This is a genomic window from Aliiglaciecola sp. LCG003 (assembly GCF_030316135.1).
Lineage (GTDB): Bacteria > Pseudomonadota > Gammaproteobacteria > Enterobacterales > Alteromonadaceae > Aliiglaciecola.
The window spans coordinates 1,960,830-2,076,172 of the sequence record NZ_CP128185.1 but is presented as its reverse complement, the minus strand read 5'-3'; the positions used below and the strand labels follow the sequence as shown (position 1 = coordinate 2,076,172).

110 protein-coding genes and 1 riboswitch (2 of these 111 cut by a window edge) are annotated in these 115,343 nt (G+C 42.1%); of the genes, 52 read left to right on the top strand and 58 right to left on the bottom strand.

What is annotated here, in order from left to right:
* Together wrbA and QR722_RS08970 are read left to right on the top strand one after the other, a co-directional pair.
* Positions 1-176, top strand: partial view of an NAD(P)H:quinone oxidoreductase gene (wrbA, locus tag QR722_RS08975; protein ID WP_286287631.1) — the 3' portion only. Its footprint begins 415 nt before the window's first position; 176 of the gene's 591 nt are visible here — the last part of the coding sequence; its start codon lies off the left edge, out of view; the stop codon is at positions 174-176.
* A gap of 3 nt (positions 177-179) precedes the next feature.
* Positions 180-605, top strand: coding sequence for a DUF2069 domain-containing protein (locus QR722_RS08970; RefSeq protein ID WP_286287310.1), 426 nt, complete (start codon positions 180-182; stop codon positions 603-605).
* A 34-nt stretch (positions 606-639) separates the two neighbouring features.
* On the opposite strand, the gene hda is transcribed toward QR722_RS08970, so the two are convergent.
* Together hda and QR722_RS08960 are read right to left on the bottom strand one after the other, a co-directional pair.
* Positions 640-1,347 carry a DnaA regulatory inactivator Hda gene (hda, locus tag QR722_RS08965; RefSeq protein WP_286287307.1) on the bottom strand — a complete coding sequence of 236 codons (708 nt, stop codon included), beginning with the start codon at positions 1,345-1,347 and terminating at the stop codon, positions 640-642.
* The gene (locus tag QR722_RS08960) at positions 1,347-2,459 is read right to left on the bottom strand and encodes a DUF2066 domain-containing protein (protein WP_286287306.1); all 1,113 of its coding nucleotides are present in this window, start codon (positions 2,457-2,459) and stop codon (positions 1,347-1,349) included. Before QR722_RS08960 ends, hda begins: the two co-directional genes overlap by 1 nt.
* A 235-nt stretch (positions 2,460-2,694) precedes the next feature.
* Between QR722_RS08960 and purM the strand changes: the two genes are divergently transcribed.
* The 5 genes from purM to QR722_RS08935 all read left to right on the top strand — a co-directional run bounded on the left by purM (position 2,695) and on the right by QR722_RS08935 (position 8,453).
* A complete protein-coding gene (purM, locus tag QR722_RS08955; RefSeq protein ID WP_286287304.1) occupies positions 2,695-3,735 on the top strand; it encodes a phosphoribosylformylglycinamidine cyclo-ligase in 1,041 nt (346 codons plus the stop codon).
* Positions 3,736-4,386 (top strand): phosphoribosylglycinamide formyltransferase, encoded by a 651-nt coding sequence (gene purN / locus QR722_RS08950; protein WP_286287302.1) that lies wholly within the window; start codon positions 3,736-3,738, stop codon positions 4,384-4,386.
* Complete coding sequence (locus QR722_RS08945) at positions 4,346-5,077, top strand: DUF3108 domain-containing protein (RefSeq protein ID WP_286287300.1); 732 nt, start codon at positions 4,346-4,348, stop codon at positions 5,075-5,077. Before purN ends, QR722_RS08945 begins: the two co-directional genes overlap by 41 nt.
* Before the next feature lie 191 nt (positions 5,078-5,268).
* The gene (fadE, locus tag QR722_RS08940) at positions 5,269-7,731 is read left to right on the top strand and encodes an acyl-CoA dehydrogenase FadE (RefSeq protein WP_286287299.1); all 2,463 of its coding nucleotides are present in this window, start codon (positions 5,269-5,271) and stop codon (positions 7,729-7,731) included.
* Positions 7,732-8,033: 302 nt separating this feature from the next.
* Positions 8,034-8,453, top strand: a complete 420-nt coding sequence (locus tag QR722_RS08935; protein WP_286287297.1) for a hypothetical protein — start codon at positions 8,034-8,036, stop codon at positions 8,451-8,453.
* A gap of 124 nt (positions 8,454-8,577) precedes the next feature.
* On the opposite strand, the gene add is transcribed toward QR722_RS08935, so the two are convergent.
* Positions 8,578-9,579, bottom strand: coding sequence for an adenosine deaminase (gene add / locus QR722_RS08930; protein ID WP_286287295.1), 1,002 nt, complete (start codon positions 9,577-9,579; stop codon positions 8,578-8,580).
* A 42-nt stretch (positions 9,580-9,621) separates the two neighbouring features.
* Complete coding sequence (locus QR722_RS08925; protein WP_286287292.1) at positions 9,622-10,260, bottom strand: response regulator transcription factor; 639 nt, start codon at positions 10,258-10,260, stop codon at positions 9,622-9,624.
* Between the two features lie 185 nt (positions 10,261-10,445).
* Between QR722_RS08925 and cmoA the strand changes: the two genes are divergently transcribed.
* A complete protein-coding gene (cmoA, locus tag QR722_RS08920) occupies positions 10,446-11,174 on the top strand; it encodes a carboxy-S-adenosyl-L-methionine synthase CmoA (protein WP_286287290.1) in 729 nt (242 codons plus the stop codon).
* Positions 11,175-11,176: 2 nt separating this feature from the next.
* Entirely contained in the window at positions 11,177-12,148 is a 972-nt protein-coding gene (gene cmoB, locus QR722_RS08915; protein ID WP_286287288.1) for a tRNA 5-methoxyuridine(34)/uridine 5-oxyacetic acid(34) synthase CmoB, read from the top strand.
* On the opposite strand, the gene moaE is transcribed toward cmoB, so the two are convergent.
* The 6 genes from moaE to moaA form a co-directional block, all read right to left on the bottom strand.
* The gene (gene moaE / locus QR722_RS08910; protein ID WP_286287285.1) at positions 12,145-12,630 is read right to left on the bottom strand and encodes a molybdopterin synthase catalytic subunit MoaE; all 486 of its coding nucleotides are present in this window, start codon (positions 12,628-12,630) and stop codon (positions 12,145-12,147) included. The two genes, cmoB and moaE, sit on opposite strands and share 4 nt — an antisense overlap.
* A 4-nt stretch (positions 12,631-12,634) precedes the next feature.
* Complete coding sequence (gene moaD, locus QR722_RS08905; protein WP_286287283.1) at positions 12,635-12,877, bottom strand: molybdopterin converting factor subunit 1; 243 nt, start codon at positions 12,875-12,877, stop codon at positions 12,635-12,637.
* Between the two features lie 2 nt (positions 12,878-12,879).
* Positions 12,880-13,386, bottom strand: a complete 507-nt coding sequence (moaC, locus tag QR722_RS08900) for a cyclic pyranopterin monophosphate synthase MoaC (RefSeq protein ID WP_286287281.1) — start codon at positions 13,384-13,386, stop codon at positions 12,880-12,882.
* Positions 13,387-13,388: 2 nt separating this feature from the next.
* On the bottom strand, positions 13,389-13,928 hold the full coding sequence (gene moaB / locus QR722_RS08895) for a molybdenum cofactor biosynthesis protein B (protein ID WP_286287279.1): 540 nt from the start codon (positions 13,926-13,928) through the stop codon (positions 13,389-13,391).
* Position 13,929: 1 nt separating this feature from the next.
* Positions 13,930-14,544, bottom strand: a complete 615-nt coding sequence (mobA, locus tag QR722_RS08890; RefSeq protein WP_286287278.1) for a molybdenum cofactor guanylyltransferase — start codon at positions 14,542-14,544, stop codon at positions 13,930-13,932.
* A 23-nt stretch (positions 14,545-14,567) separates the two neighbouring features.
* Positions 14,568-15,536, bottom strand: coding sequence for a GTP 3',8-cyclase MoaA (gene moaA / locus QR722_RS08885; RefSeq protein ID WP_286287276.1), 969 nt, complete (start codon positions 15,534-15,536; stop codon positions 14,568-14,570).
* A riboswitch (molybdenum cofactor riboswitch) is annotated at positions 15,527-15,700 on the bottom strand. It overlaps the preceding gene by 10 nt.
* Before the next feature lie 250 nt (positions 15,701-15,950).
* Here moaA and QR722_RS08880 point away from each other — a divergent pair.
* The 7 genes from QR722_RS08880 (at position 15,951) to QR722_RS08850 (ending at position 21,799) form a co-directional block, all read left to right on the top strand.
* A complete protein-coding gene (locus tag QR722_RS08880) occupies positions 15,951-16,868 on the top strand; it encodes a kinase (RefSeq protein WP_286287275.1) in 918 nt (305 codons plus the stop codon).
* Positions 16,865-17,689: an HAD-IIB family hydrolase gene (locus QR722_RS08875; RefSeq protein WP_286287274.1), complete on the top strand. Its 825-nt coding sequence runs from the start codon at positions 16,865-16,867 to the stop codon at positions 17,687-17,689. The genes QR722_RS08880 and QR722_RS08875 overlap by 4 nt, the downstream gene beginning before the upstream one ends.
* 10 nt (positions 17,690-17,699) lie before the next feature.
* Entirely contained in the window at positions 17,700-18,923 is a 1,224-nt protein-coding gene (locus QR722_RS08870; protein ID WP_286287272.1) for a glycosyltransferase family protein, read from the top strand.
* Positions 18,924-18,926: 3 nt separating this feature from the next.
* On the top strand, positions 18,927-20,705 hold the full coding sequence (locus QR722_RS08865) for a sugar phosphorylase (protein WP_286287270.1): 1,779 nt from the start codon (positions 18,927-18,929) through the stop codon (positions 20,703-20,705).
* A gap of 324 nt (positions 20,706-21,029) precedes the next feature.
* Positions 21,030-21,239 (top strand): EF-hand domain-containing protein, encoded by a 210-nt coding sequence (locus QR722_RS08860; protein WP_286287269.1) that lies wholly within the window; start codon positions 21,030-21,032, stop codon positions 21,237-21,239.
* 78 nt (positions 21,240-21,317) lie between these two features.
* Positions 21,318-21,524, top strand: a complete 207-nt coding sequence (locus tag QR722_RS08855) for an EF-hand domain-containing protein (RefSeq protein ID WP_286287268.1) — start codon at positions 21,318-21,320, stop codon at positions 21,522-21,524.
* A gap of 68 nt (positions 21,525-21,592) precedes the next feature.
* A complete protein-coding gene (locus QR722_RS08850) occupies positions 21,593-21,799 on the top strand; it encodes an EF-hand domain-containing protein (RefSeq protein ID WP_286287267.1) in 207 nt (68 codons plus the stop codon).
* Between the two features lie 94 nt (positions 21,800-21,893).
* On the opposite strand, the gene QR722_RS08845 is transcribed toward QR722_RS08850, so the two are convergent.
* The 8 genes from QR722_RS08845 to QR722_RS08810 all read right to left on the bottom strand — a co-directional run bounded on the left by QR722_RS08845 (position 21,894) and on the right by QR722_RS08810 (position 30,966).
* Positions 21,894-22,241: a VOC family protein gene (locus QR722_RS08845; protein WP_286287266.1), complete on the bottom strand. Its 348-nt coding sequence runs from the start codon at positions 22,239-22,241 to the stop codon at positions 21,894-21,896.
* Positions 22,242-22,387: 146 nt separating this feature from the next.
* On the bottom strand, positions 22,388-23,209 hold the full coding sequence (locus QR722_RS08840; protein ID WP_286287265.1) for an alginate export family protein: 822 nt from the start codon (positions 23,207-23,209) through the stop codon (positions 22,388-22,390).
* A gap of 44 nt (positions 23,210-23,253) precedes the next feature.
* Positions 23,254-23,448, bottom strand: coding sequence for a hypothetical protein (locus QR722_RS08835; RefSeq protein WP_286287264.1), 195 nt, complete (start codon positions 23,446-23,448; stop codon positions 23,254-23,256).
* Positions 23,449-23,860: 412 nt separating this feature from the next.
* Positions 23,861-25,006: a CmpA/NrtA family ABC transporter substrate-binding protein gene (locus tag QR722_RS08830; RefSeq protein WP_286287263.1), complete on the bottom strand. Its 1,146-nt coding sequence runs from the start codon at positions 25,004-25,006 to the stop codon at positions 23,861-23,863.
* Positions 25,003-25,614: an ANTAR domain-containing response regulator gene (locus QR722_RS08825; RefSeq protein ID WP_286287261.1), complete on the bottom strand. Its 612-nt coding sequence runs from the start codon at positions 25,612-25,614 to the stop codon at positions 25,003-25,005. The genes QR722_RS08830 and QR722_RS08825 overlap by 4 nt, the downstream gene beginning before the upstream one ends.
* Before the next feature lie 339 nt (positions 25,615-25,953).
* Positions 25,954-26,271 carry a hypothetical protein gene (locus QR722_RS08820; protein ID WP_286287259.1) on the bottom strand — a complete coding sequence of 106 codons (318 nt, stop codon included), beginning with the start codon at positions 26,269-26,271 and terminating at the stop codon, positions 25,954-25,956.
* A gap of 325 nt (positions 26,272-26,596) precedes the next feature.
* Positions 26,597-28,708 (bottom strand): EAL domain-containing protein, encoded by a 2,112-nt coding sequence (locus tag QR722_RS08815; protein ID WP_286287257.1) that lies wholly within the window; start codon positions 28,706-28,708, stop codon positions 26,597-26,599.
* A 506-nt stretch (positions 28,709-29,214) separates the two neighbouring features.
* Entirely contained in the window at positions 29,215-30,966 is a 1,752-nt protein-coding gene (locus QR722_RS08810; RefSeq protein ID WP_286287256.1) for a glycoside hydrolase family 9 protein, read from the bottom strand.
* A 358-nt stretch (positions 30,967-31,324) separates the two neighbouring features.
* On the opposite strand from QR722_RS08810, the gene QR722_RS08805 reads away from it, so the two are divergent.
* The gene (locus tag QR722_RS08805; RefSeq protein WP_286287255.1) at positions 31,325-32,167 is read left to right on the top strand and encodes a transglutaminase family protein; all 843 of its coding nucleotides are present in this window, start codon (positions 31,325-31,327) and stop codon (positions 32,165-32,167) included.
* A gap of 219 nt (positions 32,168-32,386) precedes the next feature.
* On the opposite strand, the gene QR722_RS08800 is transcribed toward QR722_RS08805, so the two are convergent.
* From QR722_RS08800 to QR722_RS08785, 4 genes are all read right to left on the bottom strand, one after another.
* Entirely contained in the window at positions 32,387-32,665 is a 279-nt protein-coding gene (locus tag QR722_RS08800) for a superinfection immunity protein (RefSeq protein ID WP_286287253.1), read from the bottom strand.
* A 245-nt stretch (positions 32,666-32,910) separates the two neighbouring features.
* Positions 32,911-34,536, bottom strand: a complete 1,626-nt coding sequence (locus QR722_RS08795; RefSeq protein WP_286287250.1) for a Dyp-type peroxidase — start codon at positions 34,534-34,536, stop codon at positions 32,911-32,913.
* A complete protein-coding gene (locus QR722_RS08790; RefSeq protein WP_286287249.1) occupies positions 34,533-35,222 on the bottom strand; it encodes a hypothetical protein in 690 nt (229 codons plus the stop codon). The genes QR722_RS08795 and QR722_RS08790 overlap by 4 nt, the downstream gene beginning before the upstream one ends.
* A gap of 6 nt (positions 35,223-35,228) precedes the next feature.
* Positions 35,229-35,921, bottom strand: a complete 693-nt coding sequence (locus tag QR722_RS08785; protein ID WP_286287247.1) for a hypothetical protein — start codon at positions 35,919-35,921, stop codon at positions 35,229-35,231.
* Between the two features lie 314 nt (positions 35,922-36,235).
* On the opposite strand from QR722_RS08785, the gene QR722_RS08780 reads away from it, so the two are divergent.
* Positions 36,236-36,397 (top strand): DUF2986 domain-containing protein, encoded by a 162-nt coding sequence (locus QR722_RS08780; protein WP_286287244.1) that lies wholly within the window; start codon positions 36,236-36,238, stop codon positions 36,395-36,397.
* Positions 36,398-36,426: 29 nt separating this feature from the next.
* Here QR722_RS08780 and QR722_RS08775 read toward each other — a convergent pair whose 3' ends face one another.
* The 5 genes from QR722_RS08775 to nirB are packed head-to-tail and all read right to left on the bottom strand — an operon-like array spanning position 36,427 to position 44,143.
* A complete protein-coding gene (locus tag QR722_RS08775; protein ID WP_286287241.1) occupies positions 36,427-37,488 on the bottom strand; it encodes a glycosyl transferase family protein in 1,062 nt (353 codons plus the stop codon).
* A 14-nt stretch (positions 37,489-37,502) separates the two neighbouring features.
* Positions 37,503-38,414, bottom strand: coding sequence for a uroporphyrinogen-III C-methyltransferase (cobA, locus tag QR722_RS08770; protein WP_286287239.1), 912 nt, complete (start codon positions 38,412-38,414; stop codon positions 37,503-37,505).
* Positions 38,414-41,203 carry a nitrate reductase gene (locus QR722_RS08765; protein WP_286287238.1) on the bottom strand — a complete coding sequence of 930 codons (2,790 nt, stop codon included), beginning with the start codon at positions 41,201-41,203 and terminating at the stop codon, positions 38,414-38,416. Before QR722_RS08765 ends, cobA begins: the two co-directional genes overlap by 1 nt.
* Positions 41,204-41,217: 14 nt before the next feature.
* Positions 41,218-41,559 carry a nitrite reductase small subunit NirD gene (gene nirD / locus QR722_RS08760; protein WP_286287236.1) on the bottom strand — a complete coding sequence of 114 codons (342 nt, stop codon included), beginning with the start codon at positions 41,557-41,559 and terminating at the stop codon, positions 41,218-41,220.
* A gap of 10 nt (positions 41,560-41,569) precedes the next feature.
* Complete coding sequence (gene nirB, locus QR722_RS08755; RefSeq protein ID WP_286287235.1) at positions 41,570-44,143, bottom strand: nitrite reductase large subunit NirB; 2,574 nt, start codon at positions 44,141-44,143, stop codon at positions 41,570-41,572.
* Between the two features lie 381 nt (positions 44,144-44,524).
* On the opposite strand from nirB, the gene QR722_RS08750 reads away from it, so the two are divergent.
* The 4 genes from QR722_RS08750 (at position 44,525) to QR722_RS08735 (ending at position 48,550) form a co-directional block, all read left to right on the top strand.
* Positions 44,525-45,382 (top strand): TraB/GumN family protein, encoded by an 858-nt coding sequence (locus tag QR722_RS08750; RefSeq protein WP_286287232.1) that lies wholly within the window; start codon positions 44,525-44,527, stop codon positions 45,380-45,382.
* A gap of 116 nt (positions 45,383-45,498) precedes the next feature.
* On the top strand, positions 45,499-46,728 hold the full coding sequence (gene moeA / locus QR722_RS08745; RefSeq protein ID WP_353506903.1) for a molybdopterin molybdotransferase MoeA: 1,230 nt from the start codon (positions 45,499-45,501) through the stop codon (positions 46,726-46,728).
* Positions 46,725-48,089, top strand: a complete 1,365-nt coding sequence (locus tag QR722_RS08740; RefSeq protein WP_286287230.1) for an MATE family efflux transporter — start codon at positions 46,725-46,727, stop codon at positions 48,087-48,089. The genes moeA and QR722_RS08740 overlap by 4 nt, the downstream gene beginning before the upstream one ends.
* A 23-nt stretch (positions 48,090-48,112) precedes the next feature.
* Positions 48,113-48,550 (top strand): MOSC domain-containing protein, encoded by a 438-nt coding sequence (locus QR722_RS08735; protein ID WP_286287227.1) that lies wholly within the window; start codon positions 48,113-48,115, stop codon positions 48,548-48,550.
* 103 nt (positions 48,551-48,653) lie between these two features.
* Here QR722_RS08735 and QR722_RS08730 read toward each other — a convergent pair whose 3' ends face one another.
* The 5 genes from QR722_RS08730 to zwf are packed head-to-tail and all read right to left on the bottom strand — an operon-like array spanning position 48,654 to position 54,283.
* Positions 48,654-49,307 carry a bifunctional 4-hydroxy-2-oxoglutarate aldolase/2-dehydro-3-deoxy-phosphogluconate aldolase gene (locus QR722_RS08730; RefSeq protein ID WP_286287225.1) on the bottom strand — a complete coding sequence of 218 codons (654 nt, stop codon included), beginning with the start codon at positions 49,305-49,307 and terminating at the stop codon, positions 48,654-48,656.
* 5 nt (positions 49,308-49,312) lie between these two features.
* On the bottom strand, positions 49,313-50,266 hold the full coding sequence (locus QR722_RS08725; RefSeq protein WP_286287223.1) for a glucokinase: 954 nt from the start codon (positions 50,264-50,266) through the stop codon (positions 49,313-49,315).
* The gene (gene edd, locus QR722_RS08720) at positions 50,256-52,091 is read right to left on the bottom strand and encodes a phosphogluconate dehydratase (RefSeq protein WP_286287219.1); all 1,836 of its coding nucleotides are present in this window, start codon (positions 52,089-52,091) and stop codon (positions 50,256-50,258) included. The genes QR722_RS08725 and edd overlap by 11 nt, the downstream gene beginning before the upstream one ends.
* 8 nt (positions 52,092-52,099) lie before the next feature.
* Entirely contained in the window at positions 52,100-52,792 is a 693-nt protein-coding gene (pgl, locus tag QR722_RS08715; protein WP_286287216.1) for a 6-phosphogluconolactonase, read from the bottom strand.
* A complete protein-coding gene (gene zwf / locus QR722_RS08710) occupies positions 52,793-54,283 on the bottom strand; it encodes a glucose-6-phosphate dehydrogenase (protein WP_286287214.1) in 1,491 nt (496 codons plus the stop codon).
* Between the two features lie 284 nt (positions 54,284-54,567).
* Here zwf and QR722_RS08705 point away from each other — a divergent pair, with 284 nt between their 5' ends.
* The 3 genes from QR722_RS08705 to QR722_RS08695 all read left to right on the top strand — a co-directional run bounded on the left by QR722_RS08705 (position 54,568) and on the right by QR722_RS08695 (position 58,369).
* On the top strand, positions 54,568-55,419 hold the full coding sequence (locus tag QR722_RS08705; protein WP_286287211.1) for a MurR/RpiR family transcriptional regulator: 852 nt from the start codon (positions 54,568-54,570) through the stop codon (positions 55,417-55,419).
* A 205-nt stretch (positions 55,420-55,624) separates the two neighbouring features.
* Positions 55,625-57,061 (top strand): pyruvate kinase, encoded by a 1,437-nt coding sequence (gene pyk / locus QR722_RS08700; RefSeq protein WP_286287208.1) that lies wholly within the window; start codon positions 55,625-55,627, stop codon positions 57,059-57,061.
* A 138-nt stretch (positions 57,062-57,199) separates the two neighbouring features.
* Positions 57,200-58,369 (top strand): saccharopine dehydrogenase family protein, encoded by a 1,170-nt coding sequence (locus QR722_RS08695; RefSeq protein WP_286287205.1) that lies wholly within the window; start codon positions 57,200-57,202, stop codon positions 58,367-58,369.
* 79 nt (positions 58,370-58,448) lie between these two features.
* Here QR722_RS08695 and QR722_RS08690 read toward each other — a convergent pair whose 3' ends face one another.
* Both QR722_RS08690 and QR722_RS08685 read right to left on the bottom strand, forming a co-directional pair.
* On the bottom strand, positions 58,449-59,000 hold the full coding sequence (locus QR722_RS08690; RefSeq protein WP_286287202.1) for an NAD(P)H nitroreductase: 552 nt from the start codon (positions 58,998-59,000) through the stop codon (positions 58,449-58,451).
* Between the two features lie 66 nt (positions 59,001-59,066).
* Complete coding sequence (locus tag QR722_RS08685; RefSeq protein ID WP_286287199.1) at positions 59,067-59,684, bottom strand: HvfX family Cu-binding RiPP maturation protein; 618 nt, start codon at positions 59,682-59,684, stop codon at positions 59,067-59,069.
* Positions 59,685-59,760: 76 nt separating this feature from the next.
* On the opposite strand from QR722_RS08685, the gene QR722_RS08680 reads away from it, so the two are divergent.
* From QR722_RS08680 to QR722_RS08670, 3 genes are all read left to right on the top strand, one after another.
* The gene (locus QR722_RS08680; protein WP_286287197.1) at positions 59,761-59,943 is read left to right on the top strand and encodes a hypothetical protein; all 183 of its coding nucleotides are present in this window, start codon (positions 59,761-59,763) and stop codon (positions 59,941-59,943) included.
* Between the two features lie 77 nt (positions 59,944-60,020).
* Positions 60,021-61,883, top strand: coding sequence for a signal peptide peptidase SppA (gene sppA, locus QR722_RS08675; protein WP_286287195.1), 1,863 nt, complete (start codon positions 60,021-60,023; stop codon positions 61,881-61,883).
* 102 nt (positions 61,884-61,985) lie between these two features.
* Positions 61,986-62,510 (top strand): SprT family zinc-dependent metalloprotease, encoded by a 525-nt coding sequence (locus QR722_RS08670; protein WP_286287193.1) that lies wholly within the window; start codon positions 61,986-61,988, stop codon positions 62,508-62,510.
* Here QR722_RS08670 and yfbV read toward each other — a convergent pair.
* Complete coding sequence (gene yfbV, locus QR722_RS08665) at positions 62,491-62,937, bottom strand: terminus macrodomain insulation protein YfbV (protein ID WP_286287191.1); 447 nt, start codon at positions 62,935-62,937, stop codon at positions 62,491-62,493. The genes QR722_RS08670 and yfbV overlap by 20 nt on opposite strands.
* 355 nt (positions 62,938-63,292) lie before the next feature.
* On the opposite strand from yfbV, the gene trxB reads away from it, so the two are divergent.
* The 4 genes from trxB to infA all read left to right on the top strand — a co-directional run bounded on the left by trxB (position 63,293) and on the right by infA (position 66,041).
* Positions 63,293-64,249, top strand: a complete 957-nt coding sequence (gene trxB, locus QR722_RS08660) for a thioredoxin-disulfide reductase (protein ID WP_286287189.1) — start codon at positions 63,293-63,295, stop codon at positions 64,247-64,249.
* 93 nt (positions 64,250-64,342) lie between these two features.
* Positions 64,343-65,041: a leucyl/phenylalanyl-tRNA--protein transferase gene (gene aat / locus QR722_RS08655; RefSeq protein WP_286287187.1), complete on the top strand. Its 699-nt coding sequence runs from the start codon at positions 64,343-64,345 to the stop codon at positions 65,039-65,041.
* Between the two features lie 2 nt (positions 65,042-65,043).
* Positions 65,044-65,748: an arginyltransferase gene (locus QR722_RS08650; RefSeq protein WP_286287628.1), complete on the top strand. Its 705-nt coding sequence runs from the start codon at positions 65,044-65,046 to the stop codon at positions 65,746-65,748.
* 74 nt (positions 65,749-65,822) lie between these two features.
* Positions 65,823-66,041 carry a translation initiation factor IF-1 gene (gene infA, locus QR722_RS08645; protein ID WP_006010397.1) on the top strand — a complete coding sequence of 73 codons (219 nt, stop codon included), beginning with the start codon at positions 65,823-65,825 and terminating at the stop codon, positions 66,039-66,041.
* 64 nt (positions 66,042-66,105) lie between these two features.
* Here the strand turns inward: infA and clpA are convergent, their stop codons facing one another.
* Together clpA and clpS are read right to left on the bottom strand one after the other, a co-directional pair.
* A complete protein-coding gene (gene clpA, locus QR722_RS08640; protein WP_286287169.1) occupies positions 66,106-68,373 on the bottom strand; it encodes an ATP-dependent Clp protease ATP-binding subunit ClpA in 2,268 nt (755 codons plus the stop codon).
* 30 nt (positions 68,374-68,403) lie between these two features.
* Positions 68,404-68,724, bottom strand: a complete 321-nt coding sequence (gene clpS, locus QR722_RS08635) for an ATP-dependent Clp protease adapter ClpS (protein ID WP_286287167.1) — start codon at positions 68,722-68,724, stop codon at positions 68,404-68,406.
* 205 nt (positions 68,725-68,929) lie between these two features.
* Here clpS and cspD point away from each other — a divergent pair, with 205 nt between their 5' ends.
* A complete protein-coding gene (gene cspD, locus QR722_RS08630; RefSeq protein WP_286287165.1) occupies positions 68,930-69,148 on the top strand; it encodes a cold shock domain-containing protein CspD in 219 nt (72 codons plus the stop codon).
* A 113-nt stretch (positions 69,149-69,261) separates the two neighbouring features.
* On the opposite strand, the gene QR722_RS08625 is transcribed toward cspD, so the two are convergent.
* Positions 69,262-71,484, bottom strand: a complete 2,223-nt coding sequence (locus QR722_RS08625) for an NADP-dependent isocitrate dehydrogenase (protein ID WP_286287164.1) — start codon at positions 71,482-71,484, stop codon at positions 69,262-69,264.
* A 236-nt stretch (positions 71,485-71,720) separates the two neighbouring features.
* On the opposite strand from QR722_RS08625, the gene QR722_RS08620 reads away from it, so the two are divergent.
* The 4 genes from QR722_RS08620 to purB all read left to right on the top strand — a co-directional run bounded on the left by QR722_RS08620 (position 71,721) and on the right by purB (position 75,608).
* On the top strand, positions 71,721-72,305 hold the full coding sequence (locus tag QR722_RS08620) for an rRNA large subunit pseudouridine synthase E (RefSeq protein ID WP_286287162.1): 585 nt from the start codon (positions 71,721-71,723) through the stop codon (positions 72,303-72,305).
* A gap of 161 nt (positions 72,306-72,466) precedes the next feature.
* Positions 72,467-73,591 carry a tRNA 2-thiouridine(34) synthase MnmA gene (gene mnmA, locus QR722_RS08615; RefSeq protein ID WP_286287160.1) on the top strand — a complete coding sequence of 375 codons (1,125 nt, stop codon included), beginning with the start codon at positions 72,467-72,469 and terminating at the stop codon, positions 73,589-73,591.
* Between the two features lie 4 nt (positions 73,592-73,595).
* Positions 73,596-74,228, top strand: coding sequence for a high frequency lysogenization protein HflD (gene hflD, locus QR722_RS08610; protein WP_286287158.1), 633 nt, complete (start codon positions 73,596-73,598; stop codon positions 74,226-74,228).
* Between the two features lie 9 nt (positions 74,229-74,237).
* Positions 74,238-75,608, top strand: a complete 1,371-nt coding sequence (gene purB / locus QR722_RS08605; protein ID WP_286287157.1) for an adenylosuccinate lyase — start codon at positions 74,238-74,240, stop codon at positions 75,606-75,608.
* Between the two features lie 143 nt (positions 75,609-75,751).
* Here purB and QR722_RS08600 read toward each other — a convergent pair whose 3' ends face one another.
* Genes QR722_RS08600 through QR722_RS08585 form a run of 4 tightly spaced genes read right to left on the bottom strand, consistent with a single transcriptional unit; the run spans position 75,752 to position 80,133 of the window.
* Positions 75,752-76,516 carry an SDR family oxidoreductase gene (locus QR722_RS08600; protein WP_286287155.1) on the bottom strand — a complete coding sequence of 255 codons (765 nt, stop codon included), beginning with the start codon at positions 76,514-76,516 and terminating at the stop codon, positions 75,752-75,754.
* A gap of 24 nt (positions 76,517-76,540) precedes the next feature.
* On the bottom strand, positions 76,541-77,305 hold the full coding sequence (locus QR722_RS08595) for an SDR family NAD(P)-dependent oxidoreductase (protein ID WP_286287153.1): 765 nt from the start codon (positions 77,303-77,305) through the stop codon (positions 76,541-76,543).
* Positions 77,302-78,309: an NADP-dependent oxidoreductase gene (locus tag QR722_RS08590; protein WP_286287150.1), complete on the bottom strand. Its 1,008-nt coding sequence runs from the start codon at positions 78,307-78,309 to the stop codon at positions 77,302-77,304. The genes QR722_RS08595 and QR722_RS08590 overlap by 4 nt, the downstream gene beginning before the upstream one ends.
* A 24-nt stretch (positions 78,310-78,333) precedes the next feature.
* Positions 78,334-80,133 (bottom strand): acyl-CoA dehydrogenase, encoded by a 1,800-nt coding sequence (locus QR722_RS08585; protein WP_286287149.1) that lies wholly within the window; start codon positions 80,131-80,133, stop codon positions 78,334-78,336.
* Between the two features lie 149 nt (positions 80,134-80,282).
* Here QR722_RS08585 and QR722_RS08580 point away from each other — a divergent pair, with 149 nt between their 5' ends.
* From QR722_RS08580 to QR722_RS08570, 3 genes are all read left to right on the top strand, one after another.
* Positions 80,283-81,257, top strand: coding sequence for a GlxA family transcriptional regulator (locus QR722_RS08580; RefSeq protein WP_286287147.1), 975 nt, complete (start codon positions 80,283-80,285; stop codon positions 81,255-81,257).
* Positions 81,258-81,486: 229 nt separating this feature from the next.
* The gene (locus QR722_RS08575) at positions 81,487-83,790 is read left to right on the top strand and encodes a TonB-dependent receptor (RefSeq protein WP_286287145.1); all 2,304 of its coding nucleotides are present in this window, start codon (positions 81,487-81,489) and stop codon (positions 83,788-83,790) included.
* Between the two features lie 191 nt (positions 83,791-83,981).
* Positions 83,982-85,175, top strand: coding sequence for an IS4 family transposase (locus QR722_RS08570; RefSeq protein WP_286287143.1), 1,194 nt, complete (start codon positions 83,982-83,984; stop codon positions 85,173-85,175).
* 86 nt (positions 85,176-85,261) lie between these two features.
* Here the strand turns inward: QR722_RS08570 and QR722_RS08565 are convergent, their stop codons facing one another.
* The 3 genes from QR722_RS08565 to QR722_RS08555 all read right to left on the bottom strand — a co-directional run bounded on the left by QR722_RS08565 (position 85,262) and on the right by QR722_RS08555 (position 90,338).
* The gene (locus tag QR722_RS08565; RefSeq protein WP_286287141.1) at positions 85,262-85,789 is read right to left on the bottom strand and encodes a hypothetical protein; all 528 of its coding nucleotides are present in this window, start codon (positions 85,787-85,789) and stop codon (positions 85,262-85,264) included.
* Positions 85,790-85,959: 170 nt separating this feature from the next.
* The gene (locus tag QR722_RS08560) at positions 85,960-89,121 is read right to left on the bottom strand and encodes an efflux RND transporter permease subunit (RefSeq protein ID WP_286287139.1); all 3,162 of its coding nucleotides are present in this window, start codon (positions 89,119-89,121) and stop codon (positions 85,960-85,962) included.
* Positions 89,121-90,338, bottom strand: a complete 1,218-nt coding sequence (locus QR722_RS08555) for an efflux RND transporter periplasmic adaptor subunit (RefSeq protein ID WP_286287138.1) — start codon at positions 90,336-90,338, stop codon at positions 89,121-89,123. Before QR722_RS08555 ends, QR722_RS08560 begins: the two co-directional genes overlap by 1 nt.
* Before the next feature lie 390 nt (positions 90,339-90,728).
* On the opposite strand from QR722_RS08555, the gene QR722_RS08550 reads away from it, so the two are divergent.
* Positions 90,729-91,037, top strand: a complete 309-nt coding sequence (locus QR722_RS08550; protein ID WP_286287136.1) for an isoamylase early set domain-containing protein — start codon at positions 90,729-90,731, stop codon at positions 91,035-91,037.
* Between the two features lie 276 nt (positions 91,038-91,313).
* Here the strand turns inward: QR722_RS08550 and QR722_RS08545 are convergent, their stop codons facing one another.
* Together QR722_RS08545 and QR722_RS08540 are read right to left on the bottom strand one after the other, a co-directional pair.
* Positions 91,314-92,243 (bottom strand): electron transfer flavoprotein subunit alpha/FixB family protein, encoded by a 930-nt coding sequence (locus QR722_RS08545; protein ID WP_286287134.1) that lies wholly within the window; start codon positions 92,241-92,243, stop codon positions 91,314-91,316.
* A complete protein-coding gene (locus tag QR722_RS08540) occupies positions 92,243-92,992 on the bottom strand; it encodes an electron transfer flavoprotein subunit beta/FixA family protein (RefSeq protein ID WP_286287132.1) in 750 nt (249 codons plus the stop codon). The genes QR722_RS08545 and QR722_RS08540 overlap by 1 nt, the downstream gene beginning before the upstream one ends.
* A gap of 442 nt (positions 92,993-93,434) precedes the next feature.
* Between QR722_RS08540 and QR722_RS08535 the strand changes: the two genes are divergently transcribed.
* The 5 genes from QR722_RS08535 (at position 93,435) to fldA (ending at position 97,278) form a co-directional block, all read left to right on the top strand.
* Complete coding sequence (locus QR722_RS08535; protein ID WP_286287130.1) at positions 93,435-95,081, top strand: electron transfer flavoprotein-ubiquinone oxidoreductase; 1,647 nt, start codon at positions 93,435-93,437, stop codon at positions 95,079-95,081.
* Between the two features lie 99 nt (positions 95,082-95,180).
* Positions 95,181-95,582, top strand: a complete 402-nt coding sequence (locus QR722_RS08530) for an H-NS histone family protein (RefSeq protein ID WP_286287128.1) — start codon at positions 95,181-95,183, stop codon at positions 95,580-95,582.
* A gap of 73 nt (positions 95,583-95,655) precedes the next feature.
* Positions 95,656-96,435 (top strand): alpha/beta fold hydrolase, encoded by a 780-nt coding sequence (locus QR722_RS08525; RefSeq protein ID WP_286287126.1) that lies wholly within the window; start codon positions 95,656-95,658, stop codon positions 96,433-96,435.
* Positions 96,436-96,502: 67 nt separating this feature from the next.
* A complete protein-coding gene (locus QR722_RS08520) occupies positions 96,503-96,721 on the top strand; it encodes a DUF2788 domain-containing protein (protein WP_286287123.1) in 219 nt (72 codons plus the stop codon).
* A 32-nt stretch (positions 96,722-96,753) separates the two neighbouring features.
* Positions 96,754-97,278, top strand: a complete 525-nt coding sequence (gene fldA, locus QR722_RS08515; RefSeq protein WP_286287122.1) for a flavodoxin FldA — start codon at positions 96,754-96,756, stop codon at positions 97,276-97,278.
* A 122-nt stretch (positions 97,279-97,400) separates the two neighbouring features.
* On the opposite strand, the gene QR722_RS08510 is transcribed toward fldA, so the two are convergent.
* Positions 97,401-99,422 (bottom strand): methyl-accepting chemotaxis protein, encoded by a 2,022-nt coding sequence (locus QR722_RS08510; protein WP_286287120.1) that lies wholly within the window; start codon positions 99,420-99,422, stop codon positions 97,401-97,403.
* 301 nt (positions 99,423-99,723) lie between these two features.
* Between QR722_RS08510 and fur the strand changes: the two genes are divergently transcribed.
* Complete coding sequence (gene fur / locus QR722_RS08505) at positions 99,724-100,155, top strand: ferric iron uptake transcriptional regulator (protein WP_286287118.1); 432 nt, start codon at positions 99,724-99,726, stop codon at positions 100,153-100,155.
* A 27-nt stretch (positions 100,156-100,182) separates the two neighbouring features.
* On the opposite strand, the gene alr is transcribed toward fur, so the two are convergent.
* The 4 genes from alr to QR722_RS08485 all read right to left on the bottom strand — a co-directional run bounded on the left by alr (position 100,183) and on the right by QR722_RS08485 (position 103,818).
* The gene (alr, locus tag QR722_RS08500) at positions 100,183-101,280 is read right to left on the bottom strand and encodes an alanine racemase (RefSeq protein WP_286287117.1); all 1,098 of its coding nucleotides are present in this window, start codon (positions 101,278-101,280) and stop codon (positions 100,183-100,185) included.
* Positions 101,281-101,432: 152 nt separating this feature from the next.
* Positions 101,433-102,362, bottom strand: coding sequence for a 5-oxoprolinase subunit C family protein (locus QR722_RS08495; RefSeq protein ID WP_286287115.1), 930 nt, complete (start codon positions 102,360-102,362; stop codon positions 101,433-101,435).
* An 11-nt stretch (positions 102,363-102,373) separates the two neighbouring features.
* Positions 102,374-103,090 (bottom strand): 5-oxoprolinase subunit PxpB, encoded by a 717-nt coding sequence (pxpB, locus tag QR722_RS08490; protein ID WP_286287113.1) that lies wholly within the window; start codon positions 103,088-103,090, stop codon positions 102,374-102,376.
* Positions 103,090-103,818, bottom strand: coding sequence for a 5-oxoprolinase subunit PxpA (locus tag QR722_RS08485; protein ID WP_286287626.1), 729 nt, complete (start codon positions 103,816-103,818; stop codon positions 103,090-103,092). Before QR722_RS08485 ends, pxpB begins: the two co-directional genes overlap by 1 nt.
* Before the next feature lie 72 nt (positions 103,819-103,890).
* On the opposite strand from QR722_RS08485, the gene QR722_RS08480 reads away from it, so the two are divergent.
* Together QR722_RS08480 and QR722_RS08475 are read left to right on the top strand one after the other, a co-directional pair.
* Positions 103,891-104,727: a CvfB family protein gene (locus QR722_RS08480; RefSeq protein WP_286287111.1), complete on the top strand. Its 837-nt coding sequence runs from the start codon at positions 103,891-103,893 to the stop codon at positions 104,725-104,727.
* A 49-nt stretch (positions 104,728-104,776) separates the two neighbouring features.
* Positions 104,777-105,169 (top strand): OsmC family protein, encoded by a 393-nt coding sequence (locus tag QR722_RS08475; RefSeq protein ID WP_286287109.1) that lies wholly within the window; start codon positions 104,777-104,779, stop codon positions 105,167-105,169.
* Between the two features lie 321 nt (positions 105,170-105,490).
* On the opposite strand, the gene QR722_RS08470 is transcribed toward QR722_RS08475, so the two are convergent.
* Together QR722_RS08470 and mscL are read right to left on the bottom strand one after the other, a co-directional pair.
* Positions 105,491-106,471 carry a transposase gene (locus QR722_RS08470; RefSeq protein WP_286287107.1) on the bottom strand — a complete coding sequence of 327 codons (981 nt, stop codon included), beginning with the start codon at positions 106,469-106,471 and terminating at the stop codon, positions 105,491-105,493.
* 218 nt (positions 106,472-106,689) lie between these two features.
* Complete coding sequence (gene mscL / locus QR722_RS08465; RefSeq protein WP_286287104.1) at positions 106,690-107,136, bottom strand: large conductance mechanosensitive channel protein MscL; 447 nt, start codon at positions 107,134-107,136, stop codon at positions 106,690-106,692.
* Positions 107,137-107,385: 249 nt separating this feature from the next.
* Here mscL and QR722_RS08460 point away from each other — a divergent pair, with 249 nt between their 5' ends.
* The 3 genes from QR722_RS08460 (at position 107,386) to QR722_RS08450 (ending at position 109,698) form a co-directional block, all read left to right on the top strand.
* Positions 107,386-107,718 (top strand): hypothetical protein, encoded by a 333-nt coding sequence (locus QR722_RS08460; protein WP_286287103.1) that lies wholly within the window; start codon positions 107,386-107,388, stop codon positions 107,716-107,718.
* A gap of 340 nt (positions 107,719-108,058) precedes the next feature.
* Positions 108,059-108,202: a hypothetical protein gene (locus QR722_RS08455; protein ID WP_286287101.1), complete on the top strand. Its 144-nt coding sequence runs from the start codon at positions 108,059-108,061 to the stop codon at positions 108,200-108,202.
* A gap of 305 nt (positions 108,203-108,507) precedes the next feature.
* Complete coding sequence (locus QR722_RS08450; RefSeq protein ID WP_286284989.1) at positions 108,508-109,698, top strand: IS4 family transposase; 1,191 nt, start codon at positions 108,508-108,510, stop codon at positions 109,696-109,698.
* Between the two features lie 166 nt (positions 109,699-109,864).
* Here the strand turns inward: QR722_RS08450 and truB are convergent, their stop codons facing one another.
* From truB to nusA, 4 genes are all read right to left on the bottom strand, one after another.
* Positions 109,865-110,833: a tRNA pseudouridine(55) synthase TruB gene (gene truB / locus QR722_RS08445; protein WP_286287098.1), complete on the bottom strand. Its 969-nt coding sequence runs from the start codon at positions 110,831-110,833 to the stop codon at positions 109,865-109,867.
* Positions 110,833-111,267 carry a 30S ribosome-binding factor RbfA gene (gene rbfA / locus QR722_RS08440; RefSeq protein ID WP_286287096.1) on the bottom strand — a complete coding sequence of 145 codons (435 nt, stop codon included), beginning with the start codon at positions 111,265-111,267 and terminating at the stop codon, positions 110,833-110,835. Before rbfA ends, truB begins: the two co-directional genes overlap by 1 nt.
* Before the next feature lie 71 nt (positions 111,268-111,338).
* Complete coding sequence (gene infB / locus QR722_RS08435; protein ID WP_286287093.1) at positions 111,339-113,948, bottom strand: translation initiation factor IF-2; 2,610 nt, start codon at positions 113,946-113,948, stop codon at positions 111,339-111,341.
* A 28-nt stretch (positions 113,949-113,976) separates the two neighbouring features.
* On the bottom strand, positions 113,977-115,343 hold the 3' portion of the coding sequence (gene nusA / locus QR722_RS08430; RefSeq protein ID WP_286287091.1) for a transcription termination factor NusA. 127 nt of this gene lie beyond the right edge of the window; only the last 1,367 of its 1,494 coding nucleotides appear in the window; its start codon lies off the right edge, out of view — the gene reads right to left on this strand; it ends in the stop codon at positions 113,977-113,979.

Genomic DNA, 115,343 nt, shown 5'->3' with positions numbered 1-115,343 from the left:
TCTCTGGACTACCTTATAACGAACCACAGCTGCATACCACGCAGACCGGGGGCACCCCCTATGGCGCATCTCATGTTAGCCTTGGTAAACAATCTACAGCGTTAAGCCAAGATGAAATAGCGTTATGTATTGCTCAGGGAAAACGCCTAGCAGACCTTGCAAAGAAATTAGGATAACAAATGCAATTGAAGACCCCTTTTTATCGAAAATTAGCCCTGACTAGCTACCTGTTACTTTTGGTATGGGTTCCTGTGTGGCATTTATTGCTAGCACTGCCTGTAGGACGGACGTTTCAATTTGAGATTTTACTGGCATTAGTTTGGACTATCCCACTCTTGTTCCCCCTTAGAGGTATGATCGCTGGTAAACCTTATACTCACGCTTGGGCCAATTTTGTGGTGATGTTCTATCTTATTCACGCCTTGACCAGCATCTATGCGGTGGAAAATGAACGTATATATGCTGCCATTGAACTTCTACTTAGCAGCGGCATGTTTATTGGATGTAGTGTCTATGCTCGCATGCGCGGGAAGGAATTGGGTTTAGGTATCAAAAAGTTAAAAACAGAGATGGCGGAAGAAAAATCTTTTTTTGAAAACAAGTGAAAATTATTAAACCGGCCAGAACGATTCCCGTGGTTTAAATATCTAATGCTTGCTTGATAAACGGAATACTAAGCTTCCGTTTTTCTTGCAAACTTTTTAACTCTAATGTTTCTAAAGTTTGGGTCAAGCTATGCAGATCCCGTCGGGTATGACTAATTAAATAGCGAATAGATTCCGGAGCAATAATGATCCCACGGCTTTTGGCTTTCAATACTAGGGCCTTTTCAATCAGGTCATCATCCAGTGGCTGTATTGTGAAGCTAATGCCCCAAGTTAGCCTTGAGATTAAATCGGCCAATTGGAACTCTAAATTCTTGGGGCCTTGATTAGCACTAATCACTAATTTACAACCCTGTGTCTCCTGACTACGATTAATTAAGTCAAACAAGGCCTCTTGCCAGTCAAGCTGATGTGACAAGTGCTGAATGTTATCGATACAGACTAACTGAATTTTTTCTAAATCATCTAAAATTTGCGCCGGAAACGGCATGTCTGGCTCTAGCGATAAATAAAAGTGAGAAATATTCTGCTGTGCAGCCAAGTGGCATAATGCGACCAACAAGTGGCTTTTACCAGCGCCTTCAGCACCCGCAAGGAAGGTTAGAAACGGTGTGCCGTCATTTTCACTGGGCGACACCAGTTGCCTACATTGCTCTACCAACAAATCGTTATCACCGACAATAAATGTGTCGAATGTTTGTTCATCAGGTAAATTTACATCAAGTACAATTTGGCGAGGCATTAGCGTTTCCAACGATAAGGCTTTTCGTTAATCTGCTGAGTCGAATTATCCTGAGGTGTTTCGATCCGGTCTTCCAATAGTAAAGCTTCTTTTAGGTTATCCATATTGCCAAACAATTTCAGCTTGAAAGTAGCAACATCACCTTGAATTTCAATTAGTTCTGCACTGGTTACAACAGACAGACTAGATAAAAAGCTTAATACTTCAGTATAGGCCGAAAGGCTGTCAACTTGGCTAATCTTCAATTCGGTACTATTTCCATTGACACCATCAGAGACAGCGCTGATTGAATACTTGTCAGCTAGTCTATCAGCAAGGGTTTCGATTAGATTTTCAATGGCTACAGCTTGGGTCAAGCCTATAACCTCACCGGATGAAAAGTCATCTTTACGACTCATTGTCCATTCTAACACCCATACATTAGCAACGTCTGGGTTTGTATCTGCTTGTTCTGCTTTGCTGCTAGTTGGGTGCGCTGACTCACTTCTATAAAATAACCGTGCAGCCACCATATATTCAGCGCCGTAACGCTCACTGGCGACAAGCAGACTTTGGGTATAACTAGACCACACGTCGTAAACACTAATCTTTTGGATATCAATTAGATCTAACACCGGAAAACTAACCGTTATACCTCTTTGCTGAGCGATATGCTTCGATTGCTCCACAAGTGCAGGAAAGGAGTCAGCGGCAACTAACTTACGTTTACCACCTTGTTGCTGTTCCACGGCAAGCCAGATAAGGGTTTCTGGCCGACGTTTACCCCAAATAGGAAAACCAACAGTACGAATTATATTTTCAACTTTTTGAACATCAAACTCTGCGTGATAAGTGATTTTATCTTTATCTATTGAAAAACGATAAGACAATAGAAAATCTTTGGCACGGGTTATCTGTTTCTTAATTTTTTCATCGGCAAGCAAGGAGCGATTACCACTGACCTTCACTAATACTTGAGAAAATGCTTGTTTTACCGCTTTTTGCTGCTGTACTGTGGATTGGTCATCGATTTCAACAGAAGCGTGAAACAAATCATCAATTACGCCCCCTTCGGCAGGAATTGCCCATGTAAGGGAGACACATAAAAGACACAGAAAAATCAAAATTCGCATTTCAGCTATACTAACCTTAGTTCCGCAAAACGATATTGTTATTGATTTAGTTACAAATTTCATCAACTGATTACGAATTGATGGCTAAAGATTACCATTTTCTGGTGTCAAGGTGGTTAAATTAGTCTTAATACTGAGATTATTTATTACAACTTATCCAGATTGATTTGATTTACAGTACCTTTTCTTTTGTCTAACTGATAAAATCCGCAAAATTTTTGCACCGAGGCATACCGTGAGCGATACAAATCCATCCCTTAGTTACAAAGACGCAGGCGTTGATATTGATGCTGGAAACCAACTAGTAGAAAGAATCAAATCTGTAACCAAAAAAACTCATCGTCCAGAAGTTAAAGGTGGGTTAGGTGGATTTGGTGCACTTTGTTCCATCCCACAGAAGTATAAAACCCCCTTATTAGTTTCGGGTACCGATGGCGTGGGAACCAAACTTCGCTTGGCCATGGATCTGAAAAAACACTTTGGGATTGGCATTGATTTGGTCGCAATGTGCGTCAATGATTTAATCGTTCAAGGCGCAGAGCCGTTATTTTTCCTGGACTACTATGCCACTGGAAAACTTGACGTTGATACTGCTACTGAAGTGGTAAGTGGAATTGGTGCTGGCTGTGAAATGTCAGGATGTGCATTAATAGGTGGTGAAACCGCTGAGATGCCAGGGATGTATCACGGCAACGATTATGATGTCGCAGGTTTTTGTGTGGGCGTTGTCGAGGCAGACGATGTCATTGATGGCAGCCATGTAAAAGCAGGCGACGGGATCATTGCCCTTGCCTCTTCTGGACCTCATTCGAATGGTTATTCATTGATCCGCAAGGTACTTGAGGTTAGTGGCGCTCAAACAGATCAAGCATTTGAGGGTACAACCCTTGCTGATCATCTTCTTGAGCCAACCCGGATATATGTAAAATCCATACTTAAACTTTTAGAAACAACTAAGGTTCACGCCATTTCACATATTACCGGTGGTGGTTTTTGGGAAAATATCCCCCGTGTTTTACCCGAAGGTGTAAAAGCGGTTGTGCAAGGCAATAGCTGGACTCGTCCGGCTATTTTTGACTGGTTACAACAGCAAGGAAATATCACTGAACATGAAATGTTCCGAACTTTTAATTGCGGTGTGGGTCTGATAATAGTATTGCCAGATTCTGATGTGCAAAATGCTATTGATATCTTAAATAGCTTAGGCGAAACAGCATGGAAACTGGGTTCAATTGAAGCGCAATCCCCTCAGGATGAGCAGGTAGAGATAATATAAGTGATTAACTCTCCTACTTCAGTTGCCGTGCTCATTTCAGGAAATGGTTCCAATTTGCAAGCCATTTTGGATTATTTTAATGATAAGCCAGATGTAGCTAAAATAATTGCAGTGATTTCAAATGTAGATGGTGCTTACGGACTAACGCGGGCCCAGCAGGCAAAGGTCCCCGGCATAGTGATAGATCATAAAGCTTTTTCTACGCGTCAAGATTATGATCAAGCATTGCTGGAAACGTTAACTGAGTTGCAAGTCGACTTAGTGGTGTTAGCTGGATTTATGCGAATTTTAAGCGAAGACTTCGTCAAAACTTGGGAAGGCAAAATGCTGAATATACATCCTTCTTTGTTGCCGAAGTATAAAGGCTTGCACACCCATCAAAAAGCATTGGATGCAGGAGATAAAGAGCATGGCGCCTCGGTGCATTTTGTTACACCTGAGTTGGACGGTGGCCCAGTTATAATACAGTCAAAAGTCCCAGTGTTTGAGGATGATACGACAACTGAGTTAGCCGAAAGAGTTCAGCAACAAGAACGCAATATTTACCCTCTTGTTGTAGACTGGTTTTGTAGTAAACGGTTGGTTATGGTAAATAATAAGGCAGTATTGGATGGAAACGAACTTCCCGAATCAGGCTATGCAGCTGATTAGTAAAATTAAATATGGATTTGCGCTTTTGGTATTGGGTTGCTGCTCCGTGGCTTCTGCTGCTGGCTTGACCGAATTTGAGGCGCAATATAAAGCCTATCAATATGGTCGAGAACTGGGTGAGGCCACCCTTAAACTAGAATCACTTGGTCGGCAAAAGTATCGCTTGGCTTACCAGTCAAAAATATCCTTTTTCTTTTTATCTGATATGCGAAAAGAAGTTAGTTTGTTTAGTTTTGAAAATGACACCATTACGCCGTTTAAATACACTTATCAACGCACTGGATTTGGTTCAGATAAAGATCTATTAGCTGAATTCAATCGTCAAGATAACTCTATTTTAGTCAATAAAGAGCAAAAACTTACCTGGCATGATGAGTTTGATAACCAACTCTATCGTTTGGATATTCAACTGCAACTGTCAAATGATAAAACGTCCTTCAAGTACAATCTTATTAATAGCCGAGGAGAACTACGCCATTATGATATGTTAGTTTTGGACAAAGAACCTTTGGAGCTGCCCTATGGCAGTATAGAAGGAATAAAAGTTAAGTTAATGCGCGAAAATAGCAAGCGAGAGACTTTTGCTTGGTTTGCGCCTTCTCTTAATTATCAACTTGTCCGCTTACAACAATTCAAAGATGGCGAAGAACAAGGCGATATCCAACTCGCCCGATTCCAAAGCGCCAATTAATACTTTAAAACTCCTTCGTCACTTTCTACGTATATCTTCAAGCCAACATTGTTCTGGCAATTTGGCTTGAAATAAGCGATTTCTCGGCCATGCTTAGAGAAAGCGTTAATTGCTGTTGAATTCACTTGACCTTTGCTTTGGATAATAATATTTTCTAGCGCTGTGGTCAGACCTCTAACTTGGGGAAATAAATGAATATTTTGTTGTGGTTAGTCACCGTTATAGGTGCAATTGGTGTGGTAAGTTTTTTAAGAATGAAGCTATTGAATGCAACTATTATAGTTGCCTTAGCTTTAATTCTTGGGACTAGCTTTGGTTATATTGGTTTTTTCACTTGGCTACTATTTTTAGCGATAGCTATCCCGTTAAATATGGAGTCGATTCGTAAAGAATATCTGACCAAGCCTATTTTAAAGACTTACCGTAAAATAATGCCCGAAATGTCCCGTACCGAGCAAGAAGCTATAGATGCAGGTACAGTTTGGTGGGACGGTGAGATTTTCAGCGGCAATCCAGATTGGAGTAAGTTACATGGCATTACTCAGCCGGTATTATCCGCTGAAGAACAAGCCTTCCTAGATGGGCCTGTCGAAGTAGTATGCCGAATGGTGAATGAATGGGATATACATCACAATCACGCTGATTTATCACCTGAAACATGGCAATATTTAAAAGATAATAAGTTCTTCGCCATGATAATCAAAAAAGAATATGGTGGTTTGGACTTCTCTGCATATGCACAATCTCGTGTTCTTCAAAAGCTATCTGGTTGTAATGCTGTATTGGCAACTACCGTTGGTGTGCCTAATTCATTGGGTCCGGGAGAGTTACTACAGCACTATGGTACCAAAGAACAGCAACAACATTACCTGCCCCGTTTAGCTGCCGGTCAAGAGATTCCATGCTTCGCATTAACCGGTCCAGAAGCTGGTTCAGATGCTGGCGCAATTCCCGATACCGGTATTGTGTGTAAAGGCCAGTGGGAAGGTGAAGAAGTCATTGGTATGAAGTTGACCTTTGATAAGCGTTATATCACCCTAGCTCCAGTAGCAACGGTGGTTGGACTCGCATTTAAAATGTTCGATCCAGAAGGACTGCTAGGGGATGAAAAAGAACTGGGGATTACCTGTGCGCTTATTCCTGCAGATCTCAAAGGGTTAGAAATTGGCAATCGTCACTTCCCGTTAAATGTGCCCTTTCAAAATGGCCCTTTAAGAGGCAAGGATATCTTTGTGCCAATTGATTTCATCATCGGTGGTGCAGCTATGGCGGGTCAAGGTTGGCGTATGCTGGTTGAATGTTTGTCGGTTGGCCGTTGTATAACGCTACCGTCAACCTCAGCAGGCGGCACAAAAACCATTGCTTTAGCAACTGGCGCCTATGCTCGAATTCGCCGTCAATTTAAGATGCCTGTTGGTAAAATGGAAGGGATAGAGCAGATGCTAGGTCGCATTGGTGGTAATGCATATCTTATGGATGCCGTCACTAGCCTTTCCACCAAAGGGGTAGATCTAGGCGAGAAACCATCTGTCATCTCCGCAATCTGTAAGTACCATTTAACCGAAAAAATGCGCACAGTGGTTAATGATGCCATGGATGTGCATGGTGGTAAGGGCGTCATGTTAGGCCCCAACAACTACTTAGGTCGTGCATACCAAGGCGCTCCTATTGCAATTACGGTTGAAGGTGCGAATATTCTAACCCGTAATATGATGATTTACGGTCAAGGTGCAATACGCTGCCATCCTTTTGTTTTAAAGGAAATGTATGCAGCTGGCAATAAAGACGAGCAACAGGGTCTTGAAGAGTTTGATAGCGCTATTTTTGGCCATATCGGTTTTGCTATCAGTAATTTCTTCCGTAGTTTTTGGTTTGCTTATACCGGTTCGATAACGGCAGACGCTCCTTTCTCTGATGAAACCAGTCAATATTACCGCTCTATGAAGCGCTACAGTGCCAATATGGCATTGCTTTCAGATGTAGCCATGGGAGTGTTAGGTGGTGAATTAAAGCGCCGTGAACGTCTTTCTGCACGTTTAGGTGATATTTTAAGTTATTTGTATCTAGCTTCAGCTGTACTCAAAAAGTTCGATGACCAAGGTCGCTTGAAACAAGACTTACCATTACTTCATTGGGCTATGCAAGACTGTATGTTTCAATTAGAAACCGCTATGGAGGAGTTGCTGAATAATTTCCCAAACAAAGGGCTAGGTTTCGGATTGAAGTTATTCATCATGCCGTTTGGCAAGTCCTATTCACGCCCAAATGACAAGATTGAACATCAGATAGCTACTTTGCTGCAGACTCCTAGTGAAGCCAGAACCCGCTTGGCAAATGGCCAATATTTAGGCCGTGATGAAGGGAATGCTATGGGACGTCTCGAACAAATCCTAGATGACATATTAGCGGCCGAGCCTTTGTATGACAAAGTATGTAAAGCGGCAGGTGAAAGGCTGTCTTTCACCCAACTTGATCTAGTGGCTAAAACGGGATTGGAATTGGGCGTACTAACGAATGAAGAAGCCGATTTATTAACCCGAGCAGAAGTAGGTCGTTTACAGGTGATAAATGTGGATGACTTCGCGCCAGAAGATTTAATGGTGAAAAAACCTGCCAGCAAGGCTAAAGGAAAATCACGGACCAAGGCAGCTTAAAGCCGCGTGATGTCCTTTGTTTGACGCTAAAAAACGCTCGGTCAGCTAGTATTTTAGTATTGGCTGACCAGCGCTACTTTAAACCCTCTCCCATCATTACCTAGCCTATTATCTACCGCCCTTATTTTTATATACCTAAAACGGCGCGGTGGCCTTTTAAGGTATTTTTAATGACAAGCTTGCAATACATAAGCTCACACACTCGTACGTTTTTTGTACAGCGACTATAATAATTAGGTGCTGAGCCCTTAGGGCTTAACACGGCACAAAATAGATTCAATTTATATTATGGCTATACAGATATGGTCCTCAAGAAATGTAAACCATTTATTTCCCTTGCCAAAGCCAAGACAGCCAAACTGAAATTGATGAGTTTCTCGATTGATGAAGGGCCGCTAAAACGAGTATTAAACAACGACGCAGACATTATGCGAAACTATCTAGCGGATGAGGGTAATGACGCTAGAATAGTCAGTGAAGTATGGTTTGTCGTAGAGGCAGAATTAGCAGAGGCCTTTTCAGGTAGCTCTTCAAGTTCCTATGGCGTTGAAGCCTTAGGTAACAGTTTAGATATATCTTTTGACGTCAGCGGTATGAGTAAGCAAACTATAAGTCTTTCCGAGGGAACAGCTTTCGCTTACAAGTTACACAAAGTGAAAGATTGGAATAAAGGCAAAAGTAAAATCGAAGACCTTGAAGCCGATTACAAAGGTATGTCCTAATCCCGTGGTTATCGCCAGTAGGTGTTTACGCTCAGAGGGATGAATGAAGTTTCCCTGTGCTTGCAAACACCTTATACATAACGGGATTCTAAAATCGAGATGGCACGAAAAGTTAACTCTGGGGCTAGAGGAGTTGACTTTTGTTCAGCAAGGTTTGTTTTTCACTTTCTGACAAAAATGCAGCTTTGACTGAATTGCGCTGAATTAAGCGCAGGTTCTCAGCACTGATACCCAGTGTTTCATTTGCTACTTTGTACTCGTGTTCTAAGGTGATACCTGAGACCGCTGGATCATCGGTATTTAGCGTAACGAGTAAGCCTTTCTTCAAAAAAGTTAATATGGGGTGCTTTTTTAAATCTCCCACGGTTCCGGTCTGGAAGTTAGAAGTAAGACAGCTTTCTATGGCAATTTGATTATCAGCCATGTAAGTCATCAGTTTCTCATCCTGGATGGCACTGACACCATGTCCAATCCGAGTGGCTCCTAACTTGTATATTGCGTTCCAGATGCTTTGCGGCCCATCGGCTTCTCCAGCATGAACAGTAATATTCCAGCCTGCGTCCCGAGCCAGCAAAAAGTGATCGACAAATAACTCCGCTGGAAATCCTTTTTCATCACCGGCTAAATCTAGTCCACATAAATCATCTTTATGAGATAACAAAGCCTCTAATTCAGCCATACATTGCTCCACACCATAAGTACGGCTCAAAATACCAATTAAATTCGTCTTGACTGAAAAATCCTTTTCACCAGCCCTGACCCCATCAATCACTGCAGCAATAAGTTGCGTCATATCTAAGCTATGGGTTCGCGCCATGTAAAAAGGGGAAAAGCGTAATTCGACGTAATCAAGTTTAGCTTGCTGGGCATCTCGGATGTTTTCATAGGCAACATCAAAGCAAGCATCATAATTGACTAACATGGACACTCCCACATCCAACTTTTTAAGGAATGCCATAAGATCTGTGCTTTTATCTTGTATCTGGGTTAGCTGTTGTAATTCCGACAAGGAACTGACAGGTAAATCAATTTGGTGCTTCTGTGCAAGTGACCAAATTACTTCTGGTCTTATATTGCCATCTAGATGCCTGTGAAGATCTATAACAGGCAAGGTATAATCAATCATTTATGGCCTTATTTTTCACCAAAGTCATTAGTAATAGCTGGTTTACATCTGATGTTGCAGTTTCTCAACCAATAATACAGCTTGAGTTCTGGTGTTCACTTCTAGCTTCTTAAAAATAGCACTTATGTGCGCCTTAATAGTCGCTTCAGTCACGCCTAACTCATAGGCTATTTGTTTATTCAATTGACCTGCTTGCAAAAATTTAAGAACCTGAAACTGTTTCGGTGTTAGCAAAGCTACTTTGTTGGCGGAATCTCGTTGTTCTTGGCTAATACTGTCGATCTTGTCTTTTAAGTCCAAGGGCACCCAAGTCCCACCATCCAATACCGTTTGTATGGCATCAGAGATAGTCGCTACTACTGAAGCTTTTGAAATAAATGCTTTTGCGCCCAAGCCGATAGTTTGCGAAATAGTATGGGCAGAATCACTGGCGGATATAACCACCACAGGTACTTCTGGAAAATCTTCAGTAACCCGAATTAATCCATAATAGTTTTCACAACCCGGCATATTTAGATCAAGTAACACCAAGTTTATATCAGAATGCATTTCAAGCATTGACAAAGTTGACTCTAAGTTATCTGACTCAATGACCTCTGCACCTTCAAAAAACGGCTCTAATGCGCCACTGAGTGCCTCTCTAAATAACGGATGGTCATCCGCTATCAGAATTTTAACCATGCTTATTTCCATTTGCTTCAGTTAGTTATCTATACGTCTTTAGTCTAAACACTTAGAGGTTAAAGCCAAGCTTTTTTTTAATTTAGCGATTTTTTTGCAACCTTTTCAGCTTCATTTGCCTGAATCTGGACCTACAGGTAGAATTGCGCCAAATTTATTCCCTTGATGACTTGTGAGACTGTGCAATGACAAATAAAGATGCGATCTATTCCCAGCCGAAATCCACTATCAAAGATTTCAGTTTTGATGAAGCGGTTGCTGAGGTGTTCCCTGATATGATCCAGCGCTCTGTCCCAGGTTACAACACCATTATTGATAATATTGGACGTATCGCACAGCGTTATGCACAAAAAGACTCAAACATCTATGATCTCGGTTGCTCACTAGGGGCTGCAAGTTTGACTATGCGTCGATTAATCAACCAAAGTGGTTGTCATATAATCGCCATAGATAATTCAACAGCGATGGTGGATAAATGTAGATTGCATTTGAATGCTTTTAAGTCAGACATTCCGGTCGAAGTGATACACGATGATATTCTTCATTGTAAATTGAACAATGCCTCTGTGGTGGTATTAAACTTTACAATGCAATTTATTGCTCCAGATTTGAGAGACCAGCTTATTGGTAAAATTTATGCCGCGTTGCGTCCAGGTGGGGTGTTGATTCTGTCTGAAAAGTTGCGCCATGAAAACCAAAAAGGCGACTCTTTATTGATTGATTTACATCATGAGTTTAAACGCAATAATGGTTACAGTGAACTGGAGATCAGTCAGAAGCGTTCAGCCCTGGAAAATGTAATGTTGTTGGACTCCTTGGATGATCATAAAGCACGCATAAATAATGCTGGCTTCAGCGATTTTCTATTGTGGTTCTGTTGTTTTAATTTTGCATCTATGGTTGCGGTGAAATAATAATGTCTATTCCTTGGTTTAATCAATTCTATCAGCAAATAGCCTGTTCAAAACTCAGTCACTGGCTAGAAGTATTGCCAGCACAACTGGCCCTTTGGGAAAAAAAGCAATTACATGGTGACTTCACTAAATGGATTAAATTACTGAGTAAGTTACCCGTTACCCAAGTGTCGGATATTGACCTGAAGAATAGTGTCAGATTCGGACAGGTAGAGGACATCAATGAATACACCCAGAAACAAATTATTGGACTACTGAAACAGTTTAAACCTTGGCGTAAAGGCCCGTTTGAAATACACGGAATAAATATAGATACCGAATGGCGCTCAGATTGGAAATGGGATCGGGTGCTTCCCCATATTGAACCATTAAAGAATCGAACTATTTTAGATGTGGGTTGTGGCAGTGGTTACCATATGTGGAGAATGCTAGGTGAACAAGCCGAAATGGTAGTCGGCATCGACCCCTCGCAACTTTTCTTAACTCAGTTTCAAGCAATAAAACATTTTAATCCTGACCCTAATATCCATTTGATACCTATTGGAATCGAAGATCTACCGGAGTTGAAAGCATTTGACACTGTCTTCTCCATGGGCGTGCTATATCACAGACGCAGTCCAATTGACTTCCTATATCAATTAAAAAGTCAGTTACGTAAAGGTGGTCAATTGGTTCTTGAAACCCTAGTTGTCGAAGGTGACGAAAGCACGGCTTTAATGGCTGGTGAACGCTATGCGCAAATGCGTAATGTATGGTTCCTGCCAAGCACCGCTGCCTTAAAAGTGTGGTTATCTAGAGTGGGTTTTACCCAGATAAAAGTAGTTGATACAGCTACGACTTCGCTGAACGAACAACGAAAAACAGACTGGATGGGCAGCCTTTCTCTTGAAGACTTTCTAGACCCTGAAGATCATAGCAAGACTATTGAAGGTTACCCAGCCCCGCTTCGAGCGGTTATCACCGCAATCAGTTAGTCTGGGTCGTTAGGATTGGTTTTTGTCCATTTTTGTCGCGCAGATAGGTCTGAATCTCGTGCTTGGACCCACTTTTGACTGATATCGCTAGTGTGTTCTTTTTTCCAAAAAGGTGCTTGGGTCTTGAGGTAATCCATAATAAATTCACATGCCTCAAAGGCCGCTTTACGATGCTCACAGGTCACACCAACAAACACAATCTGTTGGTTAATTGATAACTCCCCGACCCGATGGATGATTGATAGTCTGCCAATTGACCAGCGTGCTTGCGCCATTTCGGCTATCTCAACTAAGGCTTTTTCTGTCATTGCAGGGTAATGTTCAAGGTATAGCCCTGTTACAGCATGACCGAGGTTGTGATCTCTAACTAACCCAGTAAAGGTGACCACGGCCCCCTGACTATCATTGTCGACACACAAACGTTTATATTCAACACTTTGGTCAAAATCGTCAGTTTGGACACTAATAAAAGGTTTGAGCATTACTTTACCCTCCAGTGACGGGCGGGAAGAATGCGATTTCATCCTCTACGGATAAGGTTTTATTATCATCTGTTAAGGTTTGATTAACTGCCACTAACACATTTTGGTTATTCAAAAGTTGCTGCCACACAGGGCTTTTTTGCGCCAACAGTGAACGCAGTTGGGCGACTGAGTCTGGGCAAGTATCTATAACCAGTTCAGCCATGTTGAGATTTTCTCGTAATTGACCAAAAAACAATATCTTCATAATTAATCCGTACCTTCCATATCGTGCTCGGCTAACCAGTGGCCTGTTTTACCACCTAACTTTTCAGACACCTTAATTCCCCCGATCTGCATACTCGGATCTACGGCTTTGCACATATCAAAAAGGGTCAGAGCCGCCACCGAAACTGCGGTCAGTGCTTCCATTTCAACACCGGTTTGCCCAGCCAGTTTACATAGGCTTTTGATATGTACTTTGTTGTGTTCGGGATCCGGGCTAAATTCAACGTTTACCTTGGTTAACATTAGTGGATGACATAAAGGGATAAGCTCAGAGCATCTCTTAGCCCCTTGTATACCGGCTATGCGGGCTACGGCAAAGACATCGCCCTTGGCATGACGCCCAGTGGTGATCATGTCTAAAGTATGGGCTTGCATTTTTACAAATCCCACCGCCACTGCTTGTCGCTGACTGACCACTTTTTCAGTCACATCAACCATGTTAGCTTGCCCTTGCTCATCGATATGACTCAGTTTTTTATCATCGGCCATTGTTATCCCCTACTTTGACAAAAATCTGTACCACTGCTTTTCAAATGCATCACAAAATTACAGGGCTTATGGGTACTATCTAACTGTTGTTGTAAAATCCCAGTCCAGGCGGTTTTACATGCACCTGTTGAACCAGGTAAACAAAAGATAGCGGTTTTATTGGCCATACCCGCTAGCGCACGAGATTGAACTGCAGAGGTGCCAATTTCTTGATATGAAATTGCCCTGAATAACTCACCAAAGCCTTCTATATTTTTATCAAATAACACAGACAATGCTTCTGGGGTCATATCTCGCTGAGTAAATCCTGTACCACCAGTGCACAACACAACTTGCACATTGGGGCTGTCTATCCACCCTGAAACCACAGCCCTTAAAGCATATTTGTCGTCTTTCACGATACGCTTTTCAACTAGGTTATGGCCTGATCTTTGGGCTGCAGTGACTAAGAAACGACCCGAGGTATCTGACTCTTCATCACGGCTGTCTGATACGGTAAGCACCGCAATATTTAGCGGCTGAAATTCTACATTTGCAGGCATGTTAATTCCTCTTTTCAGGATTGTTTTGCATTTCGAGGCTAAACCGTTGCCACTGCTCCGGTGTATTTAGATTAAAAAACTCATCCCCCTTTGCCAGCCACGTCGGCATTACTAACTTATCAGCGCCCAATGCATGCAGTAGAGCGCGCAGCGAACGGTCTTCACTTTGTATAGACTGCTCTAGCTTAGAATACAAAGCATCATTAATAACAAGACACAGGGGTAAAAAAGAGGCTTCAAAATAGCAGGTGTTTTGGCACGCAAGGCTTTTGTTATAAAGATATTCTAAACTTTCCGGCGATAACAATGGCATGTCTACGGGAACGATGAGCATAACAGATTGATTAGTAATTATTTGATGATTCAACACCGACCATATTGCTCCCAAGGGGCCTTTGTTTGGCACTATATCCTTGCAAGCGCCGTCTATGTCATTAGCGCTGACTATTATTTCACTAACATTTGCCCGTTTCAGTACTAGTTTCGCTCGTTCTAGCAAGGTCAGTCCATCTTTCGATAAGGCCGCTTTATCCTGCCCCATTCTGCTAGATTGGCCTCCTGCCATTACTAGCCCTAATACATTGGCTAGAGGGGGAGTCATATGTGATTGGTTCACGCTAGTGATTGCATGCTTCACCATCAGCCTCCAAGCATGGCCAAATGTTTAGTGCCTCCGGTATAACCTTTGTCTAACCAATGGGTCGCTTCCTTATTGGTTAGCATTGATGTTAATGCTGCCACCAATGACTCACTGCTGCTAGCGTCCAGAAATGGTCGAATATCAAGACCTTGATCGGCAAACAAGCAAAGATGTAATTTACCTAAGGCACTTATTCGCAATCTATTGCAACTAGCACAAAAATCTTTGCCATAGGGCATTATCAAGCCTATCTTTCCAACAAAGTCCGGATGAAAGAATTCTTGTGCAGGACCTGCGGCTTTATCTTTTACTACTTGGGTCCAGCCTTGAGCAAGCAATTGCTGCTTAATCGGCTCCCCAGCTACATGGTTCTGATTAAAGAACGAAAGGTTATCTCCTGTTTGCATCAGCTCAATCAAACGAAAGGTAACAGGTTTATCTTTGACCCACTGCAAAAATTGAGATAAATCATTGGCGTTATACTGGCGCATCAAAACCGCGTTGACTTTAACCTCTATACCAAGGGAAACCGCTTGTTCAATGCCGGACAAAATAACGTCCAATTTATCGTGGCCTGTAATTCGCTCAAACATTCTGGGATCAAAGCTATCGATACTCACATTAAGTGCGGTTAATCCTGCGTCTACCCAAGTACTAATATGCTGGTCTAACTTGAAACCATTGGTGGTGATGGCAACTTTTGCAATCCCTTGCGTGTCAGCACATAGGCGAATGATCTCAGGCAGGTCTTTGCGTAGAGATGGCTCTCCTCCTGTGATGCGGATTTTACTCGTCCCTAAAGCAGCAAAACCATTTACTATGCGCTTAATTTCACTCACCGACAGAAAATCACGCTCCGACTCGCATTGATAACCATCAGGGAGACAATAGTCGCACTTAAAATTACATACATCGGTAATGGACAGGCGCAAATAATGGAAGCGTCTGCCAAATTTATCTTCTAACACAATTAACACCTTTCCAAAGCCATCTTCGACCGAATTGCCGAACAGGTAACGGGAGGCAAACACATTTCTACATTTACCCTGGCGATGTGATATCCATCGCGGCCAGACATACATATTCCCTAATATGAGAACTTAGCAGGTAAGGCTCGGAGTCATATTTTTAAATTAATTATTTGATAATACTCCTACTCAATTTAGTCACACTTAATCTTAAATAGTTTCAAAAGCATTTAACCTCATATCACGGAAGAAAGGCAACCCTTTGCTCAAACTTATCTTTTTTAAATCTTACCTTAGTGGCCTATCTAAAATGGCGCAACAGGACTATTTTTTATCTATTGGCATAAATGTTGTAACTGAACCAGTACCGCTACTCACTGTTTAATTCATTATTGACAGATAAGGATAGAGTCATTGCAATATAAAACTGGCGATAGACAGCTAATAAGTGATTTCTGTAAGTTACACGCATTGCCAGCGTCTTTTGAGATGACTGCGTCAAAATGGTTCATACCCCTGATAGAAAATATAGCAACGCACCATCGCGGTGCAAAAAGACCCATTTTTGTGGGTATAAATGGTTGCCAGGGCTCAGGTAAATCCACACTTAGTGCTTTTATCAAATTCTATTTATCGACGCGAACCGAGCTCAATGTTATCTCTATCTCATTAGACGACTTTTACTATTCCAGCAGCGAAAGACTGGCCTTGTCGATAAAAATTCATCCCCTATTAGCCACGCGCGGTGTACCTGGGACCCACAACACCGTATTAATCAAACGCCTGTTTGATAAAATTGTCGAACAAGCTTTTGACTACACCCTGCCCCAGTTTAATAAAGCAACTGACAATCCAGTTCCATTTGATTTGTGGCCTAAGGTTGAACGACCTGTGGACATTGCACTCATGGAAGGATGGTGTTGGGGTATAGAGCCTCAAAGTATTGATGCTCTGCGCTTGCCGATCAATAAATTAGAAGAAAACGATGATCCTATGGGCGTTTGGCGCTCATTCGTTAACCGTCAATTGAAACAAGAATATCGACCATTGTATGCCTATATGGATATGTGGGTGATGCTCAAAGCCCCGTCGTTTCAGAATGTTTTAGGCTGGCGAATAGAACAAGAGCACCGACTCAAGCAGGCACTGCTACCCCAATGTAGCGATAACCAAGCCTTAAAGGGTTTGATGGATGATGTGCAAATAGAGCGATTTATTGCCCATTACCAACGTTTGACTGAACACGCTCTAAGCACATTAGCACAACATTGTGATCTAACGTTTAGATTAGATAATAACCGCCAAATCAATAAGGTAATCACTAAGTCATGAAAAAGCAGTACATCGTTTTTACCGACATGGATGGAACTCTTCTAGACCATAATTCCTACAGCTTTGAACCCGCAGTCAAAACCCTTGCCCATCTCCATGATTTAAATATACCGGTGATCCCCAATACCAGCAAAACCTTTGATGAGCTTATCGATTTACGGCAGAACATAGGTCTAACCGGCCCTTTCATAGTAGAAAATGGCGCGGCCATTCATATTCCCCATGGCTTTTTTGCTAAGAAACCATCCGATACTCAATGGCTAAATAATCATTGGGTTAAGCAATTCACCTCACGCAAGAGTCATTGGTTAAGTTTGCTAAACAGTGTCAAAGCTGACTTCGAAGGACAATTTACGCACTTTTCCCAGATGAGCATTGCACAAATCATGGCCAACACAGGCCTATCTGAGCCAGAAGCACAGCGCGCGGCTAACCGTCAGTATGGCGAACCTGTTTTATGGCTTGGCAATGAACAGCAAAAACATGACTTTATCGAAAGCCTTCGAAACATAGGGGCTAGACCTCTGATAGGAGGACGCTTCATCCATATCTCAGGTGAGTCCAATAAAGGCAGTGCACTTGAGTGGTTAGTTCGAGAGTTCGAGCGTCAATATCCAAGTCATTCGTTTATTTCAATAGCACTAGGAGATGGGCAAAATGATGCAGATATGCTTGATGCAGCGACGATTTCAGTCAGGATCAAGTCACCCACCAACCCTCTACCTCAATTACACAAAACTAAAAATGTAATTACTACTAGCTTAGAAGGGCCCGAGGGTTGGTCCCAAGCCATTCAACATATTTTAAATACACCTCTTTAGGAGACGATATATGGCCGATTTCTATCAAAATGGCATTACCACTACATTACACAATTTAGCGAAACGTCCTATCGAAGAGATTGAAAATGAGTTGGTTAAATTTTCAAAAAAACGCCCACTAGGACTGTTACTCCCTTCCTTATTCTCTGAATTAGAAGGGATAGCGATGCCCAATATAGTCGATAACATACAACATGTACCCTACTTGAATGAGATTGTTATAGGTCTGGATCGGGCTGATGAATCACAATTTAAACATGCATTGAAGTTTTTTCAAAAGTTACCCCAACATCACCGAATCTTGTGGAATGATGGGCCACGGTTAAAGGCTATCGATGCTGAGTTGGCTGAAATGGGGTTAGCCCCGAAAGAAATGGGTAAGGGAAGAAATGTTTGGTATTGCATGGGCTATATTCTATCCACCGGTCGCTCCGAATCCGTTGCACTGCATGACTGTGACATTCTGACCTATGACCGCAGTTTATTAGCCAAACTAATTTATCCGGTAGCCAATCCACAATTTAATTATGAATTTTGTAAGGGGTATTATGCCCGAGTGGCCGATGGAAAAATAAATGGTAGAGTCTCAAGATTATTGGTTACGCCGCTGCTGCGAGCCTTAAAAAGAACCGTTGGCAACAATGAGTATTTGGAATTCATGGACAGTTTCCGTTATCCCCTAGCAGGAGAATTTTCATTTCGCCGCGACGTCCTAAATGATATTCGCATTCCCAGCGATTGGGGATTAGAGATTGGGGTATTGTCAGAAATGCATCGCAATTATTCACACAATAGATTGTGCCAAGTTGATATTGCCGAAAACTACGATCATAAACACCAAGATTTGTCATTACACAATGACCAAGGTGGACTGTCGAAGATGTCAATTGACATCACCAAAGCACTATTTCGCAAACTTGCCACTCAAGGCTTCACCTTTACAACTGAATCATTTAGAACACTCAAAGCAACCTATTTTAGGATCGCACTAGATTTCATCGAAACCTATCATAACGATGCCATAATGAATGGTTTAGTGCTGGATATTCACAGCGAAGAAAAAGCCGTTGAGATGTTTGCCCAGAATATAATGAAAGCCGGTCAAAGCTTTTTAGATAACCCTATGGAAACCCCCTTTATTCCAAGCTGGAACCGAGTTGTCAGCGCGGTGCCTGATATTTTGGATCGGTTAAAAGATGCGGTGGAACAAGACTATTTAGAATACAGAGGGTAACCTATGAGCGACGCACTGACTTTGTTAATCGAGAAAGTTCAACATCACCTGTTAGTTATCTACGATGGTATTGAATTACCCGACCCTGTAGCAAAAATCACCCAACACTTAATTGATACTATGCGCGTGAATGACGAGGATAGTCTTAATGTACCTAAGCCTCATCAAAATCATTGGTCAGAGCAAGATATAGTGTTAATTACTTATGGGGATAGTATCGAGCATGAGGGAGAAAAGCCGCTGTCGACATTGCTGGGCTTTTTAGATCAACATTGTCAGCAAGCTATTAATAGCGTGCATATTCTGCCCTTTTTCCCCTACAGTTCTGATGACGGGTTTTCGGTGATGGATTACTCTGTGGTCAATGAAGCCTTAGGTGATTGGTCCCATATTCAAAACATTGCCAAGGATTATCGAATGATGTCAGACTTGGTAATTAATCACTGCTCTGCTCGTAGTATCTGGTTTGAAAATTTTATCAAAGCAGAAGGACCAGGGCACGATTACTTCTTTACTGTCACTGATGAATTCGATATTTCTGATGTGGTTCGGCCAAGAACCTCTGAATTACTCCGAATCACCGAAACGATATCAGGAACGAAAAAGGTTTGGTGTACTTTCAGCCATGACCAAGTTGATTTTGACTTTACCAATCCAAATGTACTGGCTGCTTTTGTAGCCATTATACGCCAATATCTAGACAACGGAGTCAGCATTTTTCGCTTGGATGCAGTCGCATTTCTATGGAAAGAATCCGCTACTCGCTGTATTAACCTTGAGAAAACCCACGAAGTGGTTCGGTTATTGAGGACACTAATAGAATACGCCAGACATGATGCCGTTATCATCACAGAAACCAATATTCCAAACAGAGAAAATCTAACCTACCTAGGTAACGCCAATGAAGCCCATGCCATTTATAACTTTTCACTGCCGCCACTTTTGGTTAACACCTTAGTAACGGGTGATTGTAACTATTTGAAAAATTGGTTAATGAGCATGCCTCCGGCGCAAAACGGAACATTTTACTTCAATTTTATTGCATCACATGACGGGATTGGTTTGCGACCCGCTGAGGGCTTACTTGACGAACAAGAGCTGAATACCTTACTTAACACTATGCAAAGTTTTGGTGGCTTGGTCTCCTGGCGCGTAACCGAGACGGGGATCCAAAAACCTTATGAAATCAATATCACACTGTTTGATGCTTTACAGGGCACCACCAAGGGCCCTGATAAATGGGGATTTGAGCGCTTTATTTGTGCCCATGAAATTATGTTTGCTTTGGAGGGTGTTCCGGGTATCTATATTCACAGTTTATTGGCAACTGGTAATGATTATGAAAAAGTTAAAAATACCAGTCAAAATCGTTCCATAAACCGTCATCGCTGGAATTTAACTCACCTTAGTAATGAGTTAGCCAACAAGTCGAGCCAACATTGCAAAGCACTGAATCGCTTGACCCATTTATTAGATATACGTATCAAACAAAAAGCTTTCCATCCCAATGCGACTCAGTTCACTCTGCAACTGGGCCAGCATCTATTTGGCTTTTGGCGTCAAAGTATGGATCGTAGACAAAGTATTTTTTGCATTAGTAATATAAGTGATGAACCCCAGAACATATACCTTTCCGACATCAATCTTATCGGTACGGATTGCTGGTGGGACCTAATACAAAATACACAAGTCTTACTAGAACAGCAGTTTATTGAATTATACCCTTATCAAACAATTTGGCTGAGTAATTTGGCCGGTGATAACGGCTCAAAATTACTCTAACAGCACTGGCGATTAGGCTTAGTTGCCTTTTCGCATCATACTAAGCATCTGATTTTGCATAATTTTTATAAAGCACACAAATTAAGTGTCTGCTATTGAACACAAAAATCGACTATTTCCATAGCTAATTTCAACTCCCCTCCCCGCTTGCTTCTGCCACCTGACATAAGTCATTGTTATACATATAATTTATAATTTTGGCACAGTAAGTGATATGACCCTTGTATGTAGCAATAAAGTTGCTGCAAATAATAGAAGGTAAATAACTAGCCTTCAAACAATGTACCAATAGCAATTGTTTAAAACTGTATCGGAGAATCAAATATGAAAAAGTTAATTTTACTTAGTACACTAATCTTTTCAGCCACCTCAGTCATGGCACAGGAAGATAAAATTGCCTCACTGGATGTGGATATGGATGGCCGTATAAGCGTCGAAGAAGCGGTAAGTGATGCAGAATTGTCGGCTAAATTCTCTCAACTAGACACTAATAAAGATGGTTATCTTAGTCCTAGCGAATTAGCTGAGCACTAATCTGTAACGACATCATCAATTCTGCTCTCTTGCTATTAAGGCAAGGGAGCACTTTCAAAAACTTTTGGAGAATGTGTCATGAAAAAAATAATTTTAATTAGTATGTTAGCCTTTGATGTCAGCCCTGCGATGGCGCAAAATGATCCTATTAAGGCTTTAGATTTGGATGTGGACGGTCGTATTAGTATTGAGGAAGCGGCAAGTGACCCCACTCTATCAGCTGTTTTTGCTGAGCTGGACGTAAATAAAGACGGTTATTTAACGGCTCAAGAATTGTCAAATTAAGCGCTACTGTTGTCCCTATCTACACCTAATCCTAACTTTAGCTTTTCACTTTATTTGGAGAAAGCAATATGAAAACCCTTATCTTATTTAGTACATTAGTGTTGGCCGCCTCTGCGCTGGCACAAGATGATAGATTCATGGCGCTGGATATGAATAACGATGGTCGTATCAGTGCAGATGAGGTAGCAAGTGATCCTGAACTCGCGGCAGCTTTTGCCGAATTGGATATTGACCACGATGGCTACTTGACACCCCGTGAGTTATCAGAACATTAACACTAATTGCAACAAGCAGAACGTATCAGGATTATGCACCCCCCGATGGCGGGTGCATTCCATATACACAAACAGATAGTTTAGTTTCTCGCTGTTATTTATCACTCCAGACAGCATATTCATTATTGTTTAAATCCACAAAGTGGAAACGTCGGCCGCCAGGAAAAGAGAAAATAGGCTTGGTGATCGTACCGCCATTTTGCTCTATCGTTTCACCAAGCTGTTCTAACTTATCTGTGTACATCACCACCAAAACTGAACCGCTAGCAGTTGCAACCGTTGTATCAGCCAAATATAGGCCCCCAGCTACACCGGCATTTTCAATCGCTAGATATTCCTCGCCATATTCAACGAAAGTCCAGCCAAACACTTGGTTAAAGAACACTCTACTTTTTTGGATATCTTTAACGGGTATTTCGATATAGTTAATTTGAATAGTCATTTGAGCCCTAATGGTGACTTTGCTGTTAACACAAAGTATATCAGCGTCTGATTAAAAGGAAGCAGCAAAACACAACCAAAGTTTGTTGGTATCTACTTTTGTATCCTGCGCAGAATAAGCGGCCACTTTACACCCAGGCTATAATGCTAACTAAACTTACGGGTGAACTGCAAATCCACTTCACTAGCAAAATCCTCGGCGCCGGTAACACCGTCATCTGCGGAAAAGTCATGATATACAACCACGGCCGTACCTCCTAATATAGGCATAGATAAACTTAAATAGATGTCCTTTAGTCCTTGCGAGGGCGTCATTAAAAATTGATCTGAACAACCATTAAATTTATGCAATGTTGCCAAAGGTGTTTGAAAGCCGAACTCACCATTGTCAGAACCGAGTATTTCATAGGCCAATTTTGCGGTGACTCCATTGAATAGCAAGCCTGTTTCAGCAAAAAAGTACTTAGCATCATAATCAGATATATCTGTGTGGTTATGCTGGCTTGCATATTCAAAGGCGTAAAGCAGAGTTATCTGCTCAACTGCTTGTTGACCCGAAAAGCGCAGGCTATAGGTATCCAATTTGTTCTTTGCTTGTTGTTTAATCTCTAGCAAATAACTATAAGCGGTTAAATTTCCAACGGAAGATGAATAACTAAGGTTTAATACCTGGTCTTTAGCATCTAGATCTGTTTGTTGGGCAAAAATTCTCCGTTTTGTTAAATAGGCATATTTGATAGCAAGTTGCTCAACAGGAGCATAATTCACCGTGAGCCCATCAAAGGTCTGTCTGACTTGTTGCCATCCAACGTGACCTAAAAATCGATGATTCTCAAAGGTGATAACTTGGCGACCCAATTTAATATCTAGCTTTTCATTAGCATAACGAATAAAAGCCTGATCGAGCGCGGTAAAATCAGGATCGGAGACTACTGAATATTCACCAGCCTGATAGCTTGTTACAGGCAAACTGTAGTTTCCCTGCCCCATTACAATCCGGTTATCTTCAAACTCTAGCTAGCGGAGATCCCACTTACGTAACGACTAACCAACGCCAATCGGGTGCGCAGGGTCAAAGCACCAGCGTCTTCAAGGGCATTATCTTGGTCAACTGACTCATATCGCAAGCGCATATCTAGTTTTACACTGCCTTGGTAAAATGCGACTGATGCTTGAGAGGCTTCTGTGCACAGCGCTAGCACGCCCAATACGCCTCCGCACAACAGACCTTTACCGCTAATTTTTTATTGTTTTCATACTATTCACCAAGCGCAGATTATTTTTAACCATGATGCCCAGTTAGATAATTTAACTGGTATCACTTTTTACATGTTAAACACATGAAAAAAAGGTAAAAAAAAGCCCACACAAACTTCAGATCACTAAAAATTGTGTAGGCGACATTGCCAACAATTAACAGCTTAACTGCCGTTAACTAAATAGGTCTTATTTTTCTTTTGGCTGGTGTAAATATAAAAGTCGTTAGACCTTGGTGTTAAATAGTAGGTGACCTAGCCACAGGTATCTATCCCAAAACTACCTAAGCAGAAAGAACGCCATGAAATATTTATCCATTAAATTCAATAATTTATAAATATGACATTATGTTTTAATGATTTATCAGGATATAACACGGTGCAAACGGGCACCATCAAAGTGCCTCAAAGCCTCATCGATGTTAGTTAACGCATGTTGGTCCAACACCTTCTTCATTTGTTGATAAATATCGGGCCGGTAAACTTTTGAAACAAAGGAGGGCTGAATGGTACTGATATCTATCTGTCCTGCATTATGCATTTGCTTTAATAACCATTCACCACGAACTAGCTCTGGCTGATTAATCGAACCATTATGCCGAGCAGAAAATTGATTATATGAAGGTATACTGCGTGGGCCTGTGGATTTGTGAGTCAGACAGCTTCCTAATAGCGAAGGTGCGATAACATCCAGCGGTGCATCAAGGTAACGGCTCTTGCTTAACACTCGAGCAGCCTCAAAACAATTAGGTATGGTTTCTAGCCAACTACAAGCTTGTTTAAGAGCCGCGCATAGCGCCAAAACTGTATTAGGATTTTGGGTATAGTAAGACTCAAGTAACCCTAATACTTTTTCTGGGGAGTCTTGCCAGATATCAAAAGATGTTAACGCTGTTATACCAATGCCTGAACGCACGGCTTTTGCATTCCAGGGGCCGCCAACACAAAAACCATCAATTTCACCGGCTTCCATAAAATTAACCATACTGACTGGCGGGACCACAACAATATCTACATCATCGTCACTGATATGACCTGATTTTAGCCAATCTCTCAATTGATAATAGTGACAACTATAAGGAAATACATTTGCAAAACTTAATTTAGCGGTCCCCGTTTCTTTGCGTTTTGCAACAACCTCTTGCAATAAATAAGCTGCCATCGGCAAGGTAATATGGGATATTTTATTGGCTTGTAATATTTCTAAATGTAAGGATTCAGATAGTGTTATTGCATTGCCATTTAAGCTAAGGATCAAAGGGGTGATTACCGGTGTTGGCGCAACACCAAGCCCCAAGGTACTCGCAATCGGCATAGGTGCCAGCATTTGTGCAGCGTCAAGTAAGCCAGCGTGTAATTTATCTCGTAAGGTGGCCCAGGAGTTCTGCTTTAATAAATTCACATTTAAGCCCCATTCTGCAAAAAAACCAAATTCTTTGGCTACAATCAGTGGGGCAGAATCAGTTAGAGGAATAAACCCCAAATTAATATCTGTGGTTTCCAAAATCATCGACTTCTCGCTCCTGTATCTAGATTGTTTAATATGCTCAATACGGTTTTAGCTACATCTTCTATGCATTGGCCAGAGTCCATCGCAGTCTTGCGCATTGAGTGAAAAGCTTGCTCTTCCGTCAATGATTTCTGTTTGATTAAGGCACGCTTCGCCTTATCAACTATTTCTTTAGCGTTGAGTTGCTGCTGAGTGTCATATAACTGATTTTTCATCTGATGAAACTGGGTAAACCGAGCGACAGCCGCATCCAAAATAGGTTTAACACGACTAGGTTCCACATCCCCGACTACATAGGCACTCACGCCAGATTGAATTGATTGGTTAATAACCTCAGTGTCATTTTGCGTACTAAACATGACAACGGGTTTTGGGTTAAAGTTCGAAATGGCTGATAAGCTCTCCAACATATCTCGACTAGGGCTTTCAATATCAATAACAATAATATCCGGTTGTAGACTATCCACCATTTTCAATAGGGACGCCGGCTGCCCCTGATGCTGTGCAATACTATATCTAGAGTCGCACAAGGCATCCGACACGTCCTGAATCTTGGCCAAATCGACATCTATCAGCAACACTTTCATTTTATCTGCTAGTTCTGGCATCAGGTTAGCGTCTCGCTTTAGGGTTCAATATCTGTGTTAAACCTTGTGATAGGGTTTTACATAGTGATTTAGTATTAACCAGTCAAAAGCAAAGCGCAGGCCAGTTAGATTTGGATACTGAAATTCTTCTGAGTTATTAAGCTAAGGCATTGATACAAATAGCGATATTAAGTTTGGGTTAGATTTTTCAATAAATTGAGAGCAGAAATTACGGAAATATTTATTACCCATCGCACCATATACGGGCAAGCGTTAACTAAATTGATGCCTTATTTTGTAAAATAGCCTGCTAAGCAGGCTATGAATTTTGTTAAAATATGATTGTGTTCGCGTAGAGCACTAGTCATTTTTAGCGCGCAAATAAGCATAAATTTCTGTGGCATGACGCTGTTTTGAAAATGTAACCAGATCCATCCCATCACAAGTAATGCCGTTGTGGGCCAAAATAGCTTTTGTTACGGCTTTGGGGGTAGATGCGACTTTCCCTACGTGGGAGCGGATTTTGGATTCCATTAATTTAACATTGTCCTCCAGTACAGCTTGGCAATAACCCGCATAAAAAACGTCACCTTCGAACCGATACTCTAGCGACTCTTTTAAACCCGCATTAACCTGTGCACAAGCACACATAAGTAATATTGCGATTAGCTTTTTCATAGTATTCTCCAAACCCTAAGACCATTCTTAGGTGTTTAAAGTTATGCATGAAATTTTCGTTAGTGTCTGTATGAATGCTGTATCACAAAGGTAAACGACTTGTAAGTCAGATAGTTACAGCTATATTTCAAAGTTACCCAATTGTTTTTGTTGAATATTTAATAACACGTTAGAATTCAATGTTATTAACATTTAAAGCCAGTCGACAAAATGATCTAAAAACAGAAGCCATTACCTTTAAATTGTTGTCTTGATAACAGTACTTGTGAACGGAATTAACAGCAGTAAGGTTAGAGTGGCGCTTAATTAATGGGGAATACCTATATCAGATAAGCCAAGAATCATCCGCTTTCCAGTTAGCAAGCCATTCAGGAAGGTCAGCGGCCGGCATCGGTCGAGCGATCCCATAACCTTGGGCCAACTCACAACCTAGTTTTAATAATGCAACACCATGTTCGATGGATTCGACTCCTTCTGCAATCACTTTACGCTGGAAAGCTTTGGTCAATCCAACTACCCCCTCAACGATGGCCAGATCATCATCATCTTGTAGCATGTCTCGCACGAAGCTTTGGTCAATCTTGATTAAGTACGCTGGTAAGCGCTTAAGATAAGTAAGTGAAGAATACCCTGTACCAAAGTCGTCTATAGCGAAACGCACACCCAAATCATGGCATGCATTCATAGTAGTAGACACTTGGCAGGTGTCATGTAATGCGGTTGTTTCTAAAATTTCCAATTCTAAGCAGTTTGGATTGACCTCAGGATTGAGTGCTAATATTGCTGCTAATTGAGCAGTGAAATTGTTTTGTTGTAACTGATATGCACTAATGTTAACACTAATCGGCAGGTCTACCCCCACACTTCTCCATTTAATAATTTGCTGCAAAGCCGTGTCGATAACCCATTCCCCCAGTTTTAAACTAATCAAATGCCCCTCTATCACAGGTAAGAACTCAATAGGCGGCACTAAACCATTGATTGGGTGCTGCCAACGAATTAATGCTTCAACGCCTACTACTGTGCCTGTACGCATATTGACCTTTGGTTGAAAGTGCAAGACAAACTCTCCCTTAGCCAAAGCCAAGCTTACATTTTCAATACTTTCCAACTGCGTCTTGAACGCTGTATCTTGTGCAGTATCAAAAAGGTGGAAACGGTTTTTACCGGCTTGTTTAGCAACGTACATAGCTTGGTCAGCATGTCGCATCAATTGGTCTGCATCTACTCCATCCTGTGGATAAAGGGTGACACCAATACTGGCTGAAACTTGCATTACTGCATCACCCACGGAAACGGGTTCAGACACAGCTTTGAGTAGGCGCTTTAAAACAAGCTCACCATCTTCAATCTTTTCTAAATCAACCATTACTGCGATAAATTCATCACCACCTATTCGAGCTAATGTATCACCTTCTCGCAATGCTTCTTTCATACGCTGAGACACGGTAATGAGCAACTTATCGCCAACATTGTGACCAAGACTGTCATTTATGGTTTTAAAGCCATCTAAGTCCATAAATGCAACTGCCAGTGATAATTGACGTCGTTGGCATTGCACCATGGCCTGGCTTAGCCGGTCTGCAAGTAATACGCGATTGGGGAGATTGGTCAGGGGATCGAAATGGGCAATTCGCTCCAGCCGTCCTTGATACGCCTTCATTGGTGTAATATCGGTTGATAGTGAAATGTAATGCTGTACCTGTCCATTGGTATTCTTCACCGCACTAATAGTCAGCATTTCAGGGTATACCTCACCATTTTTACGACGATTCCAAATCTCACCACGCCAATAGCCTTTTGCTAGGATGGTACGCCACATTTCTCCGTAAAATTCAGCTGATTGACGACCAGATTGAAGAATTCTTGGATTTTGACCCAGCACTTCTTCTTCAGCATACCCAGTAATACGGCTAAAACTCTGATTGACCTCTATAATAGTAGCTGTGGAATCGGTGATCATGATACCTTCATGTGCATGACTGACGACACTGGCTGCTCGTTTTAATCTTTCTTCGATTTGCTTGCGAGGGGTAATATCATGGATTATCCCCACCAGAAAGTAATTTCCGTTGCTATCTACGAATCTGTTTTTTCGGGTCAAAATTGTTTTGGTCTGCACCCCACTGGTAGTGAGAGTCTCTTCGCATAAAATTTCTTTGCCTTTAGATAATACCTCTCTATCAATAGATAAAAAGTGGTCACGCTCTTCAGGCGGAACTTTTTCGGCCAGGGTTTTACCAATGATATCCTTCCTGGGTAGACCGAAAATGCTGCAAAAAGCGTCATTGACAATTATCAACCTGCATTCGTGGTCCTTTACGAATATTGGGTCTCCTATATCATTGAAAACAGCCTTGAGATACATCTCTATATCATCTGGCGATTGACCTAATTTATTTAAGTGTGTTTTAGCATTATCCAGCTCAGACTTCATCTTTCCCAATCCGTAGTTAAAGAGTAAATAAGGAAAATGCAAGTTGCGAAGATATACAATTCTGAGAGTGTAAGATGTTTATATTTCACCCTTGGCTAGCCAATATATGCAATTAAGACGGTGCTGCACCGCAGCTCGCAATTTACGATCTTTGGACGGCCTAGTAAGGAGCAATATAACCTGAGCTGTTGAGAGCAATAGCTAAGCCCCCTAACCCTTTACATTCTAATTCGGCCTAAGACAGTATAGTCAATGTTCTATTAAAGCACGGAGTTAAAATAAAATAGCCAGTAAATTAATTTATTAAGGGTGTCTTGATTGTGTCCCTTACACACCAATATTGGGATTCAAAGTCCCTTAGATGAATAGCATACTTTTGTGTATTGCCATTTCAGGTTTACCCACAGTGCATGATAGTGCTTTATCGACTAATGAAGAGTCCTCAGGGCCGAGCTAAGGGGATTAAAGAGTACAATTTTCTCACTAAGAATCACTAATTTTTATGCTTATTTAGAGTCATACTGCATGGTATGTAAGCTTGCCAAAACATACACTAAAGGGGCATTCCAATTAATCGTGACTTCATTGGATGCATAGCTACACCAGTCATCTAGGTATGATTTGGCTGGTAATTGTGACGGATAGTTGCATTTATCTTGTTGACCTGGTTGAGCACCTCCGGCAACAAATCCAGGCACGGGATCCTTTATATTATCGGCGTGGGATTGTCGATGGTGGATATCCAGCGGTGTTTTTGCACCAAAACCCGTTAAGTAAGAATAACCTGTTGGGTTACGCCCTAAAACATAATCAACTAAACCCGTAACTGCCGATTTATATTTATCATTTTTAGACAAGCGTTGAGCTTGTAACAAGATAAAGGCCTTATTTAACGCCACTCCATTACTGCCCCAAACAAAGTCTGAATTCTCCATCGCCACAGCATAAGCAGACTCTTGGTGTTGTTTTAATATTGAATCTGCCAAAGAAAGATATCTTGCATAGAATTGATTGTAATCTTCATTACTCAAGGTTGTTTTAGCGTTATTTAATAATGAAATATAACCCAACGCCGCACTATTTGACCAATCAGGCACCATAGGCATGACATTCAGTTGCTTGAATTGCTGCAGATACTTATCGTCAGTTGTTAGAAGGTAAAGCTCAGCGGCTGCCCAAGCGAATTCGTCGTCAAATTCCGTATCCCCATATTCACCGGTTAACACGTCATTCGGCTGCATATAAGCGATCGACGGGTTGGCTTGCGCCCACTGCCACGCCGACTCAGCCGCGCGTCTATAATCATTGGCATGCCCGGCAAATTGCTCAAAGTCGTCATAAATTCGACTGGCAACTGCCATGGAAGCTGCAAAGTTTAAAGCAGCCGCAGTAGATTTTTGCACCACAAAACGTTGAGCCGTGGCTTCACTTGGCATCACCGGGCCCGAAAAATTTAGGGTCGTGAGTTTATGATAAACCCCACCGTCGTTGGGATCTTGCATTGTCATCATCCAATCTAAATTCCATTTAATTTCATCCAAAATATCTGGTATGAAATTACTAGACTCTGGTATCCCAATAGCACGTTCTCGATAAAACAGCGGATGATGTTCGTAGGCGGCAAGCAGGGTGTAAACGCTTATACCACTATTAACAATATATTTATTGTAATCGCCCGCATCATACCAACCCTTTGGGGATGAAATAGTCATCCCCAAAGGGCGTTCATACGATGCTGCTGAGGCATGAATTAACACTTTATCATCGGCATGGCCCATGGGTCTGGACCAAGCTCCTGCATGCTCTATCAATAGTTCTGTACTGGCTCGATTAAAATAGTAGGCCTTTAATGCGGCATCATGTGCCCCTAAGTAGGCTTCATTATTAATAGTGACTAGGTTGGAATCATCCAATCCATTAACTTTCAGGTAATATTGGCCTGGCGTACTCACACTGGAAAAATCAGCTATGCTGACGGTTTCACCGGCCGGTTGCCAAGTACTTAAGGCAGATAGCTGACCACTAAAAACTTGAGTATTGTCATTTCCGCTGAATAAATGAAAGGTTGATTCTTGACTATTTGGCACCACTGCCATTTTAGTGTCATTAGGTAAAAAACCGACTTGGTTTAACTTGATCTTCTCTATGCTGGGTTCATTTAACGAACTAAGTGGAAGGTTAGCAATGGAGGTATCGTCATTACTGCAGGCTGTCAGTATTGCTATAGCCCCCCAAATTACCAGCAATTGTTGTTTCATGCCCAGACTCCAAAGTCAGCTTCTTTATCCTGTGATTTATTTAACCTCATCATGAAAACGTTTTCAACAATTGAGCAGATTAAATAATAAAGGGGTTAAAAAAGGTAATTTATGGGCAGAAAATACACTGGCTTTTATTTATAAGGTGAATTTCAATATATTCGATAGGATAAAATGAAATCAGAGGGTATAAAAACTATTATTCAGCAGCGTTTTGCCGCATAGTCGAGAGGTATTGCAAGGTTTACCAATGGCACGCCCTAGCATGGGTAATGGTATTGATAAAGCAACCAAAGTAGTTAGCAAGTTTTGTAGCCTCAAACATGACACTGTTCATCACTTTACTATGGAGAGCTAGATGAATTTTAAAATAATCCATGAGACAAAGTATATATTCAGTGATGATGTGTTTTTAGAACCACATTATTTGAGGTTTCGTCCTAAACAAACACCCTGTATTGATGTCAGCAGTTTTTCGATTAGCATTAAGGCTGAGCCACAGGGGCATAGTGTGATTGAGGATGAGGAACATAATGTTATCGATTTTTGCTGGTTTGAAAAATTAACTAACAGCCTTACTATACTGGTAGAGAGTAGTTTGCAGACCAAAGAATATAATCCGTTTAATTTTATTATTCATCCTGATTCTTTTAACACTATACCATTCACCTATTCTGAACATCAGTATCAAATACTCTATGCATCCTTACAAAAAACACTGCTTCCTGAGGAATTAGTAAGTTACGCCCAAGCAGTACTTAGCCAATCGAATTTTAACACCGTCGCATTCGTAACTAATCTGACGACAAAAATACATCAAGACTTTGTCACTGAATATCGCGAAGAGGGCCCTCCGCTATCCCCCGAAGAAACCTTCGCGATTAAAAAAGGATCTTGCCGTGATTTGTCATGGATGCAAATTAATTTGTTACGCAATTTCGGCATTGCGGCAAGTTTTGTTAGCGGTTATTTCTACTTTGAAATGGAAAAACCAATATACGAATTGCATGCTTGGTTAGAAGTTTTTGTACCGGGTAAGGGATGGCTAGGCTTTGATCCTAGCCATGGCATTTTAACCGGCAATACCCACTTCCCTCTTGCATCCAGTGCGATACCCGAAAATACCATGCCCGTTTCAGGTGGTATTCGTGGCAGTGCAACATCGCAACTGTTCACTACCTTAACAATAGAAAAGCAATAGTCCACTGTTTAAATGATCTTCATTAGTCGGCAAAATTGATAGTTATCTTTGACCCGAACATTATAAGTTTGTTTACGTCAGTAATGTCGGATTTCATACCATTAGGCTAGGCTCGATTGACAGATATATCGCGGTATCGAATTGGCCAATAAGGTGCTTACCCTAATATTACAATTAGACCAAGCACCTATTCACGCCGAGGGGTGTTGCGGTAATTCATCACTTTATCTTTGATTCAGCCGCTGCTTTAGATGCTAAAACTGACTTACCGCGAGCCTTATCAACAATATTACCTGTTGTAGCCCAAATCATCAGACCTGACCAAGCAATAACCGAAAATCCCGCAGGCACACATGCGACTAAAATAAGTTTAAAATGTTTTCGGTTAAATATTAGTGCCACAGCTGCCGGCAAGAACCAAACAGCAAATAATATTGTTCCGACAATAGCCCATTGTAAAGCACTTGCATTCTCAAAATAGCTTAATATATTTTCCATGACTTACTCCAATTTTATATTCGTTAAGGTATTAGTCATAGCGGTATGAAATTTATTACAAATTTATTTAGTTGTTTCTACAAGTCATATAAATAGAGTCCCACAAGACTGTTAATCAAGAGTGGTGAGACAGCGGAGATGGTTTGTTTGTGTGGTAAATTAAATAATCAGTATCAACTGTAACTATTTAATCAGGCGTAGGATATTGCTTTTAGGTTGCCTTGAAGATTACTTTTGGGAAATGTTTAAGTGGGGTCAATAATTCCTTCGGCTATCATTCTAATAGCGGTCAAACTTGGGATAAAGAAATAGTCCCCTCCTCGGGTTTCTATAAAACGAGGGATCGCTGAACACATGTGAGTTGGCTGTCCTAGTGCCGGATTGGCATTTATTACCGTGCGGCCCTTCGGATTACCCTTTTGATCAATTTCGTGGTTACCTTGTAAAACATCTTTTTCATTGCTCAACTTAAAATCATTTCCGTAGTTTATCCATTGTTGTTGGATGAATTCGAATTGACGTTCGATACTGCAGTTAATCGCCATAAAAATAATGCCATGATCGCCATCATTGTCAGTTCGGTCTGTTGAATCGCCGTAAGGTAATCCCCTTCTCAGTATGCGCCGGCGATTGACCATAGCCCCGGGCGTGTCAAATGCACCAGGGGTGTCAAATTCCAGCGAGCCTCGTGGATTTAAACGCCTAGTATGCGCCCCCAAAGGGCAACTAGCGCCTTTTATATCACCGTCGTAATTAAACCCACGACGTTTGATTTTTAAATCTTCGTAGGTAGCTCGTGTCTTTGCTTTCTGTTCACCAGAGGCATTTTGAGCATAGAATAAAGTATGAATTGAATCTTGCCACTGCTGGCCAAATTTCATTGCTGAAGCATAATCTGGATAAGTAGCCAGCGGTGCGCCATTGGACCAACGTCCCGCGAACTTAGCCTTCATCGTCTCTTTTCTTTGATCGTCAGATAAGTCACCTTTACCGTAATCTTTGCTCGCCTGTGCTAAATAAGCATTAAATTTTCCCACGTTTTGATGCAATTTCCGGTACACCATAAAGCTGCCATTGTAGGATAAAAGTCGCGGGATAGGGGCAATTGGATACTCGCCGCTTTCATCTTTATGACCTAAGATGAACTCGCCCGTTTCCAATGGTTCCCATCCATCTTCCGTAGCAGCGGAGCCACGGGTTGGTTTTCCTGCGCCGATTGTTTCGATTTTATTCCTGCCCTGCCCCTTAAAAACCGGATCGCTGATCCCATCCGTATAATGAAAATGCTCATTTGCGGTGGGTTTCCCATCTAGCATAATTGCGTTGCCAGATTGAAAATTAGCGTCATTATCTTCCTTGCCACGGCTATGCCCACTGAGTAACTCCACTCCTTCTCCAGCACCTTTCAACAAGTCTAAAATGGCATCATAGCGTTTTATTAAGTTTTGCTCAGAGGAGGCATTAATACTTAAAAACATATGAACACTGTAATTGTCATGCCAAATAGGATCCCAGTTTGGGGGAGAGCTTGGGCCGTCATCACCTAAAATATCTTTACGAGATTTCATTCCCATACGGAAATCTTCAGGGAAGCTGCGCATGGATTCGTCAGGCAAACCTAATTCCCGCAAGCCAGCATAGGTAAATGCCAGGTTGGTTGTTGCATCAGGTTGGTTGCCATTATTTTGTTTATCTAGTGGTGCAGCGCTGGTAATCAGCGGCACAAGAGCAGCAACAAAATTCAAACCTTGCTGCTTATCATGTACTTTAAAAAACAAATAGCGGGATAAAGGATAACCCCACCTGCCGTAGCCAAATACAATATTTCCTTGGATATCATGCAGATCCAAAAAGGCTTCATCAGTGCTCATTGCTGCAACTCCTTGTGGCTGACGATGGTATTTTCCACATCGGTTTCAATGTATTCTGGAACTTGAGTTGCGGCGATAGGCCAGCTCTTACCTTGCAAGTTTTCTATATCAATTAACGCTACAAAATTTTTAAATGACTTTTGTAAATTCACGGCGCCCACAGCACCTTGATAACGAAATTGCTGCGACAGATAAGCGAAATGTATGAAGACTTGTTTTACATAAAGTGCTTTGAGTTGTTCAGGGAGGGGTTTATCGTTAGCACCATTGAAAAATAAACTGTTGTTTATTTTGCATTTTTTTATATAGCTCACAAAACCTGCTGCAGTAGTTACTTTTTCGAAGGCGACGCAATGGCGTAAAAACGGTGTTAAAACCTCATGAATGGCTTCCCACATACCATATAAATAAGTATCCAGATCACCAAAAAAATTACTGGTAAAAACCAAATATTTACTCTTTAAATGCTCTTCGACGGCCGGAGCACTTTGATAAAACACGTCTTGCAATAAAAACACTCTGGCTAGATAGGTATTTGGTACAGCAGCTAAGGGCGAGTCTGCATGCTTAGGCCATTTTTGTAATTGGTCGCGGATGATCTTATCGTAAGATCTATTATTCTCAGTGCCTTGTTTAACTGGGATTAGCACAGTTAAACCATAGGCATTGCCAAATCGATTTCCCATGTCTGGTTACTCCCTGTCCATTACCGCTTTGGCGGATAAGCTTATTATTGGAGTTGCAGACATCAAGCCTAAGTTTCGCTGTTGGCTGTCTAACAGTTTTTCAAAGCGTGTTTGAAATAGCTCAGGGTTAGCGTCTAGATCACTTTCATTGATAAAATGGCTTAATTCTTCAGTTAGCTCCTGTGCTCCTTTGATATCGTTAGAAGCGGCAAGTGGGTAGGCGTTATAGTAATGATTGGTCCAAATTTGATTATAGGTAATATAATTGTGAAACGGCTGCAGCGGCACCGAATTTGGATATTTAACATTTTTATACCAAAGCAAATCTAAGCCATTAGGGATAGCCATATGGAATGAATCAACATATTGCTTCCAACTGCCATTGAAATTGCTAAAGAACAGCATGTAATGATATTTGAGCTGTTCTTTTGGTTGGGATTCATCTAAATGGGGGAATTCTTTAATAATAGCCCAGCGGGCATAATGGATGAGTGATAAGGTCAACAATCCATTTAATCGTTCAAATATCAAATTGCTTAATTTTAATGGTACTAAGTTTCCCCAAAAACCTGTTGTACCGAGTTTTCTAGACACCGAAAATTGGACCGCAGCAAATTTTATTCTATTTAAGTAGTAAACCCACCCGGTGATGGGCGTAATCACATTCATTGCGTAGGATTTACCGGCAATATTGGACATTGAACTATCCCCTGTTTCTAATGACCTGTACTTATTGGTCCTCAATTTAATATTTTCTGAAACAGCTTAATAGCTAGATAAATTTAGCTATAACCAGAGTGGGTTTTAATTGATTGTCTAATTTAGATTTTAGCTCATATTTTAAAACTCACCTCTTTTTCAACCGACTAAAAAAGGCAACGTCAGATTAATTTTGATTCAAAATATAAATAACAGCTGAGCGCCAATGGGTGATGGGCTATAATGTCAAAAATGGCCAGGCATGTAGACTTACCTTAGCCCCAACACAGCGCTTAACAATCAATGAAGCTTCCATGAATAGAAAAAAGAAATTATATCAAATACACCAGAAACGGCTGAAAGCCGCCAAGGCTAAAGGCAATGCCAAAAACAAGGTTGGCTATATTTCCAAGGCGGAACGGGCAAAAATTGAAGAAGCGAAAGATTCAGAAGAAGTTTCCGTAGAACAAGAATAGCGTTAACAGAAGCAGCCATTAATATCGAATTAATGGCTATAATGCTTACCGGTTGTTTGATATTTTTGCTCTACAGCATCTGTATTATGACTTAGTTGAAACGGCCAAGTTTTATCACGTTTTTGCCACAGCACGCGGGCCTTTTCATCCGCCAGTTGCCAAGGTAAATTTTCAAGCAATACCAGCATAATTGCCAAGGTCCCTACAATTGCGTTGACTGCATAGGCATGTTTAACGACGCCGCTCCACACGTCGATGAGCTCGGTGGGATCTAAAACCTTTGGCTTGGTCTGCCAAGTTTCTTGAGCGGCTGGAACTTCAATTTGTTGCCCTTGCTGGTTCTTCCGGCTTATAAAAAGAGTAACTGCACGCTCAGGATTATATTCTAGCTCCCCGCCTTCTCCCCTAAAACACAGTACATCTTCCCTTGCTAATAATGCAGCAGACTTTTGATGTTTAAGATCGACATGGCGATGAAACACCCCCTGCAGACTAGCTGGTGATGCACTAGGATTTAACATTCTTGCTAAGGTGTTGGCGCAAGAACGCAGCCCAAATTGACTGCGCAATTGAATTAGCTCTTCTAATTTTGGATTGAGTTCAACCAAATTGCTGTAGGTAAAGCCGAACTGATTTAACTGAGATTGTGCTTGTTCGACACTTTTAGCGATGGGCAAACCCAGTTTGGGTAAAACATCGGCTAAATAAACACGGTTTGAATCAGGCTCGTGGGTACCATGCAAAAATAAACGCTTGCCTTGCTGCGCAAGGACTAAAACCGATAATAAAAACCAGGGTAATTGACGACGCTTGCCAGCGTAACAGCCCATATCTAGATCTATATTGAGTTGATTGTAAAGAGGGTTATTATGTTCTCGAACCGCTTGGGTAAAACCTGCCAATTCTTCAGGGGTTTCTTCCCTAACCCGCAAAAGCATAAGGAAAGCACCTTTTTGTTCTGGAGTGACCTTATTTTCCAGAATAAGCTTCATCGCCTGATAAGCATCTTGCTGAGACAATGTCGTTCCGGCTCGTTGCCCACGGCCAATGGCTTTAATATAGTCTTTAAATTTTACAGATTGGTGCGTCATAGGTTTGTAATGTTTTAAGCAGTTAAGGCCATTATATCATCGAATTTTTTATTCACCTTAACCCTTTTACTTACCACATCTCCGATAATGATGATTGCCGGACCAGCAAAAGCTTGCTCGGCGACCAACTCAGCTATATTAGCGAGTTCACCGATACATATTTGTTGGGCAGATAAAGTCGCTTGGTCCACAACGGCAGCAGGCATATTTGCTGGCATATTTAAGTTCAATAAATGTTGAGTCAGATCCGCTAATTTGTTCAGGCCCATGTAGATCACCAAAGTCTCATTGCTATTCAAACACTGTAGTTGCGGCCAGTATTTCGTTTCATCCAATTGCTTCAAATGCGCCGTGACAAAACGTACCGATTGAGCACAATCTCTGTGCGTCAGTGGGATCCCTGCATAAGCCGAAGCACCAGACGCTGCCGTGATACCAGGTATTATTGTAAATTCGATATGGTGGTTAGTTAATGCTTCGCACTCTTCAGCACTGCGAGCAAAAATAGCTGGGTCTCCGCCTTTTAGGCGCACTAAATTCTTCCCTTGCTTGGCAAGGTTAACCATTAACTGACAAATACTGTGCTGAGACATAGAATGCTGCCCACACTTCTTGCCAACAAATATTTGTTCTACATTTGCAGGGATCATCTCCAATATGTCTGGATTAACCAACCAATCGATAAGCACGACATCTGCCTTTTGCAGAGCGTTATAGGCTTTTAAGGTTAGGAGTTCTGCATCACCTGGTCCCGCTCCTACTAGACTGACCTTGCCCTGTTCAGGCGATGTGAAAGCGTTAGTATCAGCGGTACCCGTTGTATTTATATTATTGTTATAATCCTTTGCAAATAAAGCAGATTTTATCACGCGAAACAGCTTAGTTAGAAATATATTAGAGTGCACTTGGGTGTATGCATAAAACATTATTTGATCTCCTTTATTGCTATCCGGCTAGGTTCAATATGGAGCACTTCTAATTCTTCATTAGTCGCTGCACATTCAGTAGCTTGGATTGAGTACAATTCAATTAATTGTTTCAATTCGGGCTTGCAAGAACCACAATTAGTACCGCATTTTAAATGTTTGCCCAGTTGTTCAACACTATTGAGCCCTGACTGTATGGCCTCGCATATTTGCCCCTGAGTAACGTCAAAGCAACTACAAATCTTATTTCCTGTAACCGTTGATGCATCCATGTTGTTACGCAAAATGTCAGCGACTTCGAGTAGTTCTTTCTGGGGGTTTTTAAATATATTGCTATAGGCGGCATGCACAATATTAATTGCTGCTTTTGATACATACAGGGCTGCACTAATCTGCTGTTGCTGCCACCCTATCGCGCTGCGCATGTCGTCCTGATTGAATGTCAACCATCTGTGTTCGTCATCGGTTAAAGCTTGCAGTGCAGTCAGATCAAACTCGCCATTAAATAGGCAAATTGAATAGCAAAACAAATCATCCACGTTTTTGACCGACCAGTAGTCATACTCCTGCAATTTTGCAGAATCAATAGGATTCATACTAATCAATTCGCAATATTCAGTTATTGTCACGTTAAGCAAATTTACCCGGCTATATTTTAGTTCAGGTTGACCGGAAATCGGGTCGACCGTATCACCAAATAAACGACTTACACTACAGGATGATCCCCATGTCTCGCCCCAGTGGATAGGCACAAATAATTGATTTTCACCTAGGCCAGTGACGATCTGGATAGGCAAAACTACCGGTTTTTCAAGATTAATTTCAGAGCACACCGCCACTAACTGATCATTACTCAGCTTTAGCTCCAGAGCATCCTTTTGACTGATCTGTAACTTAGCTTGGTCAGCATGGGCCAGTAAAGCCGTTGATTTACCGGTTCGGGTCATTGAGTGCCATTGGTCCCGCAGTCGCCCAGAATTAAGCATAAAAGGGTATTCATGGTTTGGCTGCAGTTCAGGTAGCTTGTCTTTAATCGCAATAAATCGCGCTTTGTGATTACTTGTATAGAATGAATTGTTGGTGAATAAGCGCTTAGTCCCTGTAGGACTTGCTTGGTTAACCGGCCATTGTATCGGTTTCAATTGATCATATTTTTTTTGGCTTATATCCGCCATGCCCGATATGTCAAAACATCGTTTACCATTATTGTGATGACCACTCAATCGAGCGTGCTCTTGAAAAATATCCACAGGGTGTAGGTAATTAAAATGCTCACCAAACCCAAGTGCATGGGCCACATCGATAATAATTTGCCAATCGTGTTTGGCTTCACCGGGTGGGGCTAAAACCCCTCTTTGGCGGGAGATCCTGCGCTCAGAGTTGGTCACAGTGCCATTTTTTTCTGACCAGCCACTGGCGGGCAAACGGATATTTGCAAAGCGTAAAGTGTCATTGTCATTCACACAGTCAGAAACGATAACGTTCTCGCATTTACGTAACGCAGCCTCAATTTTTGTTCGATTAGGCATACTAACCACAGGGTTGGTGGCCATGATCCAAATGACTTTGATGTTGCCCAATGCCACCTGGTCAAACATATCTACAGCTTTGTAGCCAACCTGATGAGGAATATGTGGCGATTGCCAAAACTGTTGCACCCATTCTCGATGCTCAGGGTTGGTCAACTCCATGTGGGCCGCTAACATGTTTGCTAAACCGCCCACCTCTCTTCCGCCCATTGCGTTTGGTTGCCCCGTAATAGAAAACGGACCACTACCGGGCTTACCTATTTTGCCACTGGCTAAATGGCAGTTAATAATGGCATTTCCTTTATCCACTCCGCTACTGGACTGATTCACTCCCATTGAATAAAAACTCACTGCCGAGTTGCTTTTAGCAAAGCTTCGATAAAAGGCCAAAATGAGTGATTGTTCAATTTCACAAATAGCGGCTACTGTTTGCACTGACATATCTGCAGCAGCATCTAGGGTCGCAGTAAAGTTTTCGGTGTGTTGGTTTATATATTCAAAATCCACGGCAGCATGCTGATGCAAATAGGTTAATAAACCATTAAATAAAGCGACGTCTGAACCAGGTTTGATTGGTAAGTGCAAATCAGCAATTTCGCAACTTGCTGTTTTACGTGGGTCAATAAATATAATCTGCATTTCTGGCCGTTTTTGACGGGCCCGTTCGATTCGTTGAAACAAAACAGGATGGGTCCAAGCGGCATTTGAGCCTATAAATACCAGTAAATCAGTAAGCTCTAAATCATCATAACTGCAAGGCACTGCATCTGCACCAAAGGCCCGTTGGTAGGATGCTACGGCTGAGCTCATACATAAACGGGAATTGGTATCGATATTAGCGCTACCAATAAAGCCTTTCATCAGTTTATTGGCTACATAATAGTCTTCGGTAAGTAGTTGGCCTGAAACATAAAAAGCCACAGAATCAGCTCCATGTTGCAAAATAGACTGACTAATTACCGAAGCGACCTTTGCAGTCGCGTGCTCCCAACTGCAATCTTCACCATCAACTTGGGGCACCAGCATGCGCCCGTCTATGCCATTGGTTTCCAATAAATGGCTACCTTTCACACAAAGTTTTCCGTAATTCGCTGGATGGCTAGGCATACCTCTGACTGCGGAAATCTCCACAAGATCAGACGTTCCTCCTATAGCAGTTTGTCCAAGTTCGATTTCAACGCCGCAACCCACTCCACAATAAGGGCATGTACTTTCCACGCAGCTTGGCGATGATTTTGAAACTAGTTTATTTGACAACACATTCACGCTCCTGACTACCGAGCCAACTTTACGAACACTTCATGCTGCTCAACTTTAACTTGATGGATTTTGAGACTTTGTAATGGGTCGTCGATACATGCACCGTTATCCAAATTGTATCGCTGTTTATATAAAGGTGATGCAATGTAATCTGTGCCTTTAGTGCTGCCTAATAAGCCTCTATACATGACATTGGCCTGACCGATTGGATCCCAGTTACTGGTTGCGACTATCTTGTTGTTATCTATTTGGTCTAATTGGAAAATGGCCACTTGCCGTCCTTCGATTAAAGCGCACACACCTGAATTAGAAACCAAATCATCAGTACTACAAATTTTATTCCACTGCTGGTTCATGCACTTGCTCCTATGCTTTATCCAATGCTATTACGGGAGTTTCGATGGGTTGAAAACCCTGAAGTTGTCGTTCGCGTTTTTCTGCAAAGGTGGCTGGTCTAATTTGATCTCGAGTTTCTACAAACTCAATATTCGAATCAATGCCATTGCTATTTACAAATTGCTTAAAGCGTCGCTTGGAATCCTCACTTTCAATAGCGGTTTTCCACTCACATTGATAGCTGTCTACTATATGTTGCATTTGCACTTCGAGTTCTTGGTTAAGTCCCAGAGCATCTTCTATGACGACTTGTTTTAGATAATCCAATCCACCCTCAAGATTATCCATCCAAACAGATGTACGCTGCAGTCGGTCAGCTGTGCGGATATAAAACATTAAGAATCTGTCGATGTATTTGAGTAAGGTTGGGGTATCTAAATCTGTGGCGAACAAGTCTGCATGACGGGGTTTCATGCCGCCATTGCCGCACACATAAAGGTTCCAACCATTGTCAGTGGCGATAATACCAACGTCTTTACTTTGCGCTTCTGCGCATTCGCGAGTACAGCCAGAAACTGCCATTTTGATTTTATGAGGTGCTCGTAGCCCTTTGTAACGGTTTTCTATATCGATCGCCTGTTGAACACTGTCCTGAACACCAAATCGGCACCAAGTGCTACCAACGCACGATTTTACTGTGCGTAACGATTTGGCATAGGCATGCCCTGTTTCAAAGCCAACATCTATAAGCTCTTGCCAAATTGCCGGCAGTTGATCGACCCTAGCACCGAATAAATCCACCCGTTGACCGCCGGTTATCTTGGTATACAAATTATATTTTTGCGCAACCTGCCCAAGTGTAATGAGCTTTGCGGGGGTAATTTCTCCCCCCGCGATCCGAGGAATAATTGAGTAAGTGCCATCTTTTTGCATATTCCCCAAGTAGGTGTCATTAGTGTCTTGTAAACCAATATGGTCGGGTTGCAGAATGAAGTCGTTCCAGACCGAAGCTAATATTGAGCCAACGGCTGGTTTACAAACTTCGCAACCACCGCCATTTCCATGCTTGGTAAGTAATTGTTGGAAAGTTTTAATTTTTTCAATTTTAATGATGTTGAATAGATCTTGGCGAGAAAAAGCAAAGTGTTCGCAAATATCTTTACTTACCTCAACACCACGTTTAAGCAACTCAGTATCAAACACATTTTTAAGTAAAGCTGCACAGCCTCCACAGCCAGTGCTGGCTTTAGTGCAGGTTTTAATAGCACTGAAATCAACCACGCCGGAATCTATAGAGTCAATGATGTCGCCTTTGGTAACATTGTGACATGAGCATATAGTGGCGTTATCTGGCAGTGCATCACTACCTAAAGTAGGCGCGGCTGACGAAATGTTAGGTAAGATTAATTGCTCAGGAAACTCAGGCAACTCTATGCCATTCAATGCATATTGCAGTAACGTGTCATAGGCGCTGTTGTCACCAATTAATACCGCTCCAACCAATTTTTTGCTCTGCGGCTCTACCACTATCTTTTTGTAAATGCCTAATGGCTGATTTTCATACACGTAAGTTTGTGCACCACTTGTTTTAGCGTGTGCATCCCCAATTGAGCCTACATCTACGCCCATAAGTTTTAATTTTGTGCTCATATCAGCACCATTAAAACTATCTGCGCCACCCGTTATGTGAGATGCAGCAGCTCTAGCCATGGTGTAACCTGGGGCCACAAGACCATAAATAAAATTATTCCACAGAGCACACTCACCGATGGCATAAATATCAGGATCAGATGTTTGGCACTGGTTATCGATAACAATGCCACCGCGTTCGCCTACAGCTAACTCAAACTCTTTAGCTAGGCTATCGTGTGGACGGATACCAGCAGAAAATAGGATCATGTCAGTTTCTAGATGACCACCATCGGCAAAGTTCATCCGATAACGATGTGTTTGCCCTGCAACAATATTCTGTGTAGCTTTTTGCACATGGACATCAACTCCTAAAGACTCAATTTTTTGCTTTAAAATCTCACCTGCACGAGCGTCAATTTGAACCCCCATCAACTGTGGCGCAAATTCAACCACATGGGTTTGTAACCCTGCTTCTCGTAGCGCATTGGCCGCTTCTAAACCTAATAATCCTCCACCAACTACTACGCCAGTTTTACTCGTTGCTGCCGAGTTTTGAATTGCGTGTAAATCTTCAATAGTGCGGTAAACCAAACAATGTTCTTGGTCGAAGCCAGGAATCGGTGGTACAAACGGGTAGGATCCGGTGGCCAGCACCAACTTGTCATAATCAAATTGCAAACCCGTCTCGGTGATCACATAACGATTGGTTTTATTAATTTGGGTCACTTTGGCATTAAGATGAAATTCTATATTCAGTTTCCGATAATTCGACTCATCAGTTAATGCTAGTTGTTGCGCAGTTTTACCACTAAAAAACTCAGACAGGTGAACACGATCATATGCCAGCCTTGGCTCTGCAGATAAAACCACAATATGCACTTCACCATCAATACTTCTCAGTTGCTCAGCAAAATGATGTCCAACCATACCATTGCCAACGACTACAATTTTATTACCAGCTTGACTAGTCATGCCTTTTCCTCGATTTAAAACGAAGCAAAAAAAAACCTGCAAATGAATCTATAAATTCATTTGCAGGCTTCGTTGCCTCGCAGTTACTAACCTATGTAAGCAGCCGGTGCTTTTAGCGCACCAACCATTTCAATTGTTATGTATTTGTCTATCTACAAGAAGGTATCCAATATTAATGCCATATTAAATAAGCAATAAAAACAGTGTCTTACAAATATGGTATAACGTGCCCCTTGACTTACTCGCACCACAAGAGTGCGAAATAGCTAAAATGGCGCAAAAAAACAGACTTCAGTGGTGCCTTAATTCAAAGCATAATACAATCGCAACACACATTGTTAGCAGATAAAATCATTTGGCAAATAATAAGGAAGAATGTGTATGTTTAATAAGATATTGCTGGCGAGTCTAGGTATTACATTAACCCTAACTTGTCACGCGGCATCGGTTTGGAAGGTGTCAAAAAATGGCGATAAAGTCTTCATTGGCGGCACGATTCACCTACTGAGCAAATCTGATTATCCGTTACCTAAAGAATATGAAACAGCTTACGACGCCGCTGATACACTGGTCTTCGAAACTGATATATCGACGATGAATTCCGTCGAGTTCAAGCAAAAAAATATGGGCTACATGTTGTTAGCTGATGGAAAAACAATCAAAGATATGATTTCTGCTGATACATTTAAGCAATTAGAAGCCCACTTTGAGAGTCGCAACCTTCCAATCAATAACTTTTTACCGTTTAAACCCAGTTTTCTTGCGATTACCCTGACCTTACTAGAACTACAACAAATGGGTATAAGTAATACTGGTGTCGACATGTACTACGCCACTAAAGGAACAATTGATGGGAAATCAAACAGTTGGCTAGAAGAACCCGAAGAGCAGTTAACATTGCTAGCCAACATGGGTGCGGGGCGAGAAGATCAAATGATCGCATACGCACTAAGTGATATTAAAGAAATACAGCAAGTGATGCCAAAAATGATTGCAGCTTGGCGCTCAGGAAATACCCAAGCTTTGAATAATATAGGTATAACCGACTTTAAAGCTGATTATCCGAATTTGTATCATGATTTATTAGTCGATAGGAATCAAAAGTGGCTACCCAAAATAGAGGCATTATTTAATAATCAACACACTGAACTTGTCCTCGTTGGAGCCTTGCATTTGGTCGGCGAAGACAGTGTGCTAGCAATGTTAAAAAATAAAGGCTACCAAATCGAAAAACTATAATTCCAAACAGATTATTTCATTCTGTAGCCATGGGTTCAAGGGACTAGTCGGCAGACTAGTATAGATTAAAACAGCCTTTGATATTTCAATCCAAATTTTTCAAAAAGTGATATTTAATGTCTATGAACGAGCATTGTGACTCTCCTGATCTACTGCCAATACAACATGCATTGGCGAAAATGTTAAAGCAGGCACCAGCCCTTACAGATTTTGAAACTATAGATCTGCTTGAAGGCCTTAATCGTGTGCTGGCCAGCACAATTGTATCAGAGGTAAATGTTCCACCTTCTGACAATTCTGCGATGGATGGTTATGCGTTTTTTTGCGATGTAACCCTAGCTGCAGACACGGAGTTATGTGTGCAAGGTCAGGCGTTGGCGGGGAATCCTTTTGAATCAGAAGTTAAACCTGGGCATTGTGTCTTGATCACCACAGGCGCCATTTTGCCCGCAGGAACCAACACAGTCGTGATGCAGGAGAATGTCAGCACAGAAGCGCAAAAGATAATTCTAAACACCACGGTAAGACCAGGCAACAGCGTTCGTAGCCGCGGCGAAGATATTCGTAAAGGCGATAAAGTGATCACAAAAGGCACTAAGTTAACCCCTGCTCATTTAGCGTTAATTGCTTCTTTAGGCCTTGCTAAGATTGAGGTTACGCCGAAATTAAAAGTCGCTATCATTGCTACCGGAGATGAACTGGTTGAAGCAGGTGACTCACTCAACGATGGTCAAATTTATGAAAGTAATCGCTTTGCTTTGCATGGCTTGTTACAACAATTGAATGTTGACATTATACATTATGGCATTATCGCTGATGAACCTGACGCCCTAAAAAAATCACTATTAGATGCGGCCAATAATGCCGATGTGGTGATCACCTGTGGTGGTGTTTCGGTGGGCAAAGCCGATTACGTTAAACAAGTACTGCAACAAATTGGTGAAATTAATTTTTGGAAGGTGGCGATTAAACCTGGTAAACCCTTTGCTTTTGGGAAAATCCAAGACGCCATATTTTGTGGTTTACCAGGAAATCCAGTTTCATCTTACGTCACCTTTGAAAAACTAGTTGCCCCCGTATTGAACAATTTAATGGGTTGTAAACCCCCTAGAAGCATTCCACAAGTTGCGTTATGTGCAGAAAAAATCAATAAACGAGTTGGCCGTGCCGATTTTCAAAGAGGTATAGCTTACCAAGATAATAATGGTATTTTGTGGGTAAAACTTAACGGTAAACAGGGCTCAGGTATTATGACATCGGTGGCAAACGCTAATTGTTATATTCTCTTAGAGCAAGAACAAGGCAATGTCCCCCAGGGCGCAGAAGTAAAAATAGAGTTATTTTGAAAACATTTAAGCAAGAATTGCTCAACCTGAGCAAGTTAACGTGGCCACTTCTGGTGGCTCAAGTAACTCAGACATTGATGGGTGTGGCAGATACCATTATGGCCGGTCGCTTTTCAGCGATTGATATGGCAGCAGTCGCAATTGGATTTAGTATTACTATTCCAATCTTGTGTTTCGTGCAAGGTCTTGCAATGGCCTTGCCCCCGATTATTTCCAAGTTACACGGGGCTGGAGAAAACCATTTCACCTCAGATGCAACTCAGCAAACCTTCTACTTGGTGCTGCCAATTTGTTTGTTGATTAGTTTAGCCAGTGTATTTGTACCTTACTGGTTTTCACTTATTGATATGGAAACCGAACTGCGTCGTGTAACCGTTGAATATGTGCAATATATTTTATATTCCGCCCCAGCTTTCGGAGTCTACCAAGTGCTGCGAAATTACTGTGAAGGGTTATCAAACACCAAACCGACTATGATCATTATGGCAATTGGCTTGTTGGTTAATATCCCGGCCAATTATGTGCTAATTTACGGCGAATTTGGACTACCAGCCATGGGTGGCGCTGGCTGCGGAGTCGCTACGGCCCTAGTTTATGTTGCCATGTTAGTGAGTACGGTAACCTATATAGCACTATCCAAACGGATGAAAGACAATCATTTGTTTTCTGAGTTATACGCCCCTCAGTTGTCAAAAATCATCTCTACTTTTAACTTGGGCTTACCGATTGCACTGACTATTTTATTCGAAGTGACCTTATTTGGAGTCGTTGCCTTGCTGCTCTCTCCACTCGGCCCACTTACTCTAGCATCCCATCAGATTGCCCTTAACTTTTCATCATTAATGTTTATGTTTCCGTTAAGCATTGGCATGGCAACCACAATCCGCGTCGGCTTTTTCATCGGTAAAAAAGATTATGCCGCGGCCAAGTTAGCCAGTAAAACGGCAATTATATTAGGGTTGGTAATCGCAACCATCAGTGCCACTACCACTATTCTGGCTCGGGAACAAATATCACTCCTATATAGTAACAACCCTGAAGTGGTTAATTTAGCCATGAGTTTAATGATGTTGGCCGCGATGTTCCAAATATCTGATTCTATTCAAGCCATTTCTGCAGGGGCTTTAAGGGGCTACAAAGATACCGGCGCGATGTTTATTATTACCTTTATCGCATATTGGCTAATCGGCCTGCCGGTCGGCGTATTACTCGCGCTGACTGATGTTATCGTCCCCGCAATAGGCGCAAGAGGATTCTGGATGGGGTTTATCTTCGGTTTGACCAGTGCAGCAGTCATGCTTGGCATTCGCCTAAGGATCACGCAAAAACGTTTGGAATGCTTATCAGTCCAACTCTCTTAAAAAGTTATGTAAAGGATCAGCCCATGAAGTTACTCGGCATTGCCACCAGAGATAAAAATCAACACCCCATGCAGTTAGTTCAAATGGCAACTGTTACACTTTCAGAGGGTATTGAGCATGATTTTAGGCGTAAACCTGGACGCCGTCAGGTGACAGTACTTAGCAAGCAGCAATGGCAACAAGCATGTGATGATATTAATCTGGCGTTGCCGTGGACAATCAGAAGAGCTAATTTATTGCTAGATAATATCATTTTCAAGCAGGAGCATGTGGGCAAGACATTAAAAATAGGCGACAGCCTGGAATTGCTAATTTGCTTGGAAACAGAGCCTTGCCACAAAATGGATCAACAGCATCATGGTTTGCGTCAAGCTTTAACACCTGATTGGCGAGGCGGCGTTTGTTGTAAAGTGACTAAGTCTGGCGAGATTAAACTAGGCGATAAGTTTTCGATAATTTAAATATTGAAGTGGATGTAACATCAATCATTTGATTTAAAATTAAATGATTGCCGCAAATATTTGCAAATTAATGCGGCAACCAAATAGAATCCTGAAGGTCAGATTATTTTTCTAACGAAGCCGCTCCAAGTACAGCTTGCTTGGCCAATTCGGTTATTCTATCCCAGTCGCCTGCTATGACGGCATCATCAGGTGCTAACCAAGAGCCTCCTGCACAAATCACATTTGGCAGCGCCAAATAATCTAGGTAGTTGTTAGGACCTATTCCACCTGTAGGACAAAAAATAACGTCTGGGAAAGGGCCGCCGATAGACTTAAGGGCCTTTATCCCGCCTGAAGCCTCAGCAGGGAAAAATTTAAAATGGGTATAACCTAAATCTAAGCCTTGCATAAGTTCAGAAATAGACGAAATCCCAGGTATCAAACAAACACTTGACCGATTTCCGGCTTCCAACAGGCTAGTGGTCAATCCTGGACTGATGGCAAACTTCGCGCCTGCAGCTACAACCTGCTTAAGTTGTTCTTCATTAGTCACTGTCCCCGCACCAATCATAGCTTCAGGCACTTCATCTGCAATCTTACGAATGGCTTCAAGGGCAGCGTCTGAGCGCAAGGTAACTTCAAGCACGTTAATACCACCCTTAATCAATGCTTTGGCTAAAGGCACTGCATGGGCCACATCTTTGATTACGAGTACAGGAACTACAGGACCTTGCTTGAATACCTGTTCTGAAGTCACTTTCCAATTTGATGACATATTTTTTAACCCTTGTAATTTAATTCTAGGTAGGCGGCAGCGCCTAGCAAGCCATGATCAGGCTCAGTTATAATGAACGTAGGAATATTGGCGACGTAATGTCTAAACCGACCTTTATCTTCAAAGCGAGCACGAAAATCACTGGTCTTGATAAAATCAACAAATCTAGCAGCAATTCCACCACCGATGTATACGCCTCCGGTAGTCGCCAAATTTAGTGCTAAGTTACCGGCAAAACTGCCCATAATTTTGCAAAACTGCTGCAAAGTTGCCATACACAATTCACATTCTTTATTCAGCGCTTTTTCGGTTATTACGGCGGGATCATTCAACACTGGTGCTTGTTGATTATGTTCTGCCAAACCTTCATAAATATGCACGATGCCGCGACCAGATAGCACTTCTTCGGCTGATACATGTCCTAATTTTTTCTTCAGGTAATGCCAAATAGCGAACTCATTTTCATCTTGAGCAGCAAAATCCACATGTCCACCTTCACCATCTAACGCCTTCCAGCCTTTATCGGTAAAAGTTAAATGTTCAACGCCGAGTCCAGTACCTGGCCCGAATACCGCGATATTTCCCTGAGGTTTTACTGTACCAGGGCCTACTTGTATTTTTTGACCATCGTTTAGCCCGGGCAACGAAAATGCGACCGAGGTAAAGTCATTGATCACCCCCAACCACTTTAAACCGAGGGTTTTGCTTAAATGCTCAATTGAAAACTCCCAACTGTGATTAGTCATCTTCACCCAATCACCTTGTACAGGACATGCAATTGCAATACATCCATAGGCGTAAACTAGGTCAGGATGCTCAGAAAAGTAATGTTGAATGGCAACATCAATATTTTCAAAATCATCACATAAATATTTTTTGACTCGAGTCAAACCACCACTATCAACTGTGGCTAGACGAATATTAGTACCACCTACATCAGCAACGAATTTAACCGTCATGTTGATTCCCCTGACCAGCAAACAGTGAACAGGCTCCCTGCTCGGCCCCGGTTAACGAGTTACGCATACCGGCAAACATTTCTCGTCCCATACCGATTTGATGCTTATCTGTGTTGGCCTTCCTAGGTTTCCTTTGGGCCAATACGTCATTATCAACATGCAAACACATTTCACCGGTTTCAGTGTTGATTTCAATGATGTCGCCGGTGTTAACTTTAGCCAGCAATCCACCATGATAAGCTTCAGGGGTGACGTGGATGGCGGCTGGAACTTTTCCAGACGCGCCCGACATTCTACCGTCAGTAACCAAAGCCACTTTAAAGCCTTTATCTTGAAGCACCCCTAGCGGCGGCGTTAAACTGTGAAGTTCAGGCATACCAATGGCAGCCGGTCCTTGAAAGCGCACCACAACGATACAGTCTTTATCCAAGTCACCGGCTTTAAACGCATCAGCCAGCTCGAATTGATCTTCAAAGACCACTGCGGGAGCTTTAATGCGACAATGAGTTTCTCGAAGTGCAGAGGTTTTCATCACTGCCCGCCCTAGATTACCGTGCAGTACCGACAATCCGCCATCGGGTTTGAAAGGTTTAGCAACCGTTGCGAGCACATCAGTGTCGAAACTTTCTTTAGGACCATCGCGCCAGCTTAATTCACCATCTTGCATAAAGGGTTCTTGGGTGTAACGTTCTAAACCATCACCACAGATTGTTTTAACGTCATTATGCAGTAAACCTGCACCTAGCAATTCTTTAAACAGCATGGCCATGCCGCCTGCGGCAGTGAAATGGTTAATATCCGCTGAGCCATTGGGATAGATTCGAGTTAGCAGAGGAACCGCATTAGAAATATCCGAAAAATCATCCCAATTAATTTCGTAGCCTGCTGCTCGGGCAACGGCGACTAAATGCATGGTGTGATTGGTCGAACCGCCGGTAGCTAATAATGCGACCAAGCCATTGACAATAGATTTTGCATCGACAATGTGCCCAATTGGCGTGTAGTTATCACCTAAGTCGGTTAAGCGAGTTACTTGCCTAGATGCGGCTTTTGTCAGGGCATCACGCAATTCAGTGCCCGGATTGACGAACGATGATCCAGGTAAATGCAGTCCCATAACCTCAACGACTAACTGGTTACTGTTAGCAGTACCATAAAATGTGCAGGTTCCTGCAGAGTGATAGCTCTTTGACTCTGCTTCTAGTAACTCTTTTCGACCCACTTTACCTTGGGCATAAGCTTGACGGACCCGAGCTTTTTCTTTATTCGGTAGACCTGAAGGCATAGGGCCGGCTGGGACAAAAACCGTTGGCAAATGACCAAAACTTAATGCACCGATCAACAACCCTGGAACTATTTTGTCACAGATACCCAGCATTAACGCACCATCAAACATGTTGTGGGATAAACCCACAGCTGCAGATAGGGCAATGACGTCGCGACTCATTAAACTCAAATCCATACCAGGGTTACCTTGAGTGACGCCGTCACACATCGCTGGAACGCCGCCGGCAAATTGTGCCACACCGCCAACGTCTTTGATGGCTTGTTTCATTATGGCCGGATAATGCTCATATGGCTGATGAGCTGATAACATATCGTTGTATGAAGAAACTATAGCTATATTGGATTTTACTAAACTCGTTAAATCGGTTTTTTCTTCTGTACTACAAGCGGCAAAACCATGAGCCAAATTACCACAAGAAAGTACGCCCCGGTGAGGTCCGTTTCGTCTTGCCGTTTCGATTTTATCAAGATACTGTTGACGAGACTTTCGACTTCGTTCAATGATCCGATTCGTTACTTCTTGAATAACTGAATTCATATTTTCTCCTACGCAGCCCAATATAGCGCGACGCTTGCGTTGTTAAGTACAGCACGAATTGGCATTTCTAATGCGTCATCACTTGCCATGGCTTGATCGAGTACACGCTTCTTACCTTCGCCGGTAAGGTGCAAAAATATATTTTCACTCGCCAATATAGATTTCAATGTTAATGACATTCTCTGATTAGGCGCTGTGGTGGGTTGAACTGCAATATAATTGGCGCTTGCAGTGGTATCTAAACCTGCTCTTATTTGCGCTGAACAAGGAAATAAAGAGGCTGTATGCCCATCTTCGCCCATGCCGAGAATAAGTACGTCAAAAGGGGTTTTGATCTTCTGCAAATTCGCTTCACAAATAGCTACGCCATCGTTAGCATCTTTATGCGCAGTTTTAAGACCAATAAAGTTAGCTGCTTTAGCATTATTGACTAATAACTCCCTTGCCACCATAGCGGCATTGCTGGCGGCATCATCACTATCAACCCAGCGCTCATCTGCAAGAGTGATATCAACCTTCTGCCACTGAATGTCCTGGTGGGACAATATATTGAACATAGCAGCAGGGGTTCGACCTCCTGAAACCACCAAGCTAGCGCGACCATTTTGCTCAATTCCGGCACTCAGAATAGTGGCTATTTTATTGGCGAAATTGACATTCAATTGATCGACCGAATCAAAAATATTTTCTACCAATGCCATTTACTTCTTCCCTATTCTTGATTCATACCACGCTCGGTTGTCACGTGCCATCATAGCAATTGATGCTACTGGACCCCAGGTACCAGCTTGATAAGGCTCTGGCGTATTGTTGTTCGCTCCCCATGCGCGGAATATGCCATCAACCCACGTCCAAGCTTGTTCTACTTCATCTCGTCTTACAAATAGTGATTGATTGCCTTTCATCACTTCCAATAACAGCTTTTCATAGGCATCGGCTATACGGGCATCTTTAAATTCTTCAGAAAAACTTAAATTCAGCTTTGACTTTTGAAGGTCCATTGCGCCGCCGGCCGTCAAGCCCGGGACTTTGTTCATAACAGTGACTTCAACCCCTTCATCAGGTTGAAGCCTGATGGTGAGTTTATTCGGTGGTAATTGAGCAAAACTTTCACCAAATAAATTATGTGGCTGGCGTTTGAAGAAAATCACCACTTCACTGGTTTTACTCGGCAGACGTTTACCGGTTCTTAAGTAGAAAGGTACCCCTGCCCAACGCCAGTTATCGATGTGAACTTTCAGCGAAACAAAGGTTTCGGTCTTGGATTGGGTATTGGCATCTTCTTCTTCTAAATACCCTGGCACTTCTTTGCCTTTAACAAAACCGCTAATGTATTGACCGCGGACAGTATCACTCTCTACATTCGCTGGCGTAATCGGGCGTAAGGCCTTGAGTACTTTTAGTTTTTCATCACGAATACTGTCTGCATCAAGGATTGCTGGGGGTTCCATGGCAATAAGAGTGAGTATTTGCAGTAAGTGGTTTTGGACCATGTCACGCATTTGACCTGCTTCATCAAAATATCCCCAGCGACCTTCTATTCCAACCGACTCAGCAACGGAAATTTGCACATGGTCAATACAATTGTGATCCCAATTGGTCGCAAAAATCGAATTTGCAAAGCGCAAAGCAATGAGGTTGAGAACCGTTTCTTTACCAAGATAATGATCGATACGATAGATCTGTCGTTCGCTGAAAAACTCAGCCACTTGATTGTTGATGACTTTAGATGAGGCTAAGTCATGTCCAAGGGGCTTCTCTAGCACCACTCTAACCGTAGGATCAATTATGCCCGCTGCATTTAGACCACGACAAATATCGCCAAAGATAGATGGCGGTGTCGCAAGATAACAAACCATAGTGCGGGTTTTATTTACATGCTCTTTGAACACATCGTAACTGTCGATATCTTTCATATCGACGCAGACATAATCCAATTTAGCAGAGAAACGTTGCCACGTGTCTTCGCATAATTCTTCGCCACCAAAGGATACAATGTTCTCTTTGACCAATGTCACATAGTCTTCTTGACTGATTTCTTGTCTAGCCACACCAATGATCCGTGTATCAGCATGCACCAAATTGGCTTTTTCCAACTGATAAAGAGAAGGAAGTAACTTGCGTCTTGCTAAGTCCCCTTTTGTGCCAAAAAGGACGAAGTCGCAGGGTTCGAACGAATTTTCCAACACCATTTTAATAACCTGTAATGTAGAGAATAATATATAGTTGTCTGTAATTATACCGAACTAATTACGTTCTATTTTCATAATTATGCTAAAATCTAACACCTAATGTAGTAAAATTACAACTTTTTAAGTAATCTATCTGTGTATCTTGTTAACAGTTATTTTACCAAAGCATAGAAAAAATGCTGGCTAATTCGTTAAAAAATTACAACAATTGTTTATACATCGAATTTGCCTCCCCAACCATGTTATTGGCGAGAGTTGATAAAAAACAATAAGATTTTTTGCCCATGAATATACTTGAAAAAATAACCCAAAATAAAGCAGCCTTTAGTAAGTCTGAAAGAAAAGTTGCTGATGTGATTTTGGACAACCCGCAAACTGCCATCCACTCTAGTATAGCGACATTGGCCAAAATGTCAGATGTCAGTGAACCGACCGTAAATCGATTCTGCCGCCGCCTCGATACCAAAGGCTTTCCTGATTTCAAATTACATTTAGCCCAGAGTCTTGCAAATGGCACACCTTATGTAAACCGGCACGTAGAGGAAAATGACGGGCCCGAGGAATACACTAAAAAAATCTTCGAATCTACTATGGCCTCATTAGAAGTCGCCCGCCAATCAGTTGACATTGGTGCTATCAATCGCGTTGTTGATTTGCTTACTCAGGCACAGAAAATCTCATTTTTTGGTCTAGGTGCATCCGCCTCTGTCGCCCATGATGCCCTAAATAAGTTCTTTCGGTTTAATGTACCTGTGGTCTATTTCGAAGATATTCTAATGCAGCGCATGAGTTGTATGAACAGTAATGAAGACGATGTTGTGGTGCTAATCTCCCATACAGGTCGAACCAAAAGTTTGGTTGAAATAGCTCATATTGCCAGGGCAAATGATGCCACTGTCGTAGGTATAACATCAAAAAATAGTCCCTTAGCCAAGGAATGCAACCTCGTATTATCCCTTGAAGTGCCCGAGGATACTGACATGTATATGCCGATGGCATCAAGAATAGCTCAATTAACTTTAATCGATATATTGGCTACTGGCTTCACACTTCGACGGGGTGGCAAATTTAGAGAAAACTTAAAGCGTGTCAAAGACACGCTTAGAGGCTCAAGATTCGAAAAACGTAATGAATAATAGACAAATTATTGCAAATTGAATCCAAAGGTAAATGAATTATTTGTTAAATGAATTCACATTTAGTGATCTATAGACTACTATTTTGTAATAAAATTACAGTTTATAGATTCCCATGTTGCTTTGTGAATGAAGGATCCCGTTATTTATTCGCAAATTTACATCGGAATTAGCCCTATTCATTAACTCTGTCGGATAATAAATCATGTTAAGACGCACAAAAATACTCGCCACCCTTGGTCCTGCGACCAACACTCCTGAAAAAATTGAACAAATCATTCAAGCGGGTACCAATGTTGTCCGAATGAACTTCTCTCACGGTACAGCTGAAGATCATATCAATCGTGCGAAAATAGTCCGTGCAGTAGCTAAGAAATTGGGTAAATACATCGCTATACTCGGTGATTTACAAGGCCCGAAAATCCGCGTTTCGAAATTTGCCGAAGGCGCTGTTCATCTCAAGGTTGGTGACAAATTTGTTCTTGATGCTGAAATGGGTAAGGACGATGGCAATCAAACTGCTGTAGGCATTGATTACAAGGCCTTACCGGATGACGTATTCAAAGATGATTTATTGTTACTTGATGATGGACGCATACAGTTAAAAGTTACTAGCGTTGAGGGCCGCAAAGTCCATACCCTAGTATCCGTTGGTGGTAAGCTGTCTAATAATAAAGGGATTAATCGCTTAGGAGGTGGTTTATCTGCTGAAGCCCTCACTGAAAAAGACAAGGAAGATATCAAAACAGCAGCGCTTATGGGGGTGGATTATTTAGCGGTTTCCTTCCCCCGCTCAGGGGCTGATCTGCACTATGCCCGCAAGCTAGCCGTGGCTGCAGGTTGTAACGCATTGATATGTGCCAAAGTTGAAAGAGCAGAGACAGTAGCAAGTGATGCGGCTATCGATGATATTATTGAAGCCTCTGATGCGGTTATGGTTGCTCGTGGCGATCTGGGTGTTGAAATAGGTGACGCAGAATTAGTTGGGGTGCAAAAGAAACTGATTGCCCGTTCAAGACAACTCAACAGAGTGGTTATCACCGCAACTCAAATGATGGAGTCGATGATCAATAGCCCTATGCCAACTCGTGCAGAAGTAATGGATGTGGCAAATGCTGTATTAGATGGGACAGATGCCGTCATGCTATCAGCTGAGACGGCTGCTGGTGACTATCCGGTAGAAACCGTAGAAGCAATGGCTCGGGTTTGTGAAGGAGCTGAGACTCACCCTAGCGTAAAAATATCTAAACATAGAGTCGATGAACAATTTACCTCAATTAGCGAAACTGTCGCACTTTCCGCGGTTTATGCGGCAAACCATTTATCTTCTGTTAAAGCTATAGTCGCCCTGACAGAAAGTGGCAACACATCTAAATTGATGTCTCGTATAACGTCGTCTTTACCCATTTATGCATTTTCACGACATGAAAGCACCCTTAACATAATGGCATTATATCGTGGCGTTAAACCATTATACTTTGATTCTAGAGGAAGTGAGCCAGGAAAACTTAAACTCGACGTGATTAAAGTACTGAAAGATAAAGGTATTTTGGAAAGCGGCGACTGTTTTGTGATGACCTACGGTGATGAAATGGAAACCATAGGCTCTACCAATGCATGTAAAATAGTTACGGTTCCTTAACCTACCCTAATTGCTGACGGCGCCCTGTCGTCAGCAATATTAATCCTTTGTATAGTTTCCCATTCATCTACTAAACTCTTTTTTTACCAACATAGTCGCTAATATATCGACTACCTTCATTCAACACAGAGAAAACAGATGTCAAACAACCAATATGATGTCATCGTTTATGGCGCAACAGGATTTACCGGTCAATTAGTCGCAGAATACATGTCGAGCCAATATCCGAGCGTTAGCGGTTTACGTTGGGCGTTAGCCGGACGAAGTCTGGACAAGTTAAAACAGGTCAAAAAGGATTTAAATATTCATGATTCAGTAGATTGTATCCATACCGATGCTACTGATATTGACAGTCTGCAAAAGATGGTAGACAGCACCAAAGTCGTGCTTACCACTGTGGGTCCATACCAGCACTATGGCAATGAACTAGTTGCCCTGTGTGCCCAAACCGGTACTGACTACGTAGATTTGTGCGGAGAACCTGCATGGATGCATCAAATGATTGAAGCACATCAACAGACTGCTGAAAAATCTGGCGCCAGAATAGTATTTTCCTGCGGTTTTGATTCCATCCCTTTTGACCTTGGTGTGTACTTTTTACAACAGCACGGGTTAGAAAAATTCGGCCACACCTTTGCTCGCATTAAAGGTCGAGTTAGAGGCATGAAAGGGACATTTTCAGGGGGCACGGCAGCCAGCCTAAAGGCCACCATGGTAGCAGCCCATAAAGACCCTAAAGTAATGCAGGTGTTACTCAATCCTTTCTCATTGACGCCAGGCTTTACTGGGCCAACACAACCTCTAGGTAATAAACCATTGTTTGAACAGGAGTTTAATAGTTGGTCAGCACCCTTTATTATGGCTGCAATTAATACTCGCAATATTCATCGCTCGAATTTTCTATTAGACCACCAATATGGTGAAGAATTTGTCTATGATGAAATGATGTTTACCGGACCTGGTGAAAAAGGAGAAGCCACTGCCAACGCAGTTGCTAATGATAAAAGTATGTCTGGTGATAAGGGTCCTATACCAGGTGAGGGGCCGAGCAAAACAGAACGGGAAGCTGGTTTTTTTGATCTCATTTTTGTCGGCAGTGAGGGGGCTGAATCGCTCACAGTGTCAGTTAAAGGCACTATGGATCCGGGCTATGGCACAACCTCTAAAATGATTGCCGAATCAGCAGTTTGTCTTGTGCAAGACGACATACAAGTCAAAGGTGGAATTTGGACAACTGCTCCGCTGTTAGGCAACAAATTGATTGAGCGTCTCAAGGCCAATGCAGGAATGTCTTTTAATGTAGAATAAGGTTGGCAACCGTAAGTACTAAAACAAAAAGGCAGCCTATATTTGGCTGCCTTTTGGATTCAAATCATTTTATGGAACATTAATCCCAAAATTCAAAATAGTCTGGAGCATTTCGACTAGGAGGCGGCATGGCCTCATTGACGGGGGTTCCCAAGTATAAGAAACCCAAAATTTCATCTTTTTCTTCGAGGTAAAATGCACACTTCACCTCGTCATTTTGCGCATAATCGCCGGTGCGCCAGACACCTCCAAAGCCCTGAGCGACTGCAGCCATTTGCATGGCATGTACCGCACAAGCTGCAGATGCAACTTGTTCGACCCAAGGTACTTTGTCATGCTGTTGATATTTTGCAATTGCGACTATGACCATGGGGGCTCGCAAAGGTAATTGGGGAGCGCGCTCTACCTGTTTGTCATCTAAATCTGAGTTAATTGCAGCTTGCTCGAAAATGGTGCCGAGCTTAGTTAACCCCCTACCCTGACAGACGACAAATTTCCAAGGGGTTAAACATTTATGATCCGGCGCACGCAACGCTGCCTGCATGATATTGTCTAAAGCCTCACCTTGGGGAGCAGGTTCAGCTAGACGTGGTTGAGAGCGACGGTTTAGGAGCAGATCTATGGCTTGCATACTTACACCTTTAATTTTATTAATGATTAAATTATGCAAACTTTATAGGTTGACTACAACCCGAGTTTAAGATGATTGCCTAACAAATTTTTGCACAAAGTAATCTAGGCTAGTGAATCGACCACCACCACTGAAAAATAATACCAATAACATTATGAAATAGGTCGCAGTAAATTCGACACCGTTCTTCAGTATGGTGATATTGCCATGCTCTGTCAGCCAAGCATAGTCGCCATATTGTTGTAACACATTTTTAGCTGCTTCTTTACGTTCAACTGCTCCTTCAATGAGATCCATACGCCACTCCCATGGCACAGTTAAAGTAGTCTCCGGTAAGGCATGCCAACCATATTGCCAATGGGCAGTTAGCGCGGCAACCAACATTGTCACCATCAGAGGAATGGCAATTAACCGAGTTAAAAATCCGAATAACAAAAACCATCCACCGATGAACTCCGCCCCGCCTGCCAACACGGCTAAAATGTCAGGAAAAGGTAATCCCAATCCCCAGTTGGCATTGCCAAAATAGGCAGCCGTGTCTTCCACTGAGGCTAACTTCCCCCAACCAGCTTGAATAAATATAGGTGCGAGGTAAATTCGAATTAACAATGGCGCTAATCCGTCCATAATTTGTATCCGAGCCATGAGATCTTGGCTGGTTTTAAATTTATCCAGTAATCCCATCAATTATCTCTTTAAGTTAGTTTTTAGAATAGATAGACTTCGGGGTAATAATATTTCAATACGATTGATGTTTCTGATGAACACCACCCCCCTGTCACGATTATTCAATCGACAGCAGCCTAAGGTTAAGCAAAGTGCGCGAAAAGCAGCTTTAATCAAAACCTTCGCGGACGATGATTTAGCTTTGTTTGTCAGTTTAATCAAAAAATGGCTAGAGCAGGATTTACAGAAACAACGCGATAAACCCTCAAATTCATAAAAAATTACATTTGTTACATGGCTTAATTGGTGAATTTGTTTAGGATATGCAGAGTTTTAATTTCAGGTGAGAGTAGTATGGCAAATGGAACAAGTTGGACCAAATCTTTCTTTACGGGAATCTGGTCAGTATTAAATTTTAGCAGGAAACTGTTTTTCAACATTATATTTATAGTGTTAGCAATCGGTCTAATATTCGTTCTGTTGAAAGATGACGGTAAAATTATAGTACCGAATGATAGTGCCTTGGTACTCAACCTAGAGGGTGATGTAGTCATCGAAAAGCGCTATGTCGACCCTTTGGATAAATTCTTAGTCCAAGCCCTAGGACAAAAAGATGATAATCCGGAAGTCCTATTGCAAGATGTTTTATTTGTGCTAGAGAATGCTAAGCATGATAAGCGCATCAAAACATTAGTTTTACAGCTACAGGGCATGGGCAGTGCTGGGATGGATAAATTACATCAAATAGCAACTGCAATTGATAGTTTTAAAGAAAGCGGCAAACCAGTTTACGCGTTTGGTGATTTTTATTCGCAAAATCAATATTACTTAGCCAGTCGTGCCGATAAGGTTTACCTAAACCCTATGGGTGCAATGATGTTTGAAGGTTATGGTCGTTACCGTACCTATTTCAAAGCAGCACTAGATAAGCTAAAAGTGACTACTCATATATTTAAGGTGGGTACCTATAAATCAGCCATTGAACCCTTCATTAGAGATGATATGTCTGATGCGGCAAAAGAGGCTAACCAAGCTTGGTTATCTTCCTTGTGGCAGCAATATAAGCAAGATGTCGCTAAAGCTCGAAATCTTTCTGAAGAAAATTTTGATGAAGAGATTGAAACCTTCTTAAGTAAGTTTGAGCAGGTTGATGCAGACTTTGCTAAGTATGCTTTAGACAATGGTTGGGTTGATGGTCTTAAGACCCGTGAAGAAATCCGCCAGGAAATGCTTGCCTTAGTGGGTCCAGATAAAGATGAAAAATCTTTTAAGCAGATTAACTTAGACCAGTATCTAAGCGTCATCAAAACCCCCTTTAAACTGCCTAATATAGAGACTGATAAAGTTGCCATCGTAGTTGCCAAGGGCGCTATTTTAAATGGCACACAAAAAGCAGGTGATGTGGGCGGCGATAGTACTGCAGAGTTGTTGCGCAAAGCACGCCTTGATGAAACAGTCAAAGCCGTAGTGTTATACGTTGATTCTCCAGGTGGCAGCGCATTCGCCTCAGAAATTATCCGCCAAGAAATTGAAAACCTCAAAGTGGCCAATAAACCTGTTGTAGCACTAATGAGTACCTATGCCGCTTCGGGTGGGTATTGGATCTCGGCCAGCGCAGATAAAATAATATCAGCGCCCAGCACTATTACTGGGTCAATCGGAATCTTTGGGATGTTTATGACCTACGAGAATTCCCTCGATTACCTAGGTATTCATACCGATGGGGTTGGTACCACTGATTTTGCTGGAATAGGCGCCACCCGTGAACTGGATCCTAGAGTCGGTCAATTAATACAAATGAGTATTAATCATGGGTATAAGCAATTTATTGGTTTGGTGGCTGAAGAGCGCAATATGAGTTTAGAAGCGGTTGACAGTATTGCTCAAGGTCGCGTTTGGATAGGCGAGACGGCGCTTGATTTAGGCTTGGTGGATAGCTTAGGCTATATTGATGATGCTGTGGAAAGTGCCGCGACATTAGCAGGCTTAGAAGAATATGACACTCAATATGTTCAGCGCGATATGAGCGCTAGCGAACGTTTTTGGAAAGAGTTCTTCGGACAAGCATCAATGATGGTTGGCGAAACCAATATCCAACAAGATGAGTCTAAATTAATGGGCGTGGTGAAACATTTTGTTAAACAATTAGACACTGTTGCTAAGTTTAATGATCCTAAAGGTGTTTACGCACACTGTTTAGCTTGTGAAATAAAGTAGTAATAATAGATGGATAGCGACGATTTACTATCTCGTTATCCATCCTTACCCCGTCTAGTTTAACTAGCGTGTTGTAATTAGAATATTGAGTACCCTTGTGCAATGCCAACATTATCATCCATTCTCAGTTTTGAACAAAAACAGGCTGCGCGTTTGACCGTTAATCAGTTTATTGATCTGGCGAACAATAGTTTGTCAATAAAATTGAATTACCCTGACTTGGCCTTTAATCAAAGGGGCAAAATAGCCGGAACGGCACATTTACACAAACATCTGATTAAGTTAAATCCTGTGCTATTAAAAGACAATGAGGCAAGCTTCCATGATGAAGTTATAGCCCATGAAGTGGCACATATAGTGACATTTCACTTGTTCGGTAAGGTCAGACCCCACGGTCCTGAGTGGCGCCACATCATGCAGCATGTTTTTAAAAAGCCAGCCAAGACCACCCATAAAATGGATACAACCAAGACTCAAGGCCAAACTGTAGAGTATCGATGCGAGTGTGGACCTGTGGCGCTAAGTATTCGTCGCCACAATAAAGTGATTCGTCACAAACAAAGCTATATCTGCAGAGTATGCCGACAAAGCTTGTCTGAGGCGATAGTTAGAACCAACGTTGGGTAAAGACTTTATCAAGTTCGCTAAAGGCAGTTTTCAATAGTCTGGCTAGTTCTTTGTAGCGAGGTTTCGCCCGTAATTCTGCAACCCTGACCCCTTCCAATGCCATCTTTTGATGGATGTCCAAGTACCAGGCTTTCATCGCTGGAGGTAATGTTTGATTTGAGCGGAAACCTAACCACATCAAGCCTTGCATGGGTAAACTTAGAAAGAAGGCGCCCATAGCGATAGATTGAGGAATAAAAGCGGTACCATTTTGACCAATCAGCAATGCAGCGGTGATCACCGCCAAAGGTGGCATCACAGTAATTGAGAATTTTGTAGCCGAAATCACTCGGCACTCAGGGAAAAGTGCATAAAGTTCTTTTTGCATTGGCCAAGTTTTCATATACTCCTGACCATCACGAAACATATCTGTAACTGTCTGAGACATTTAACACCCAATCTATCAAAATATACATCAACCCAAGAGTAAACGTTTCTAGTCGAAATTGCCAAAATCAAATTGGTATAAAATGTAGTTAGTTTTTACATTTCTTGATCTATCCAGCATAACTAGACTATTAACTAGAGTTATTTAGCGGCGAATAGCACAGGCTAATTATTTGTCCTAGCCAAGATTCGTTAACAAAAACTAATTTTAAGTAGCCTAAGGCAGAAAATCTTTGTCCATGAGATTGAATCTCGGATAAATAGCCTTATGTTTAGAGCAACTAAATTTATTAATCGTAACTGCACTTACTCAATGTGAGGTGCAACGCGGTACTTTTCAAGCTATGGAGTAATATATGTCTGATGTAAGACACGTACGTCTTTTGATTTTAGGTTCTGGCCCAGCCGGTTATTCTGCCGCGGTTTACGCTGCTCGGGCAAACCTAAACCCAGTGTTATTAACTGGCATTCAGCAAGGTGGGCAACTAACAACTACCACAGAAGTAGAGAATTGGCCTGGCGATCCAGAAGGGTTAACTGGGCCTGACTTGATGGTCAGAATGCAAAAACACGCTGAAAAATTCGATACTGAAATCATTTTTGATCATATCAATGAGACCGATTTATCCAAGCGCCCTTTCACGCTCAAAGGGGATAATGGTACTTATACCTGCGATGCATTGATCATCGCTACAGGCGCTTCTGCTAAGTATTTAGGTATGGAGTCTGAAACGGCATTTATGGGTAAAGGTGTGTCAGCCTGTGCAACCTGTGATGGTTTTTTCTATCGAAATCAGAAAGTTGCAGTTGTGGGTGGCGGTAATACTGCGGTTGAAGAGGCTCTATATTTATCCAATATCGCCTCTGAGGTTCATGTTATTCACCGACGTGAAGAATTTAGAAGTGAAAAGATCCTAGCTGATCGTTTGATGGAAAAATCTAAAAATGGCAATGTGGTTTTACATCTCAATCGCACCTTAGATGAAGTTTTAGGTGATGATATGGGCGTAACTGGTATCAGAATTAAAGATGCTAACTCCGACGCCACTGAAAATGTTGATGTTATGGGGTTATTTATTGCCATTGGTCACAAACCCAATACCGATATTTTCGATGGTGAACTGGCCATGAAAGATGGCTACATTAAGATTAAAAGCGGCCTTGAAGGAAATGCGACACAAACCAGTGTTCCCGGTGTATTTGCCGCTGGTGATGTATGTGACCACGTTTATAGACAAGCGATTACCTCTGCGGGTACCGGATGTATGGCCGCCCTTGATGCCGAAAAATACCTAGATGCATTAGAAAGCTAATCGGAGAGTGTTTGTCTGTTAAAATGTTGAGGATGATTAATTTTGAGTGGCTTAGTCGCAATTATAAGTCTAATAAAGTAAGCATAGTAAATTATGATTTCGCTACCTAAATTAGACCATACCTCAACGTTTCCTGATGTAGAAAATGCACTTGTCGACCCTAACGGATTACTCGCCTTCGGAGGGGATTTATCAGTAGAAAGGCTGTTAAGTGCTTATGCCTCAGGGATCTTTCCTTGGTTTGGAGAAGGCGAGCCAATTCTTTGGTGGTCGCCAGACCCTAGAGGCGTAATATTTGTGGATGATTATCATCCCAGCAAAAGTCTGCTGAAACACATCCGTAGAATTAAACCACAAGTATCCATTAACTTAGCCTTTGATCAGGTGATCGATACTTGTGCCCATATACCTCGTACTGACAATGGCACCTGGATCACGGCAGAGATGATCCAAGGCTATAAAAACTTGCACAAAAGCGGTCACGCCCACTCTGTAGAGGTTTGGCTCGATAATGAGCTTATTGGTGGGCTTTATGGTGTTTATAGCAACAGTGTGTTCTGTGGTGAATCAATGTTTAGTAAGCAGACAAATGGTTCTAAAATAGCACTGCATTATTTAGTGCAGTATCTAGCACGTTTTAAAGTCAAACTTATAGACTGCCAGATGCAAAACCCGCACTTAGCCACCTTGGGCTGTGTCACAGTTGCCAGAAAGCAGTTTTTAAGCTATTTAAAGAAATATAATAAACAACCAATCCAAATACCTTGGCTCGCCCAACAATTGACGTTATGAAAATGAAATTTGGTATCACGGATAGATTCGAATGCAGTTACCTTGCTGATCAACTAGAACAGTTATTAGTTTTGGTCCCTAGTCAAAATACTACGGCAACACCCACTGAATACGACGCCCTACTTGATGCCGGATTCCGGCGCAGTGGAGAGCAAATTTATCGCCCACATTGTGCAGCTTGCGATGCTTGTCAATCCATACGGCTACCGGTCAAGGATTTCAAGCCTTCCAAGAGCCAAAGGCGCATCATTAATAAAAATAGCGACATACAGGTTTTTGCCAGCTTTGATAACAAACCTGAATATTTTTCTATCTACCAACAATACATTAACCAACGCCATGCAAATGGGAGTATGTACCCTGCTCTACCCCATCAATATGAAAGTTTCACCAGTAGTGATTGGTTAAATGTCATCTATGTTGAATTCTTTTTAAACCAAGAGCTGATCGCTATTGCAGTCACCGATGAACTTCCCAATAGTTTATCCGCTCTGTACACATTCTTTAAGCCTGAATATGAGCATCGTTCGTTAGGCACTTTGGCGATTATTCATCAGCTTGAGCTGGCAAAAAAACGTGATAAGCAATATTTGTATTTAGGCTATCAAGTCGATGCCTGTCAAAAAATGAACTATAAGGCGAATTTTCACCCCCACGAACGCTTTATTGAGCATAAATGGCACTTAATCAAAAAAAATAGCAGGTAATCCTTTACACTCGCTGCCTTATTGGGCAAAATCTGCGCGGCAATTTTGACACTTATTTGAGGTAAACAACTTACATGGCGAAAGAAGACTGTATTGAAATGGAAGGTACCGTATTGGATACACTTCCAAATACTATGTTCCGCGTTGAATTAGAGAACGGGCACGTCGTCACCGCGCATATTTCCGGGAAGATGCGTAAAAACTATATTCGAATTTTAACTGGTGACAAAGTTACAGTAGAAATGACACCTTACGATTTAAGTAAAGGTCGTATCATTTATCGCGCCAGATAATACCTAAAAGACTAAAAAGCCCAGCAAATGCTGGGCTTTTTTGTTGCTAATTTACCCTATAGAGTTAGGCTTCACTAGGCTCTTTACTGTCGGCATTAGTATATTTAAAGTTCAACTTATCTTCAGACAAGGTGATTTTCACACTACCGCCTTTCATCAGCTTGCCAAACAATAATTCATTGGCCAACTCTTTCTTAACATGCTCTTGCATCACTCTAGCCATTGGACGAGCGCCCATTGACCTGTCATAACCTTTTTCCGCTAACCAAGCTCTAGCTTCGGCATCTATTTCAAGAGAGACACCTTTGGCATCAAGCTGAACTTGTAATTCCACAAAGAATTTATCAACAACTTGTAAAATCACATCTGACTCCAAATGATTAAACCAAATGGTCGCATCTAGACGGTTTCTAAACTCAGGCGTGAATATTTTATTGATTTCACTCTTAGCATCATGACTATGGTCTTGTTGTTTAAAGCCAATTGATTTTCGCACTGTCTCTTGCACGCCAGCATTGGTGGTCATGACTAATACCACATTTCGAAAATCAACTTTACGGCCGTTATTATCGGTTAAGGTTCCATGATCCATCACTTGCAATAAGATATTATAAATATCGCTATGGGCTTTTTCTATTTCATCCAATAACACCACGCAATACGGATTTTTAATCACGGCATCAGTTAGTAAACCACCCTGATCAAAACCAACGTATCCTGGCGGTGCACCTATCAATCTACTAACAGCGTGTCTTTCCATATACTCGGACATATCGAATCGAATTAACTCAACGCCCATAATTTTGGCTAACTGTTGAGTAACTTCAGTTTTACCTACACCCGTAGGACCAGCGAACATGAAATTACCGATTGGCTTAGTTTCATTACCCAAACCGGAGCGAGACAAGCGGATAGCATCCGAGAGGGTCTCTATCGCTTCGTCTTGACCGAATACTACTAACTTAAGGTCTCGGGTCAGATTCTTCAGCGTTTCCTTGTCAGAAGCCGATACGGACTTCTCAGGGATCCTCGCCATTTTGGCAATAACATGCTCAATATCGTTTAAACCTATGGTTTTTTTACGCTTCGATGATGGCAATAGCTGTTGGCTTGCCCCCGCTTCATCAATCACATCGATTGCTTTGTCTGGTAGATGTCGCTCGTTAATATATTTAGCTGACAGTTCAGAGGCCGCTTTTATTGCTTGATTTGTATACCGGACGTTATGATGTTTTTCATAGCGACTTTTCAATCCCATCAAAATTTTAGTGGTATCTAGCACACTAGGCTCGGCAACATCTATTTTCTGGAAACGTCTTGCTAAGGCACGATCTTTTTCAAATATGCCTTGATACTCTTGATAGGTAGTAGAGCCAATACAGCGCAATTCACCGCTACTCAACTTGGGCTTAAGTAAATTAGATGCATCCATGACACCACCAGAAGCGGCGCCTGCCCCTATGATAGTGTGGATTTCATCAATGAATAAAATCGCTTCTTCATCTTTGCTGAGTTCTTTCAAAATACCTTTAAGGCGTTTTTCGAAATCCCCACGGTATTTAGTACCCGCCAATAATGCACCTAAATCAAGTGAATATACCGTCGCTGAGGCTATCACTTCTGGCACTTCAGAATTAACGATTCTGTAAGCCAGTCCTTCTGCAATAGCGGTTTTCCCCACCCCAGCTTCACCCACAAGCAGTGGATTATTTTTACGCCGACGACATAGGATCTGAATGGTTCTTTCTAATTCTGCATCACGACCGATAAGAGGATCAATTTTACCTTCTTTGGCCAGCACATTTAAGTTCGACGAATACTTTTCTAAAATAGAAGTATTCTCTTCCCCTTCAACGCTTTCATCGTGATTGTCGATATCTGCAGACTCATCTTCATTTTTACTCACGCCGTGAGAAATAAAGTTAACCACATCCAAGCGGGTCACGTCGGCTTTTTTCAATATATAAACCGCTTGCGACTCCTGCTCACTGAAAATCGCCACCAAAACGTTGGCACCTGTGACTTCTTCTTTACCGGAAGATTGAACATGAAATACAGCACGTTGCAAGACTCGCTGAAAGCCAAGTGTCGGTTGGGTTTCTCGGTCTGTAGTTTGGTCGTCCATTATCAAGGGCGTGGTATCTTTGACGAAGTCAATTAACTCAGCTTTGATCGAGTCAATATTAGCTCCACAGGCCTTAAGCGCCTCTCTAGCGGCTTTATTATCAACTAGCGCGAGCAGCAAGTGTTCGACTGTCATAAATTCATGACGATGCTCTCTGGCGAAGATGAACGCTTCGTTAAGGGTTTGCTCTAAATCTTTATTTAACATACTTTCACCCTCTGTCTGATTAAACTAACACTATGCTTGTTCCATTGTACACATCAATGGATGTTGATGTTTACGGGCATATTGATTGACCTGCATGACTTTAGTTTCAGCTATCTGTGCAGTATAAATAGCACAAACAGCTTTACCGCGATAGTGCACTGTCAACATCAACTGATTGGCTTTTTCCGCGTCAGCGTTGAAAAAACGCATCAATACTTCAATAACAAAATCCATCGGCGTGTAATCATCATTATTTAGTAAAACCTTGTACATTGGCGGCGGTTCGACTTTCTTTTTGACCGCTTCCTTTTGCTTTTCGTGGTCGATACTAATTATATTATCTTTGCTCATATTGGAATTTTAGTGTTGTTATGACATTAATTGTCGTGTTTTAACGAAAATTTGTCGATTAATTTAAATTGACCTTGACATTCATAGGTTAAAATATCTACATTTTATGTAAGGCAAATCGTTGTGTTGTCGTTTGTCTAGTCTCTATGAATATATTGTGGGGACTTTGAGGTGTTAGTTCAAGGGATTAAAAGGAAGCAGATGTATGGCGCTTGGAAAAGTCAAATGGTTTAACAATGCAAAGGGCTTTGGTTTTATTGTTCCTGATGATGGTGGTGAGGACATTTTTGCCCACTACTCTACTATCAAAATGGATGGTTACCGTTCCCTGAAAGCGGGACAGGAAGTGACTTATGAAGTTCAGCAAGGCCCAAAAGGCTTACATGCTGAAAATATTGGTATTAGTGACGAACCTGAAAGATAGTTAGGCCAGACTTAGATTCTAGAAAAATGAAACACAGTTATTTTAAAATGTAACCAATCAAAAAAAGCAGGCTTTTAGCCTGCTTTTTTATTTTTTGCTTCGAAAAAACTCGATTAAGCGATAATCTGATTCAAAGTTTGGCTCGGACACATTGCTTTAGTCAATAAAGCTTCATCCGGATAGTAGTAACCACCGATTTCAGCTGGTTGTGATTGAGTAGCATCAATTTCAGCGATGATTTGTTTTTCATTGTCGCTGAGTTTTTTATGTATGTCAGCGAAATAAGTCGACAATTCTGCGTCAGAGCTTTGGTTCATTAATTCTTCAGCCCAATACAATGCTAAGTAAAAATGGCTGCCTCGATTATCCAACTGCCCGGCTTTTCTTAGCGGAGACTTGCCATTATTTAACAACTTTTCAGTGGCTTTATCCAAAGCTACAGCCAATAACTTAGCTTTGCTATTGTCATTTTTAATCGCCAGATCTTCTAAGGAAACGGCCAAAGCAAGAAACTCACCTAGAGAATCCCAACGCAGATGCCCTTCCTCAACAAATTGTTGAACGTGTTTGGGTGCCGAACCGCCTGCCCCCGTTTCAAACAAACCACCACCTGCCATAAGGGGCACGATTGAAAGCATCTTTGCACTGGTGCCAAGCTCTAAGATTGGGAACAAGTCGGTTAGATAGTCGCGTAACACATTACCTGTTACCGAAATCGTATCTAGCCCACGAATAGCCCGTTCCATTGTGTAACGGATTGCACGAACAGGAGACATAATTTCAATATGCAAACCATCGGTGTCATGATCTTTTAAATATGTAGTAACTTTATTGATCAGTTGGATATCATGAGCACGCTCATCATCTAACCAGAAAATTGCTGGCATACCGGACTGTCTGGCGCGCGTCACAGCTAATTTCACCCAATCTCTGATCGGTTCATCTTTTGCTTGGCACATACGCCAGATGTCACCTTCTTCAACTGCATGTTCGATAAGGACGTTTTCATCTTGGTCAATTATCTGCACTTTTCCGTCACTTACCATTTCAAAGGTTTTGTCGTGGGATCCATATTCTTCAGCTTTTTGCGCCATTAAGCCAACGTTAGGCACTGTGCCCATAGTGGTAGGATCAAATGCACCATGGGTTTTACAGAAATTAATAACTTCCTGATAAATAGTCGCATAAGTACTTTCTGGAATTACCGCTTTGGTATCTTGTGGTTTACCATCTGGCCCCCACATTTGTCCCGAGCTTCTGATCATCGCAGGCATAGATGCATCAACAATTACATCACTAGGGACATGTAAGTTTGAAATACCTTTGTCTGAATTTACCATCGCCAAGGGAGGACGATCTTGATAACACTTGTTAATATCACGCTCGATTTCTGAACGCTGAGATGCAGGCAAACTAGAGATTTTGTCGTAAACACTGCCAAGTCCGTTATTTGGATTCACGCCAAGCTCATCGAACAAATCCTGATATTTATCGAATAGTTCTTTGTAGAACACTTTCACACAGTGACCAAACACTATCGGGTGAGAGACTTTCATCATGGTGGCTTTTACATGCAATGAAAACAACACTCCGGTATTTTTAGCATCTTCAATTTGTGCCTCAAAGAACTCGCAAAGTGCTTTTTTACTCATGTTCATGCCATCAATTACTTCGCCAGCTAACAAGTCAACACGAGGTTTTAAAATGGTCTTTTGTCCAGCTGTATTGGTGAATTCAATACGAACATAACCCGCATCACTCACCGTAACTGACTTCTCGCCTGAGTAAAAGTCACCGCCACGCATGTGTGCCACATGGGTACGAGAGGCCTGACTCCACTCACCCATAGAATGGGGATGTTTTTTGGCATAGTTTTTAACTGCAGTTGGCGCTCGACGGTCAGAATTCCCTTCTCTTAATACAGGGTTAACCGCACTTCCAAGTACTTTTCCATAGCGATTTTTAATATCTTTGTCTGCATCAGTTTTTGGATTTTCGGGGAAATCAGGTAACTCAAAACCTTTTTCTTGTAGTTCTTTAATGGCTGCTTTTAACTGTGGAATTGATGCACTGATGTTTGGCAGCTTAATGATATTGGTTTCAGGAGATTGGGTAAGTTCTCCTAAGATTGACAAGGCATCTTCTACCTTTTGCTCTTTAGTCAAAAAATCTGAAAAATTGGCTAGAATACGGGCCGCCAATGAAATATCACTGGTTTCCACTTCAATACCAGCAGTAGCAGAGAATTTCTTGACGATTGGCAGCAATGAATAGGTCGCTAGCGCCGGTGCTTCGTCAGTCTTGGTATAGATAATCTTAGACTTATTTGTAGTCATTATGTACCTCAGTGTTGGCGGTTTCCCGCGCAGTTAAACGTCATTTTCGATAAAACACTTAGATTAATATGCACAAAACGGCTCTGCGATGACACCCGAGTCATACAGAGCAATTTTAGACAATCATACGAACTTCGACAGCAATTTTTTTAATCACTTTAATTTTCAATAATATATGGGGTAAACTCTTATTACCAGTAATGTCCCTCGCTAATCATAAAAAGGTCTGACAAAAAATGCAAAGGCCCCGTAGAACTGCCGCTACCAAGCCCCCTAGACCAGCTAGTACGACCACTTTGTTGTTTAACAAACCCTTTAATGTGTTGACCCAGTTTACCGATCAAGAGGGCCGTAAAACCTTAAAAGATTATATTGATATCCCCCAGGTTTATGCCGCTGGGCGCTTAGATAGAGACAGTGAAGGATTATTAGTTTTAACCAATGATGGTAAATTACAACATAAGATTGCCGATCCCCGCAACAAGACCAGTAAAACCTATTGGGTTCAAGTAGATGGGCAAATTACCCAACTTCAAATAGAACAATTACAAAACGGTGTTGTATTGAAAGATGGCAAAACCTTACCGGCTAAAGCTAGTATCATCGAACCGCCTCAAGTTTGGCCTCGTACACCGCCAGTAAGATTTCGCGCAGAAATACCTACAAGCTGGATTTCGTTAACCATTACCGAAGGCCGTAATCGGCAGGTACGCCGAATGACCGCTGCGGTAGGCTTTCCTACGCTTCGACTAATACGCTACCGAATCGGCTCCTGGACGCTAGATGGACTGGACAGCGGTGAATATCGTGTAGTTGATTAACCCTGTTGCAAAGAGGGCTTCGACAAGCTTCCTAGTTGGTTTCTCAATTTTCTTTATTCCCGATTATTTCTAATCAGCTTAATGACAGGGATTAGTTTAATAAAGTAGTTTAATTTGCTAGACTTGGCACCCAATTTACTACCACTTAAAACTCGGGAAATATGTCCGACATTATCTCTACATCTGCTTTACAAAACGCTAACAAAAAAGTCATTGTTGGTATGTCTGGGGGGGTTGATTCATCCGTTTCTGCATATTTGCTTTTAGAGCAAGGATATCAGGTCGAAGGCCTGTTTATGAAAAACTGGGAAGAAGACGACAATGACGAATATTGTGCTGCAGCAGAAGATTTGGCAGATGCACAAGCAGTTGCTGATAAGCTTGGCATAGAATTACATACGATCAACTTTGCAGCCGAGTATTGGGACAATGTGTTTGAATACTTTTTGGCGGAATACAAAGCGGGACGTACACCCAACCCTGATATCATGTGTAATAAAGAAATCAAATTCAAAGCCTTTCTAGAATTTGCCGCCGAAGATTTAGGCGCAGATTATATTGCCACCGGGCATTATGTTAAAAGAGCATTTGTTGATGGACATTGGAAGCTGTTAAGAGGCGATGATCACAATAAAGATCAGAGTTATTTCCTGTATACCCTAGGCGAAGAGCATATTGCCAAAACCTTGTTCCCGGTGGGTGACATAGAAAAACCTAGAGTAAGGGAAATTGCCGAGCAGCAAGGCTTAATCACCCATGATAAAAAAGATAGCACTGGCATATGCTTCATCGGTGAACGCAAATTCAAAGACTTTTTGGCGCAATATTTACCCGCTCAGCCTGGCATCATTGAAACCTCTGAGGGATTACCCATAGGGGAGCATGAAGGGTTAATGTATCATACCTTAGGTCAACGCAAAGGCTTGCATATTGGTGGTTTGAAAGAGTTTGGTGAGGCGCCATGGTACGTGGTCGATAAAGATGTCGCGCGCAACGTACTCATCGTCGGTCAAGGAGCGGATCATCCAGCTTTATATTCAGATGGCTTAATTGCGAATCAACTTCACTGGGTTGATCGCAAAGGGCCAACTGGAGAAATAAACTGTATGGTGAAGACCCGATATCGTCAACAAGACATTCCATGTAAACTGGTACCCACTGAGAATAATAGTGTAAGAGTCCTATTTGATGCTCCCCAAAAAGCTGTCACACCTGGCCAATCTGCTGTTTTCTATCAAGCCGACGAGTGTTTAGGTGGCGGCATAATTGAACGTTATTTACGGTAATTGAATGAACACTGAAATGGAAAAAAACATTGCTCTTGCAGGTGTTTGTCAAGCAGCAGCACTGGTACAAATGATTGCCCGCAAAGGTAACGTTCCGCAACAAGAATTTGAAGCAAGTTTAAACAGTATAATCCTAACCGAGCCGGAAAGTACCCTTGCGGTATTTGGTGAAGTTAACAACCTACGAGTTGGCTTTAATACGTTGATCAGCCAACTTGGTAGCGCGCCAATCGAAAAAGATGCTGAAATCACCCGCTACATCGCTAGCATTCTTGGCCTTGAACGAAAGCTCAAAAAACATCCCAAAAAGATGCAAGAATTGTCGCAAAGAATGACACAAATACAGCGTCAAGTGCAGCATGTGAGTTTGTTTGAAGATCAAATGGTAAGCAATCTGGCCAGTGTTTATGTTGATGTGGTCAGCCCACTAGGCGCTAAAATACAAGTAGCCGGTACGCCTTCATTATTGAAACAAACTGGTACTCAACACAAAATTAGAGCCCTATTATTGGCTGGGGTGCGCGCGGCCGTGCTATGGCGCCAACTGGGTGGCCAACGCCGTCAAATTTTATTTAATCGCAAGAAAATTGTAGCCAGCGCTCTGGAACTGCAACAACTTACGCAACATTCTATATAGGAGTTTTTCATGGAATTATCTGCACTTACTGCAGTTTCGCCCGTTGATGGCCGTTATGGCGAAAAAAGCAAAGCACTAAGACATTATTTCAGTGAATATGGCTTACTCAAATATCGAGTATTGGTTGAAGTACGTTGGTTGCAAAAGCTAGCAGAGCACCCCGAGATTATCGAAGTCCCACCTTTTTCGGAAAGTGCGATGACATTACTCAATAGCATTGCGAGTGACTTCAGTGAAGAACATGCGTTGCGTATCAAACAGATTGAGAGAAGAACCAATCATGATGTTAAAGCAGTTGAGTATTTCCTCAAAGAACAAGTCAAGGGTAACCCAGAGCTCAATGCGGTAAGTGAGTTCATCCATTTTGCTTGTACCTCGGAAGATATCAACAATTTGTCACATGCCCTGATGTTAAATGATGCCCGTGAGCAGGTTATTTTACCTTACTGTGACAAAATAATAGCAGAATTAAAGCGGTTAGCGATTGAATATAAGTCCATCCCTATGATGGCTAGAACTCATGGACAGCCGGCATCTCCCACTACCATGGGTAAGGAAATGGCCAATGTAATGCAGCGGTTACTGCGCCAAAGACAACAAGTCAATAATGTTGCCATTCTAGGCAAAATTAACGGTGCTGTAGGTAATTACAATGCCCATATATCGGCTTATCCGGATCTCGACTGGAATCAATTTGCCAATGAATTCGTTTGCTCATTGGGGATCGATTGGAACGAGTACACTACTCAAATAGAACCACACGACTACATCGCAGAGCTTTTCGATGCTTTAGCTCGCTTTAATACTATCCTTATCGATTTCGACAGAGATGTGTGGGGCTACATTGCCCTTGGTCATTTCAAGCAAAAGACCATTGCAGGTGAGATCGGCTCCTCTACCATGCCCCATAAGGTTAACCCTATAGACTTTGAAAACTCAGAGGGGAATTTGGGTTTAGCCAATGCAATGTTTAATCATTTGGCGGCCAAACTGCCTATTTCAAGGTGGCAGCGGGATTTGACAGATTCGACCGTATTGCGCAATCTAGGTGTGGGTATGGGATATTCAGTTATTGCCTATGAATCTACCCTCAAAGGTATCAGTAAATTACAAGTCAATGAGCAGAGCCTAGCTAATGAGCTGAACAACAATTGGGAATTATTAGCGGAGCCAATTCAAACCGTAATGCGCCGCTACGGTATCGAAGAGCCCTATGAAAAACTGAAAGAACTGACCCGTGGTAAAAAGATTAATCAGCAAGGGATAGCTGAATTTATCGATAAGCTGGACGTGCCAGAAGAAGTAAAACAACAATTAAAACGTATCACCCCTGAAAACTATATCGGTGATGCAATCGCTTTTGTCGACAAAATCCAATAGCTAAACAGCCCATTGTATCTGTCAAGACCAAGGATATTTAACTGCAACCATCCTTGGCCTTGATTTCTATCTCAGCGCTACATAAATGGAACCCCGTTCGTAACTTGCCGGAACAGGGTGATTCAATAGGCTAGTGAAAAACCTTAAGCCATCATTCCGCCGTCTACCACGACGGTAGTTCCGGTCGTATAACTTGACGCATCTGACACTAAATACAATACCGTTCCAGCCATTTCATCAGGTTCAGCCACTCGACCAAGGGGAATGATCTTTAATGCCTGCTTCAAGATGTTCTCGTTACTTGTTAACGCCGATGCAAACTTGGTATCAGTTAAACCTGGCAATAAAGCATTCACTCTTATATTTAAATTCCCACATTCTTTGGCGAATGATTTTGTCATACTGACTACGGCAGCTTTACTGATGGAATAAATGCCTTGCATATCTCCAGGAGAAAGGGCATTAACCGAAGCGGTGTTCAATATCACGCCACCGCCCTGCTCTTTCATTATTTTACCAGCCTCAATTGACATGAAAAAATAACCTCGAATATTTACGTCAACAGTTTTATCAAATGCAGCTAAATCGGTATCCAAAATATGACCGAAGTAGGGATTCGCCGCAGCGTTATTAACTAGAATATCCAAGCGCCCAAACTTTTCTTTTATGTGCTCAAAGGTTTGTTTTATTTGTGCCATTTCACCAACGTGGCAGGCCAAAGCATGGGCTTTTCCACCTTGCTCATTAATACTGTTAGCCACCGCTTCACAGCCATCAATTTTACGACTCGAAACGATCACCTCAGCGCCGTAGGCAGCTAGTAATCTAGCAATCGACTCGCCAATCCCCCTACTCGCGCCGGTAACAAGCGCAACTTTACCAGTCAGATCAAACAAATTTTTATTCATTTTTAATTTCCTATTCAATTTTTGTTATGCGGTTAAGCCACCGTCTAAGACCACAGAATGCCCAGTCATAAAGCTGGATTCATCACTACATAGCCAAGCAATCGCTCCTGCTATTTCATGTGGTTCGCCCAGACGCTTCATTGGATTGGCGTTTATCAAAGACGCTTTCTGTTTGTCATTTAAGCCAGACATGACGTGCTCTACCATCGGGGTTTTGACAAAGCTTGGGCAGACCGCATTGACACGTATGTTAGACCGTGCATATTCAATAGCTACAGACTTGGTTAAACCTATGACGCCATGCTTGGCTGCACCGTATGCAGAAATCATCGGTGCACCAGAAGTTCCCGCAATAGAGGCTAAATTAATAATATGTCCGCCGCCGGATTGGGTCATATAATGCAGGGCTTGCTTCATGCAATACCAGACGCCGGTTAAATTGACTGCAATATTCCGGTGAAATTCTTCATCAGGGACATCCAGCATGCGAGCGGGGTTGTGGTCTACCCCAGCATTGTTTAATGCCACATGCATGTCACCAAAATGGTTTACTGCTTGTCTATAAAACTCGTTCACAGAATCTACATCCGTGACGTCTACCACGGTAAACTGTGCAGAATAACCAAGCTCTGTAAGTTCTCGAGCAACCTGTTGGCCTAACTCAATATTTCTGTCACCAATGCTTACTTTAGCGCCTCTACTAGCCAGTAATCTAGCAGTCTCAGCACCAATACCTGAAGCCCCGCCGGTAATGACAATATGTTTTGCTGTTACATCTGCTGCTATCATTTTTGATGGTCCACTTTAATTACCAACTTGCCAAAATTCTCACCGCGGAACAACATCAAAAGTGTATCTGGAAAGGTCTCTAGCCCTTCAACTATATGCTCTTTGGCGATCAATTTACCTTCCCCGATCCAGCCCGCCATTTCGGCCGCTGATTTTCCGTAGTTATCAATATTATCAAACACGACTATCCCTTCCATCTTAGCTCGATTAACCAAAAGGGTTAGGTAATTAGAAGGGCCTTTTACCGGGGTAGTATTATTGTATTGGCTAATCGCCCCACAAATAACGATGCGGGCCTTCATATTGATTCGAGTTAACACATCATCAAGAATATCACCGCCGACATTGTCGAAAAACACGTCAACGCCCTTTGGACAATGCTCTTTCAGACCTTGTTTTACATCGCTATTTTTATAATCAATTGCTGCATCAAACCCCAGTTCATCTACTAGGTATTTACATTTTTCTTCGCCGCCAGCGATGCCAACTACGCGACATCCTTTGATTTTTGCAATTTGACCAACTACCGTACCTACCGCTCCCGCAGCACCGGACACTACAACGGTTTCTCCAGCCTTAGGTTTGCCGGTATCCAGAAGGCCAAAGTAAGCGGTCATACCAGGCATTCCAAGTACCCCTAAATAGCGCTCTAATGGCGCTAAGTTTGCATCAACCTTGTGGATACCTTGAGTAGAGACAACGGCGTAATCGCACACCCCAAAAGTACCATAGACGTTGTCGCCGACTTTAAATTTGGGATCGGTTGATTCAGTCACTTGGCCGACGCCACCGGCTCGCATCACCTCTCCAATCCCAACGGGGGGAATATAAGATTTGCCTTCATTCATCCAACCTCGCATAGCCGGGTCCAGTGAAATATAAAGTACTTTCACTTTTATCTGATTTGCCCCTAACGGCGGCAAATCAGTTTTCACAAAATTCCAATTTTCGCTGTTCGGCGTTCCAATTGGTCTTGAGGCGAGTAAATACTGTCTACTTTGCATATTCATTTTTCCTATCTGTTGCAATTAAAACCATTCAGGTTGCATGTCTGAACAACTTTGATCGAATTCTTTTAACAGGGTGATATCGCGCTGTATTAAAGGCAACTCCCAGTTTACGTAATATTTTGCCGCTTGGATTTTACCCAAATAGAAAGCTTTATCGGCTGAACTGCAATGTTGTAATGCCTGTTCAGCTGCATTGGCTTGACGGATCCATATCCAGCTCATAACCACACTTGAAAATACGTTCATAAAGCAATGTGCATTGGTTAAAACATTGGCTAACTTATCTGTTTGAATCGCCTGTCCTAGCATGGGGATCAGTTCACCTAATTGACCAAGATACGGCAACGTAGTGTTAATCATTTTTTGACATTCAGATCCGGTCGCTAATCCAAAGTCATCGGCGATGCGCTTATTCAATACCCTCAAACCCGCACCTTTAGCCTGCCATAATTTTCGCGTTAGTAAATCAAGCGCTTGTATTCCGTTGGTCCCCTCATGAATTGGATTCAGACGGTTATCTCTCCAACATTGTTCCACTGGATATTCACGGGTATAACCTGCTCCGCCTAATACTTGAATGGCTAAATCATTGGCCTTAACACCAAATTCCGATGGCCAAGCCTTCGCAATGGGAGTGAGTAAGTCTAATAGTTCTTCCGTTTGCTGTTTTTGCTCAGATGATTCAGCACTATTAATGTCATCGACTAATCTGGCGGCATACAAACAAAGGGACATGGCCCCTTCGACGTAAGATTTCTGCGCCAGTAACATGCGCTTCACGTCACCGTGATTAATAATTTCAGTAGCCGGGTCAGTGGGTTTGTTATTCGGTGGCAGCCTGCCTTGTGTACGGTCTTTTGCGTAGGCCAGTGAATACTGGTAACCACTATAGCCAATCATCGCTGCGCCAAAGCCTACACCGATGCGGGCTTCATTCATCATCAGGAACATATACTTAAGGCCATGATGCTCTTCGCCAACGATATAACCATGGCAATCATCGTTTTCACCAAAGCTTAATGCAGTAGAAGTCGTGCCTCGATAGCCCATTTTATGAATTAAACCAGCCAATGCCACATCATTTCGTTTATCTGGTTCGCCTTGTTCATTAAGGCGATATTTAGGTACTACAAACAACGAAATGCCTTTCACACCCGCAGGTGCACCTTGGATCTTAGCCAACACTAGGTGAACTATATTGTCCGATAACTGATGCTCCCCCGCTGATATATATAGTTTGCTGCCCTTTAGACGGTAACTTCCATCTTGGGTTTTGACTGCACTGGTTCTGATATCTGCTAAAGAGGAGCCTGCATGGGGCTCAGTTAGCGCCATGGTGCCAGTAAACTCCCCCGTCAACATGCGCTCGACGAATTTGTCTTTTAACTCATCAACCGCAAAATTGTTGATTACGTTAGCCGCTGCCACAGTTAAAAATGGATAACCTGCGGTAGAGGGATTAGCTGCCATAAAATAACCCGAACAGGCCATCATAATAGATTCAGGAAGTTGCATGCCTCCGACATTGAAATCAAAGCGCCCAGCCATAAAACCCGCTTGACAATAGGCGTCAAAGGCTTCTTTTACTTCGGGTATCATGTGTACCGTAGTACCGTCGAATTTTGGCTCATTGGCATCAGCTTTAGCATTATGGTTAGCAAACTTATCTGTCGCAATTTTATCCGCAGTAGCTAATATCGCATCAAAGGTGTCTTTGTTATGCTCTTGGAAACGTTCTCTATCCAACAACTCTTCGGTGTTGAGCAGTTCATATAATTGAAAAGGTAATTCTTTAGGGTGCAATAAGTGTTGATTCATTTGTTCGTTCCTCGCAACAATTCAACAATTAGCATCACATATTTGGTCAGCTAGACTAATTGTCATTATTGACATATTTATGGTCTATATCGCCACACATTCACAAATGTGATAAAGTCCTAAAACTACAATTTATATAACGCAGCGCTATGAATACAGTAACTATACTAGGCTACTCTCAGGCCTACGCCAGTGCCATTACTGGCGCTTTAGATTTATTCGCTTTGGCTGGAGTAACTTGCCAGCGAATGCAAGGCTTACCTCCACAACAACGTTTTTCTGTACAGCTTGCCTCTGTGGGAGGAAAAGATATTGAATGTATTAATCAACTTACCTTAAAAAGTCATATAGCTATAGAGGATGTAAACACTACAGATCTACTTATCATTCCGACAATTGGCGGCAAAGTGGAGAATGTATTAGATAACAACCGCAATCTATTGCCATTTATTCAACATTTTTACCGTGCTGGGGCGGACATAGCGAGTAATTGTAGTGGTGCATTTTTCCTTGCTGAGGCTGGTATACTCAACGAGCGCACAGCCACTACCCATTGGGGCTACGCAGACCTGTTTAGCCAGCGTTATCCGCAGGTGAAGCTACAACCTAATCAACTTATTACCCAAGATGGCAATTTGTACTGTTCTGGTGGTGGTATGGCCTGGTTTGACCTAGCACTGTTACTAATAGAAAGGTACTGTGGTCACGACGTTGCCACAGATACAGCTAAAGCCCATGTACTGGATCTATCCCGCGGCAATCAAGCGGCATATGCCCAATTGCGCAGTAAAAAATACCATCAAGATAGCGAGGTGTTAGTGGTTCAAGAATGGTTAGAGAACCATTATTATCAGGTAATTACTCTGAATAAACTCGCTGAACAGGTGAGCTTAACCACTAGAACTTTGTTGCGCCGTTTTAAAATTGCCACTGAACAAACCCCTTTTTCCTATTTACAATCCATTCGGGTGGAGGCTGCCAAAAAACTATTAGAAACTGAGAGTCACTCATTAGAAACTATCACTGGATTGGTAGGATATGAAGATCTCAGCTCATTTACCCGTTTATTTAAATCAGTTACCGGACTTTCTCCAAGCCAATACCGTAAGAAGTTCATTCGTTAATAGCAGATTGGTCGACTAAGCTAGACAATGACATACCCAACGCATTTAAATAGCTATTTTTGACCTGTCAAATTTGCTTTTTATACAACAAAATCTTACACTTAACCTACAAGTAGCTTGCCTTTCTACTTTTTACAAGACGCTTATTATACAGGATGCAAATCGCCCATGAGTAATTTATGGGTGAAGCGAACACACAACTAATATTATCCTACTTTTCGGTGAAAATATGAAAACGATAAAAAAAGCGGCTTTGGCACTTTGTGTCCAAACGGCCCTATTTGGCCAGGTTGCAGTTGCTCAAGAAAATAAAGCTGCACAAAAACATGAACGGGAATTAGAGCAAATCACAGTCACCGCTCAAAAACGCACACAAAGTATTCAAGAAGTCCCTATTTCAATCGCGACTTTAAGTGGCGAGCAATTTGAAAGTATGTTTGCCGGCGGTGAAGATATAATGGCATTAGCTGTTCGTGTGCCCGGTTTGTATGCTGAATCTTCAAACGGCAGAGTTGCGCCACGTTTTTATATAAGAGGCTTGGGGAATACTGATTTTGATTTAGCCGCTTCACAACCTGTATCCATAGTGATGGATGACATCGTTAAAGAAAACGTAATACTCAAGAGCTTCCCACTGTTTGATATCGCACAAGTTGAAGTTATTCGTGGCCCCCAAGGCACCTTATTTGGTCGCAATACCACAGCAGGCATTGTCAAATTTGATTCAGTCAAACCGCGAGATGACTTCGACGCTTATGTGAAATTAGGTGTGGGTAATTTAGGTACAATGAATCTTGAAGCAGCCGTTGGTGGCTCATTAGCCGATAATCTAGCCGGACGTTTCTCAGTATTATCTCAAGACCGAGATGACTGGATAGACAATGCATACACCGGCCAAGCCGATGCAATGGGTGGATTCGATGAAAAAGCGTGGCGTGGGCAATTACTCTTCACTCCAACAGATGATATTTCTGCATTGTTAAGTGTCCATGGCCGAGAATTAAACGCCACATCTTCAATGTTTCGCGCCAATATATTCACCAAAGGTAGCAACGATTTAAATGCAAACTTCGACCGTGATCTAGTCTATTATGATGGCGATATTGACGGTAATGGTGCTGATAACAATCCACAAGAATATGAAAACTATGGTTTTTCATTGAAACTTGAGTTTGATTTGGGCGACATGTCTTTGACGTCTATTACTGCCCACGAACAAGCCGAAGGATACAGTCTCGGTGATATTGATGGTGGCGTAACGTTAAGTGAGCCTGCAGATATAAACGGTGACGGAACAACTGAAACCACCTACCCTGGTTTTATTGCATTTAGTGCAGTGACACAAGATAAATTAGACGACTTGGTTCAATACACCCAGGAAATTCGTCTGGCCAGTCAAACTAACGATCCGCTAAGTTGGCAAGTGGGTGCCTTCTACTACGATTCTTCATTCAATGTGACTAGCATCGATGGCTTCTATGGTGCGACAACTGTGTATCACGAAAACACTACTTGGGCAGTATTTGGTCAAACGTCCTATGAAATTAACGATCGTTTAAATGTTACTGGTGGCTTGCGCTATACCAAAGATGATAAAACGCTAGTAGTTGGTCAACAAAACGTGAATGGATTTGCATTAGTTATTGGCGCAGCTTCTATCCAAGATTATGACGATATAAATGTCGACGATGGACAACTTAGCTGGGAATTAAGCGCTAATTATAAAGTTAACTCAGATACCTCTGTATTTACTCGCTTAGCCAATGGTTTCCGTGCTCAAACTATACAGGGCCGTGATGTTGCCTTTGAAGGGGCTCCTTCGGTCGCTGATGCAGAAACCATTAATTCCTTTGAAGTAGGATTTAAGTCAGATTTATTAAATGACACCTTACGTCTAAATGCGGCTATGTTTTATTATCAAATCGACGATATTCAATTCTCAGCTATTGGTGGCGCGGCCAACAATACAGCCTTAATTAACGCTGATAAAGGTGTTGGATATGGTTTTGAAATTGATGCTCAGTATCTTGCCAGTGACTATCTAACCCTTACTGCTGGCTACAGTTACAATAACACCGAAATAAAAGATGACTCACTAAGCGTACTGCCGTGTGGTGCCAGTGCTGAGTTTGGTCCAAATTGTACTGTATTAGATCCAAGCTTACCGGGTAATCGAGTTAGTATTGATGGCAACCCATTCCCACAAGCGCCAGAAACAATATTCACATTCACCGCCCGCTACGCTGTGCCTATGGGTGATGATGGGGAGTTTTTTGCATTCACTGATTGGGCATTCCAAGGTGAAACAAGCTTGTTCTTATATGACTCGGTGGAATTCAAAACTGATAACAATATGGAAGGTGGTCTAAGAATTGGTTATGAAAACTATCAACATAATTACACCATAGCATTGTTTGGCCGCAACATTACTGACGAAGAAAATGTTAAAGGGGCAATTGATTTCAACAACCTGACAGGGATTGTAAATCAACCTAGAATTTTCGGAATCGAAGGTAAAATAAGCTTCTTTTAAGCTTATAATCATTACGAGCAGATAAAGGCGATACCCTTTAGGTGTCGCCTTTTTTATGCCGCTGAATTAACTTGGGGTCAGTGTCTGAGGTATCCCCACGAAATAAACAGAGAAGTAATTTAAAATAATTTGGAACATTCACGGTACTTGGTGATCAGATCAATCGCCAAACATCACTAAAGACCAATACCATGAATGAAGTTGTTATTTTGAAGAAGTTCCTTAGAGCTGTCACGCCCAAAATGCATAAAGTTAGACGAGCGTCATTAACGAGTTGTGTGAGCAGTTTGCTAAATGGAGCTAAAGCCAGTGTTACCAGCATGGGACGCGGTATTTCATCTTCAGCATATGAAAAACATCGCATTAAACAAGCGGACCGCTTGTTGTCTAATAAACACATTATTAATGAACAATTACCTATCTATCAAGCCATCTATACGCAATATACGAATGCTTCATCACGCCCTATTATTCTGATTGACTGGTCTGACTTATTAGATACGCATAAAGGCTGTTTTTTGCTAAGGGCTTCGGTAGCTTTTAATGGCCGAGGAGTGGCTATTTATCAAGAAGTTCATGATATGAGCACGAAAGAAAAACGGTGCACGCACAAGGCGTTTTTAGCAAAATTAAAGACGATTATCGATGACGATGCTAAACCGATAATTGTGACAGATGCTGGCTATAAAACCCCTTGGTTTAAAGAGGTCATTGCTCTGGGGTGGGACTTTGCAGGAAGAGTCCGCAAGCCTATGATGTATGTTAATCAAAAAGAAGACTGGGAGCATACCTCTGAGTTATATAAGCGAGCTACCAGTCAACCTATAGGGTTTACTAGCCATATTTGCCGCAGCCAACCTTTAGCATGTACCTTGGTGTTATTTAAAGGAAAAAGCAAAGGCCGACATAGCTTAACGCAACATAACATTGCCCGCCAATCTAAGTGTTCCAAGGTCCATGCAAGAGGTGCTACAGACCCTTGGTTAATTGCCACATCACTTCCTCGCACCAAAAGTTTAGGTAAAAAAATAGTCGCTATTTATCGACTGCGTATGCAAATTGAAGAAGAGTTTAGAGATATCAAAAGCAGTTTATTTGGATTGGGTTTTGAACACCATAAAAGCCGATGTATACACCGCATTGCAGTACTCATCCTTATCGCTACACTTGCCAGTATTCTGGCCAACATTATAGGTCTAGCAATGTTCACGGCTGGTTTACACCGTCGCTATCAAGCGAACACAGTTAAGGTTAGACGAGTATTATCGTTTCACTATTTAGGATTGAGAGGCTTCGTAGATAAGCATTTCAAATTGCTCAGCGAGCAATTTGAAACTGCTGCATTAAATATCAGAACTATGATAGCAGACAATTTTAATGATTGAATATTCGTGGGGATCCCTCAGACTCTGACCCCATTCAGGCAAAAAAAATCCCACAACCTGTGCGGGATTTAATCAAACAATGAACTCTATTTTTTAGCCAAGCGTCTTAGGCCAACTAAACCTGCCAGCATTAATAATGCAGTGGGTGCATTCGGCATAGGTACAGGATCTGGTCCAGCATTTTCGATAAGATCAATTATCACAACAGATCCTTCAGACCACAGTGTGTTGTTGAAATCGAATTCTAAGGTTTCTCCATCAAATGAGAAATCAGACAACTCCACTCCAGTCACACCAGAAACCACATTAAAGGCTAAAGAATCAAACAGACCAGGCATAATAGTTAAGCTTAAAAACTCACCTGCTTCTGCTAACAGCTCAATGCCTAAATATTCAATTTGCAGCGATGTTGCATCAAAATCGAGGGCGAATTCAGATGAAAACAAGCTATCAATAAAGAACTCTGCAGCACCTTCAGCAACCGTTTCAGTCGGTTGGTGACAAAAATATATGGCTGAAGGTTCAATGTTACAGCTGACCTCGGTGCCAACTAATGTCGCGTTCGCAGTTAACGAAGCGCTTAATAACCCTAAAGCAAGTAGCAATTTTTTCATTGTGGTACTCCAACTGTCGCCATTGTATTAATCAGGCAGTTAATCACATTAATCATATCAATGCTAGAACATCAGCATAAATCATGCCGCAAAAATAATGTATCTATATTTCAATGGGTTAATTTCACCCAAACCTAGCATTTCCAATAGATGTAAAAATCACTGACAATTTAATCACTTGAACCATCATCAAAAGCATAATTACTATCGAATTTACCAGTAGATTTCTTAGATCTAAACAGCGATTTAAAGTCGTCCAATATTAAATAAAGTGACGGCACCAGCAACAAGGTAATTACGGTTGCGAATAAAATTCCAAATGCCAAAGATATCGCCATAGGAATAACAATCTGTGCTTGTAAACTTTTTTCGAAGACTATCGGCATCAAGCCCATGAAAGTGGTTAACGAAGTCAATACTATGGCCCGGAAGCGTTCTCTACCCGATTGTATGACTGCATCGATTAGAGGGTGACCTTCCGCTCGAGCGCGATTAACAAAATCAACCAATATGAGACTATCGTTCACCACCACACCGGTAAGTGCAATGATCCCACATATAGAGAGTACACTAACGGCATGACCCAACAGCAAATGACCGAATATTGCCCCCACGATGCCAAAGGGGATCACTGACATAATGATAAAGGGTTGTGAATAAGATTTTAGCGGTATGGCCATCAGAGCATAGATAGCAAAGAGCGCAAATAAAAATCCTTGCAGTAAACTAAATAACGCGTCGCCTTGCTCTTTAGAGGCACCCTCCAGACGAAATTCTACGCTGGGATGCTGCTGCAACAGACCAGGAATAAAATTTTTCTCGACATTGCTGGCCACTTCCTGCGGATCAATTTTGCTCTTATCCGCTTTGGCCGTGACAGTAATAGAGCGATTGCCATCGACCCTGACAATAGACCCATAACCCTGTGCTAATTCTATATCAGCGACCTCCGAGAAAGGTATTTCTTGATTGTCTGCTGTTCTGATGCGCATATTTTCCAAATGCCCTACTGAACTGCGCTGCTCTTTGGGGTAGCGCACCATAACTTTAACTTCTTCATCGCCGCGCTGGATCCGTTGTGCTTCTGCACCGTAGAAGCCATAACGAACCTGCGTCGCCAAAGTATCTAAACTCAATCCAAGGGCTTCTGCCTGTGGTTTGATACTGAGTCTAATTTCGTCGCTGCCCCCACTAAAAGTATCATTAACATCAGCCACCCCATCGAAGCTTTGTAGATGAAGCTTTAACTTATCAGTAGCTTGTTTCAACTCATCGAGGTTCTTGCCACTGAACTCAAAGGTCAGATCCGCACCACCGCCAGGGCCTCCGGGAGAGCCAATGTCTATCTTTCTCAGGCCCGCGATTTCAGGCATATAATCCCGCCACCGTTGTTGAATTGCAAAGGCATCAAACTCTCTGGTTTCACCTTTACTCAACTCAACAAATACTTGGCCACCTAAGTTGCCCTGATTAAATGCAATTGAATGTTTGACCACTGGCTGACCATATTCGTTTTTAAAAGATTCATCCATTTCTTCCAATGCAATTAACAACGAATCTATCGCTTTATCACGATGCACAATCGATGAGCCCGCTTCGGTTTCAACCGTCCCCATAATGAAATCACTGGGAATATTTGGGAAAAACACAAAACGAACAATCCCTCCCATAAACAGACCTATGGTGATGATCAATATTCCAAAGAAGCAGGCTAAAGTAGTATATCGATTGCGGATCACTTTAGCTAAAAATGGCGCATATTTGCGGTCTATAAAGCGCTTGATACCTTCGCTGAAGAAATCTCTGAAGCGTTGTAGGGCATTAGCTTTACTTGGGTCATATGGTTTGTCTTTCATATGAACCAAATGCGCAGGCAGAATTAATTTTGATTCTATTAAGGAAAAAATCAAGCATATGATGACAACCCAACCTATGGTTTTCCAGATCACTCCAAAGGTACCAGGCACCATTAGCATTGGCGTAAAAGCTGCGATGGTAGTTAACACACCAAAGGTGGCTGGCATCGCTACCCGCTTCACTCCACGGATAACATTTTCAGCATTATGACCTTTTTGACTAATTTCAGAGTAAGCTGATTCCCCCATTATGATCGCGTCATCGACCACAATACCCAGCACTAGTATGAAGCCAAACAGGCTGATCATATTAATAGATATGTTGAAAACTTCTGCTTGCATCACTAGCAAGGCACCTAAAAAGCAAACCGGTAACCCGACCATAACCCACGCGGCTAAGCGTAGTTTTAAAAATAGTGACAAGACTAAGAAAACTAACAGTGCCCCAAAAAACATATTGGTCAGCATCATACTCAGTCGGTCAGCCAAATAGAACGAACTGTCTCCCCAGGTATCTGCCTTAATGTTGCCGGGTAAGTCAGCTCTTGTGTTATCTAAATATGCATTAACAGCTTCGGAAATCTTTAACGCATTTTGATCACCTACAGCTTGGATCTGAAGGTTAACCGCTGGCTTACCATCGAATAACGCGTAATTGTTATCTTCTACAAAACCATCACGAATCGTAGCGATATCGCCTAATACCAATCTGGTGCCATCGGTTCTGGTCAATAAAACCAAATGATAAAAGTCATAGGCATTATAGGCTTGTCCCTTGGCACGCAACAATATGTCGCCATTTTCCGATCGAATAGAGCCACCAGGTAGATCGATTGATGAGCGTCTAACTGCGTTCACCAATTCGGAAAAAGTGAGGCTATATTCCTGTAGCTTGGCTTCTGATATCTCTATTGAAACTTCATAGTCTCGCGCGCCTATCACTTGCACCGCGGATAAGCCAGGGAGGTTCGCGATTTCATCCCGCATCTGTTTGGCGAACTCCTTTAGTTCACGCTCTGATGCATCGCCATAAATAGACACCCAAAGGACATCTTGAGTAGCTTTTTGACGATACACTATTGGCTTTTCAGTATTGGCAGGAAAGCTGGGGATGGCGTCGACCTGGACCTTTATTTCATCTAGTGCAAGTTGAACGTCATATTCTTCTTCAATCTCAACATTTACCGTTGCCATTCCTTCGACCGCGGTTGAGGTGATTTTTTTGATCCCCTCGATATCTTTAATCGCCTCTTCAATTTTTCTAACGACCCCTTCTTCAACTTCTTGGGGAGCCGCACCCAAGTAAGGAACTCGCACTACGATATTATTAAAGGTGAAGTTTGGGAAAACCTGTTTATGAATAGTGTAACTAGCTAGAATACCGCCAAAAATCAATATCCACATTAACAGGTTAGCCGCGACACTGTTTCTAGCAAACCAGGCTATCAGCCCTTTTTCAGTATCGATGTGGCTCATTAGTTATCTCCCGAAATATCGATTTGGGTATTGCTTTCATCTTGTTTGTCGATATCTGAAATGTCGCCTTTTTCGCCGGGCAACCTAACTCTCATTCCATCGAATGGGTTGGGCACGGCACTAGTCACTACCCATTCGCCGGCTTTTATACCGCTACGTATATATACATTATTATTGTCACTGCGCAGCACATCTACACTTTTGATCCTCAGTGTTCTGTCTTTATCGACGGTTAAGATAGTGCCATCTAGGCGTAAAACTTGGCGCGGTAAAATAACTAATCCCTCGCCTCGCTGGCCAATAATTTCAGTTTGTACAAAACGACCGAATTTAAGGGTGGTTTGTTGCTGATCACTAAGGCGCATATAAGGGTCTTCAATTTCAGCCACCGCATAAATAACCCGACGTTGTTCATCCAGAATGCCTTCATCTCTAACTAATTTACCCATCCATTGGGTTTGTCGCCCAGCGACATTAGCAGAAAGTGTCACATCAGCTGCTACACTGCCCCTAGATGTGTCTTGCATAAAAGCTAGATCATTGTCACTCATTGGCATTCTAACTTCGGCTACATCAGTTGCGTACACATGACCTATTTCAGCCCCCACAGGGACAAATTGACCTAAATCAACTTGCTTAGACTTTACCAAGCCATCATAGGGCGCTGTGATCATAGTTCTTTGTAAGTTGCGCTCTGCCCTAGCTAGCTGCGCCTGAGCAGCAATAACATTTGCTTTCTCAGTGGCAAGTTGTGGTTTACGCAAACCTAATTCTGGCGCTATGCTATTTTTTACCGAACGCCACTCTTGTTCTGCTACTTTACCACGGGCTATTTCTTCCTCTAATGCCGCTTGGGCTCGAGCTAGCTCAGCTTCGGCTAATTTCAACTCAGTGGCGTAATCGAATTTTTCCAAACGAACCAATACATCACCTTTATTGAAGAAGCCTCCTTCAATAAAATTATCGGACACCCATTCAACTTTACCGCTGACTTGAGCACTTAACTTAGTCTCAACTTTGGGTTGAACACTGCCCTGAGATTTAACAATAAAATTGAGATCTTGTAGTTGCGCTGCCTCCACTTGCACTAAAAAAGCAGTTTTTGGCTTTGCGGCTTGCTCGGGAGGTTTTTTACTACCGACTAACAGCACCAATATAACAACTGCTATTGCCACAATTACTAGAGGAAGAATTATTTTTGTTGTTTTACTAGCCACGGTTTGTCCTTGAACGTTTTGCTGCATGTAGTTTACGAGGATGTTTAACTTATGGCTTGTAACAATACAATAAAAAGTGTTTCAAGAGGTTTCAAAGCTCAATAGGATATTTTCAACAAGCTAACGGCGGAACAAATTTTGCACAATAATCAACTATTGTTAGCTTAGGCAATAAAAGGCTTATCGTCTATCCTTATAATATCGGTTCCTCACCGTTAAGGTGCACAATCTTAGAATATGAGCATTGAATGCCCAAAACCTGAGCAACAAGAAGGATAATTAGCACTTGATATTCTGTAATTTAATTACATTAACAATGACAGCAGGGCTAAAAACGCTGTATTATTGACCACACCATGTAATATTATTACCATCACTAAGGAGGAGCTTATGAGCTTCAAAAAAACTTATCTAAAATCCAAACCTGTTTGCAAGGTTACCTTCAAATTATCCAAAGAAGAAGCCAAAAACGCACAGAAAGTGCGTGTTGTAGGAGACTTCAATGAATGGAATTTATCTGCTTCACCGATGAAAAAATTAAAAAATGGTGGGTTTTCGTCAACCATTGATTTGCCTAAAGGTGCAGAATATCAATTTCGTTACCTGTTGGACGACCATGAGTGGGAAAATGATTGGCATGCAGATGCTTATATCACCTCACCCGTATCTTTCGACGACAATTCAGTAGTGTCAGTTTAATAACCCGTGCGGCATCTTCTGCCTAAACAACTGGTTATAATCATTGCATCGGGCAAAGGTTCACGCCTTTGCCTGAATAATCAGTGTGCCAAACTCTCACCGATTGCCCGTCATCGGTAATTGATGACGATTGCTCTGCTATATCGACGAAGAAGTAAGTAGGGCTGCTTAACGTCAACGTTTAAATATGCTGAATCGAGCCGTCCCTGTCGCTGGTTTAAATAATAAAAAAGCAGCCCTAATAGACTGCTTATTAAATTCATACATTTGACTAGACTAGGATAGTGCAGCTTCTAGCTCTGGTAACACATCAAACAAATCGCCGACTAGACCGTAATCGGCTACCTGGAATATAGGGGCTTCTTCATCTTTGTTGATAGCAACAATGACTTTCGAATCTTTCATTCCAGCGAGATGCTGAATGGCGCCAGATATGCCCACAGCGATATATAATTGAGGTGCAACGATTTTACCGGTTTGTCCTACTTGCATATCGTTAGGAACGAAGCCTGCATCTACCGCAGCACGAGAGGCACCAATGGCCGCACCCAATTTATCTGCAATACCCTCAAGTAACTTGAAGTTTTCGCCATTTTGCATCCCTCTCCCACCAGAGATTATCACCTCAGCAGCAGTCAATTCAGGGCGCTCGGAAACCGTCAATTCTGCGCTGACAAAACTGGACTTATCTGAGTTTTTAACATCATCAACATTTTCAACTAGCGCCGAACCGCTTTCTTGCGCTGCATCAAAGGCAGATGCTCTTACAGTAAGTACTTTCTTGACATCACTACTTTGTACAGTCGCGATGGCGTTTCCTGCATAGATTGGACGTACAAAGGTATCTGCGCTTACAACACCAATCACATCAGATATTTGTGCTACATCTAACAAGGCTGCAACTCGCGGCATGAAATTTTTGCCAGTTGTCGTAGCCGCTGCTGTGATATGGCTATAGCCACCGGCCAAATCTACCACCAAGTCGGCAATATTTTCTGCAAGTTGATGCTCATAAACACCGTTGTCTGCTAATAATACTTTGCTAACGCCAGAGATGGCTGCGGCCTGTTTAGCAATGTCAGCGCAGTTATGACCTGCGACTAATACGTGCACATCTGAGTCCATTTGGCTCGCAGCATGGACAAGTTTATGGGTTTCTGATTTTAAATGTTGATTATCATGTTCTGCATATACTAATACGGCCATTAGATCACCTTCGCTTCTGTTTTTAATTTTTCCACAAGTTCTGCTACATCCGCCACCTTAACGCCGCCTTTACGCTGAGCAGGAGCCTCGACTTTAAGGACTTTAACGTTAGAGCTAAGGTTAACCCCGTACTCTTCAGCTGGTTTCACTTCCAACGGTTTGCGTTTAGCTTTCATGATGTTAGGTAAAGTTGCATAACGAGGTTCGTTAAGACGCAAATCTGTAGTCACAACAGCCGGTAGAGAAAGCTCTACGGTCTGCAAACCACCGTCAATTTCACGGGTCACTTGCACTTTACCATCCGTAACCACTACTTCTGATGCAAAAGTACCTTGCGGCACACCGGTTAACGCTGCAAGCATTTGTCCTGTCTGATTATTATCTGAATCAATAGACTGTTTACCTAAGATCACCAATCCGGGCTGCTCTTGCTCAACAACCTTACTGAGGATTTTCGCCACTTGTAACGAATCTAAGTTCTCTGCCGTATCGATTTGAATTCCACGGTCAGCACCCAAAGCAAGCGCAGTTCGTATCTGCTCCTGGCAAGCCTTGTCGCCAATTGAAACCACCACGATTTCTGTCGCTATGCCTTTTTCTTTAAGTCTTACCGCTTCTTCTACTGCGATTTCACAAAAAGGGTTAATAGACATTTTGGCATTGGTCAAATCTACTGCGGTGTTGTCCGCTTTAACACGTACCTTTACGTTGTAATCTATGGCGCGTTTTACCGGCACTAAAATTTTCATGTTTACCTCTATCGGATATTAAGTGTCGAATGTACTTCAATGCGTAAACTGACTACACATTCTCAGGTTGGCGTAAATTTACTGGCTGTTGACGTGAGCGTCAACCAGCACTACCCTTTCTGCCAATTTCACACTGCCAACAATAGCCTACAAAACATAGGATACAAAATCCATTTCAGCTTAGTTTTTTGTATGGTAGTGTTGCTCCAAACTGGACCTTTACTGAGTCGATTAGCAACGTCAACCAGGCGCTTACCAGACAATATATCTAATTGATTGTAAAGGTTAAAACTTAATTTATCCGCAGCATTATAAACGCGGACTTGAGGTACATACTACTATATGAATTCTGAATATTAGCGGAGTTTATTGGTAACTCTTGGTGATAGTAGCTCAAGTATATATTTCTTTAATTAATAGATAACTATAAGAGGATAAACCTGTGGAACGTGAATCGATGGATTTTGACGTCGTAATAGTCGGCGCTGGCCCAGCTGGACTCTCTACCGCCTGTAAGATCATGCAGCTTGCGCAGCAAAATCAACAAGAATTAATGGTTTGTGTAGTCGAAAAAGGCTCAGAAGTAGGAGCACACATACTCTCTGGTGCAGTGTTTGAACCCAAAGCATTAGATGAATTATTTCCAGATTGGAAAGAGCGCGGTGCGCCACTGAATACGCCGGTAACGGATGATCATATCTATTATCTGAACAATGACTCATCGTCTAAAAAATTACCTAATGTCATGACACCAAAAACCATGCATAACCAAGGTAATTACATCGTCAGTATGGGTAACGTATGTCGCTGGTTGGCGGAACAAGCCGAGCAGTTAGGTGTAGAAGTGTTCCCCGGTTTTGCTGCAGCAGAGGTTATTTATAATGAAGATGGTAGTGTCGGCGGCGTAATCACCGGCGACATGGGTATCAGTGAATCAGGAGAGCAAAAAGACGGTTTTATGCCAGGCATGGAGTTGCGGGCGAAATATACCGTATTTGCTGAAGGCTGCCGTGGTCATTTAGGTAAGCAGCTAATTTCAAAATTCAAATTAGATGAAGGTAAATCGCCACAACATTATGGCATTGGCTTTAAAGAGATTTGGGATATAGATCCTGCTAAACACCAAGAAGGTCTGGTGGTACATACAGCAGGCTGGCCGTTATCCGATGCCTCTGGGGGAAGCTATCTTTATCATGCTGAAAATAATCAAGTATTGGTTGGTATCATCATCGATCTAAATTACGCAAATCCACACCTCAGCCCGTTTGATGAGTTCCAGCGAGTCAAGCACCATCCTGTATTAAAACAGTATCTAGAGGGTGGCAAAAGAGTGGCTTATGGCGCTCGGGCAATTGCCAAAGGTGGCTACAACTCCTTACCTAAAATGACATTCCCTGGCGGCATCTTAGTAGGTTGTGATGCAGGAACCCTTAATTTTGCCAAGATCAAAGGTAACCACACCGCAATGAAATCTGGTTTAATAGCCGCAAAAACCATTTTTGAAGCCTTGCAAAATGATAAGGTTGGTGAAGATTTGTTGGCGTATGCGGAAAAGTTTGAACAGTCATGGTTATATAAAGAACTCTACAGTTCGAAAAACTTTGGCCCTGCAATGCACAAATTCGGTACCTTTTGGGGAGGGGCTTATAATACCTTTGAACAAAATATCTTAGGGGGCCGCCCACTGTTTAATCTTACGGATGACAGTACTGATTATGGCTCGTTAGATTTAGCCGGTAATCAGGTTAAAATAGATTACCCTAAACCCGATGGTATCATTAGTTTTGATAAATTATCTTCTGTATTTTTGTCCAATACAAATCATGAAGAAGACCAACCCTGTCATTTAAAACTAATTGATAATGCTGTACCTATAGAAATTAATTTACCAAAATATGATGAGCCAGCACAACGCTATTGTCCCGCAGGTGTGTATGAAATTGTTGAAAACCCTGAAGGGGATAAACGCTTGCAAATAAACGCTCAAAATTGCGTTCATTGTAAGACATGTGATATTAAAGATCCCAGTCAGAATATTATATGGGTTACCCCAGAAGGTACTGGTGGTCCGAATTATCCCAACATGTAAAGTTCAATTTTAAAAAAAGCGTAGAAATACGCTTTTTTTATATACGCTTTTTGCTTAAGATTAAGCCTACTTCCACACATAAAGAGCAGTCAATTACCTATGAAAAACTTTGTTAATATTTTAACGGATGGCCGTAAATTACAGGGAGCAACCAATAGTCTATCCGTGCAAAATTTAAAGACAGTAGTCAATAAATTAGACAGGATCATTGAAAATAGAATTCAAAAAGAACAAAAAGAACAAAAAGCAGCCCAAGCTAAATTAGATAAAATTGCAGAGATTAAGAAACAAATAAAAAGTGCTGGTTTGAATATTGAAGACTTACAACTTTTATCCGACCCGGTTAAAAAATCTGGCGGTGTTGGTAAAAAAAGAGCAATTAAATATTCGATTAAAAATGCTGACGGTGAATTAATTAAGTGGACGGGTATTGGTCGTATGCCGAAAGTATTTGCCCATGCAATTGAATCTGGAAAATCTTTAGACGATTTTAAAATCTAAAATAATCTAAATGAAGATCTAACTGCGGGCTGATGAATTCTGTTCGCTAAGATCCTTAACTTTACGAGATTGTATGTCACAGTTACATTACCAGTTATCTAGTCGCGACAAAAACAAACCCTATCTCGTGCTTTTGCATGGGCTGTTTGGCAACTCAGATAATTTACTAGTGATCCAAAAAGGCCTAGCTGACACCTTCAATATTATCAATATTGATTTACCTGATCACGGCAGATCTGCATTTAGTCAAACTTTTTCTTTTGAAAGTTATGCACAACAGATATCCGAACTGATTAACAGTTTGGGTATTGGCACAGTCAACCTGCTAGGCCATTCCCTAGGGGGTAAGGTCGCTATGACACTAGCGTTGAGTCACAGTGACTTGATATCAAAGTTGATTGTTGCTGATATTGCACCTGTTCATTACTCCCCTAGACACCAAAATGTATTCAAGGCGCTCAACGCCGTTAATCTTGATGAGATAGAGTCTCGGGCGCAGGCCACACAAATATTGTCAGATATATTAACCGAGTCGGGTGTTGCTGCTTTTCTGGCTAAAAGTCTATATCAACATAATGAGCGTTGGAGTTGGCGATTTAACTTAGCGATGTTGCAACGGGACTATGCACAGTTATCAGCTGCAATACGAAGTGATACTGTTTTTCATGGGCCTGTGCTGTTTATTAAGGGGGGTCGTTCTGACTATATAAAATCTGATCATAGAGACGCCATCGTGTCTTTGTTTCCCAACAGTGATGCTAAAATCATCGGCTCTGCGGGACATTGGCTACATGCTGAAAAACCCGTGGTGTTTAATCGATTGGTCCGCGAGTTTTTACACAAAGATGGATAAAAAGCCGTGGGCTTAACCGACAAAAAATGGTATATTCTCGCCGTTTTTTCTTGGAGTAGGCATTCACATGCTAGCTGAATATTATGAGCAGATTGAGACTATAGTGCTTAATCTAACATTGGTCGCACTTTTTGCGCTAATGGGATATGCCATCCACGACGTACTCAAAAAGAATGATGTGCCCCTGGTGGGCAGAGCGGTAGTCTATTTAGTTTTATTTCTCGGTGCGGCTGGATTTTTGGCCAAAGGACTTATACAAGTCTTTTGGTCCAACAGTGGCGTATAAATACCGAATTGGTTAAGTGAAGGAAGTATAGAATGGCAAGCGTAGGTTTATTTTTTGGTAGTGACACGGGTAACACTGAACATGTTGCTAAAATGATCCAAAAAGAATTGGGTAAAAGCCTGATAGATGTGCACGATATTGCCAAAAGCAGTAAAGAAGAAATTGCAGAGTTTGATTTGTTACTCTTTGGTATTCCAACCTGGTATTACGGCGAAGCCCAGTGCGATTGGGATGACTTTTTCCCCGAGTTAGAGGAAGTCGATTTCACCGATAAGTTGGTTGCTATCTTTGGTTGTGGCGATCAAGAAGACTATGCTGAGTATTTCCTAGACGCCATGGGCATGATCAGAGATATCGTTGAAGCTAGAGGTGCCATTTTAGTCGGTCAGTGGCCAACAGAAGGCTATGACTTCGAAGCGTCTAAGGGTATGGCTGATGATAATCACTTTGTTGGTTTGGGCATTGATGAAGACCGTCAACCGGAATTGACTGAGAAGCGAGTCAAAGACTGGTGTAAACAAATCCATGAAGAATTATGTTTGGCGGAGTTAGCCTAACTCTACTGCATCGCCCCCCCCTAGCCTCTGCAGATCCTTTCAGTTATAGCAATGAAAGGACATGCCGCGGTTAAGGTGCCGTTTTAATACTAATACCAAATTTTCTACGAATCTGATCTTAGTTAAAGGGTGAATTGGCTCACGGCTTTTTTCATTTCAAGCATTAAACTATCAAGTTGCTGTGTGGCCTGAGTGGATAACTTGGTGGTTTCAGCACTTTGCTCTGCTAAGCCAACGATGCTGACTAAATTAGTCGCTACGTTTTCAAATAAGCTATCTTGTTCAAGGGTGACTGAGACTATTTGTTGATTGATTTGCAGCAAATTAACTATGGTTTCACCAATGTTTGACACCTGATGATTAACACTTTTAATTTGTTCTTCACTTTGTTTCGCGAAGTCACTGCCTAGACCAATGGCATCCACCGCGTGCTGTGCGTCGGCTTGTAAACTGACGATCATGGCTTCAATTTCTTCAGTGGAATTGTGCGTCCGATTTGCCAGTGTTCTAACCTCATCAGCAACCACCGCAAAGCCTAGGCCCTGATCCCCTGCCCGAGCAGCCTCTATGGCAGCATTGAGAGCCAGCAAATTTGTCTGCTGCGCTATGGTTTTGATTACATCTAAGATACTACCAATTTTCTTACTATTTTCTGCCAGCCGATTGACAATTTCAGCCGACTGGACAGCTTGATTAGCCTGCTCAGTTATTTGTTGATGCGTTTTGTTTACTAAACTAGCCGCATTCGTACTTTGCTGACTAATTTCCTGCAATTGCAACATGCCAGTCTGTATTTGCTGGGTATTACTCTTACTCGCTTGGCGAATTGTATTGGTATTTTCTGCGGTGGCATCAACTTGCTCTTTTTGGCGCTCAACTTGGGTTAAAGTTTGTTTACCTAGAGCCGCACTGGTATGCGACGCCCTTTCAAGCTCAGCTTCTTGCTCATGAATATGACTCACCACACGGTGTAAACTTTCAGTCAATTGATTAACATTGTTAGCCAGTTCGGCAAATTCATCATCATTTATCGAATAGGCTTTATGGGTCAAATCACCACTACTAATAATGGCTAAACTGCGATTTATCCGGCCTAAGGGTTTAGCGATACTCCTTGCCGCGAGAATGCCTAGAAAAACTGCCGCGGCCAAGGCGAAGAGTAATAACAACAGGCCCATCCATATATTTGACTGTACATTGTCTAAAATTGCGTTTTGCCCATCCAATGTGGCCTGATTTACAGTCGAAAATACACTTGAAAAGTGCTCAATAGCGGCATCCAAATTCTGCTCAGCATTTTCGTGGTGAGCTGCCGCTTGTTGAATGAGCTCAATTTTGTTGCTTTGCTTTTGAAAAAGGCCTGACTGAAGTTGAAATTTTTCTTTGAGCTGCAAAAATTGTTGATTAAATCCCTCAACATAACCATCGGTATTAATCGTTTCTGCAAGTCGATTAATATAATCCAGGTCCACCTGAATGTTACTTAAGAGGAACTCAATATCACCTTTTATATTTTCACTAACCTGTGGATTGGTTACCTTTACATATTCCTTGATGGAGCTAATCAGTGAGGTTATTTTATTATCAACATTTAGACCTGAGCCAATCAGTGTTTCAAGATTTGGATCGTCGCTCTCAAGAAAGGAGAGATCCATCATCAACGCGCTTGACTCATCGGCAATAGATAACAACTGGCTGGCAAGCTGATTGATCTCGCTATCTAAGCCAAGTTGCTCCAAGCGTGCCTGATACATGGATTCGGAACCTTGAATATATGCTTGGGCCTCGGATGCCCCCTGTTTGAAAGCTAGGTTAGATTGGCTAGTGATTTTTTCCAACTCAGATAGATTCTGTAAAAATTGCGCTGACAATTCAGTAAATTGGTTGTTGCTGTCCACTAGTTCGGCCAAATCACTATCGTAATAACCATTTGTGGTGTGTTTACCTAGGGTTAAAATTCCAGTCTGAATGGTCAACATCTGTGACTGAATAGGCATCTTTTGTTTTACAACTGTCTCAGCGGAATTACGGATCTCCGCCAGTCCAATATAAGAAACAATATTGGTTAAAATTATGATGCAGCCAAAAAGTGCAAATCCAGCAATAATTTTACTAACAACATTTAGATTTAATTTGGTTTTCAAAAAATATTTCCTATCCAACTGCCACAAGGTGGATCACTTAAATACCAGATCTTTTCATCGACCAGCACATTACACTGGATACATTTTGCAGCAAGTAATTCAAACTTTTTTGTTACTATAAGCGATTTTATTTAACATTCAACAACCGAGGTCCTACCAGTGACTAACCGGCTAAAAATTAGCCAAAAGCCTATCAAATAGTAATCAATTAGCTGGATTCACCAATACATCACCCGCTATCCCTTTCAAATTGAAATTACTTCCCTATAATAAACACACCTAGCAAACCTCAGATGAACCGATGGACCAAAATAGAGAACTAAAAAAAGCTGGTTTGAAAGTAACGTTACCACGGCTAAAAATCCTGGAAGTACTTCAAGATCCTGACAATCAGCATATCAGCGCAGAAGATGTATACAAACTCCTTATTGAGCTTGGTGAAGAGATTGGCTTAGCAACGGTTTATCGCGTGCTTAACCAATTCGATGATGCTGGAATTTTAAATCGCCATCACTTTGAAGGTGGTAAATCTGTATTTGAAATAAGTCATAAGAAACATCATGACCATTTAGTATGCTTAAAATGTGGCAAGGTGGTTGAATTTGAAGACCCTATTATTGAAAAACGTCAAGATGAAGTCGCGGCTAAAAATAAAATGAAGCTAACCCACCACAGTTTGTATCTCTATGGAGAATGTACTGATGGTAACTGTGATGAAGATTTAGACGAATAAAAATCAACTGCTCCTAACCAGATCTGGTTATGGAGCAATAGTTCGCCTGCAACGCTTCGGCATACGGGTAACCAGTTCATAGCCTATGGTATCGGCCCAGCTTGCTACTTCGTCAGCAGATAAGTGCTTACCCCAGAGCTCAACATCATCGTTCACTGAAACTGCGGTCAAATCTGTTACATCAACAGTGATCATATCCATGGATACTCGACCACATAGCCGTGCCCGCTGCTGATTGACCATCACAGGTGTGCCCGAGCGCGCATTGCGTGGATAACCATCTCCATAACCCACAGCGACAGTCGCGATTACTGAATCTTGCTGTGCCGTCCAGGTATTCCCATACCCAACGGATTCACCGCTTTTTATACTGCGCACTGCAATCACTTTGGAATTAAATGACATCACGGACTTTAAGGAATTAGCGATGCTATTGGGGTATGAAAAAGGTGATAAGCCAAACAACATAATACCTGGTCGATCAAATTCGCTGTGGGATTCCGGCCAAGCCATCAGTCCAGCTGAATTGGCAATACTGGATTTAAGTTTCATTCCCAAGGCCGTTTCGATACTTTGATGACAGCGCTTAAATCGCTCCAACTGATATGCAGTAAATTCGTTTTCTAGGTTATCTGCAATGGATAAATGCGTCATTAGAATCACTTCAGATACATTTGAACTTTGGCTCAGAGCCGCAACAAATTCCACCGCTTGTTCGGGTTTAATACCGAGACGGTGCATACCTGTATCAACTTTTAACCACACCTTAATGGGAACGGGCAATTGCATACTTTGTATCATTTGAAGCTGCAAATGGTTATGCGTAACCACTTCAAAGCCTTTTAAACTAGCACTTAGCAACTCTTGGGCGTCGAAACACCCTTCCAATAACAATATTGGCAACAGGATGCCATCTGAGCGCAATTCACTGGCTTCCTCTTCACTTGATACTGCAAAGATTGCAACTTGATGTTGGATGGCTCGGGCAACTTCCACTGCGCCATGCCCATAAGCATCGGCTTTTATTACTGCCACAGTTTGACTATGAGGCGAAAGGTTTTTCGCTACCTGATAGTTATGTCTTAGGGCGGATAAATCAATGGCTATTTCTGTGGGACGACTCATGTACTTTGCTTACCGCTCATATTCTGTTTATCGGTGGTTAAGGGTTTTAACTGATCAGTAGGAGAGTATATCAACTACTTGATGTTATGTAATCGGCTGTGTTTGAGAGCGAATAAAATTATTAAATCCGATCCAATTTAACATTAAATGCTCTACTGAATTGATACTCGTAACCTTTGCTGTTTAGCGGCATAGAGCAATAAAAGATTGTGGGCATCTTCGACAGAAATAGCCTTAAAAATAACCTTTTGCCCCGCTGATAGCTGAGCCAATCTATCGCAATCAATGGATAACACGCTGCCAATTTTATGATAACCACCGATTGTTTGTCGATCATTGAGCATCACTATTGGTATACCATCTGGCGGAATTTGCACCGCTCCTCGTGTAATTCCTTCTGAATACATGGACTTAGACGGGGCTAATATGCTTTTTCCGGTGAATCGGGCCGCCATACGGCTGGTTTGATTGGAGACTGTATACTCTTGGCTATAGAACTGTTGTAACCACCTATGCGCAAACTCTTTAACCTGATAACCCTGCACTACTCGAATACTGGCGACTTTATTGGTAATTGGATGAGCATCATCTGGTGCAAACTTGCACGTACCTCGATGAGCGGTAAAAGGCAAAATGTCGTTTACCCTCAGCGAACTGCCTTTACCATCAATTCCACCCAAGGCATCTCTTGGCACTGTCGTGCAACTGCCAAAAACTGTGTCAATGTGAAAACCGGTGTAGATAGCCAAATAACTTATAGCACCGCCGGTGGCTTCCGATATTGTCAGTTTATCGCCGCCTTGTAATGTAAAACTGCGCCAAGCTGGAAATGAGTGACCATTGATCTCGACTTTATTTGCACCACCAGTAACTGCGATGTAGCAGGCTTGATTAACTTCAAATGATGCTCCACTGCCTAAGAGCTCTATGCTGGCTTTTATCCCTAGATTGCCGCATAACCAATTTGCCCACTGGCAGGCGTGAAAATCAACTGGTCCCCCTTGGGTTATACCAATGCTGGCAAAACCAACTCGGCCTCCATCGACTAATAACGCCAGAATACCCGAAGATATTATCTTCAACTTAGCAGTCCTCATTTCCCACTGGCCTTCAGTTTATGGTATTTAGCCTCATCAATAGGACTAAATCTCACGAAGTCTCCAGCTTTATAAGGTGCATAGGGAGCTCGTTTAGGATCAAACAGTGAAAGTGGGCACAGGCCAATAATATTCCACCCTCCTGGGGATTGATTTGGGTATATTGCGGTTTGTCTATCTGCGATCGCTACTGCGCCTTGAGGCACCCTTTTTCGGGGAGAGTCTAGACGTGGAGTAGCAATACGTTCGTCAACTTCACCCATAAAGGCAAAACCTGGGGCGAAACCTAAGCAAAACACTCGGTAGTGTAATGATTGATGCAGCGCAATTACCTGTTCGATTTCAATATTGTTATGCTGTGATACGCGAGCTAAATCATGCTCAATATTAGGGGCATACCACACGGGTACATCTATAATCTTGCCCTGTACACTTTGTGCATCTTTACCTGTTGCAGATGATGCAGACACACTGTGGATAAGGGTTTTCAACCAACGATTAACCAAGAAATGATCAACTGCATAGACATCGTAAGTGATCAACACTGAATCATAAGCCGGCAAAATATCTAATATCCATGGCTTATTCTGGGCCATTAGCAGTTCAGCTAGCACTCCGATTTGTTGATTACGCTTATGTATATCCCCACTTCTAGCATAAATAATCAGAGCATTCTCAGCCGCAATCTTCACGTCGAATACAGATTCTGTCATTATTGTTTCATCATATTTCTTATATGCTTAACCCCATCAACCGCCTCCACACTATCGCCATGGACACACAGAGTATCTATTTTCAATTGCAATATATGGCCGGAAACCGTTTTTACTTGTTGGTGACTGATTATTCTTTCCACTTGCGCGAGCATGCTTGGCAAATCGAGCACTGCTCCTTGGATGCTGCGGGACAATAGTAAGCCCTGATCGTCATAACGTCTGTCTGCAAAGCCTTCAAACAACAGGCCACAACCTATTGACTCCGCGATACGCAATTTGTTTTGCCATAGTGGGGTAGCTTGCACAACAACGGGTAGATCAGCAGAATACTGATAAATCGCCGACAACACGGCTGCAAATAGCTCGTCACTTTTCATCATGTCGTTATACAAGGCGCCATGAGGTTTAACATATTCTAATGGCTGTCCTTGTACTCGGGCCATGCCATCAATGGCAGCAATTTGATAATGTAACAGTGGGATCAGTTCGGCATTAGTGAGTAACATACTCCGCCGCCCAAACCCTTGCTTATCAGGGTAAGACGGATGGGCGCCAATACTCACATTGTGCTGCTTAGCCTGACGTAGCGCTTGCTCAATGACTTCAGGATCACCTGCGTGAAAGCCACAGGCGATGTTAGCCATGTCTATGTAGGGCATGATTAATCCATCGTTTGGCATTTTCCATGCTCCAAAACCTTCCCCAAGGTCGCAATTTAGTTTGATCAAGCGCTTATTGCTCCAGCTAAATTCAGATATAATAGCTATGTTACTCATTTATCAACAAAAGTCAGGCAAATGCTGCAAATTGGAAAAATAAACTCGTTAAAGGTAGTGGATGAACTTCCATTTGGTTTCTATCTTGATGGCCATCAGGTAGAACGGATCTTATTACCCACCTCTTCGGCGCCTCAGGGTTGCGAAGTTGGCCAAACTGTCGATGTATTTATCTATCATGACAGTGATGATCGCATAATCGCAAATTCTAAAATTCCTTTTGCCATGGTCGATGAAATTGCGGTCTTAAAAGTAAAAAGCCTTACTAGAGTGGGAGCTTTTTTGGACTGGGGCCTCGAAAAAGATTTATTGGTGCCTTTTAGTGAACAAGAAAAACCTATGGAAGAAGGACTCTTATATGTTGTTTATGTATTCCAAGATCCTGAAACACAGCGTTTAGCAGCCTCGACAAAATTACGTGAATTTCTCCATGAAGATGGGCATGATTTAGAACCCAAATCCCCTGTGGACTTAATTATATGTGGTCGCACCGATATGGGTTATAAAGCGGTCATCAATGGAACCTATTTGGGCCTAATCTTTAAAGACGAAGTATTTAAACCATTACGTATCGGCGAAAAAATCAAGGGCTACATTAAGCATATTCGTGAAGATGGCAAAATCGATCTTGCTTTACAACTGCATAATGATCAGTCTCGAAAAGAGCTCACCGAACAAATTATTGAAGATCTAGAAGCGCATGGCGGTTTCTCCACCCTAACGGACAAAAGTCCTCCGGAGGAGATCAGTCAACGATTTGGAGTGAGTAAAAATACTTATAAAAAGGCCCTCGGCGCACTATTTAAGCAAAAGCGTATTTTGTTAGATAAACAAAAAGTGACCCTTGTTCAAAAATAAATAATCATACCTTAGGTTAAATTGTAGTTCATTCTAATTGGAGACGGATATGCAAGCAAAAGTCACTTGGCAACAAGGTCTGCGTTTCAAATGTGAAACCGATAATGGCCACAGCATAATACTTGATGGTGAAGCTGATAACATGACACCCATGCAAAGTGTTCTGTTGTCTGTGGGTGCTTGCTCATCAATAGATGTGGTGGATATTATGAAGAAGTCCCGTCAGTTAATCAGCGCATGTTATTGCGAACTTACGGCGCAACGAGCCGAACAGGCTCCGAAGGTATTCACTGAGATCCACGCTACCTACGTGGTCAAAGGTGAAAATATCAGTGAAAAACACCTCGCCCGAGCAGTTCAACTATCATGCGAAAAGTATTGCTCAGTAATGTTGATGCTTGCTGGTAATGTAAAGATAAATAGCAGTTATCGCATTGAATGAATTAGCAAAACCAGCCCAAAAGGTAATAAGTCATACACCTTGTAACTTTAGGCATTAGTTTACCTAGAATATTACAATTATAACGATGACACCCATTCTTGTATAACGATGACACCCATTCTTGCACATTAAGTTTTAGAAGTTATACCACCATTTTTGGTGCCTAAATGTGATCGTTTTGGGTAGGTAAAGTAAGGCCTAACTGCAGATTTTGAATACGATATCGGTTATTCATTTGATAAGTCGGTCGATTTACCAAATCCTAAGCAGCCGAAATTACCCGCTTATCGTGGCATGCAGAGACTTGATGATTTGATGTTGTTATGCGTGTTTGAACAATATTTTTGCCTTACCCATGCCTCTTATGCGTTGATGTTTTGTGTGACGCTTGAACTGCTGAAGCATATGCTCACTGCCCACCGCGGTGGCAAAGTGCTTTTCGAATTCAGTGGTGAGTGCCAGCCATTGCTCTGTATTGATGTTTAGTCGTTGAAGAATGTCGCTCTGGCTATGGTCAATATATCCGGCTTTGTCGTCTCGAAGACTTCTGCCAGTGCTATCAACTAGTACACAATAATCAATCAAGCTGAAGGCGATACCTTTGGGCATATTTTGTCGATAATTACCTACAAAACATATCAGAGAAGCAGGTTGTTTGCCTTCTTTGAGGGCGTGAATACGTTGAAACACACTGGTGTGTTTGGAAGTTTCTGGCGTACTTTCCATTTTGGAGCGAATTGGGTTTAAATCCACATAGGCCATACAGGCTAGCACCGCGCTTTCATCTAGCAAGGCCTGGCTTTTGAATCTTCCTTCCCAAAACCTGCCCGTGCAGCCATCTTCTGCATTGGCTTCACGAGCAATGTGTTCATTTAATTCACGCATAAACCAACTGATGTCGTATAAGCGATGACGGACAACCTCAACGGTTTCATCCACTGTCAGTTGCTCGCAAGTACTAAGCGCATCACCCCGTAAATACTTTTGTGTGAGTAACGTGCCCTTGTGTAATCGATGCCAACGGCTAAGGACCTCTTTGTCAGGCCAACTGCCCGCAAGGTCTTTATCCACACACAGCACCACATGGGTATGATTACTCATCACCGCATAGGCCGCGATATCAATGGCAAATACCGAACCTAAAAATAACAAACGAGATTCTACCCAGTCCCGGCGATGCTCGTAACTTTGTCCCGTGTATTTATCTTCGCCACACAAAAAAGAACGCCGTACACAGCGGGAAACACAATGATAATAAGGGGTATCGATTAAGCTGATTTGATTTTTTCGAGCTTGAGGCATACATCATCCATCCATGGTTGATTAACGTCCTTAAAGCCTAGTCGAAGATTGAAACTTTAACAGTCTAGGAATGGGTGTCTTACGAATGCGTTACGAATGTAGGTGTCTTACGAATGTATTATGTGTTTATATGACTTGCCTCATCCCTGCGGACATAACACACTATTAACGCGTCACCAAACTAAGTGGTGACGCTTTTTTACATTTTTATTGGTGGGTTAGACGACTGGCTTTTTTAGCGCATCACGAATTTCGGTCAGTAATATCACTTCTTCAGACGGTTTTGCAGGTTTGGCCGGTGCTTCTTCTGCTTTTTTCTGCATTCTTTGTACGGCTTTGACCAACATAAATACACAAAAACCAACGATGACTAGGGTAATGCAATTGTTGATAAAAACGCCAAAGTTAATGGTAGGCGCGCCCGCTTCTTTAGCTGCAGCTAAAGATGGATAAGTTACATCGCCAAGGTTGTAGAATAAATCGGTGAAATCGACCCCCCCCATAATATAACCTATTGGTGGCATAATTACATCGGTAACCAATGATTTGACTACAGTACTAAAAGCGGCACCAATAATGATACCTACGGCCATGTCGATCATGTTGCCTTTTATAAGGAAGGCTTTGAATTCTTTTAACATATTAACTAGCTCCTGAAATGTCATTAAAATGTACTATTTATGACTAGTACAGGTCTAGCATAACCCAATCGCATAAATTATGCGCTATGGAAATATGTAGTTAATTTTATTGACATTATTTGCATTGCAGCTCTTTCCTAAAGCTGTTTTCCCTTTACACTGTCATCACTTCAATCGTCAGTTTTTTTACACAAAAAAATCTTGGAATTTCAATTCATATAAAAATATTATTGAAAATCATGCAACTATATCATCTAAAGCATTGCAAAAAACATGAAATTTCCATCTTTGAAATTATTTGCAGCATCAGCCTTGTTGAGTCTTAGTGGGCTCAGCAATACAACTGTTGTCTACGGAACGACCTATGCCGGTAGTGAACCTAGTAATCTACTGAGTATAGACTTAGATACTGGAACGACAGCGCTAATTGGCTCAACAGGGATTACCATTAACGTCTTAAACTATGATTCATTGAACGGCTATTCACACGCGTCAGAGCAAGTCGATGACGGCTTATACGTTTTAGACGTCGGTACGAGTAAGTCCTTCCATAGTAGAGAATTGAACAGCACTAGATGGAGGGTAGCGTTCGTAACGTCACCTTGAGTTTGAATACCAGCGGTGACTAATTTAATTGGTGTGATCCTTTTAACAATTATTTGATGTCAATCAACAAACTCACCGGACAAGCCACTACTGTCGGCAATAGAGGCATTGATAGTTGCCCTGTCGGCTTGGCATTTGACGCCAGTGATGTGCTGCATTTTTCCAAGGTAAGGCCTACACGATGGACACCGTTCCCAGTGCCACTATTATGTGGGAAGTAACATTGTCAGGGCTCATCGCCTTGACTTTAATGATGAGGACAACTTGTACTAGGGGGTGTTGGAGATGTTGGTCCATTAACACAATTAAAGTGCTTGATTAAGCTGGCATTGGCGCTCTGATGGAAACAATCAACCTAGACACAAGTGACGTATTTAAAATTGCATTTGCCCATTACAGTTTGCCAGTACCAGAGCCAGCGGCCTTGGCAATGTTAGCGATTTGTTTATCTGGTATATGCGCGTTAACAGCAAAAGCAGGCTAATGAACTTTATCCAGGCCGTCTAATTCGATGGTTTTTGGTGTCAACTTGTTAACTGCAGGATGTCGTCCTGGGGTTGCTGCTGGCCAAGGGTAAAGCAAGACAGAACTGCCTTATTCCCTATAAAAAATATCCTGAACGTCTTGCAAGGTGCGAGGCATGGTTCGGATAAAATCTCACGAAAATCAACTTACTCTGACCCTGAGGTATCCCCACGAAATAAACAGAGAAGTAATTTAAAATAATTTGGAACATTCACGGTACTTGGTGATCAGATCAATCGCCAAACATCACTAAAGACCAATACCATGAATGAAGTTGTTATTTTGAAGAAGTTCCTTAGAGCTGTCACGCCCAAAATGCATAAAGTTAGACGAGCGTCATTCACGAGTTGTGTGAGCAGTTTGCTAAATGGAGCTAAAGCCAGTGTTACCAGCATGGGACGCGGTATTTCATCTTCAGCATATGAAAAACATCGCATTAAACAAGCGGACCGCTTGTTGTCTAATAAACACATTATTAATGAACAATTACCTATCTATCAAGCCATCTATACGCAATATACGAATGCTTCATCACGCCCTATTATTCTGATTGACTGGTCTGACTTAGATACGCATAAAGGCTGTTTTTTGCTAAGGGCTTCGGTAGCTTTTAATGGCCGAGGAGTGGCTATTTATCAAGAAGTTCATGATATGAGCACGAAAGAAAAACGGTGCACGCACAAGGCGTTTTTAGCAAAATTAAAGACGATTATCGATGACGATGCTAAACCGATAATTGTGACAGATGCTGGCTATAAAACCCCTTGGTTTAAAGAGGTCATTGCTCTGGGGTGGGACTTTGCAGGAAGAGTCCGCAAGCCTATGATGTATGTTAATCAAAAAGAAGACTGGGAGCATACCTCTGAGTTATATAAGCGAGCTACCAGTCAACCTATAGGGTTTACTAGCCATATTTGCCGCAGCCAACCTTTAGCATGTACCTTGGTGTTATTTAAAGGAAAAAGCAAAGGCCGACATAGCTTAACGCAACATAACATTGCCCGCCAATCTAAGTGTTCCAAGGTCCATGCAAGAGGTGCTACAGACCCTTGGTTAATTGCCACATCACTTCCTCGCACCAAAAGTTTAGGTAAAAAAATAGTCGCTATTTATCGACTGCGTATGCAAATTGAAGAAGAGTTTAGAGATATCAAAAGCAGTTTATTTGGATTGGGTTTTGAACACCATAAAAGCCGATATATACACCGCATTGCAGTACTCATCCTTATCGCTACACTTGCCAGTATTCTGGCCAACATTATAGGTCTAGCAATGTTCACGGCTGGTTTACACCGTCGCTATCAAGCGAACACAGTTAAGGTTAGACGAGTATTATCGTTTCACTATTTAGGATTGAGAGGCTTCGTAGATAAGCATTTCAAATTGCTCAGCGAGCAATTTGAAACTGCTGTATTAAATATCAGAACTATGATAGCAGACAATTTTAATGATTGAATATTCGTGGGGATCCCTCAGACTCTGACCCTCTTGATTCGTTGATTCCAGTACAACAGCGGATGTTACTGTACTGGAAAGTCAGTTATCCAAGCCGTAATAGACTTTTATAGCGGTTTTATACAGAGTTTTATATTGTCTTGGGTAACTGCACAGACAGTCTTAGTTAACCTGCGGTTTTGTCGCTACGCACAACGGTTCTTTTCGGCGCAACACGACTGTCATCATCGATGAAACCCACCCCCATGAAGCGTCCGCCGCAATAGACTCTAACTTGAGTGTTTGTCGCTAAGCCAAGTGCATCAGAACACTGTACCGGATTTCCGTTATAGAAATAGCCAGCGCAAACCTGCTCCAGTTCAACACTCGGTAGGGTTTTCACGGCCGAATCCATGGGTAATAATAAGCCGTCTAGTTCAGTAAAGCTGCTATCGTCCATAATGTCTAACTGTGCATCGTCTATCTCTTTACGCATGGCGAAAAGGGTTTCGAGTGATATAACTCTATCTACCGGATAATCTGTTACGCGACTACGATGTAACCGACTAACATAGGCGCCACAACCAAGAATTTGACCAATATCATCTACCAGTGAGCGAATATAGGTACCTTTACTGCAATGTACTTGCATGTCCACTTCGTCCCCAACTATCCGCTCAATCAACAAAGAAAAGATGGTAATATCTCGGGCTTCGCGCGGCACTTCAATACCTTGACGAGCATAGGAATAAAGTGGTTTTCCTTGATACTTTAGCGCAGAGTACATTGATGGCACTTGTTTAGAGTTGCCCAAAAATGACAAACACACTTGTTCGATTTGCTCAGGTGTAGACTCAACAGGCCTTTGTTCAACGATTTCGCCGTCTGCATCAGATGTGGTTGTGCGAACGCCTAACTTGGCCGTAACCGAGTAGGTTTTATCCGCTTCTAACAAAAACTGAGAGAACTTGGTGGCTTCACCTAAACAAATGGGTAACATACCTGTGGCTAAGGGATCTAAAGCGCCCGTGTGTCCAGCTTTAGCTGCATTAAAAACACGCTTCACACGCTGTAACGCATCATTGGAAGACAAACCTAATGGCTTGTCTAACAATAAAATGCCGTCAATCGCTCTACCTTTACGTTTTCTAGCCATTAATCGTCATTTCGCTGTTGGTTTTCTAATTCTTCTTGATCTAAGTCACGTCCTGCATCGGTTGCTCGCTGCTTATCTTCATTTAACGTCTGGGATACAAGATTAGAAATACGCATACCTTCGGTTATAGAGGTATCTTGATGGAACTTCAACGCTGGAACTGCACGCATACGCATACGTTTAGCCAATAAGGTACGAATAAAACCTTTATTATCTTCGAGTATAGTTTTAAACAATTTCAGTTTTTCTTCGTCGGTTTCGAAAAATGTCACATACACTTTGGCATGTGCTAAATCCCGAGATACCTCAACACCTGAAACCGTCACCATTCCCATTCTAGGATCGCGATTTTTAAATTCGTTTTGGAAAATACTGGCCACTTCTTTGTGGATCTGTTGTCCAACTCGATCAGTGCGGGAAAATTCTCTAGCCATACTGAACTCCTAAATTACAGTCAAAAACGGAGGCCTAAGCCCCCGTTTTAATTTAATGTTACGCAAAGGGTTTAGATTTCGCGTTTCACTTCGATAGTCTCAAAGACCTCAATTTGGTCTCCGACTTTAACATCGTTGTAGTTCTTCACGCCGATACCACATTCCATACCATTACGTACTTCTTGGACATCGTCTTTAAAGCGACGAAGTGATTCTAGTTCGCCTTCGTAAATTACCACGTTTTCACGTAATACGCGGATAGGCGCACTGCGTTTGATGTTACCTTCGGTCACCATACAACCGGCGATAGCGCCAATTTTAGGTGATTTAAATACATCACGAACTTCAGCAAGACCGATAATTTGTTGTTTGAACTCAGGCGCAAGCATACCGCTCATCGCTTGTTTCACTTCATCAATCAAATCATAGATAACACTGTAGTAACGTAAGTCAATTTCTTCTGCTTCGATGATACGACGAGCCGTTGCATCAGCACGGACGTTAAAACCAACTACAATTGCGCTGGACGCCACCGCTAAACTTGCATCAGTTTCAGTGATTCCACCAACACCACTACCCACGATATTTACTTTCACTTCATCAGTTGACAGTTTAATCAAGGATTCAGAGATAGCTTCAACAGAGCCTTGTACATCGGCTTTCAATACGATGTTCAAGTCACTAACATCGCCAGCTTCCATATTGGCAAACATGTTCTCGAGTTTAGCTTTTTGTTGTTTAGCCAACTTAAGATCTCGCTGTTTGATATGGCGTTTGCTAGCCACTTCACGGGCTTTACGTTCATCTTGTACAACTAAGGCATCTTCACCAGCAATAGGCACACCAGACAAACCAAGTACTTCAACTGGTGTTGAGGGGCCTGCCACTAGCACTTCTTGGCCGTTTTCGTCACGCATTGCTCTAACACGACCGTATTCGATACCACAAAGTAGAATATCACCGGCTTTAAGTTCACCTTCTTGAATCAACACCGAAGCAACAGGGCCACGACCTTTATCAAGACGAGATTCAATCACGATACCTTTTGCTGGACCTTTAGGTACAGCTTGCAAATCTAAAAGTTCAGCTTGTAAAGAAATAGCTTCAAGTAGAGCATCGATACCCATACCGGTTTTAGCTGATACGTTTACGAATTGATGCTCACCGCCCCACTCTTCTGAGATGACTTCCAGTTGAGATAGTTCAGTTTTAACTCGGTCAAGATCTGCGCCTTCTTTATCCATCTTGTTTACGGCGACAATCAAAGGAACGTTAGCTGCTTTAGCATGCTGTATCGCTTCTTTGGTTTGTGGCATTACGCCATCGTCTGCTGCCACAACAAGGATGACGATATCAGTTGCCGTTGCACCACGAGCACGCATAGCGGTAAACGCGGCGTGTCCAGGAGTATCCAAGAACGCGATACGGCCGTTATCAGTTTCTACGCTGTAAGCACCAATATGCTGGGTAATACCACCTGCTTCACCGGCTGCAACTTTTGCGCGACGGATGTAATCCAATAGCGATGTTTTACCATGGTCAACATGACCCATGATAGTAACCACTGGAGCACGGTTCTCTTTATCACCCGTTGCTTGGCCTGCTAACAATTCATCTTCAAGGGCATTGTCATTAACTAATTCATATTTATGACCCATTTCTTCGATAACAAGTACCGCTGTATCTTGGTCAAGAACTTGGTTAATAGTTACCATTTCACCCATTTTCATCATGGTTTTGATAACTTCTGTGGCTTTTATTGCCATCTTGTTAGCAAGTTCGCCAACACTGATGGTTTCACCAACACGAACAATCCTTTCGACAGGTGCGGCAGGTTTATTAAAGCCATGTTTAAGATCTGCACCGGCATTTTTCTTAGACTTCTTACGACGACGAGAGCCACGTTCAACTTGCGCATCTTCTTCATCTTCTGCTTCTTGAGCATAGCGATTAGAGTGCACATGTACTTCTTTAGCTTCTTCTTTCTTACGACGCTCTTCTTCTTCTTTCCAGCGACGCTCGTTTTCTTCGGCTAGACGTTTTGCTTCTTCAGCAGCCTTTTTAGCATCTTCTTCAAGCTTACGTTGTGACTCTTCTTCCTGAATTTTGCGTAAACGCTCTGACTCTTTACGAGCCGCTTCTTGCGCCGCTTTTTCTTCAGGTGATAGACTTTGTTCTTCTTTTTGACGAGCAGCAGCTTCTTTTTTGGCTTGCTCAGCACGAGCGGCTTTGTCAGCTTCAGCTTTTGCTTTCGCTTCTGCAGCTTTAAGGGCTTTTTCTTCTGCCGCTTTTTTCGCTTCTTCTGCAGCCTGACGCTCAGCTTCAAGTTTATTTTGCTGCTCTTGCGCGTGACGTTTAGCTTCTTCTTCAGCCAAACGCGCTTCTTCCACGTCTGAACGCTTCACATAAGTACGCTTTTTACGCACTTCCACTTTAACCGCTTTTGATTTACCGACACTTAATGTACTAGTGGTTTTGCGCTGCAAGGTCATACGCTTAGGACCTTCAGATCCTGCACCACCATGAGCTTTGCTCAAATGATCAAGCAATTTACGCTTTTCATCTTCGGCAATCATATCGCCGGCTTTTTTAGTTAAACCCGCGTCAGCAAACTGCTGAACTAAGCGATCAACTTGAGTACCGATGTCTGCGGCGAGTTTTTCTATGGAGACTTCTGCCATATAGCTGTATTCCTCTTGTTGACCTTACTTATTCTTCACTAAACCAAACGATGTTACGTGCCGCCATTATCAGCTGACCTGCTTTTTCTTCGTCCAGTTCTTCAATATCGCTTATTTCATCTGTTCCTTGCTCAGCAAGGCCTTCAAGGTCTGTGATGCCGCGACTAGCAAGCACATATGCAACGTGACGTTCCATACCTTCCAGATTTAGTAATTCTTCTTTCGGTTCTGCAGATTCTAACGATTCTTCGTTAGCTAATGCTTGAGTGGTCAACGCTGCTCTTGCGCGTTCACGTAACTCTTCAACCATATCTTCATCGAATCCTTCGATTGCCAGTAATTCGTTGACCGGCACGTAAGCAATCTCTTCGATTGTGCTAAAGCCTTCGTCAACTAACACGCTGGCAAATTCTTCATCAATATCTAGGCCACTTACAAAAACACCCAATACTTTAGAATTTTCTTCTTCGTGTTTAGTGTTCAAGTCAGCAACCGTCATTACGTTTAATGTCCAACCTGTAAGTTGACTGGCTAAACGTACGTTTTGCCCACTGCGACCGATCGCTTGGGCAAGATTGTCTGCCTCAACAGCTACATCCATTGTACCGCTATCTTCATCCACAACTATGGAAGCTACTTCAGCAGGTGCCATTGCATTTATAACGAATTGAGCAGGATTTTCATCCCACAATACAATATCAACTCGCTCGCCACCTAGCTCACCAGAGACGGCTTGAACACGTGAACCGCGCATGCCTACACAAGCACCTACAGGGTCTAAACGTTTATCATTGGTTTTAACTGCAATTTTCGCACGAGAACCTGGATCGCGAGCTGCCGCTTTGATTTCAAGGGTCTCCTCGGCGATTTCTGGCACCTCAATGCGGAACAATTCTACCAGCATGTCAGGATGTGTACGGCTAATAAATAACTGCGCACCACGTGCTTCTGGACGAATGACATAAAGCAATCCACGTACACGATCACCTGGACGGAAGGTTTCACGAGGTAACATATCATCACGATAAATTACACCTTCTGCATTATTGCCTAAATCAATGATGATGTTGTCGCGGTTTACTTTCTTAACCGTACCTGTAACCAACTCACCCACACGATCTTCATATTCAGCAATCATTTGTGCACGCTCGGCTTCACGAACCTTTTGCACTATTACTTGCTTAGCGGTTTGAGTCGTTATGCGGTCAAAGGCGATTGAATCAATCTGATCTTCAACCCAGTCACCTAATTGCACATCAGGCTCATCCACTTGAGCCGCGGATAACGTCATCTCTGCGTACGGATTCTCTTGCTCGTGATCGTCGGGGATCACAAGCCAGCGACGAAAGGTATCAAAATTGCCTGTTTCTCTGTCAATGTTGACACGAACTTCAA

What these genes read in the sequence shown, in the direction of transcription:
- QR722_RS08970 (WP_286287310.1), top strand. Translation starts at nt 180, where the DNA reads ATGCAATTGAAGACCCCTTTTTATCGAAAATTAGCCCTGACTAGCTAC.
- hda (WP_286287307.1), bottom strand. Translation starts at nt 1,347, where the DNA reads ATGCCTCGCCAAATTGTACTTGATGTAAATTTACCTGATGAACAAACA.
- QR722_RS08960 (WP_286287306.1), bottom strand. Translation starts at nt 2,459, where the DNA reads ATGCGAATTTTGATTTTTCTGTGTCTTTTATGTGTCTCCCTTACATGG.
- QR722_RS08945 (WP_286287300.1), top strand. Translation starts at nt 4,346, where the DNA reads ATGGAAACGAACTTCCCGAATCAGGCTATGCAGCTGATTAGTAAAATT.
- fadE (WP_286287299.1), top strand. Translation starts at nt 5,269, where the DNA reads ATGAATATTTTGTTGTGGTTAGTCACCGTTATAGGTGCAATTGGTGTG.
- QR722_RS08935 (WP_286287297.1), top strand. Translation starts at nt 8,034, where the DNA reads ATGGTCCTCAAGAAATGTAAACCATTTATTTCCCTTGCCAAAGCCAAG.
- add (WP_286287295.1), bottom strand. Translation starts at nt 9,579, where the DNA reads ATGATTGATTATACCTTGCCTGTTATAGATCTTCACAGGCATCTAGAT.
- QR722_RS08925 (WP_286287292.1), bottom strand. Translation starts at nt 10,260, where the DNA reads ATGGTTAAAATTCTGATAGCGGATGACCATCCGTTATTTAGAGAGGCA.
- cmoA (WP_286287290.1), top strand. Translation starts at nt 10,446, where the DNA reads ATGACAAATAAAGATGCGATCTATTCCCAGCCGAAATCCACTATCAAA.
- cmoB (WP_286287288.1), top strand. Translation starts at nt 11,177, where the DNA reads ATGTCTATTCCTTGGTTTAATCAATTCTATCAGCAAATAGCCTGTTCA.
- moaE (WP_286287285.1), bottom strand. Translation starts at nt 12,630, where the DNA reads ATGCTCAAACCTTTTATTAGTGTCCAAACTGACGATTTTGACCAAAGT.
- moaD (WP_286287283.1), bottom strand. Translation starts at nt 12,877, where the DNA reads ATGAAGATATTGTTTTTTGGTCAATTACGAGAAAATCTCAACATGGCT.
- moaC (WP_286287281.1), bottom strand. Translation starts at nt 13,386, where the DNA reads ATGGCCGATGATAAAAAACTGAGTCATATCGATGAGCAAGGGCAAGCT.
- moaB (WP_286287279.1), bottom strand. Translation starts at nt 13,928, where the DNA reads ATGCCTGCAAATGTAGAATTTCAGCCGCTAAATATTGCGGTGCTTACC.
- QR722_RS08875 (WP_286287274.1), top strand. Translation starts at nt 16,865, where the DNA reads ATGAAAAAGCAGTACATCGTTTTTACCGACATGGATGGAACTCTTCTA.
- QR722_RS08870 (WP_286287272.1), top strand. Translation starts at nt 17,700, where the DNA reads ATGGCCGATTTCTATCAAAATGGCATTACCACTACATTACACAATTTA.
- QR722_RS08865 (WP_286287270.1), top strand. Translation starts at nt 18,927, where the DNA reads ATGAGCGACGCACTGACTTTGTTAATCGAGAAAGTTCAACATCACCTG.
- QR722_RS08860 (WP_286287269.1), top strand. Translation starts at nt 21,030, where the DNA reads ATGAAAAAGTTAATTTTACTTAGTACACTAATCTTTTCAGCCACCTCA.
- QR722_RS08855 (WP_286287268.1), top strand. Translation starts at nt 21,318, where the DNA reads ATGAAAAAAATAATTTTAATTAGTATGTTAGCCTTTGATGTCAGCCCT.
- QR722_RS08850 (WP_286287267.1), top strand. Translation starts at nt 21,593, where the DNA reads ATGAAAACCCTTATCTTATTTAGTACATTAGTGTTGGCCGCCTCTGCG.
- QR722_RS08845 (WP_286287266.1), bottom strand. Translation starts at nt 22,241, where the DNA reads ATGACTATTCAAATTAACTATATCGAAATACCCGTTAAAGATATCCAA.
- QR722_RS08830 (WP_286287263.1), bottom strand. Translation starts at nt 25,006, where the DNA reads ATGATTTTGGAAACCACAGATATTAATTTGGGGTTTATTCCTCTAACT.
- QR722_RS08825 (WP_286287261.1), bottom strand. Translation starts at nt 25,614, where the DNA reads ATGCCAGAACTAGCAGATAAAATGAAAGTGTTGCTGATAGATGTCGAT.
- QR722_RS08820 (WP_286287259.1), bottom strand. Translation starts at nt 26,271, where the DNA reads ATGAAAAAGCTAATCGCAATATTACTTATGTGTGCTTGTGCACAGGTT.
- QR722_RS08815 (WP_286287257.1), bottom strand. Translation starts at nt 28,708, where the DNA reads ATGAAGTCTGAGCTGGATAATGCTAAAACACACTTAAATAAATTAGGT.
- QR722_RS08810 (WP_286287256.1), bottom strand. Translation starts at nt 30,966, where the DNA reads ATGAAACAACAATTGCTGGTAATTTGGGGGGCTATAGCAATACTGACA.
- QR722_RS08805 (WP_286287255.1), top strand. Translation starts at nt 31,325, where the DNA reads ATGAATTTTAAAATAATCCATGAGACAAAGTATATATTCAGTGATGAT.
- QR722_RS08800 (WP_286287253.1), bottom strand. Translation starts at nt 32,665, where the DNA reads ATGGAAAATATATTAAGCTATTTTGAGAATGCAAGTGCTTTACAATGG.
- QR722_RS08795 (WP_286287250.1), bottom strand. Translation starts at nt 34,536, where the DNA reads ATGAGCACTGATGAAGCCTTTTTGGATCTGCATGATATCCAAGGAAAT.
- QR722_RS08790 (WP_286287249.1), bottom strand. Translation starts at nt 35,222, where the DNA reads ATGGGAAATCGATTTGGCAATGCCTATGGTTTAACTGTGCTAATCCCA.
- QR722_RS08785 (WP_286287247.1), bottom strand. Translation starts at nt 35,921, where the DNA reads ATGTCCAATATTGCCGGTAAATCCTACGCAATGAATGTGATTACGCCC.
- QR722_RS08780 (WP_286287244.1), top strand. Translation starts at nt 36,236, where the DNA reads ATGAATAGAAAAAAGAAATTATATCAAATACACCAGAAACGGCTGAAA.
- QR722_RS08775 (WP_286287241.1), bottom strand. Translation starts at nt 37,488, where the DNA reads ATGACGCACCAATCTGTAAAATTTAAAGACTATATTAAAGCCATTGGC.
- cobA (WP_286287239.1), bottom strand. Translation starts at nt 38,414, where the DNA reads ATGTTTTATGCATACACCCAAGTGCACTCTAATATATTTCTAACTAAG.
- nirD (WP_286287236.1), bottom strand. Translation starts at nt 41,559, where the DNA reads ATGAACCAGCAGTGGAATAAAATTTGTAGTACTGATGATTTGGTTTCT.
- nirB (WP_286287235.1), bottom strand. Translation starts at nt 44,143, where the DNA reads ATGACTAGTCAAGCTGGTAATAAAATTGTAGTCGTTGGCAATGGTATG.
- QR722_RS08750 (WP_286287232.1), top strand. Translation starts at nt 44,525, where the DNA reads ATGTTTAATAAGATATTGCTGGCGAGTCTAGGTATTACATTAACCCTA.
- moeA (WP_353506903.1), top strand. Translation starts at nt 45,499, where the DNA reads ATGTCTATGAACGAGCATTGTGACTCTCCTGATCTACTGCCAATACAA.
- QR722_RS08735 (WP_286287227.1), top strand. Translation starts at nt 48,113, where the DNA reads ATGAAGTTACTCGGCATTGCCACCAGAGATAAAAATCAACACCCCATG.
- QR722_RS08730 (WP_286287225.1), bottom strand. Translation starts at nt 49,307, where the DNA reads ATGTCATCAAATTGGAAAGTGACTTCAGAACAGGTATTCAAGCAAGGT.
- QR722_RS08725 (WP_286287223.1), bottom strand. Translation starts at nt 50,266, where the DNA reads ATGACGGTTAAATTCGTTGCTGATGTAGGTGGTACTAATATTCGTCTA.
- edd (WP_286287219.1), bottom strand. Translation starts at nt 52,091, where the DNA reads ATGAATTCAGTTATTCAAGAAGTAACGAATCGGATCATTGAACGAAGT.
- pgl (WP_286287216.1), bottom strand. Translation starts at nt 52,792, where the DNA reads ATGGCATTGGTAGAAAATATTTTTGATTCGGTCGATCAATTGAATGTC.
- zwf (WP_286287214.1), bottom strand. Translation starts at nt 54,283, where the DNA reads ATGGTGTTGGAAAATTCGTTCGAACCCTGCGACTTCGTCCTTTTTGGC.
- QR722_RS08705 (WP_286287211.1), top strand. Translation starts at nt 54,568, where the DNA reads ATGAATATACTTGAAAAAATAACCCAAAATAAAGCAGCCTTTAGTAAG.
- pyk (WP_286287208.1), top strand. Translation starts at nt 55,625, where the DNA reads ATGTTAAGACGCACAAAAATACTCGCCACCCTTGGTCCTGCGACCAAC.
- QR722_RS08695 (WP_286287205.1), top strand. Translation starts at nt 57,200, where the DNA reads ATGTCAAACAACCAATATGATGTCATCGTTTATGGCGCAACAGGATTT.
- QR722_RS08690 (WP_286287202.1), bottom strand. Translation starts at nt 59,000, where the DNA reads ATGCAAGCCATAGATCTGCTCCTAAACCGTCGCTCTCAACCACGTCTA.
- QR722_RS08685 (WP_286287199.1), bottom strand. Translation starts at nt 59,684, where the DNA reads ATGGGATTACTGGATAAATTTAAAACCAGCCAAGATCTCATGGCTCGG.
- QR722_RS08680 (WP_286287197.1), top strand. Translation starts at nt 59,761, where the DNA reads ATGAACACCACCCCCCTGTCACGATTATTCAATCGACAGCAGCCTAAG.
- sppA (WP_286287195.1), top strand. Translation starts at nt 60,021, where the DNA reads ATGGCAAATGGAACAAGTTGGACCAAATCTTTCTTTACGGGAATCTGG.
- QR722_RS08670 (WP_286287193.1), top strand. Translation starts at nt 61,986, where the DNA reads ATGCCAACATTATCATCCATTCTCAGTTTTGAACAAAAACAGGCTGCG.
- yfbV (WP_286287191.1), bottom strand. Translation starts at nt 62,937, where the DNA reads ATGTCTCAGACAGTTACAGATATGTTTCGTGATGGTCAGGAGTATATG.
- trxB (WP_286287189.1), top strand. Translation starts at nt 63,293, where the DNA reads ATGTCTGATGTAAGACACGTACGTCTTTTGATTTTAGGTTCTGGCCCA.
- aat (WP_286287187.1), top strand. Translation starts at nt 64,343, where the DNA reads ATGATTTCGCTACCTAAATTAGACCATACCTCAACGTTTCCTGATGTA.
- QR722_RS08650 (WP_286287628.1), top strand. Translation starts at nt 65,044, where the DNA reads ATGAAATTTGGTATCACGGATAGATTCGAATGCAGTTACCTTGCTGAT.
- infA (WP_006010397.1), top strand. Translation starts at nt 65,823, where the DNA reads ATGGCGAAAGAAGACTGTATTGAAATGGAAGGTACCGTATTGGATACA.
- clpA (WP_286287169.1), bottom strand. Translation starts at nt 68,373, where the DNA reads ATGTTAAATAAAGATTTAGAGCAAACCCTTAACGAAGCGTTCATCTTC.
- clpS (WP_286287167.1), bottom strand. Translation starts at nt 68,724, where the DNA reads ATGAGCAAAGATAATATAATTAGTATCGACCACGAAAAGCAAAAGGAA.
- cspD (WP_286287165.1), top strand. Translation starts at nt 68,930, where the DNA reads ATGGCGCTTGGAAAAGTCAAATGGTTTAACAATGCAAAGGGCTTTGGT.
- QR722_RS08625 (WP_286287164.1), bottom strand. Translation starts at nt 71,484, where the DNA reads ATGACTACAAATAAGTCTAAGATTATCTATACCAAGACTGACGAAGCA.
- QR722_RS08620 (WP_286287162.1), top strand. Translation starts at nt 71,721, where the DNA reads ATGCAAAGGCCCCGTAGAACTGCCGCTACCAAGCCCCCTAGACCAGCT.
- mnmA (WP_286287160.1), top strand. Translation starts at nt 72,467, where the DNA reads ATGTCCGACATTATCTCTACATCTGCTTTACAAAACGCTAACAAAAAA.
- hflD (WP_286287158.1), top strand. Translation starts at nt 73,596, where the DNA reads ATGAACACTGAAATGGAAAAAAACATTGCTCTTGCAGGTGTTTGTCAA.
- purB (WP_286287157.1), top strand. Translation starts at nt 74,238, where the DNA reads ATGGAATTATCTGCACTTACTGCAGTTTCGCCCGTTGATGGCCGTTAT.
- QR722_RS08600 (WP_286287155.1), bottom strand. Translation starts at nt 76,516, where the DNA reads ATGAATAAAAATTTGTTTGATCTGACTGGTAAAGTTGCGCTTGTTACC.
- QR722_RS08595 (WP_286287153.1), bottom strand. Translation starts at nt 77,305, where the DNA reads ATGATAGCAGCAGATGTAACAGCAAAACATATTGTCATTACCGGCGGG.
- QR722_RS08590 (WP_286287150.1), bottom strand. Translation starts at nt 78,309, where the DNA reads ATGCAAAGTAGACAGTATTTACTCGCCTCAAGACCAATTGGAACGCCG.
- QR722_RS08585 (WP_286287149.1), bottom strand. Translation starts at nt 80,133, where the DNA reads ATGAATCAACACTTATTGCACCCTAAAGAATTACCTTTTCAATTATAT.
- QR722_RS08580 (WP_286287147.1), top strand. Translation starts at nt 80,283, where the DNA reads ATGAATACAGTAACTATACTAGGCTACTCTCAGGCCTACGCCAGTGCC.
- QR722_RS08575 (WP_286287145.1), top strand. Translation starts at nt 81,487, where the DNA reads ATGAAAACGATAAAAAAAGCGGCTTTGGCACTTTGTGTCCAAACGGCC.
- QR722_RS08570 (WP_286287143.1), top strand. Translation starts at nt 83,982, where the DNA reads ATGAATGAAGTTGTTATTTTGAAGAAGTTCCTTAGAGCTGTCACGCCC.
- QR722_RS08565 (WP_286287141.1), bottom strand. Translation starts at nt 85,789, where the DNA reads ATGAAAAAATTGCTACTTGCTTTAGGGTTATTAAGCGCTTCGTTAACT.
- QR722_RS08560 (WP_286287139.1), bottom strand. Translation starts at nt 89,121, where the DNA reads ATGAGCCACATCGATACTGAAAAAGGGCTGATAGCCTGGTTTGCTAGA.
- QR722_RS08550 (WP_286287136.1), top strand. Translation starts at nt 90,729, where the DNA reads ATGAGCTTCAAAAAAACTTATCTAAAATCCAAACCTGTTTGCAAGGTT.
- QR722_RS08545 (WP_286287134.1), bottom strand. Translation starts at nt 92,243, where the DNA reads ATGGCCGTATTAGTATATGCAGAACATGATAATCAACATTTAAAATCA.
- QR722_RS08540 (WP_286287132.1), bottom strand. Translation starts at nt 92,992, where the DNA reads ATGAAAATTTTAGTGCCGGTAAAACGCGCCATAGATTACAACGTAAAG.
- QR722_RS08530 (WP_286287128.1), top strand. Translation starts at nt 95,181, where the DNA reads ATGAAAAACTTTGTTAATATTTTAACGGATGGCCGTAAATTACAGGGA.
- QR722_RS08525 (WP_286287126.1), top strand. Translation starts at nt 95,656, where the DNA reads ATGTCACAGTTACATTACCAGTTATCTAGTCGCGACAAAAACAAACCC.
- QR722_RS08520 (WP_286287123.1), top strand. Translation starts at nt 96,503, where the DNA reads ATGCTAGCTGAATATTATGAGCAGATTGAGACTATAGTGCTTAATCTA.
- fldA (WP_286287122.1), top strand. Translation starts at nt 96,754, where the DNA reads ATGGCAAGCGTAGGTTTATTTTTTGGTAGTGACACGGGTAACACTGAA.
- fur (WP_286287118.1), top strand. Translation starts at nt 99,724, where the DNA reads ATGGACCAAAATAGAGAACTAAAAAAAGCTGGTTTGAAAGTAACGTTA.
- alr (WP_286287117.1), bottom strand. Translation starts at nt 101,280, where the DNA reads ATGAGTCGTCCCACAGAAATAGCCATTGATTTATCCGCCCTAAGACAT.
- pxpB (WP_286287113.1), bottom strand. Translation starts at nt 103,090, where the DNA reads ATGACAGAATCTGTATTCGACGTGAAGATTGCGGCTGAGAATGCTCTG.
- QR722_RS08480 (WP_286287111.1), top strand. Translation starts at nt 103,891, where the DNA reads ATGCTGCAAATTGGAAAAATAAACTCGTTAAAGGTAGTGGATGAACTT.
- QR722_RS08475 (WP_286287109.1), top strand. Translation starts at nt 104,777, where the DNA reads ATGCAAGCAAAAGTCACTTGGCAACAAGGTCTGCGTTTCAAATGTGAA.
- QR722_RS08470 (WP_286287107.1), bottom strand. Translation starts at nt 106,471, where the DNA reads ATGCCTCAAGCTCGAAAAAATCAAATCAGCTTAATCGATACCCCTTAT.
- mscL (WP_286287104.1), bottom strand. Translation starts at nt 107,136, where the DNA reads ATGACATTTCAGGAGCTAGTTAATATGTTAAAAGAATTCAAAGCCTTC.
- QR722_RS08460 (WP_286287103.1), top strand. Translation starts at nt 107,386, where the DNA reads ATGAAATTTCCATCTTTGAAATTATTTGCAGCATCAGCCTTGTTGAGT.
- QR722_RS08455 (WP_286287101.1), top strand. Translation starts at nt 108,059, where the DNA reads ATGGAAACAATCAACCTAGACACAAGTGACGTATTTAAAATTGCATTT.
- QR722_RS08450 (WP_286284989.1), top strand. Translation starts at nt 108,508, where the DNA reads ATGAATGAAGTTGTTATTTTGAAGAAGTTCCTTAGAGCTGTCACGCCC.
- truB (WP_286287098.1), bottom strand. Translation starts at nt 110,833, where the DNA reads ATGGCTAGAAAACGTAAAGGTAGAGCGATTGACGGCATTTTATTGTTA.
- rbfA (WP_286287096.1), bottom strand. Translation starts at nt 111,267, where the DNA reads ATGGCTAGAGAATTTTCCCGCACTGATCGAGTTGGACAACAGATCCAC.
- infB (WP_286287093.1), bottom strand. Translation starts at nt 113,948, where the DNA reads ATGGCAGAAGTCTCCATAGAAAAACTCGCCGCAGACATCGGTACTCAA.